Origin of the sequence: Corynebacterium sp. Z-1 (genome assembly GCF_031844665.1) — a bacterium.
In the GTDB taxonomy this organism is placed as follows: domain Bacteria; phylum Actinomycetota; class Actinomycetes; order Mycobacteriales; family Mycobacteriaceae; genus Corynebacterium; species Corynebacterium sanguinis.
On the sequence record NZ_CP134621.1, the window covers coordinates 2,159,633 to 2,270,964 of the forward strand.

General features: G+C 65.4%; 110 protein-coding genes, 3 tRNA genes and 1 other RNA gene (2 of these 114 running past the window's edge). 44 read left to right on the plus strand and 70 right to left on the minus strand.

Annotated elements, in window-relative coordinates; all coding sequences use genetic code 11:
- Together RIU96_RS10495 and glnA are read right to left on the minus strand one after the other, a co-directional pair.
- Nucleotides 1-2,289, minus strand: the 5' portion of a protein-coding gene (locus RIU96_RS10495) for a bifunctional [glutamine synthetase] adenylyltransferase/[glutamine synthetase]-adenylyl-L-tyrosine phosphorylase (RefSeq protein WP_311204971.1). It extends 729 nt beyond the left edge of the window; 2,289 of the gene's 3,018 nt are visible here — the first part of the coding sequence; the start codon lies at nt 2,287-2,289; its stop codon lies beyond the left edge, outside the window.
- A 1-nt stretch (nt 2,290) separates the two neighbouring features.
- Entirely contained in the window at nt 2,291-3,625 is a 1,335-nt protein-coding gene (gene glnA / locus RIU96_RS10500) for a type I glutamate--ammonia ligase (RefSeq protein ID WP_259896386.1), read from the minus strand.
- A gap of 82 nt (nt 3,626-3,707) precedes the next feature.
- Here glnA and RIU96_RS10505 point away from each other — a divergent pair, with 82 nt between their 5' ends.
- Nucleotides 3,708-5,348: a CYTH and CHAD domain-containing protein gene (locus RIU96_RS10505; protein WP_144740454.1), complete on the plus strand. Its 1,641-nt coding sequence runs from the start codon at nt 3,708-3,710 to the stop codon at nt 5,346-5,348.
- Between the two features lie 6 nt (nt 5,349-5,354).
- On the opposite strand, the gene RIU96_RS10510 is transcribed toward RIU96_RS10505, so the two are convergent.
- A complete protein-coding gene (locus RIU96_RS10510; protein WP_136651453.1) occupies nt 5,355-5,561 on the minus strand; it encodes a hypothetical protein in 207 nt (68 codons plus the stop codon).
- Between the two features lie 113 nt (nt 5,562-5,674).
- On the opposite strand from RIU96_RS10510, the gene RIU96_RS10515 reads away from it, so the two are divergent.
- On the plus strand, nt 5,675-6,907 hold the full coding sequence (locus RIU96_RS10515) for a galactokinase family protein (protein ID WP_136651452.1): 1,233 nt from the start codon (nt 5,675-5,677) through the stop codon (nt 6,905-6,907).
- Here the strand turns inward: RIU96_RS10515 and RIU96_RS10520 are convergent.
- The 6 genes from RIU96_RS10520 to RIU96_RS10545 form a co-directional block, all read right to left on the minus strand.
- Nucleotides 6,904-8,301: an RNB domain-containing ribonuclease gene (locus RIU96_RS10520; protein ID WP_136651451.1), complete on the minus strand. Its 1,398-nt coding sequence runs from the start codon at nt 8,299-8,301 to the stop codon at nt 6,904-6,906. The genes RIU96_RS10515 and RIU96_RS10520 overlap by 4 nt on opposite strands.
- Nucleotides 8,302-8,439: 138 nt before the next feature.
- A complete protein-coding gene (locus RIU96_RS10525) occupies nt 8,440-9,351 on the minus strand; it encodes an endonuclease domain-containing protein (RefSeq protein ID WP_259787399.1) in 912 nt (303 codons plus the stop codon).
- Nucleotides 9,352-9,507: 156 nt separating this feature from the next.
- An RNA gene (rnpB, locus tag RIU96_RS10530) (RNase P RNA component class A) lies at nt 9,508-9,913 on the minus strand.
- A gap of 21 nt (nt 9,914-9,934) precedes the next feature.
- On the minus strand, nt 9,935-11,041 hold the full coding sequence (locus RIU96_RS10535) for a bifunctional RNase H/acid phosphatase (RefSeq protein ID WP_259789390.1): 1,107 nt from the start codon (nt 11,039-11,041) through the stop codon (nt 9,935-9,937).
- A gap of 3 nt (nt 11,042-11,044) precedes the next feature.
- The gene (locus tag RIU96_RS10540; protein ID WP_170228652.1) at nt 11,045-11,731 is read right to left on the minus strand and encodes a zinc ribbon domain-containing protein; all 687 of its coding nucleotides are present in this window, start codon (nt 11,729-11,731) and stop codon (nt 11,045-11,047) included.
- Nucleotides 11,732-11,749: 18 nt separating this feature from the next.
- Nucleotides 11,750-12,886: a Nif3-like dinuclear metal center hexameric protein gene (locus RIU96_RS10545; RefSeq protein ID WP_259789388.1), complete on the minus strand. Its 1,137-nt coding sequence runs from the start codon at nt 12,884-12,886 to the stop codon at nt 11,750-11,752.
- Nucleotides 12,887-12,920: 34 nt separating this feature from the next.
- Here RIU96_RS10545 and RIU96_RS10550 point away from each other — a divergent pair, with 34 nt between their 5' ends.
- From RIU96_RS10550 to RIU96_RS10565, 4 genes are read left to right on the plus strand one after another with little or no spacing between them, the layout of a single operon-like run.
- Nucleotides 12,921-13,553: an HAD-IA family hydrolase gene (locus tag RIU96_RS10550; protein WP_136651446.1), complete on the plus strand. Its 633-nt coding sequence runs from the start codon at nt 12,921-12,923 to the stop codon at nt 13,551-13,553.
- Nucleotides 13,543-14,022 carry a low molecular weight protein-tyrosine-phosphatase gene (locus tag RIU96_RS10555; protein WP_259789386.1) on the plus strand — a complete coding sequence of 160 codons (480 nt, stop codon included), beginning with the start codon at nt 13,543-13,545 and terminating at the stop codon, nt 14,020-14,022. Before RIU96_RS10550 ends, RIU96_RS10555 begins: the two co-directional genes overlap by 11 nt.
- A 6-nt stretch (nt 14,023-14,028) precedes the next feature.
- Nucleotides 14,029-14,886 carry an SURF1 family cytochrome oxidase biogenesis protein gene (locus RIU96_RS10560; protein ID WP_259789384.1) on the plus strand — a complete coding sequence of 286 codons (858 nt, stop codon included), beginning with the start codon at nt 14,029-14,031 and terminating at the stop codon, nt 14,884-14,886.
- A gap of 15 nt (nt 14,887-14,901) precedes the next feature.
- Nucleotides 14,902-15,495, plus strand: coding sequence for a hypothetical protein (locus tag RIU96_RS10565; RefSeq protein WP_311204972.1), 594 nt, complete (start codon nt 14,902-14,904; stop codon nt 15,493-15,495).
- Between the two features lie 945 nt (nt 15,496-16,440).
- Here RIU96_RS10565 and RIU96_RS10570 read toward each other — a convergent pair.
- Both RIU96_RS10570 and RIU96_RS10575 read right to left on the minus strand, forming a co-directional pair.
- A tRNA-Val gene (locus tag RIU96_RS10570) sits at nt 16,441-16,513 on the minus strand.
- A gap of 42 nt (nt 16,514-16,555) precedes the next feature.
- The gene (locus RIU96_RS10575) at nt 16,556-16,966 is read right to left on the minus strand and encodes a DUF3052 domain-containing protein (protein WP_259791504.1); all 411 of its coding nucleotides are present in this window, start codon (nt 16,964-16,966) and stop codon (nt 16,556-16,558) included.
- A gap of 205 nt (nt 16,967-17,171) precedes the next feature.
- Between RIU96_RS10575 and aceE the strand changes: the two genes are divergently transcribed.
- Nucleotides 17,172-19,892: a pyruvate dehydrogenase (acetyl-transferring), homodimeric type gene (aceE, locus tag RIU96_RS10580; protein ID WP_375545394.1), complete on the plus strand. Its 2,721-nt coding sequence runs from the start codon at nt 17,172-17,174 to the stop codon at nt 19,890-19,892.
- A gap of 3 nt (nt 19,893-19,895) precedes the next feature.
- Here the strand turns inward: aceE and RIU96_RS10585 are convergent, their stop codons facing one another.
- Both RIU96_RS10585 and RIU96_RS10590 read right to left on the minus strand, forming a co-directional pair.
- Complete coding sequence (locus RIU96_RS10585) at nt 19,896-20,639, minus strand: putative endonuclease domain-containing protein (RefSeq protein ID WP_144742193.1); 744 nt, start codon at nt 20,637-20,639, stop codon at nt 19,896-19,898.
- Nucleotides 20,640-21,318: 679 nt separating this feature from the next.
- Nucleotides 21,319-22,281: an alpha/beta fold hydrolase gene (locus RIU96_RS10590; protein ID WP_144742191.1), complete on the minus strand. Its 963-nt coding sequence runs from the start codon at nt 22,279-22,281 to the stop codon at nt 21,319-21,321.
- Between the two features lie 23 nt (nt 22,282-22,304).
- Here RIU96_RS10590 and RIU96_RS10595 point away from each other — a divergent pair, with 23 nt between their 5' ends.
- Complete coding sequence (locus RIU96_RS10595; RefSeq protein WP_144742189.1) at nt 22,305-22,592, plus strand: acyl carrier protein; 288 nt, start codon at nt 22,305-22,307, stop codon at nt 22,590-22,592.
- On the opposite strand, the gene RIU96_RS10600 is transcribed toward RIU96_RS10595, so the two are convergent.
- From RIU96_RS10600 to RIU96_RS10610, 3 genes are all read right to left on the minus strand, one after another.
- Nucleotides 22,589-23,962 carry an NAD-dependent succinate-semialdehyde dehydrogenase gene (locus RIU96_RS10600; protein WP_144742187.1) on the minus strand — a complete coding sequence of 458 codons (1,374 nt, stop codon included), beginning with the start codon at nt 23,960-23,962 and terminating at the stop codon, nt 22,589-22,591. The genes RIU96_RS10595 and RIU96_RS10600 overlap by 4 nt on opposite strands.
- Before the next feature lie 19 nt (nt 23,963-23,981).
- A complete protein-coding gene (locus RIU96_RS10605) occupies nt 23,982-24,284 on the minus strand; it encodes a hypothetical protein (RefSeq protein ID WP_144318032.1) in 303 nt (100 codons plus the stop codon).
- 190 nt (nt 24,285-24,474) lie between these two features.
- The gene (locus tag RIU96_RS10610; protein WP_144742185.1) at nt 24,475-25,380 is read right to left on the minus strand and encodes a DMT family transporter; all 906 of its coding nucleotides are present in this window, start codon (nt 25,378-25,380) and stop codon (nt 24,475-24,477) included.
- A gap of 160 nt (nt 25,381-25,540) precedes the next feature.
- On the opposite strand from RIU96_RS10610, the gene RIU96_RS10615 reads away from it, so the two are divergent.
- Nucleotides 25,541-26,365, plus strand: a complete 825-nt coding sequence (locus tag RIU96_RS10615) for a DUF4190 domain-containing protein (RefSeq protein WP_144689236.1) — start codon at nt 25,541-25,543, stop codon at nt 26,363-26,365.
- Here the strand turns inward: RIU96_RS10615 and RIU96_RS10620 are convergent.
- Nucleotides 26,362-26,532, minus strand: a complete 171-nt coding sequence (locus RIU96_RS10620; protein WP_311204973.1) for a hypothetical protein — start codon at nt 26,530-26,532, stop codon at nt 26,362-26,364. The genes RIU96_RS10615 and RIU96_RS10620 overlap by 4 nt on opposite strands.
- A 178-nt stretch (nt 26,533-26,710) precedes the next feature.
- Here RIU96_RS10620 and RIU96_RS10625 point away from each other — a divergent pair, with 178 nt between their 5' ends.
- On the plus strand, nt 26,711-28,060 hold the full coding sequence (locus RIU96_RS10625; RefSeq protein WP_144317273.1) for an IS256 family transposase: 1,350 nt from the start codon (nt 26,711-26,713) through the stop codon (nt 28,058-28,060).
- On the opposite strand, the gene RIU96_RS10630 is transcribed toward RIU96_RS10625, so the two are convergent.
- From RIU96_RS10630 to RIU96_RS10650, 5 genes are all read right to left on the minus strand, one after another.
- A complete protein-coding gene (locus RIU96_RS10630) occupies nt 28,051-29,469 on the minus strand; it encodes a hypothetical protein (RefSeq protein WP_311204974.1) in 1,419 nt (472 codons plus the stop codon). The two genes, RIU96_RS10625 and RIU96_RS10630, sit on opposite strands and share 10 nt — an antisense overlap.
- Before the next feature lie 117 nt (nt 29,470-29,586).
- Nucleotides 29,587-30,294 (minus strand): DUF3558 family protein, encoded by a 708-nt coding sequence (locus RIU96_RS10635; protein WP_311204975.1) that lies wholly within the window; start codon nt 30,292-30,294, stop codon nt 29,587-29,589.
- A gap of 29 nt (nt 30,295-30,323) precedes the next feature.
- A complete protein-coding gene (locus RIU96_RS10640; RefSeq protein WP_311204976.1) occupies nt 30,324-31,148 on the minus strand; it encodes a serine hydrolase domain-containing protein in 825 nt (274 codons plus the stop codon).
- 10 nt (nt 31,149-31,158) lie between these two features.
- Nucleotides 31,159-32,034, minus strand: a complete 876-nt coding sequence (locus RIU96_RS10645; RefSeq protein ID WP_311204977.1) for a trimeric intracellular cation channel family protein — start codon at nt 32,032-32,034, stop codon at nt 31,159-31,161.
- 41 nt (nt 32,035-32,075) lie between these two features.
- Entirely contained in the window at nt 32,076-32,705 is a 630-nt protein-coding gene (locus tag RIU96_RS10650) for a DUF4230 domain-containing protein (RefSeq protein WP_259896392.1), read from the minus strand.
- 130 nt (nt 32,706-32,835) lie between these two features.
- On the opposite strand from RIU96_RS10650, the gene RIU96_RS10655 reads away from it, so the two are divergent.
- The gene (locus tag RIU96_RS10655) at nt 32,836-34,452 is read left to right on the plus strand and encodes an AbgT family transporter (protein WP_259787413.1); all 1,617 of its coding nucleotides are present in this window, start codon (nt 32,836-32,838) and stop codon (nt 34,450-34,452) included.
- On the opposite strand, the gene RIU96_RS10660 is transcribed toward RIU96_RS10655, so the two are convergent.
- From RIU96_RS10660 to RIU96_RS10670, 3 genes are read right to left on the minus strand one after another with little or no spacing between them, the layout of a single operon-like run.
- The gene (locus tag RIU96_RS10660) at nt 34,347-35,099 is read right to left on the minus strand and encodes a DUF6308 family protein (RefSeq protein ID WP_186309866.1); all 753 of its coding nucleotides are present in this window, start codon (nt 35,097-35,099) and stop codon (nt 34,347-34,349) included. The genes RIU96_RS10655 and RIU96_RS10660 overlap by 106 nt on opposite strands.
- Before the next feature lie 55 nt (nt 35,100-35,154).
- Entirely contained in the window at nt 35,155-35,703 is a 549-nt protein-coding gene (locus tag RIU96_RS10665; protein ID WP_144689246.1) for a hypothetical protein, read from the minus strand.
- A gap of 47 nt (nt 35,704-35,750) precedes the next feature.
- Complete coding sequence (locus tag RIU96_RS10670; protein ID WP_311204978.1) at nt 35,751-36,716, minus strand: thermonuclease family protein; 966 nt, start codon at nt 36,714-36,716, stop codon at nt 35,751-35,753.
- Between the two features lie 228 nt (nt 36,717-36,944).
- On the opposite strand from RIU96_RS10670, the gene RIU96_RS10675 reads away from it, so the two are divergent.
- Nucleotides 36,945-38,123, plus strand: coding sequence for an IS1249 family transposase (locus RIU96_RS10675; RefSeq protein WP_144780175.1), 1,179 nt, complete (start codon nt 36,945-36,947; stop codon nt 38,121-38,123).
- 107 nt (nt 38,124-38,230) lie between these two features.
- On the opposite strand, the gene RIU96_RS10680 is transcribed toward RIU96_RS10675, so the two are convergent.
- Nucleotides 38,231-38,303, minus strand: a tRNA-Asn gene (locus RIU96_RS10680).
- A 159-nt stretch (nt 38,304-38,462) separates the two neighbouring features.
- Here RIU96_RS10680 and RIU96_RS10685 point away from each other — a divergent pair.
- Nucleotides 38,463-38,536 (plus strand) — tRNA-Ile (locus tag RIU96_RS10685).
- Nucleotides 38,537-38,597: 61 nt separating this feature from the next.
- On the plus strand, nt 38,598-38,885 hold the full coding sequence (locus RIU96_RS10690; protein ID WP_259822913.1) for a hypothetical protein: 288 nt from the start codon (nt 38,598-38,600) through the stop codon (nt 38,883-38,885).
- Here the strand turns inward: RIU96_RS10690 and RIU96_RS10695 are convergent.
- Both RIU96_RS10695 and RIU96_RS10700 read right to left on the minus strand, forming a co-directional pair.
- Complete coding sequence (locus RIU96_RS10695; protein ID WP_136652773.1) at nt 38,882-39,814, minus strand: Ppx/GppA phosphatase family protein; 933 nt, start codon at nt 39,812-39,814, stop codon at nt 38,882-38,884. The genes RIU96_RS10690 and RIU96_RS10695 overlap by 4 nt on opposite strands.
- The gene (locus RIU96_RS10700; protein WP_136652774.1) at nt 39,811-40,356 is read right to left on the minus strand and encodes a DUF501 domain-containing protein; all 546 of its coding nucleotides are present in this window, start codon (nt 40,354-40,356) and stop codon (nt 39,811-39,813) included. The genes RIU96_RS10695 and RIU96_RS10700 overlap by 4 nt, the downstream gene beginning before the upstream one ends.
- Before the next feature lie 138 nt (nt 40,357-40,494).
- On the opposite strand from RIU96_RS10700, the gene RIU96_RS10705 reads away from it, so the two are divergent.
- Complete coding sequence (locus tag RIU96_RS10705) at nt 40,495-41,004, plus strand: acetamidase/formamidase family protein (RefSeq protein ID WP_259789605.1); 510 nt, start codon at nt 40,495-40,497, stop codon at nt 41,002-41,004.
- Here the strand turns inward: RIU96_RS10705 and RIU96_RS10710 are convergent.
- The 3 genes from RIU96_RS10710 to RIU96_RS10720 form a co-directional block, all read right to left on the minus strand.
- Nucleotides 41,001-41,579 carry an FtsB family cell division protein gene (locus RIU96_RS10710; protein ID WP_144741158.1) on the minus strand — a complete coding sequence of 193 codons (579 nt, stop codon included), beginning with the start codon at nt 41,577-41,579 and terminating at the stop codon, nt 41,001-41,003. The genes RIU96_RS10705 and RIU96_RS10710 overlap by 4 nt on opposite strands.
- A gap of 157 nt (nt 41,580-41,736) precedes the next feature.
- On the minus strand, nt 41,737-43,014 hold the full coding sequence (eno, locus tag RIU96_RS10715) for a phosphopyruvate hydratase (RefSeq protein WP_136652776.1): 1,278 nt from the start codon (nt 43,012-43,014) through the stop codon (nt 41,737-41,739).
- A 69-nt stretch (nt 43,015-43,083) separates the two neighbouring features.
- Nucleotides 43,084-43,836: a lytic transglycosylase domain-containing protein gene (locus RIU96_RS10720; protein WP_136652903.1), complete on the minus strand. Its 753-nt coding sequence runs from the start codon at nt 43,834-43,836 to the stop codon at nt 43,084-43,086.
- 227 nt (nt 43,837-44,063) lie between these two features.
- Here RIU96_RS10720 and RIU96_RS10725 point away from each other — a divergent pair, with 227 nt between their 5' ends.
- Nucleotides 44,064-44,486, plus strand: coding sequence for a hypothetical protein (locus RIU96_RS10725; protein ID WP_144318018.1), 423 nt, complete (start codon nt 44,064-44,066; stop codon nt 44,484-44,486).
- A 9-nt stretch (nt 44,487-44,495) separates the two neighbouring features.
- Here the strand turns inward: RIU96_RS10725 and RIU96_RS10730 are convergent, their stop codons facing one another.
- A complete protein-coding gene (locus tag RIU96_RS10730) occupies nt 44,496-45,077 on the minus strand; it encodes a MazG nucleotide pyrophosphohydrolase domain-containing protein (RefSeq protein WP_311204979.1) in 582 nt (193 codons plus the stop codon).
- A gap of 45 nt (nt 45,078-45,122) precedes the next feature.
- Here RIU96_RS10730 and RIU96_RS10735 point away from each other — a divergent pair, with 45 nt between their 5' ends.
- Nucleotides 45,123-45,761, plus strand: a complete 639-nt coding sequence (locus tag RIU96_RS10735) for an 8-oxoguanine DNA glycosylase OGG fold protein (protein WP_311204980.1) — start codon at nt 45,123-45,125, stop codon at nt 45,759-45,761.
- Nucleotides 45,762-45,876: 115 nt separating this feature from the next.
- Here RIU96_RS10735 and dnaG read toward each other — a convergent pair whose 3' ends face one another.
- On the minus strand, nt 45,877-47,772 hold the full coding sequence (gene dnaG / locus RIU96_RS10740; protein ID WP_144779658.1) for a DNA primase: 1,896 nt from the start codon (nt 47,770-47,772) through the stop codon (nt 45,877-45,879).
- Nucleotides 47,773-47,868: 96 nt separating this feature from the next.
- Here dnaG and RIU96_RS10745 point away from each other — a divergent pair, with 96 nt between their 5' ends.
- On the plus strand, nt 47,869-48,285 hold the full coding sequence (locus RIU96_RS10745; protein WP_259789519.1) for a guanyl-specific ribonuclease: 417 nt from the start codon (nt 47,869-47,871) through the stop codon (nt 48,283-48,285).
- Between the two features lie 4 nt (nt 48,286-48,289).
- On the opposite strand, the gene RIU96_RS10750 is transcribed toward RIU96_RS10745, so the two are convergent.
- Complete coding sequence (locus tag RIU96_RS10750) at nt 48,290-49,594, minus strand: deoxyguanosinetriphosphate triphosphohydrolase (RefSeq protein WP_396136760.1); 1,305 nt, start codon at nt 49,592-49,594, stop codon at nt 48,290-48,292.
- 58 nt (nt 49,595-49,652) lie between these two features.
- On the opposite strand from RIU96_RS10750, the gene RIU96_RS10755 reads away from it, so the two are divergent.
- Nucleotides 49,653-51,656 (plus strand): TPM domain-containing protein, encoded by a 2,004-nt coding sequence (locus RIU96_RS10755; RefSeq protein ID WP_144690368.1) that lies wholly within the window; start codon nt 49,653-49,655, stop codon nt 51,654-51,656.
- A 19-nt stretch (nt 51,657-51,675) separates the two neighbouring features.
- Here RIU96_RS10755 and RIU96_RS10760 read toward each other — a convergent pair whose 3' ends face one another.
- The 3 genes from RIU96_RS10760 to RIU96_RS10770 are packed head-to-tail and all read right to left on the minus strand — an operon-like array spanning nt 51,676 to nt 54,011.
- Complete coding sequence (locus RIU96_RS10760; RefSeq protein WP_301717303.1) at nt 51,676-52,098, minus strand: hypothetical protein; 423 nt, start codon at nt 52,096-52,098, stop codon at nt 51,676-51,678.
- Entirely contained in the window at nt 52,095-52,604 is a 510-nt protein-coding gene (locus RIU96_RS10765) for a hypothetical protein (RefSeq protein WP_144779668.1), read from the minus strand. Before RIU96_RS10765 ends, RIU96_RS10760 begins: the two co-directional genes overlap by 4 nt.
- Nucleotides 52,605-52,628: 24 nt before the next feature.
- Nucleotides 52,629-54,011, minus strand: a complete 1,383-nt coding sequence (locus RIU96_RS10770) for a glycine--tRNA ligase (protein WP_144779670.1) — start codon at nt 54,009-54,011, stop codon at nt 52,629-52,631.
- Nucleotides 54,012-54,263: 252 nt separating this feature from the next.
- Here RIU96_RS10770 and RIU96_RS10775 point away from each other — a divergent pair, with 252 nt between their 5' ends.
- Together RIU96_RS10775 and RIU96_RS10780 are read left to right on the plus strand one after the other, a co-directional pair.
- Nucleotides 54,264-54,683 carry an ArsR/SmtB family transcription factor gene (locus RIU96_RS10775; RefSeq protein WP_144779690.1) on the plus strand — a complete coding sequence of 140 codons (420 nt, stop codon included), beginning with the start codon at nt 54,264-54,266 and terminating at the stop codon, nt 54,681-54,683.
- A 9-nt stretch (nt 54,684-54,692) separates the two neighbouring features.
- Nucleotides 54,693-55,154 carry a Fur family transcriptional regulator gene (locus RIU96_RS10780; RefSeq protein WP_144318011.1) on the plus strand — a complete coding sequence of 154 codons (462 nt, stop codon included), beginning with the start codon at nt 54,693-54,695 and terminating at the stop codon, nt 55,152-55,154.
- Here RIU96_RS10780 and RIU96_RS10785 read toward each other — a convergent pair.
- Genes RIU96_RS10785 through era form a run of 3 tightly spaced genes read right to left on the minus strand, consistent with a single transcriptional unit; the run spans nt 55,151 to nt 57,537 of the window.
- Entirely contained in the window at nt 55,151-55,891 is a 741-nt protein-coding gene (locus RIU96_RS10785) for an isoprenyl transferase (protein ID WP_144779672.1), read from the minus strand. The two genes, RIU96_RS10780 and RIU96_RS10785, sit on opposite strands and share 4 nt — an antisense overlap.
- 7 nt (nt 55,892-55,898) lie before the next feature.
- Nucleotides 55,899-56,624 (minus strand): DNA repair protein RecO, encoded by a 726-nt coding sequence (gene recO / locus RIU96_RS10790; RefSeq protein ID WP_144741148.1) that lies wholly within the window; start codon nt 56,622-56,624, stop codon nt 55,899-55,901.
- On the minus strand, nt 56,614-57,537 hold the full coding sequence (era, locus tag RIU96_RS10795) for a GTPase Era (RefSeq protein ID WP_311204981.1): 924 nt from the start codon (nt 57,535-57,537) through the stop codon (nt 56,614-56,616). The genes recO and era overlap by 11 nt, the downstream gene beginning before the upstream one ends.
- 145 nt (nt 57,538-57,682) lie before the next feature.
- Between era and RIU96_RS10800 the strand changes: the two genes are divergently transcribed.
- Nucleotides 57,683-58,471, plus strand: coding sequence for a DUF222 domain-containing protein (locus tag RIU96_RS10800; RefSeq protein WP_258562533.1), 789 nt, complete (start codon nt 57,683-57,685; stop codon nt 58,469-58,471).
- Nucleotides 58,472-58,477: 6 nt separating this feature from the next.
- On the plus strand, nt 58,478-59,119 hold the full coding sequence (locus RIU96_RS10805) for an HNH endonuclease signature motif containing protein (protein WP_259812621.1): 642 nt from the start codon (nt 58,478-58,480) through the stop codon (nt 59,117-59,119).
- 63 nt (nt 59,120-59,182) lie between these two features.
- Here the strand turns inward: RIU96_RS10805 and pdxY are convergent, their stop codons facing one another.
- The 10 genes from pdxY to RIU96_RS10855 form a co-directional block, all read right to left on the minus strand.
- Nucleotides 59,183-60,034 carry a pyridoxal kinase PdxY gene (gene pdxY / locus RIU96_RS10810; RefSeq protein WP_136652791.1) on the minus strand — a complete coding sequence of 284 codons (852 nt, stop codon included), beginning with the start codon at nt 60,032-60,034 and terminating at the stop codon, nt 59,183-59,185.
- A gap of 32 nt (nt 60,035-60,066) precedes the next feature.
- Nucleotides 60,067-61,386, minus strand: coding sequence for a hemolysin family protein (locus RIU96_RS10815; RefSeq protein WP_136652792.1), 1,320 nt, complete (start codon nt 61,384-61,386; stop codon nt 60,067-60,069).
- 5 nt (nt 61,387-61,391) lie between these two features.
- Nucleotides 61,392-61,955, minus strand: coding sequence for an rRNA maturation RNase YbeY (ybeY, locus tag RIU96_RS10820; RefSeq protein ID WP_136652793.1), 564 nt, complete (start codon nt 61,953-61,955; stop codon nt 61,392-61,394).
- Nucleotides 61,952-62,959: a PhoH family protein gene (locus tag RIU96_RS10825; RefSeq protein ID WP_144318006.1), complete on the minus strand. Its 1,008-nt coding sequence runs from the start codon at nt 62,957-62,959 to the stop codon at nt 61,952-61,954. Before RIU96_RS10825 ends, ybeY begins: the two co-directional genes overlap by 4 nt.
- An 11-nt stretch (nt 62,960-62,970) precedes the next feature.
- Entirely contained in the window at nt 62,971-63,675 is a 705-nt protein-coding gene (locus tag RIU96_RS10830) for a 16S rRNA (uracil(1498)-N(3))-methyltransferase (RefSeq protein ID WP_311204982.1), read from the minus strand.
- The gene (gene dnaJ / locus RIU96_RS10835) at nt 63,672-64,805 is read right to left on the minus strand and encodes a molecular chaperone DnaJ (RefSeq protein WP_136652796.1); all 1,134 of its coding nucleotides are present in this window, start codon (nt 64,803-64,805) and stop codon (nt 63,672-63,674) included. The genes RIU96_RS10830 and dnaJ overlap by 4 nt, the downstream gene beginning before the upstream one ends.
- 29 nt (nt 64,806-64,834) lie before the next feature.
- Nucleotides 64,835-65,854: a heat-inducible transcriptional repressor HrcA gene (hrcA, locus tag RIU96_RS10840; protein ID WP_136652797.1), complete on the minus strand. Its 1,020-nt coding sequence runs from the start codon at nt 65,852-65,854 to the stop codon at nt 64,835-64,837.
- A 21-nt stretch (nt 65,855-65,875) separates the two neighbouring features.
- A complete protein-coding gene (gene hemW, locus RIU96_RS10845) occupies nt 65,876-66,979 on the minus strand; it encodes a radical SAM family heme chaperone HemW (RefSeq protein WP_259795010.1) in 1,104 nt (367 codons plus the stop codon).
- Nucleotides 66,980-66,982: 3 nt separating this feature from the next.
- Nucleotides 66,983-67,651 (minus strand): hypothetical protein, encoded by a 669-nt coding sequence (locus tag RIU96_RS10850; RefSeq protein ID WP_136652799.1) that lies wholly within the window; start codon nt 67,649-67,651, stop codon nt 66,983-66,985.
- A 96-nt stretch (nt 67,652-67,747) separates the two neighbouring features.
- On the minus strand, nt 67,748-69,565 hold the full coding sequence (locus RIU96_RS10855) for an AMP-dependent synthetase/ligase (RefSeq protein ID WP_311204983.1): 1,818 nt from the start codon (nt 69,563-69,565) through the stop codon (nt 67,748-67,750).
- A 70-nt stretch (nt 69,566-69,635) separates the two neighbouring features.
- Here RIU96_RS10855 and malQ point away from each other — a divergent pair, with 70 nt between their 5' ends.
- Nucleotides 69,636-71,771 (plus strand): 4-alpha-glucanotransferase, encoded by a 2,136-nt coding sequence (gene malQ, locus RIU96_RS10860; RefSeq protein WP_311204984.1) that lies wholly within the window; start codon nt 69,636-69,638, stop codon nt 71,769-71,771.
- Nucleotides 71,772-71,774: 3 nt separating this feature from the next.
- Here malQ and RIU96_RS10865 read toward each other — a convergent pair whose 3' ends face one another.
- The 3 genes from RIU96_RS10865 to RIU96_RS10875 are packed head-to-tail and all read right to left on the minus strand — an operon-like array spanning nt 71,775 to nt 74,046.
- Nucleotides 71,775-71,915, minus strand: coding sequence for a hypothetical protein (locus tag RIU96_RS10865; protein ID WP_170228648.1), 141 nt, complete (start codon nt 71,913-71,915; stop codon nt 71,775-71,777).
- A 6-nt stretch (nt 71,916-71,921) separates the two neighbouring features.
- Nucleotides 71,922-72,056, minus strand: coding sequence for a hypothetical protein (locus tag RIU96_RS10870; RefSeq protein ID WP_258562676.1), 135 nt, complete (start codon nt 72,054-72,056; stop codon nt 71,922-71,924).
- Nucleotides 72,049-74,046, minus strand: coding sequence for a M3 family metallopeptidase (locus tag RIU96_RS10875; RefSeq protein WP_311205189.1), 1,998 nt, complete (start codon nt 74,044-74,046; stop codon nt 72,049-72,051). The genes RIU96_RS10870 and RIU96_RS10875 overlap by 8 nt, the downstream gene beginning before the upstream one ends.
- A 47-nt stretch (nt 74,047-74,093) precedes the next feature.
- On the opposite strand from RIU96_RS10875, the gene RIU96_RS10880 reads away from it, so the two are divergent.
- Nucleotides 74,094-75,359: a carboxylesterase family protein gene (locus RIU96_RS10880; RefSeq protein ID WP_259787457.1), complete on the plus strand. Its 1,266-nt coding sequence runs from the start codon at nt 74,094-74,096 to the stop codon at nt 75,357-75,359.
- On the opposite strand, the gene RIU96_RS10885 is transcribed toward RIU96_RS10880, so the two are convergent.
- Nucleotides 75,356-75,904, minus strand: coding sequence for a hypothetical protein (locus RIU96_RS10885; RefSeq protein WP_259787459.1), 549 nt, complete (start codon nt 75,902-75,904; stop codon nt 75,356-75,358). The two genes, RIU96_RS10880 and RIU96_RS10885, sit on opposite strands and share 4 nt — an antisense overlap.
- A 70-nt stretch (nt 75,905-75,974) precedes the next feature.
- Here RIU96_RS10885 and RIU96_RS10890 point away from each other — a divergent pair, with 70 nt between their 5' ends.
- The 6 genes from RIU96_RS10890 (at nt 75,975) to RIU96_RS10915 (ending at nt 82,253) form a co-directional block, all read left to right on the plus strand.
- Nucleotides 75,975-77,837 (plus strand): ABC transporter ATP-binding protein, encoded by a 1,863-nt coding sequence (locus tag RIU96_RS10890; protein WP_259787460.1) that lies wholly within the window; start codon nt 75,975-75,977, stop codon nt 77,835-77,837.
- Between the two features lie 419 nt (nt 77,838-78,256).
- Nucleotides 78,257-78,871, plus strand: a complete 615-nt coding sequence (locus tag RIU96_RS10895) for an SPFH domain-containing protein (protein WP_259787461.1) — start codon at nt 78,257-78,259, stop codon at nt 78,869-78,871.
- Between the two features lie 112 nt (nt 78,872-78,983).
- Entirely contained in the window at nt 78,984-79,835 is an 852-nt protein-coding gene (locus RIU96_RS10900) for an ABC transporter ATP-binding protein (RefSeq protein WP_259787462.1), read from the plus strand.
- Entirely contained in the window at nt 79,832-80,560 is a 729-nt protein-coding gene (locus tag RIU96_RS10905) for an ABC transporter permease (RefSeq protein ID WP_144690402.1), read from the plus strand. Before RIU96_RS10900 ends, RIU96_RS10905 begins: the two co-directional genes overlap by 4 nt.
- Before the next feature lie 11 nt (nt 80,561-80,571).
- Nucleotides 80,572-81,669 (plus strand): sensor histidine kinase, encoded by a 1,098-nt coding sequence (locus RIU96_RS10910; RefSeq protein ID WP_259787466.1) that lies wholly within the window; start codon nt 80,572-80,574, stop codon nt 81,667-81,669.
- Complete coding sequence (locus RIU96_RS10915) at nt 81,666-82,253, plus strand: response regulator transcription factor (protein WP_259787468.1); 588 nt, start codon at nt 81,666-81,668, stop codon at nt 82,251-82,253. Before RIU96_RS10910 ends, RIU96_RS10915 begins: the two co-directional genes overlap by 4 nt.
- Nucleotides 82,254-82,260: 7 nt before the next feature.
- Here RIU96_RS10915 and RIU96_RS10920 read toward each other — a convergent pair whose 3' ends face one another.
- Nucleotides 82,261-83,475, minus strand: a complete 1,215-nt coding sequence (locus tag RIU96_RS10920) for an NADH:flavin oxidoreductase/NADH oxidase family protein (protein WP_144690408.1) — start codon at nt 83,473-83,475, stop codon at nt 82,261-82,263.
- 56 nt (nt 83,476-83,531) lie between these two features.
- Between RIU96_RS10920 and RIU96_RS10925 the strand changes: the two genes are divergently transcribed.
- From RIU96_RS10925 to RIU96_RS10965, 9 genes are all read left to right on the plus strand, one after another.
- The gene (locus tag RIU96_RS10925; protein WP_259787470.1) at nt 83,532-84,659 is read left to right on the plus strand and encodes a MalY/PatB family protein; all 1,128 of its coding nucleotides are present in this window, start codon (nt 83,532-83,534) and stop codon (nt 84,657-84,659) included.
- A gap of 11 nt (nt 84,660-84,670) precedes the next feature.
- Nucleotides 84,671-86,377: a maltose alpha-D-glucosyltransferase gene (gene treS, locus RIU96_RS10930; RefSeq protein ID WP_259787471.1), complete on the plus strand. Its 1,707-nt coding sequence runs from the start codon at nt 84,671-84,673 to the stop codon at nt 86,375-86,377.
- A gap of 4 nt (nt 86,378-86,381) precedes the next feature.
- Complete coding sequence (locus RIU96_RS10935; protein WP_259787472.1) at nt 86,382-87,482, plus strand: phosphotransferase; 1,101 nt, start codon at nt 86,382-86,384, stop codon at nt 87,480-87,482.
- A gap of 70 nt (nt 87,483-87,552) precedes the next feature.
- A complete protein-coding gene (gene brnQ / locus RIU96_RS10940) occupies nt 87,553-88,950 on the plus strand; it encodes a branched-chain amino acid transport system II carrier protein (protein WP_259787473.1) in 1,398 nt (465 codons plus the stop codon).
- Between the two features lie 365 nt (nt 88,951-89,315).
- Entirely contained in the window at nt 89,316-90,302 is a 987-nt protein-coding gene (locus RIU96_RS10945) for an LLM class flavin-dependent oxidoreductase (protein WP_259787474.1), read from the plus strand.
- A gap of 29 nt (nt 90,303-90,331) precedes the next feature.
- Nucleotides 90,332-91,801: an ABC transporter substrate-binding protein gene (locus tag RIU96_RS10950; protein ID WP_259787475.1), complete on the plus strand. Its 1,470-nt coding sequence runs from the start codon at nt 90,332-90,334 to the stop codon at nt 91,799-91,801.
- A gap of 14 nt (nt 91,802-91,815) precedes the next feature.
- Nucleotides 91,816-92,736: an ABC transporter permease gene (locus RIU96_RS10955; protein ID WP_311205190.1), complete on the plus strand. Its 921-nt coding sequence runs from the start codon at nt 91,816-91,818 to the stop codon at nt 92,734-92,736.
- Nucleotides 92,733-93,512: an ABC transporter permease gene (locus RIU96_RS10960; protein WP_311204985.1), complete on the plus strand. Its 780-nt coding sequence runs from the start codon at nt 92,733-92,735 to the stop codon at nt 93,510-93,512. Before RIU96_RS10955 ends, RIU96_RS10960 begins: the two co-directional genes overlap by 4 nt.
- Nucleotides 93,499-94,857 (plus strand): ATP-binding cassette domain-containing protein, encoded by a 1,359-nt coding sequence (locus RIU96_RS10965; protein WP_311204986.1) that lies wholly within the window; start codon nt 93,499-93,501, stop codon nt 94,855-94,857. Before RIU96_RS10960 ends, RIU96_RS10965 begins: the two co-directional genes overlap by 14 nt.
- On the opposite strand, the gene RIU96_RS10970 is transcribed toward RIU96_RS10965, so the two are convergent.
- Nucleotides 94,854-94,991 (minus strand): hypothetical protein, encoded by a 138-nt coding sequence (locus tag RIU96_RS10970; RefSeq protein WP_169304958.1) that lies wholly within the window; start codon nt 94,989-94,991, stop codon nt 94,854-94,856. The genes RIU96_RS10965 and RIU96_RS10970 overlap by 4 nt on opposite strands.
- Nucleotides 94,992-94,999: 8 nt before the next feature.
- Nucleotides 95,000-96,166 (minus strand): alpha/beta fold hydrolase, encoded by a 1,167-nt coding sequence (locus RIU96_RS10975; RefSeq protein WP_311204987.1) that lies wholly within the window; start codon nt 96,164-96,166, stop codon nt 95,000-95,002.
- A gap of 25 nt (nt 96,167-96,191) precedes the next feature.
- On the opposite strand from RIU96_RS10975, the gene RIU96_RS10980 reads away from it, so the two are divergent.
- A complete protein-coding gene (locus RIU96_RS10980) occupies nt 96,192-97,214 on the plus strand; it encodes a CPBP family intramembrane glutamic endopeptidase (RefSeq protein ID WP_169304960.1) in 1,023 nt (340 codons plus the stop codon).
- Here the strand turns inward: RIU96_RS10980 and RIU96_RS10985 are convergent.
- Nucleotides 97,145-97,810: a TetR/AcrR family transcriptional regulator gene (locus RIU96_RS10985; protein ID WP_259787481.1), complete on the minus strand. Its 666-nt coding sequence runs from the start codon at nt 97,808-97,810 to the stop codon at nt 97,145-97,147. The genes RIU96_RS10980 and RIU96_RS10985 overlap by 70 nt on opposite strands.
- 109 nt (nt 97,811-97,919) lie before the next feature.
- Here RIU96_RS10985 and RIU96_RS10990 point away from each other — a divergent pair, with 109 nt between their 5' ends.
- Nucleotides 97,920-98,816, plus strand: a complete 897-nt coding sequence (locus RIU96_RS10990) for an NAD-dependent epimerase/dehydratase family protein (protein WP_259787482.1) — start codon at nt 97,920-97,922, stop codon at nt 98,814-98,816.
- A gap of 6 nt (nt 98,817-98,822) precedes the next feature.
- Here the strand turns inward: RIU96_RS10990 and lepA are convergent, their stop codons facing one another.
- Nucleotides 98,823-100,679, minus strand: a complete 1,857-nt coding sequence (gene lepA, locus RIU96_RS10995) for a translation elongation factor 4 (RefSeq protein ID WP_311204988.1) — start codon at nt 100,677-100,679, stop codon at nt 98,823-98,825.
- Between the two features lie 176 nt (nt 100,680-100,855).
- Between lepA and RIU96_RS11000 the strand changes: the two genes are divergently transcribed.
- A complete protein-coding gene (locus RIU96_RS11000; RefSeq protein WP_220184691.1) occupies nt 100,856-101,323 on the plus strand; it encodes a type II toxin-antitoxin system PemK/MazF family toxin in 468 nt (155 codons plus the stop codon).
- A gap of 185 nt (nt 101,324-101,508) precedes the next feature.
- The gene (gene rpsT / locus RIU96_RS11005; RefSeq protein ID WP_006839793.1) at nt 101,509-101,772 is read left to right on the plus strand and encodes a 30S ribosomal protein S20; all 264 of its coding nucleotides are present in this window, start codon (nt 101,509-101,511) and stop codon (nt 101,770-101,772) included.
- 188 nt (nt 101,773-101,960) lie between these two features.
- Here rpsT and RIU96_RS11010 read toward each other — a convergent pair whose 3' ends face one another.
- The 11 genes from RIU96_RS11010 to proB form a co-directional block, all read right to left on the minus strand.
- Nucleotides 101,961-102,356, minus strand: a complete 396-nt coding sequence (locus RIU96_RS11010) for an ankyrin repeat domain-containing protein (protein WP_136652819.1) — start codon at nt 102,354-102,356, stop codon at nt 101,961-101,963.
- 10 nt (nt 102,357-102,366) lie between these two features.
- Complete coding sequence (gene holA, locus RIU96_RS11015; protein WP_136652820.1) at nt 102,367-103,311, minus strand: DNA polymerase III subunit delta; 945 nt, start codon at nt 103,309-103,311, stop codon at nt 102,367-102,369.
- A 1-nt stretch (nt 103,312) separates the two neighbouring features.
- A complete protein-coding gene (locus RIU96_RS11020) occupies nt 103,313-104,947 on the minus strand; it encodes a ComEC/Rec2 family competence protein (RefSeq protein WP_136652821.1) in 1,635 nt (544 codons plus the stop codon).
- Nucleotides 104,948-105,601, minus strand: a complete 654-nt coding sequence (locus tag RIU96_RS11025) for a ComEA family DNA-binding protein (RefSeq protein WP_136652822.1) — start codon at nt 105,599-105,601, stop codon at nt 104,948-104,950.
- A 79-nt stretch (nt 105,602-105,680) separates the two neighbouring features.
- Nucleotides 105,681-106,490: a DegV family protein gene (locus RIU96_RS11030; RefSeq protein ID WP_136652823.1), complete on the minus strand. Its 810-nt coding sequence runs from the start codon at nt 106,488-106,490 to the stop codon at nt 105,681-105,683.
- The gene (locus RIU96_RS11035) at nt 106,490-107,158 is read right to left on the minus strand and encodes a histidine phosphatase family protein (protein WP_136652824.1); all 669 of its coding nucleotides are present in this window, start codon (nt 107,156-107,158) and stop codon (nt 106,490-106,492) included. Before RIU96_RS11035 ends, RIU96_RS11030 begins: the two co-directional genes overlap by 1 nt.
- Before the next feature lie 12 nt (nt 107,159-107,170).
- The gene (gene rsfS / locus RIU96_RS11040) at nt 107,171-107,662 is read right to left on the minus strand and encodes a ribosome silencing factor (protein ID WP_136652825.1); all 492 of its coding nucleotides are present in this window, start codon (nt 107,660-107,662) and stop codon (nt 107,171-107,173) included.
- 78 nt (nt 107,663-107,740) lie between these two features.
- On the minus strand, nt 107,741-108,349 hold the full coding sequence (gene nadD, locus RIU96_RS11045) for a nicotinate-nucleotide adenylyltransferase (protein ID WP_136652826.1): 609 nt from the start codon (nt 108,347-108,349) through the stop codon (nt 107,741-107,743).
- Nucleotides 108,350-108,388: 39 nt separating this feature from the next.
- Entirely contained in the window at nt 108,389-109,345 is a 957-nt protein-coding gene (locus tag RIU96_RS11050) for a PE-PPE domain-containing protein (protein WP_136652827.1), read from the minus strand.
- 115 nt (nt 109,346-109,460) lie between these two features.
- Nucleotides 109,461-110,765 (minus strand): glutamate-5-semialdehyde dehydrogenase, encoded by a 1,305-nt coding sequence (locus RIU96_RS11055; RefSeq protein ID WP_396136761.1) that lies wholly within the window; start codon nt 110,763-110,765, stop codon nt 109,461-109,463.
- A gap of 12 nt (nt 110,766-110,777) precedes the next feature.
- A protein-coding gene (gene proB / locus RIU96_RS11060; RefSeq protein WP_258562781.1) for a glutamate 5-kinase crosses the window boundary here: on the minus strand, nt 110,778-111,332 show its 3' portion. Its footprint extends 621 nt past the window's final position; 555 of the gene's 1,176 nt are visible here — the last part of the coding sequence; its start codon lies off the right edge, out of view; it ends in the stop codon at nt 110,778-110,780.

Consider the following 111,332-nt stretch of genomic DNA (forward strand, 5'->3'; position numbering starts at 1 on the left):
CAGGCGCGTGCGCATCTGATCGATGATGCGAACAGCCCAGGCCACCGCCTCGGATTCCTCCACCCCGTCCGCAGGCTCAGCGACGATCATCACATCGGCGTCGGAACCGTAACCCAGCTCGGCGCCGCCGAGGCGACCCATGCCGATCACCGCGATGCGTGCGGGCGGATCCTGCTTGCCCGAAGCCAGCAGGTCAGCGCGAATTTCCGCGCGCAGCGCGGCCTCAAGCACCGCCTCCCACACCCAGGTCAACTCGATGCACACCTGGCGCACATCCATGAAGCCAAGCAGGTCGGCGGCGGCGATGCGTGCGAGGTCCGCGCGGCGCAGCGAGCGCGCAATCCCCACCGCGCGGACCGGGTCCTCATGGCGCTTCGTGGCGGCGAGGATCGCCTTGTACACCTGGTCGGGAGCGACGTCGAGGAGCTTCGGCCCGCTCGCACCGTCGCCGAGCAACTGCACCACGTCCGGAGACGCAATGATGAGGTCCGCGATGTAGGGAGAGGTGCCCAGAATGTGCATGAGGCGCTGGCCGACCACGCCCTCGTCGCGAAGCATGCGCAGGAACCAGCTTTTGTCCTCCGCCGCCTCGGAGAGCTTGCGGTAGTTGAGCAGGCCGGCGCCCGGGTCGGCGGTGTCGCCGAGCCACTTCATCAGCGTCGGCAGCAAAATCGCCTGCAGCTTCGCCTTGCGCGAGCTGCCCTTAACCAGCGCACTCAAGTGCTCGTAGGCGCGGGCCGGGTGGCGGTAGCCCAGCGCCTTGAGCTGGGCCTTGACCGTATCGGCCGACAGCGTCGCTTCGCCGACGGACAGGTCCACCACGGCGGACAGGAGCGGGCGGTAGAACAGCCTCTCGTGAAGCTGAGAGACGGATTTGCGTACCGTGCGTAGCTTCTCATCCATTCGCTCCACGGCGCTTTTCTGGCGGTACGGGGTGAAACCGGCGGAGCGGGCAAGCCAGCGCCGGGCAGCATCATCGTCGTTGGCCGGGAGTGTGTGCGTGCGTTTGAAGCGGTGCAGCTGCAGACGGTGCTCGAGCAGCCGCAGGAACCCATAGGCGTCGATGAGCTGGCGCGCGTCCTCGCGGCCGATGTAACCGCCCTTGGTGAGAGCTTCGAGCGCGACGACGGTGTTGGGGTTGCGCAGCGTTTCATCGAAACGCCCGTGAACAAGCTGCAGCAACTGGACCGCGAACTCAACGTCGCGCAACCCCCCGTGGCCCAGCTTCAGCTCGCGTAGGCGCATATCCTTCGGCACATTTTCCAACACGCGCCGACGCATCGCCTGAATGTCATCGACGAACGACTCGCGCTGGCTCGCCTCCCACACCAGCGGGGCGAGCGCGTCGACGTAGTGCTGCCCGAGCTCTATGTCGCCCGTCATTGGGCGGGCCTTGAGCAGCGCCTGGAACTCCCAGGTCTCCGCCCACCTTTTGTAATAGGCCAGGTGTGAATCCAGCGTGCGCACCAGCGCACCGGATTTGCCCTCCGGGCGCAAGTTGGCGTCGACGTCGAAGAAGCAGGCCGAACCCAGCTTGATGAACTCCGAGGCCAGCTTGGTCGCGTTAGCGTTCGCGGGCTCGGCGACGAAGATGACGTCCACATCGGAGATGTAGTTCAGCTCGCCGGCGCCGCACTTGCCCATTGCCAGCACGGCGAGGCTACAGTCCGCCTCGTCGTCGTTGAAGACCACGCGCATCGCCACCGCCAGCGCCGCCGTGAGCGCGGCGTCCGCGCACACGGTCAGCATGTGGGTAATCGCCCGGTAGCCCATCATGGGCTGGGCGTCGCCGCCCCGATTCGTAGATGCGAAGGTGCCCGCCAGGTCAGCCGCCGCGAAACGCATGATCAGGGTGCGGTACGCGGAGCGCAGCGCGTTACGCGCGTGCGTCCCGTCGAAGTACGTCTCACCCGCGCGGTAGGTGCCCGCGGCGGTGCGCGCCTCATTCGCCGTTGAGCCGGGCTCCGGCACCGCTTCGACAGCGTCGAGCATGGTGCGCATTACCTCGTCGGGCTCGGGCAGCGTCTTTTCCAACAGGCGCCACTGCTCGGGGTGCGCCACCAAGTGATCCCCCAACGCGGTCGACCCACCGAGCAGGGCAAACAGTCGGGTGCGTAGCACCGTGTTGGAACTAAGCGACGACCGCAGGTCCGCGACATCGTCGCCGAGGGCTTCGGCCAAGCGCGACAAGGTGTGCGCGGCGAGCTCCGGGTCGGCGGCGCCGGCCACGGCGGAGCGCATGGCGACCAGGTCATCGCCGGAAAAACCGAGATCTTCTACAACGCCCATGTCAGAGGTCCAGGTGGTTGTCGATCTCCCAGCGGGTGATCTGGGAGGTGTAGTTGTGCCACTCGTCCCACTTCGAGCGCAGGAAGAACTCGTAGACCTGCTCACCGAGCACCTCGGCCATGAACTCCGACTTCTCCAGGTGCCGCAGCGCCTGGTCCAGCGAGTTCGGCAGATCCCGGTAGCCCATCGCGCGGCGCTCCCGGCGCGTCAGGGAGAAGACGTCGTCACGCGCTGGCTCATCGAGCTCGTAGCCCTCGTTGATTCCCTTCAAGCCCGCGGCGAGCACCGCGGCGAACGCGAGGTAAGGGTTGCAGGCGGAGTCGAGCGACCGCACCTCGATGCGGCGCGAATCCGCCTTGTGCAGCCGGTAGGTGGGAACGCGCACCATCGCTGAGCGGTTGGACACGCCCCACGTCGCGGCGGTGGGCGCCTCGGAGCCGAACTGCAGACGCTTGTAGGAATTGACCCACTGGTTGGTCACTGCCGAGATTTCGTTGGCGTGCTCGATGATGCCGGCGATGAACTGGCGGCCCGTCTTCGACAGGGAAAACTCATCGTCGGGGTCGTGGAACGCGTTGGTTTCGCCCTCGAACAGCGAGAAATGGGTGTGCATCGCGGAGCCGTCCCTATCCGCGAACGGCTTGGGCATGAACGTCGCGTGGATGCCGTTGGCCTCCGCGATGGTTTTGACGATGTAGCGGAAGGTGACAATGTTGTCCGCCATCGTCAGGGCGTTGGTGTGGCGCAGGTCGATCTCCTGCTGCCCCGGCGAGGCCTCATGGTGGGAGAACTCGGTGACAATACCCATGTATTCGAGCGCGGAGATGGACATGCGGCGAAACTTCGGTGCCACGTTGCGCTTGGCCTGATCGAAGTAACCACCGTAGTCCGCCGGGCGCGGCATCTCGCCGGGCTGCACCGGCTTGACCGCGTAGAACTCGATCTCGGGGCTGGCCATGACCTCAAACCCAGAGTCGCGGGCCTCTTGGATCTGGCGGCGCAGAACCTGCCGCGGATCCGCGAACAGCGGCTCGCCGTCGGGCATGGTGATGTCGCAGAACATCCGGGCTGTCTGCAGGCCGTCTTCCTCGTCGAACGGCAGCGCCTGGTACGTCGAGGGGTCGGGGCGCAAAAGCGTGTCGGATTCCGAGATCCGCGAAAACCCCTCGATGGAGGAGCCGTCGAAGCCGACGCCCTCGTCGAAGGCGGCCTCAAGCTCCGCGGGCGACATCATGATCGTTTTCAGCGAGCCCAAAATATCCGTAAACCACAGCCGGATAAACGAAATGTCCTGTTCATCGACCTTTTGAAGCACGTTTTCCTGTTGGCTGTTCATACCCGCCTACTTTAGCGCCGTTTACGTGTTCATCCCGGTAAAGTCGTATGTACCGATGTGTTAACAGAAAGGCCGGTAACCCATGTCTGAGAAAACAGGCAACGCGGAATCTGACGTAGAGACTTTCCTCGAAGTGGAGGTCAAGCTAGCGGTCGACGAGACCACCGGCATTCCCGACCTGACACAACTGCCGGGGGTGGACGAGATCTTGTCCACCGAGGAGCACAACCTGACCGCGATTTACTACGACACGGACGATCTGCGCCTGACGCGGGCGAAGATCACTCTGCGCCGCCGCACGGGCGGCGACGACGACGGCTGGCACCTGAAGCTTCCGGCCGGTTCCGCCCGCACCGAGATGCGCGCCGAATTGGGTAACCCCTCCGAAATTCCGGCGGAGCTGACCGACAACGTCCGCGCCATCGTGCGCAACGCCCAACTCTCACCGATTGCCCAGGTGGATAACCGCCGCGTCGTCATCTCGCTCGGATCCCCGACGGGTGAGAAAGTCGCCGAGTTTTGCGACGACCACGTCACCGCGTGGTCGCTCCTGCCAGGCGGCGAGCGCTCGTCGTGGCGCGAGTGGGAAGTCGAACTCGGGGCGTTCACCGCCGGCACCGAGGCCGGCGCCGAGCTGATCCACCAAGCGACTAGCTTTTTGATCTCCTCCGGCGCGCGCAAGTCCTCCTCGCCCTCGAAGCTGTTTACCGCTCTCGGCGACTCGTTGCACTCCGCTCCCCTGCCGCCGCACATGACAGAGACGGGGCTCGACCCTCAGTCCCCGGAGGGCGCTGTGGTCGAAGCGCTGCGTGGCCAGCGTGACTCCATCGTGAGCTGGGACCCGCGCGTGCGTGCCGACGAGTGGGACTCGGTGCACCAGATGCGCGTGTCCACGCGTGAGATGCGTTCGCTTTTGGAAACCTTCGAGGGAATCTTGGAAGGCGAGCAACTCGGACACCTCGAGACCGAGCTGAAAGACACCGCCGCAACCTTAGGTGTCGCGCGCGACGCGGAGGTTGTGGAGGAGCGCTTCATCGAGCTGCTCGACTCCGACGAGTCCGGGCTTATCGACGACGCCGCGGCAGAACACATCCGCGACGACATGCGCGCCGACTACGAGGCCGCGCACGAGGAGATCGTCGGCATGCTCAACTCCGAGCGCTTCTTGACGCTTCTCGACGACATCGACGCCCTGCTGGCCAACCCGCCGGTCAGCTCCGAGATCGCCGCCGAGATCGAGGGCGACAAGGGTAAGGACTCGGGCAGAAACGACAAGTCGACCAAGGGCGCGTCTAAGGCAATCCTTTACGACCACCTCGCCGAGGGCTTCAAGAAAGTTACCAAGCGTGACGCGAAGGTGCAGAAGTACTACCATGACACCGATTTGCCGCTGCACGACCGCGAGGAGTACGTCCACGACGTGCGCAAGGCAGCCAAGAAACTTCGGTATGCGGCTGTGGCCGCCCAGGGTGCGGGCGTGAAATCGGAGCGCCTCGCCAAGGCCTGCAAAGCGCTGCAGTCGCTGCTCGGCGACTTCCAGGACGCGGTGACCTCGCGCGATCGCATCCAGCGCCTCGCCGAAGAGGCTCGGGGCCGCGGCGAGGACACCTTCGCCTACGGCATGCTGTACCAGCGCGAGCTGGCCCGTGGTGAGGAGGCGCTCGAGGGCTACGAGGCCGCGATCCGCGAGGTGAAGAAAGCCTTTTCCAAGATCAAGGTGTAAGCGTTTTTACTTCTCCCAGGAGGCCGGCTTGCCCCAGTTCTCGTCGGCCTCCTCGATTGCGTCGGCTTCCTTGTTGCGCGCGTTGGCGGTCTGCAGCGCCGCCTCTGCTTCCTCGCGGGTGGCGTAGGGGCCCATGCGCTCATCCCAGGCGGATTCCTTGCCCTGGGTGACTTCGCCGGTGGTGGGGTTGTAGTAGAACTGTTCGTCAGCCATTGTCGACTCCTCCGTTTCGGTTACTGTAAGTAGGCCCAGACTACCTGTCGCGACGGGTTGGTAATCTGGGCTCAACGATTGCTCGCAAAATTTCTCCAAAAGGGTGTGTGCTCATGGCCGTGTGGTCCGACCAGTCCCCGTCTAGCGTTGAGCGCGCCGCGCAGCTGCACGAGTCGGCGACGGGTGCTACGGCCAAGCACGTGGCGTCCGCTCCGGCAACGTGGGTGCTGATCGGTGAAAACGTCGATCACTTCGGGGGCGTGACCGTGGTGGGTTTGTCGCATCAGAGTGTCTCGGCAGCCGTGTCGCCGCGCAGCGACGGCGTTCTCGGCGTCACCGTGGATGCTGCCGGCGGCTTTTCCATGGCAACGCAGGTCCCGTTCGCCTCGCTTCTCAACGCCCCCCTGCCCGACGCCTCCGCCTCCCTCGAGGCCCGCGCGTTGCGGCGCATCGCCGGGCTTATCCAGGCCATGGGCGCGCGCCAGATCCTCTCGCGCGACATCACCGGCCTAGACATCTCGATCGCCTCCGACATCACCGCCGGCGGCGGCCTCGGCGCGCTCTACGCGGGAGACGCGGCGCTCGCCCTGGCGCTGGCCGACCTCGCGGGCACCGCCGAGCTCGACGAGGCCCCCACCCGCGCACGCCTCGCCGAGATCTGCTCGGCGGCCGCATCCGCGAACTCCTCCCTGTCCATCCTGCGCGCCCGCCACACAGCCGCGCTGCGCGGCGCAGGCGACACGGTCTCCGTAATTGATTACGCCGACGGCTCCGTCACCCACGCCCCGCACCCGAGCCGACTGGGCGTGCGCATCTTCTCCGTCGCGCGCTCCCTGGGCACTCCGCACGTTGAGCAGGCGCAGCGTATCACCGCCCGCCGCGAATTCATCGACGAGGCCTGCACCAACTTCGGCGTCACCTCGCTGCGCCAGCTTCCCGGCGCGGCCGAACGCGTTGTGGAGTGGGTCCAGGCGCGCCGCGATGTCGCCGGCGTTGACACCGCCCCGGACCCGCAGACGGCGCGCGAGTGGGTGCGCTACTGCGAGACGGAGACGCTGCGCTCTCTGGCCGCGGTGAAGGCGCTGCGTTCGCGCCGCACCGACGAGCTGTTTACCCTGCTTAACTCCCCGTCGGAGGCCCACGACATTGTCACCCCCGACGACCTGGTGGCATTAGCCCACGCCCGCGGCGCGGTGTCCGCGCGCCCGGCGGCGGCTGGGATGTCGCAGGCCGTGATCGCGTTCGTTCCGCTGGTCAAAGCGCAAGAGTTTCTCTCTGCAATGGGCGCGGACCACGAGGTTGTGGAGATTTTACCGGGCGCTGTGGCGAGCGTCGATAAGCTTTAGTCCGCCGGCCAGGCGAAGGTGACCTCGCGCTCGGCAATGCTCGCGCGTACCAGGCTCACGCTCGTTTCCACGCCTTCCTCAGGCTGGCCCAGGCACGGCGCGAGCACGGGCGGGTCAATGACGAAGATGCGCGATGCGTCGCGCTCGGCTTCCGTCTTCAACACGACCGCCTGGAAGTTCTGCCCCACCCACGGCTTGAGCACGGTCGCCTCGGTGAGGTTCAGGCACGCCCGATCCACCGTGTTGGCCAGCTGGGAGGTGCGTCCCATCGTCTTAACCACCTGATTCGCCCCCTCTGCCACCCAGGCTGGGGGCTCTGTGCCGGCGCAGATGGCGAGGCAGACCTCGGTGGCGTAGCGGTCAATCAGCCGCCGCAGCGGGGCTGTAACGTGCGAGTAGTAGCCGCCGATGCCCGCGTGCACCTCCGGCTCCTTCTCCTCGAGGTTGATGTAGCCCGCGCCGCGCAGCAGCTTCTGGGCCTCGCGCATCACGGCCATGCCGCGTGGGGTGTCGGCGTTGACGCTGGCCAGGAACTCGCCGATCGGCTCGTCGCCGATCTGGAAACCCAGGTTGCGCATTTCCTGGCGAAACTCCTTCTCCGCGCCGTTGGTGGCCGGGCTCAACGTGCGCAGGAAACCCTTGCCAACCTGAACCATCATCTGGCCCGCGGCCATGCCGGTGAGCAGCGAGATCTCGGAGTTGTAGTCCATCACGGGGTGGCGCGGCTCGATGACCAGCTCGAAGCGCCCCTGATCGGTCTCCACGACGCGCACGCTCGGCAGGCGCAGGTTGATCGCCTCGCGCCGCAGCGAACTCTCCTGCCGCAGGGTGCCTACCTCCGCGAGCAAGCTTATCGACGCGTGCACCACGCCCCGGTCCATCCCCTCCTGCACCTCGTCGTAGTCGAACCGCGCGCGGCTGCGCACGAGCGCACGCTCGACGAAGGTGTCGGTGACCTCGCCGCGGGAGTCGAGCTGGAAGGTCCACAGCACGGCGGGGCGGTCGACGTCGGGAAGCAGAGATGCCGAGCCCTCACTCAGCTCCGGCGGGTGCAGGCGCGCGGGCTCGTCGGGCAGGTAGATCGTTTGGCCGCGCTTGAGCGACTCCTCACGCACCGGGTTGTCGGTTCCCTCCACGAACGCGGCGACGTCCGCGATGGCGTAATGCACCGTGTATCCGCTGGCAGAGCGCTCAATGCACACGGCCTGGTCCAGGTCCATCGAGCCGGGCGGGTCAATGGTGACGAACTCGATGTCGCGGGCGTCCCGACGCGTGGCTGCCAGGGAGTCCGTCAGGCGCTGCGCGGCCTCGTGCTGCTGCGCGGAGAACTCCGTGGGCACATTGAATTCGCGCGCGATGTCTCGAAAGTTCAGGGGCGCCGCATACAGCTTCATAACCCGCCATTGTTGCAAAGATCCCGGCGGGGCGCAGGGCGCGGGCGCCGCTTACCCTAAACCCGGCCGCGTAGGAATGGGAGTGCTCCGCCTCAACTCAGAGCAGGTAGGGGGCGTCCGGTTTTAGGGTGGAGAGGATCACGCCCCCGGCCGCCGAGTGCGCGCCACCCGCGCCTTGTCGATCTGCTCCAGCACGTCGTCAAGCCGCCCCATCACGTCCTCGGGGTACACACGGAAGAACACGTAGCCCATGTTCGTCAGCTCCCGTTCTCGATCACGCTCGCGCAGGAGCACCGCGGCGGTGTGCTCGGCGTACTTGGATTTGCCGTCGATCTCGACGATGAGGAAATCGTCGAAGAGGAAGTCCGGTCGATACTTCCCAATCACGGGCTGGAAGCGCCACCCGCGCACTCCCCGCTCGATGAGCCCGGCGCGGAACCAGCTCTCGAAAGGCGAATCGGACAGGCTTGTCGCCCACTCCGCGCAGCGCAGCACCGTGGCCTTGCCAACGAACCTGCCCATCCGGTGCACCTCCCGTTTCAGCTGCTCAGTGGTGTAGCCGCGCACGGAAAGCAGCCAGTCCGCAGCGACTAGGCCGTCTGCGAAGATGTTGTAGCGCGCAACGTCGATGAAGGTGCGCAGCGCGGTTGTCGTGCGCACGCCGAGAAGGACTTCGACCTCGTCGTCCCTGAACGTCGCCTCTCGGTAGCGCACCAGCGGCATGCGCTTGCTTTTCGACGGCGTGCCACCACTCGGCAACGCCACCTCCACCTCCCGGGCCCTGCCGATTGTCCACATCCCGTGCAACGCCGCCGCGGCGCGCGAGATGACAATTCCTTTGCGCATGCTGCGCCCCGCCGCCACAGCGCGCAGGAAGAAGACCTGCCACGGTGCGAGCGCAGAGTGCACCTGAATGGGAATGACTTGAGTAGGCGCAAGGAAGGCGTACTTGCCGTCGGCAATGTCTTTGCGGATGTAGACGTCGTTGCGTTTGAGCAGGCGAGTGTCCAGGATGGTGTGCAAAAGTGCGTGTAGTTCGTGTTCCCCCATGGGCACACCTTGGCACGGATTTCACACCATGTCATTCGACGTCGCCCGGCCTGTGGATAACTCCCTCAGGGTAAACTCGGACACCCCCTACTCGCCCCGAGTTTAGGAGTAATATCCCCACCTTTACGCGTCCGAGTTTAGGACGAGCGGGCAACGCGAATGAGCCGGCCTATAAGCCGGATTCTGTGCCTGGCAACCAGGCGGTGATCATCCATCTGGGCCTCCCATCGCTGGGGACCTCAAGCAGCTACCTTCGGACATGGGCGGGCAGCCTCGTCGCGTCCGACAACCTCCGCTTCGTCACGAAGCGGGGGCTCTTGCCTTGCTCCCGGTGGGGTTTACCTGGCCACGCGTGTCACCACGCATGCCGGTGCGCTCTTACCGCACCCTTTCACCCTTACCTGCCCGAAGGCAGGCGGTCTACTCTCTGTTGCACTTTCCCGCGGATCACTCCGGGTTGCTGTTAGCAACCACCGTGCCCGTATGGAGTCCGGACTTTCCTCGACCCCCGCCTACCCGTGTGCACGGTGGTTCGGGGAGCCGCGATCACCCGGCCGACTCATTCGCGTTTAGAAACTATACTCTACCGGTGGTGCGCAACATCGTTTACGCAGCGTACGACCCCATAATCGCCATAGAATTCCACCACGGAAATACTCGCCAGATCAAGATAGATGTGCTTGAACGCCTCCGCGCCCACACCGAGTGCCTGGCGGATAATCGACTTGATCGGCGTCATGTGCGTGACCACCAGAATCGTCGCACCTTCGTGCCTCTCCTGCAGCGCCAGGCGCGCCCTCGTGATGCGTCGATGCAGCGCGGTGAGCGATTCCCCGCCGGGGGGAGCATTGCTTGACGACGCCTGCCACACGTCAAACTCCTCCGCAAAACGCTCCATGCACTCCTCGCGCGACAGGCCATCGAACTCGCCGTAGTCCATCTCGCGCAGCTGCTCGTCGACAACCACGTCCGTGATGCCCAGGGCTTCGGCGCAGGCATCGGCGGTTTGCCGGGCGCGGGTTTGCGGGGAGGTGACAATGAGGTCGACCCCGCCAAGCGCGGTTACGGCGCGAGCGGCGCGCTGGGCCTGCTCGTGTCCGATGTCGGTGAGCTCCGGATCGGAGGAGCCGGAGTACAGACGGGCCGCGGAGTGCGCGGTCTGGCCGTGGCGCAGCAGGATAAACCGGGTGCGTGGCGCGTTCGTGCCCGACCAGTGCGCGGGGCTGGCGACCTCGTGCTGCGCGCTGGCCTCCTTTTTCACCCCGACGATGCCCGGCTTCGCCCCGGCGGCAGCGGCGTCCATGGCCACGTTGGACAGCTCGTCGGCCTTTTTGTTCTTCGCGCGCGGCACCCAGGTGTAGGTCACCGACGCAAACCCGGCGGCCAGCGATCGGGCCTGGCGGGCGAGATCGGCCATGTCGGGATGCTTGATTTTCCAGCGCCCAGACATCTGCTCGACCACGAGCTTGGAGTCCATAAAGACCTCCACCTCGGTAGCGCCGAACTCTCGCGCGGCCTCCAGACCGCGCAGCAGACCGTGGTATTCGGCGACGTTGTTGGAGGATTTCTGCCCGACAACGTAAGCCACCTCCGCGAGCGTCTCGCCACCCGAGCCGTAAACAACAGACCCGGCCCCCGCCACGCCGGGGTTACCGCGCGAGCCGCCGTCGGTGTACACGCTGACCTTCATCGCTTACTCCCCCGCCGGCGAGACGCGCACGAGCAGCGTGCCGCAGTTGGGGCACAGCGGCACCTCGTCGGCGTCAGCGCTTAAGACTTCGGTGCGCTCTGCTTGCGGCAGTGTGATGAAGCAGGAGTTGCAGGTGCGGCCGTTGAAGGCGGCCGCCCCGACGTCGTCGTAAAGCGAGAGCAGCTCGGCGGGGAGCTGGCCGCGCAGCGCGTCGGTATCGACAACCTCGCGCGGGGGAAGCGCGTCGACGGCACGGCGGGCGGCCTCGACCTTGCGGTCCATCTCGTCGAGGCGAGCGCCGTGGATGTCGCGGTTGTTGCGCAGCGCCTTGACCTCACCGTGGGCCTCCTTGAGCTCGTAGTACAGATCGGCCAGGCGGGATTTCGCCGCGTAGCGGTCGTGCTCGAGGTCCTTGCGGCGCTCCGGGTCGGTCTCTGCGGTGAGCTGGCGCTTGTTGTCCAGGTCGCGCTTCTTCAGCTTGCGCTCGTCCTCCTGGATGCGCAGGATGTCCAGCTCAAGGTCGTCCACCGCCATCTGCGCCGCGGCCGCGGCGGAGGCGAGGCGCTCACGTTGCGTGGTGAGGTCGGCGAGCTCCTTCTCCTCCGCACTCAGGCGCGTGGGGTGGCGCTGGGCGCGGTCGGCGTCGGCAAGCTCGAGCAGCACCATCTGCTTGTCGGGAGAGAGGTTCACGAATGTAGCCCTTCTTTCTTAAGTTCGCGGGTGGGCGGAGACGGTCCACGGGTCCGTGCGGATGGGGATGATCTCGGTGTTAACGTCCAAAGTGTCAACGATACCTTTCGCCTGGGTCGTCCACGGAAACTCCGAGGCCCAGTGCGCTGTATCGATCACCGCTGGCCCGCCGGCGCGCAGGTGCTCGTCCACCGGGTGGTGGCGCAGGTCCGAGGTGACGTAGACGTCGACGCCGAGCGCTGCGACATCAGAAAGGAAGCCGTCGCCGGAGCCGGAGGACACCGCCACCGTGCGCATCATCTGCTCCGGGTCGCCCGCGGCGCGCACGCCCCAGGCGGTTTCCGGAAGCGCGTCGGCGACCTGCTGTGTGAACTCACGAAGCGTAATCGGCTCGGGCAGGGTGCCCACCCGGCCCAGGCCGGGGGCGCGGTCCAGCGGGGTGTCGTCGGCGATTGCCACGATGTCGAAGGCGGGTTCTTCGTAGGGGTGGGCGTTGCGCAGGGCGTCGATAAGCGAGGTGCGCAAGCGCGAGGGCGCGACGAACTCGACTTTGACCTCGGGGGCCGAGTAGTGCTGACCGACCGTGCCTTCGGTCGGGTTGGCGCCGGCGCGGGGGATGAACCCGCCGGTGCCGTCGATACGGAAGGAGCAGCGCTCGTAGTCGCCGATCGCCCCGGCGCCGGCTGCGAACATCGCGTCCATGACACTGTCCGCGTGCTCCGGTGGCACGTTGACGCCCCACTTGTCCACTCTGCCGCGCCGAATCGGCTTGATCGGGCGGCCCGGGGTGATGCCGACGAGCTCGGCGAGCAGGTCGGACACGCCCGGGCGCGCCGAATCCGCGTTGGTGTGCGCCGCGAAGAGCGCGACCCCGCCACGCAGCAGCGTGTGGATGACCTTGCCCTTCGGGGTGTTCGCGGCCACCGAGGACACCCCGCGCAGCAACAGGGGGTGGTGCACGACGAGCATCTGCGCGCCGATCTCCACCGCGCGCTGCGCCACCTCGAGGGTGCAGTCGAGGGCGAAGGCGACATTGGACACCTCGTCGTCAGGGTCACCGCAGATCAGCCCCACCTTGTCCCAGTCCTCGGCCAGCGCCGGCGGGTACGCCGCCTCCAGCGCTGCTACAACATCGGCCACCTTCGTTTTGCTCATGCGTCCAGCCTACAAAGCTGCCATGCTTTAAGGCATGCGCACCACTTTGCTTCTCGACGTCGACGGCACCCTCATCGACTCCTACCCCGGCATCCGCACGGGCTTCCTCATCGGCCTCGACGCGGTTGGCTTCGAGCACCCCGGCGAGGAGTTCATCCGGCGCATCCCCGGCCCGCCGATGACGGAGACGTACGCCAGTCTCGGGATGACCCCGGAGCAGAACACGCGCGCCATGGCGGCGTACTCCGACTACATGGCGGGCGACGGGTGGAGCAACTTCACTGTGTTCGATGGCATGGCTGAGCTCGTTGCCGAGTGGAAGGCCGAGGGTTACGAGGTGGTCACGGCGACGTCGAAAGGCGAAGGCTTCGCGCGCAAGGCGCTTAAGCGCGCCGGAATCTACCAACACATCGACTTCCTCGGAGCCGCGCAGGAGCACGGCCCACGCAAGCGCAAAGTCGATGTGATCGAATACGTGCTGGATCACGTCTCACCCGAAAAACCGCTGATGATCGGGGACCGCCACCACGACTTCGAGGGGGCAGCGCACTTCGATATTGCCTCCGTGGCCGTCACTTGGGGCTACGCTGATGCCCGAGAGTACGACCTTGCCACCTACATCGCCCACACCGCGGAAGAGTTAAAGGACATTATCAATGGCTTCTGACCCACTCCACATCGACTTCGTCTGCACCGGCAACATCTGCCGCTCCCCAATGGCGGAGGTGATCGTGCGCGACAAGCTTGAACGGGCCGGGCTCGGCGACCGGGTCCGCGTCAGCTCCTCGGGCGTCGGCGGATGGCACGTGGGCAACCCCGCGGACGAGCGCGCGCTGCAGGAACTCGAGGCCAACGGTTACGACGGCTCCCGCCACCGCGCCCAGCAGTTCGGTGCCGCGCAGCAGGGGGCGGACCTGCTTATCGCGCTCGACCCGCGCCACGTCTCTGAACTGGTCGTCCGCGGAGTGGACGAGGACAAAATCCGCCTGATCCGCTCCTTCGACCCCGCCTCGCCCGAAGGCGCCGGCGTCGAGGACCCGTACTACGGCGGCATGGAGGGCTTCACCACCACGCGCGAGCAGATCGAGGCCAGCGCCGGCGGCATTACCGAATGGGTGCGCGACCAGCTAGACTAGGTGCCTATGAGGAAGACTTTTCTCACCCCCGGGTGGGTGATCGCGGCTATTTTGATCGCGCTGTTCTCCTACTTCGCGTTTACCTTCCTCGCGCCCTGGCAGCTCGGCAAAAACGAGCGCCTCGTCGAGCGCAACGAGCACATCGTCGAGGCCTTCGACAACGATCCGGTCCCGTACTCGGCTGTCGCCCCCGATGGCGAGGTCGCGCCCGCAGACGAGTGGTCGCGCGTGACCATGACCGGCCGCTACGTACCCGAGGACGAGGTTCTGCTGCGCCTGCGCCCGGTGGATAAAACCCCGGCCTTCCAGGTGCTCACCCCATTTCGCGTCGATAACGGCCCAACCGTGCTGGTCAACCGCGGCTGGGTCCCCGCCGCCGACGGCGGCACCACCGTGCCCCCCATCGCGCAAGCCCCCACCAGCGAGGTCACCATCACGGGGCTTTTGCGTCTCGACGAAGGCCCGCACCGCTTGGCGCCCGTTTTCGACCAGGGCCACGCCATGGTCTACTCCATCAGCTCCGCCCAGGCCTCCGAGATAACCGGCGCCGACCTCGCTCCGTCGTACCTCCAGCTCTCCCCCGGCGAGCCCGGCGTGCTCGAACCCATCCCGCTGCCGATGCTGGAAACCGGAAACCACCTCTCCTACGGACTGCAGTGGATCGCGTTCGGCATCATGGCCCCGGCGGGACTGATCTACTTCCTGTGGGCCGAACTGCGCGAGCGGCGGCGCTTCAAGCAGGAGCAAGAAGAGCTGCTTGTCGACGCCCCCACCACCGCAACAACCCCCGCCCCGCGCGGGCGCTACGGCCACACCAAGCGCAACCCCTGGGCCTCGGCTTACGATAGGGAGCAAGAACGCTAGCGCAAGGGGACCGCTGTGAACACCGCTTTGACCGAATCCGATGAGCTGCTCGTTGAATTAACCCTGCTCCAACTGAACGGTGTCGGCGTGCGCCCCGCCAGCGAGGTGAAGGCCGACGACATTGAGGACGCGGTCTTAGACGAGCTGGGGTCGTTCCGCATCCGCCCCCTGGCCACCCTCATCGGGCTCCGCGATCCGGAGGACACCCCGCTGTTCGACAACGTCTGGTGCGATACCTGCGCTGAGCCGCGCACCACACTTGCCCAGCTTGAGACGTGCGCAGAGCAATTGTGCAGCGCCGCCGGGACGCAGCTTGTGGAATGCGTCGCCTTTGCAGACCCTGGCTCCGACAACTCCGGATCCGTACGGCTGCGCGTCGGGCAGTGGGACGTTGTCGACATGGACTACGACCTGACTAACGAAAGTCCCGAGCTCGACCTCATCGCCGCGATCGTGCCCTCGGGCGTGACCGCCGTGACGTTTGACCACGACGACCTCGACGCGCACTCGGTGACGGTGTTTCTGCGATCCGGGGAGGAAGCTGCCAACGTAACGAGCTCCCTCGAAGGGGAGCTCAGTGGAGTCGGTGCGTCATCCCAGGGACAGTAAGACAGCCGTTGAAGGAGACCCCAGATGACATCTCCGTGTCCGAGATCACCGACGATCCATCCTGTCTCTAACTAACGTCGATTCTGCACTCTCTTGATTGACCGACTCGACAATCAGCCTTGACGGTAATTCGGATATGGTCTCGTTGGGAACACCCGTAGGCAGCTGCATCTCGGTTTGCATGCGCGACATTTCAAAGCTTCGAACAACAGGAGGTTCCGATTCAGCGGTTCTCTTTAACGTGATTTCCACCCGATCTCCCGGTTGCCCCACGTACGTAATGTCTGCAGTAGGCCTTCCGCGATCGATTTTCACAACCGATTCGTCGCAGAGCCCGTCTGCAGAACCGGTCCCAAGGATCGGATCTTCTGGACCGCGACCTGCAACCTCAGGTGCCGGACTGCCTCCTGAGACAGTGACCTGATCGGAATCAGCTTGCATTGGTCCCATGTCGTTCGAGCATCCGGATAGGACCATTGCTGAAGCCGCCGCCAGCGGAATCGTACAATTGTGCATTTTGAACATCGGGCCTCTTTTCACACTCGATTCCGTTTGGGAAGGAAGGCACAGCGGAGCTGTCTCACACTGGAACACAATTTCCGGGAGCAGAAAACCCTAGAGTCGGCAACAACGCGAAACTTGGCATCGTTTACTGGTTGTGGCTGGCTGCACTGAATCAAACTCGTTTCCAAAGGCCCCAGGGGCTCGCTTAATCTGTAGCGGCTCACATAGGGGATGCCAGCGAGCCACTGCTTACCACTGTCCTCTCACAGACACCATGTCTAACACGGAAGTTACCTGCGACTCAACGGTCCGCGCTCGTCACGGAATAACCCGCGACAACTACAACTGGCTCAATCTGAACCTGCGCTCCGGTCCCCAGGCCGAGATCACTGTCACTGCTCGAAGCGTCGGTCAGCGAATGACTGAGCTTGGCAGATTTTGTGCGCCATGAGGGGCTCGAACCCCCGACCTACTGGGTGTAAACCAGTTGCTCTTCCAGCTGAGCTAACGGCGCGTGCCCCAGCACTCTAGCACGGGTGCGACTGGGGGCCAAAAGCTACTTCTTTAAGCTCGCGCCGGTGAGGCAGGCACCCTGCCAGTCGCCGAAGCGGTCGGACTTGGTCTGCACCAGGCCCGCAAGCTGGGCGGACTCGGACACCTCGCCGGGCTGCACGCCGCCGGGTGTGCGGGGAGCCGGGGTGAGCAGCCAGATCTTGCCGCCGGTGGTGAGGTTGCGGGCGGCGTCGACAAGCGAGTCGACGAGGTCGCCGTCTGAGGCGCGGAACCAGAGAAGCACGACATCGCACAGTTCGTCGGTGTCCTCGTCGAGAAGCGGCTGCCCGATGGCGTCTTCGATGTCCTCGGAGATAGTTGTGTCGGCGTCCTCGTCCCAACCGATTTCTTGGACGATGACATCGCCGCTAATTCCAAGCTGTTCCGCGTAGCTGACAGCACCAGGGGCGCCCACCTTGCGAGTCCTCCTTCTAGTTCCTTTTCCAGATACACGCAGAATACCCGCTTGCGCTCGCTTTTGCGCCATGCTCGGGGGAATTTCGCGGGTAGGATCAGGGGCGTAATCACAAAAAGTGACCAGGAGGTTTGACGTGGCCGACAACCCGCGCGGGACGGAACCCGTAAGTAACCCGTACGCAGACGAGTCAAGCAACTCGAACATCGAACTGATCCGCGAGGGAGTCGCCTCGTACCTGCACGATCACGACCCAGAGGAAACGAAGGAGTGGATGGACTCCTTCGATGGGCTGTTGGAGTCCTCCTCCCCCGAACGTGCGCGCTACCTCATGCTGCGCCTTTTGGAGCGCGCGTCCGCCAAGCGCGTGCCGCTGCCCGCGCTGTCGTCGACGGACTTCGTCAACACCATTCCGACCGAGCTCGAGCCGGAGTTCCCCGGTGATGAGAAGGTGGAGAAGCGCTACCGCCGCTGGATGCGCTGGAACGCCGCGATCATGGTGCACCGCGCGCAGCGCCCGGGCATCAAGGTGGGTGGCCACATCTCCACCTACGCCTCCGCGGCCGCGCTCTACGAGGTCGGTTTCAACCACTTCTTCCGCGGCAAGGACGCCCCCGGCGGCGGTGACCAGATCTTCATCCAGGGCCACGCCTCCCCCGGCATCTACGCCCGCGCGTTCCTCGAAGGCCGCCTGAGCGAAGACGACCTCGACGGGTTCCGCCAGGAGCACTCCCGCCCGCAGGGCGGCCTGCCCGCCTACCCGCACCCCCACGGCATGCCGGAGTTCTGGGAGTTCCCGACCGTGTCCATGGGCCTCGGCCCGATGAACGCGATCTACCAGGCGCGATTCAACAAGTATCTGCAGGATCGCGGGATCAAGGACACCAGCGAGCAGCACGTGTGGGCGTTTCTAGGCGACGGCGAGATGGACGAGCCGGAATCGCGCGGCCTGATCCAGATGGCGCCGCTGTACGGGCTGGACAACCTAACGTTCGTAATCAACTGCAACCTGCAGCGTCTCGACGGCCCCGTGCGCGGTAACGGGCAGATCATCCAGGAGCTCGAGGCCTTCTTTATCGGCGCCGGATGGAACGTAATCAAGATTGCCTGGGGCCGCGAGTGGGACCCGTTGTTTGAAAAGGACGAGGACGGCGCGCTGGTCAACCTCATGAACTCCACGCGCGACGGCGACTTCCAGACGTTCAAGGCCAACGACGGCGCCTACGTGCGCGAGCACTTCTTCGGGCGCGACCCGCGCACCGCGAAGCTGGTCGAGGACATGACGGACGACGAGATCTGGGCGCTGCGCCGCGGCGGCCACGACTACCGCAAGGTCTACGCAGCCTACAAGCGCGCGATGGAAACCAAGGGCAAGCCGACGGTGATCCTGGCCCACACGGTGAAGGGCTACGGACTCGGCCACAGCTTCGAGGGCCGCAACGCCACCCACCAGATGAAGAGCCTGACGCTCGATGACCTGAAGCTCTTCCGCGACACCCAGCAGATCCCGATTTCTGATGAGGATCTTGAGCGCGACCCCTACCTGCCGCCTTACTACCACCCGGGTGAGGATGCGGACGAGATCAAGTACCTGAAGAAGCGCCGCGAGGAGCTCGGCGGGTTCCTGCCGCAGCGCCGCACGACGTACACCCCGCTTGAGCTGCCCGACTTCGAGAAGACGTTCAAGGCCAGCTTCAAGGATTCCGGCAAGCAGCAGGTTGCTTCGACCATGGCGCTGGTGCGCACGTTTAAGGCGCTGACCCGCGATAAGGAGCTGGGCAAGCGCCTCGTGCCGATCATCCCGGACGAGGCCCGGACCTTCGGCCTCGACTCGTGGTTCCCGACGCTGAAGATCTACAACCCGGTGGGCCAGAACTACACCCCGGTCGACCACGACCTGCAGCTGTCCTACCGCGAGGCCACCGACGGCCAGATCCTGCACGAAGGCATCAACGAGGACGGCTCTTCGGCGTCGTTCATCGCGGCCGGCACGTCGTACGCCACCCACGGCGAGCCGATGATCCCAATGTACATCTTCTACTCCATGTTCGGCTTCCAGCGCACGGGCGATAACTTCTGGGCCGCCGGCGACCAGCACACCCGCGGTTTCATCATCGGCGCCACCGCTGGTCGCACCACGCTGTTTGGCGAGGGCCTGCAGCACATGGACGGCCACTCGCACGTGCTCGCGTCGACCAACCCCGCGGTTGCCTGCTACGACCCGGCGTTCGCCTACGAGATGCCCTACCTCATCTCCCGCGGCATCGAGCGCATGTACGGGCCCGACGGCGGCGAGAACGTCATGTACTACATCACCGTGTACAACCAGCCGACGCACCAGCCCGCGCGTCCGGACGACCTCGATGTCGACGGGCTGCACAAGGGCATCTACCTGTTTGATCGCGGTGCGGAGAAGACCAACCGTGTCTCGCTGCTCGCCTCGGGCGTCGGTATGCAGCAGGCGCTGCGGGCGCAGGAAATTTTGCAGGAGCGTTACGACGTCGGCGCGGCCGTCTACTCCGTCACCTCCTGGGTCGAGCTCGCCCGGGACGGGGCGGCGCTTGCCAAGCAGCAGTTGCTGCACCCGGGCGAGGACGTCGGCGAGCCCTTCGCCACCACTGCGCTCAAGCAGACCGAGGGGCCCTACGTCGCCACCTCCGACTTCACCACGGCGCTGCAGGAGCAGATCCGCCCGTACGTCCCTGGCCAGTACATCGTGCTCGGTGCCGACGGCTTCGGTTTCTCCGACACCCGCGAGGCGGCGCGACGCTACTTCAACATCGATGCCGAGTCGATGGTCGTCGCTGCACTGATGGGCCTGGCCAACGAAGGCAAGATCGACATGTCGGTTGCCGCGCAGGCCGCCAAGGACCTGCACATCAGTGACCCCACGGAACCGAACCCCAACGGCGGCACCCGCGAGTAGCCCCTAGGCGCTGAGGCGCTGCGCATCACCGACGTTGCGCAGCGCCCGCTCCTCGAGCGGCTGGATTTCACCGGCCCTGACCTCGGTCCAGCCGACGGGAAGCACGATCATCCCGCGGTTGAGCAGCTGCTTTTCTCGGCGGCGCTCGTCTGCGCGGATGTCGTCACTGTGGAACACGCGCCCGTCGCATTCGATGGCGATGATGTCGTTGACGACGAGGTCGATTCTTCCGGTGCGTGGGTCGTCGTTAAGCAAGCTGCGATAGGTGAAAGTGACCTGGCCGCGCACGGAGGTCACCCCTGGGATTCGAACGACTAGATCGCGCACGACGGTTTCGAGCGCGCTTTCCGACGTCCCCACCGACGCCTCGATGACCTGCCGAAACAGGCGCAGCCCCTTCGCGCGCGGGAGCCCGCGCGACATCTCGAGCAACGTCACGACTGTTAGTTCAGGCCACGTGTTACGCGCCGACTCGAGTGCGACGAGGCAGGCCAGCCGGCCGTGATAGCGACAGATATCGAAGAGGCACGCGATGCGCGAGGTGACGCTCACATTGTCGACGATTTCGACGTGCTCCGGGGCTAGGCGTCCGCTGCGGAATCTGTAATTTTTGCCGCCCCGGGATTTCGCGTTGGTTGTGTTCGGCAGGACGACATCGACGGTGGTGACCCAGTTGAACGTTGCGAGCCCCCTAGATGCGCGCTGCGGCCGGGCCGCTGATGACGCAGTTCGGCAAGCGATCTGCAACTGACCATATGATGTGCTGTTCTTCTTCTCTGTTCATGGCAGTGAGTTTTGCGAGTTCGCGTGCCGGAAACTAGAGGGGCGCTGGAATCTGTGGATAAACGCGCGGTTTTGTTGATCCTTCATCTTAATTGTGCACAGGGGGCGTGTGCTGAGGTCTGCTGGGTGGGGTGCTTTGCGTGAAAATCGTGCTCGGCAGCGTCGCAGATCGTGCTGACATCTTCTGGGTGAAGAGCTCAGCGTGCAGAACGTGCTCAGTAGCGCGCCGGAACTCGCTGACGTCTTCCAAGCGAAGAGCTCAGCGCGCAGATCGTGCCCTGGAACGTCGCAAAACATGCTGACAACTTCCAGACGAAGAGCTCAGCGTGAGAAACGTGCCTGGGAGCGTCGCGCTATGTGCTGAGATCCTCCGGGCGAAGAGCTCAGCGAGTGTGCAGCGTCCTACAGCACCCCAGAACGCGCTGAGATCTTCCGGGGGAAGAGCTCAGCGTGGGAAACGTGCCCAGCAGCGTCGTGATGTGCGCTGACATCTTCCAGACGAAGAGCTCAGCGCGAGAAACGTGCCCTGGATCGTCACAAAACACGCTAAGATGTTCAGGGCGAAGAGCTAAGCGCAAAAATCGCGCCCTGCAGCACCCCAAATCACGTTGAGATCTTCCAAACGAAGATCTCAACACCAGCCCTACGCCGAAACCTCACCACGAAACTCCTCTACAAGCCGCACGATCGCAGTGCTGACAGCGCCCGGCGCGTCGAGAGGCGGCATGTGCCCACTTTCGGGGAGAACCTGCAGGTATGAACCCGGCCAGATCTTGTGCAGGCGACGCGACTGCGAGACCGGCGCAACCGTGTCGCGCTCCCCGACCAGGATGTAGCCGGGAATGCGCGACAGCACGCCGGCGGCATCGAGCTCAGAGTGTTCGAGCAGGTCATCGAAGTAGCCGGCGTAGGTCGACAGTGGCGTCGCCTGGATCAAACGCGCGTGGAATTGCACAATCTCGAAGTTCAGCGGGCGGAAGTAGAAGCCAAGCGCGAGCAGGGGTGACAGCGCGGACGTCAAGCCTCGGCGCGCGCCCTCCGCAAACGCGGGAGCGTGGCGCAGCACCGCCGCGAGCCCAGCACCCACCGGCCCGGCAAGAATCTGAGGCATACCTTGCATGACGAAGGGCTCGACCGCAGAGGAAATCTGCACGCTGCCCGCAACATCGAGGTCCTGGTGCCGGCGCATCAGCGACAGCGACACCGGCCCGCCCAGCGAATGCCCGACAGCAACGAGCGGACCGGACACCCCGAGGTAGGACAGCACCGCGTAGACGTCGTCGGCGGCGTCGTCGACGGTGCATGACGCCGGGTCGGCGTGGGTGGTGCGGCCGTGGCCGCGGTAGTCGACAAGAATCTGGCGCACCCCGTACACCGAGAGCTCCTCGACCTGCATGTAGAAGGACTCCGAGGAGATGTTGAAGCCGTGCACGTAGAGCACCGTCAGGTCCGCATCGGCAGGACCGCGCTCGTAGTAGCGCACGTCGATGTCGCCGTGGAGCACGGTGCCAGTCCGGTGGTACTTCAGCCCGATGTGCGAGGCTCCTTGGTGGAGCCTATGCCGAGCTTCGTAAAGCGTGCGCGCGGCGGCGAGCGGTTGGTACATGCGACAAGTGTATATATGGGGGCATGGAGCTATCGCAACGGCTAGACCTCGGAGCACTCGTCGAGGAGACCGAAGAGCAGGACCTCAGCGTCGAAGAACGGCTGGTCACGCTCGTGAGCAAGCTTAGCGACGCCGACATCACCCCCGACAAAACCCTGCCCCGACTCGGGGTCACCTCGCTGGACAGGATCGAGCTCGCGGTGCGCATCGAGGAAGAGTTCGGGGTGCCCACCAGCGAGGATCTTTACGACGGCGAGCCGACGATCGCGGAGCTCGCCGAGCGAATCGCTAAGCGCACCCCGTCGCGCTAGTTAGCCACGTAGAAGCGCTGCCGGTTGACGAACTCGTCGATGCCCAGCGGGCCGAGCTCGCGGCCGAAGCCGGAGTTCTTTACGCCGCCAAACGGCAGCTCCGCGCCGCGGGCCTGCGGGATGTTGACGTGGATCATGCCGGTCTCAATGCGGTTGGCCACGTTCTTAGCTCGCTGCTCATCGGTGGAGAACACCGCGCCGCCGAGACCGTAGTGCGAGTCGTTGGCAAGCTCGATTGCTTCTTCCTCGGAGGCAGCCTTGTACACCTCGACAACCGGGCCGAAGAACTCCTCGTAGAAGGACTCGGAACCCACGGGGATGCCGGTAATCACGGCCGGGGTGAAGTAAGCGCCGTCGCCGGTCAGCTCGCCGCCGGTGTGCAGGGTCGCGCCGTCGGCGACGGCCCTCTTCACCTGTTCATCCAGGGTCTCGGCCGCGTCGCGTGAGGACAGCGGGAAGTAGTCGCCCTTCTGCGGGTTCATCGGGTCGCCCGGGGTGGCGGCCTCCGCCAGGCGAACCATCTCGGCGACGAAGTCGTCGTAGAACTCCTCCATGACGATGATGCGCTTGTTCGACGTGCAGGCCTGGCCGGTGTTGCTCATGCGCTTCTTCCACGCGGTCTTGGCGGACTCCGCAACGTCGTCGGTGTCAAGGATGATGTAGGGGTCGGTGCCGCCGAGCTCGAGAAGCGCCTTCTTCAGGTTCTTGCCCGCGGTCGCGGCAACGGCGCGGCCGGCGCGCTCGGAGCCGGTGAGCGAGACGCCCTGAACGCGGGGGTCCTCAATCAGCGTGGTGATCTGGTCGTGGGAGGCGTACACGTTGGTGAACACGCCCGCGGGAGCGCCGGCTTCCTCGAGGATCTCCTGGATCTTCTGGGACGAGCGCGCGCAGATCTCGGCGTGCTTGAGCAGCACGGTGTTGCCGGCCATAAGGGTAGGCGCGGCAAAGCGCGCGACCTGGTAGTACGGGTAATTCCACGGCATCACGCCGACGATGACACCCAGCGGTACCTTGCGCATCACGGCGGAACCGCCCTCGGTCTCTAGCGGCTCGTCCGCGAGCAGCTCCGCGCCGTGGTCTGCGTAGTACGTGAAGATGTCAACGACATCGTCGATCTCACCGTTTCCTTCACGGACGGACTTGCCCATTTCTTCGGCGATAATGGCGGCGAGCTCGTCACGTTGGGCGTCGAAAAGCGATGCGACCTTGCGCAGGATCTGGGCCCGCTCCTCGAGCGGCGTGTCGCGCCACGTGCTAAACGCCTCGTCGGCTGTGGTGAGGGCGCGCTTGAGGTCGGCGTCGCTGATGGTCTCGAAGGTCTCGACGACCTTGTTGGTTTTCGGATTTTGGACTCGGTAGGTGTTTGACATAGTCCCCATCGTAGGGAAACTATGCGACACGGGTTGTGAGTTGCGCCGCGAAACCCGCCCGCTGTGCCAGCGTAGTGAGGTTTTCGCGGAAGCGCGCCAGGTCCGCAGCGGGGGCGTACACCAGTTCGCGGCAGCCGATCGTGCCGTCGGGGTTGCGGTGCCAGCGGGTGAACCAGGCTGTGTCCCAGACATCGAAAAGCGAGTAGTCGGCTCGGTCCTGGGGCAGTTCGCACAATAGCTTCTCGACGTCCCCCCGCAGGCGCGCGGGCATCCCGTCAATGTCGATGACGGCGGACGTGGTGGCGGCGAGTGTCGTAGTCATGGGGTGTCCTCCAATGCGTGGCGGCGCCGCGCCCCCTACCGCTGCTGCGAGCGGTGGGTGCGCGACGAGACGAGGTTCGTCTTCCCCAACGGCCTCAAAAATCTCATGACCGATGTTGCGTCACACAGCCACCACGAGCAACCCTCAACCACAGCTTTACACCCCTATTTCGTGAAGCTTTTGTTGAGGGTTAGAGAGTGCGCACCGCGACCACGCCCGCGAAAATGAGCAACAGCCCCACCACGCGCAGGGGGTCGACACGCAGCCGCTTCACCCCAAACCACCCCATCGACTCAATCACCTGGCCGCCCGCGATCGTGCCTGCGTTGATCCCAATCACTGTCGTCGCCGTGCCCAGCACCGGGGCGAGCGTCGCACCACCTGCGACAAAGATCGCGCCGATCACACCGCCGGACCACATCCACCACGGCCCCGGCTCAGGCCGCGTGACCAGCTGCCGCGGCGATGTCACCAGCGCAATGGCGAACAGCAGCAGCGCCCCGACGGCAAGGTTGATCTCCGCAGCATGCAGCGACGACCCCGCGACCGTGCCCAGGTGCCCGTTGATCGTCGTCTGCGCCGCCGAGGCCATACCAATCCCCACCCCAACCGCGCGCCACGCCCACGAACCGCTCACCACCGCACCTTGCTTGCCGACACCCACCACAAGCGCAATCCCCACCACGACCACGATCGCACCCAGAATCCGCCCTAACCCGACGTCGAGCTGAGGCGCACGGAACAACCCGAACTGGTCGATGGTCAGGCCCATCACTACCTGCCCGAGGATCGGCAGCACCACCGTGGCCACGGCCCCGATGCGGGGAAACAGCAGAATGTTGCCCATCACGAACATCACGCCCAACGCGCCTCCGGACCACACCCACCACGGCTCGCGCACCGCAGCAGCAAAGTCCGGCACGGGGTGGCCGACGAGAATTGCTGTCGCGATGACGGAAACGAGAAACGCGACCGTGAAGGAAATCAGCGCCGAGACGACGGGGAACCCTCCCACGCTCAAGCGCAATCGCGAATTGGCGGCCGTTTGAATCGGAATGATCGAGCCGATGGCGAGAGCTGCGAGGATGGCAAGCATGACGGTGAGGTTACCCCGAATCGACCGATTTCCCAGCCCTCACCCAGCGGCTTAGAACATTCTGTCGAGGTCCTGTGAGGTGGTGTCTGGGGCGGATTCTACTCTTCCTCCCACCAGTCCACCACTAGCGGGGGCTTGCGCCCTCGAAGGGAGTTTTCCCATGTCAACCTTGTACACCGCCCCCGTCGGGCCAGCCCAGCCGGTCGCACCGGTGGAGCCACCTCAGCGCAACACCGTTGGAATCATCGCGCTCGTCTGCGCGATTGCCGGCTTCATTTTCGGCTGCATCCCTGGCGCATTCATCCTCGGTTGGATCCTTCTGCCGATCGGCTTCATCCTCGGCATCATTGGCTTGTTCATGAAGGCTAAGAAGGGCACCGCCGTGGCCGCCGTCATCGTCTCGATCGTCGGAACCATCGTTTCGGTAATTGTTTTCCTGTTCGCCGTCGGACGGGCCTTCGACGAGAGCTTCAACCAGGATGTATTCGTAGCAGGACCGGAAAGTGCGGTCGCCCCGGTCGCAGAGGGCTCCGCCGCTCAGGGAGGGTCAGCCGCGGGGTCCACGCGCGACAACCCGCTGCCGATCGGCGCCACTGTGGAAAACGAAGAATGGTCCGTCACCCTCAACAGCGTTGACCTCGATGCAACAGATGCGGTGACCGCCGAAAACCCGGTCAACGATCAGCCGGGCCCAGACCAGGCCTACGCGCTGGCGAACGTCACCATCACCTACAAGGGTGACAATCCGCAGGGCTCGATGCCCATGCCCCTAATCGAGTACGTCACCCCCGACGGCCGCAGCGTGACGTCTTTCGACACGCTTGTCGTCGCCCCCGACGCCCTGGACACGCTGACGTCGCTCTACAGTGGCGCGTCGGTAAGCGGCAACGAGGCGTTCCTGATTCCCGCCGGCACTGCTGGTGAGGGCGTTCTCGCGATCCAGCCGGACCTCTTGAGCAAGAAGGCGTTCTTCGCTGTGCGTTAGGTTGTGTGTCGTGGGGTGCGGACGTCGTAGCCGATGACGTCGGGTAGTACTGCGGGGGCATCACCGAGCAGGGCGCGCAGGTTGCCGTTGCGTTCCACGGCGCTGGTCACCGCCCGCACGCGACGCTTCCTCGACCCGCCACCGCCTGCGTGGGCGCTTGGGCTCATCGGGCCACCGACCACCACGGAACGATTCGCGGTGTGCGCAGTGCTCGTCGTTGATGTCGTGCCAGGCCCAGGTGACAGCGGGGCGCCAACAGCAGGGCCCGTGAGCCCCGGGCCCGTGAGACGAGGGTGTCAGGAAGTTTGTGTGTGAGGCTCTGATCTAGAAGGAGTTTCACCGATAATGACTAAGGTGTCACCGAAGAAAGGCCACGACCCGGCAAGGGTCAATGAGATCAGCGAGAAGCTGATGGAAAATCCTGAGCTCGCCAGCTTGATCAGCGAACTGTCGACCTCTGCAGATGATGCAAGCGATCTGGTCAAAGGCCTGTTGCAGGCATCGATCAACGCCGGTCTGCAGGCGGAGATGGATGCACATTTGGGCTACGGCCATGCCGACCGTAAGGCGAAAGCCCGGTTGGAAACCGCACAGGAGAGCAATCACCGCAACGGGTCGTACACCAAGACCGTCGATTCCGGCTACGGCCGACTAGAGGTCACCATGCCCAGGGATCGTGCCGGCACGTTCACCCCGCAGATGGTGCCGAAGGGGTCGCGCCGTTTGACCGAGCTCGACGACATGATCATCTCGCTGTACGCCGGTGGGATGACCGTGCGCGATATTCAGCACCACCTCGCCACCACCCTCGGGGTGGACATGAGCCCGGATACCATCAGCACGATTACTGACGCGGTGCTTGATGAGGTGATGCTGTGGCAGAACCGCCAGTTGGACGAGTTCTACCCGGTGATCTTCCTCGACGCGCTACGCGTAAAAATCCGCGATGGCCACCGCGTGGTCAACAAGTCTTGCTACATGGCGGTAGGCGTCGACATGGACGGCATCAAGCACATCCTGGGATTGTGGATCGCAGACAATGAAGGCGCCAGTTTTTGGGCATCCGTGTGCGCTGACCTTGCCAACCGTGGGGTCCAAGACGTGTTCATCGTCTGTTGCGACGGGCTCAAAGGCCTGCCGGACGCCGTGGAGGCAACCTGGCCGAATTCCATGGTGCAGACCTGCATCGTGCATCTGATCCGGGCGGCAAATAGGTGGGTGTCTTACCAAGACCGCAAACCCGTATCCAGCGCGTTGCGGGAGGTCTACACCGCGCCGAATGAGGACACCGCCCGCGCCGCCCTGGACGCGTTCGAGGCGTCCGAGCTGGGACGGAAGTATCCGCAATCGGTCAAAGTCTGGCGCGACGCCTGGGACCGGTTTGTGCCGTTTTTGCAGTTCCCGCCTGCGGCACGGCGGGTACTCTACACCACGAATTCGATCGAATCGCTGAATGCTGAGCTGCGGAAAGCCACCCGCAACCGCGGCCAGTTCCCGAACGATACTGCGGCGCTGAAAACGCTGTGGCTGATGATCTGCAACATCGAGGACAAGCGCGCTGCCCAGCGAGCGAAGAAAGCGAAGCGCGCCATCGAATGCAGCGGCTATATTGAAGGAGCGAAAGCCACCGGGTGGAAACAAGCCATCAACCAACTAGCCGTGGCATACCCCGACCGATTCGCGGACTACTTGTAAACCAAGCCCCCGCACACAAAGAATCGGACACCCTCCGTGAGACCGGGTTGGATCGTACCCACACCCGCACCGCCGCGGCCGATAAGGCCCACCGCGGACCCAGCACCCGCACCCACAGCAGAACCCACACCCTGCCTGCCACCTACACGGCCACCCGGCACAGCACCGCGGGCACCGCTATGAGCACCACCTGTGCCCAACACAGGACTTACCCCCGGGGTGACACCCAGTGGTGATGCCCCGAACCCGGCATGACCCGCCGACACCACCGGGGCAGACCCAGCCGGAGCTGCCGTAACCGGAGGCAGCGTCGCCACCGATGCCGCCTGCGTCGCACCCGCAACCGGTGACAGGCCACCCGCACCAACACCCGCGCCACCTGCGGGTGCAGCCGCCAACACGTCCTGCGGAGTAGTCGCATACGCCACATCCGAAAACCCGTTAGCCACCAACGCATCTTTGACCACCTGCGGCAACACACGGCTCTCAAACGCTGGTGCGGCAGGCACCACCACCGCCTCCGGTGAAAACGGTGCCGCAGGCATCGCATCCAACGCCGGCAACAACTGATTAAAAGGCGGCACCGTCGGCACCAACCCTGCCGTCAACCGCGGCGGAAACGCCGCCATATACGCCTGCTCCACCACCGGCTTAACCTCCACCGGCGCCGCCAACCACGACGCATACGCCGCTGCCGCAGTCGCCTTCTCCGCACCAGCAACCGCCGCCAAATTACCCGCATGCACCCCCATCGCCGAAGCATGCGCCGCAAACTGGCCACCCGCCCACTGAATCCGCCGCACCCGCTCAATCGCCTTATCCACCCACGACGTCTCCGCAGACGACCCCAACGCCGCCACCACCGCATCCAACCGAGACACCACCTCAGAAACCTTGACCACCGTCGACTCCCACGCCGCCGCCTCCGACAGCACACGTGATGGATCAGTGGCCTGGAACTGGCCATGCAACACCGGCAACGACGCCACAAACCCAGCCACCGGACGGCCGAACACAAACGGATTCGTCGACGGGTTCTCCACCTGCGCCAACTTCATATCCACATCCACCGCCGACGCCGACGCACCCCACACATTGGCTAACCCAATAGAACCCACCATGTGGGAAAACGCCCCATCAGCACCAACAACACTATCCAAATTCGCCTCCAGCAACACCGCAGCATCCAGCACATGCGCCGCCAACGCCTTCAACGCCTCCGGACGACTCACCGACGACACACGACCATGCGACACCCCCGACTCATCAAGACCCGACACAGGAGAAAACCCCGCAAGATCTCCGCGCCCGAAACCCTGGCGATCGAGTAGAGCGTCGCTCGCTATAGAGCGCAGCTGGGAAATCGCACCTTCAATCTCCCCAACATTCACCTGCATTTTCTGATTCATTCCCCCACCTAGATGAACTTCCTGAAAGCGAGCCAGGGAGCACGCTTCCAGGATCTGATCGGACAGCTCGAATTCTAAAGCTGCTTTTTCGGGAAAGGATCAAATGCGATGCACACTTTAGTGATCAACGGAGTGCTGCTCGTAAAGAGCGTTCATCAGTTCCTCCGCCTGCGAACATAGAGTTGACGGATCGTTAAGCATTCGTGCCGACCCCACGCTCACGGACAGCGTTCCTCTATCCGTCTCCACCGCTACATCGCACGAGTCTCCTAAACCACTTGGAGCCCCAAAAGCGAACGCGCCCGGTGGAACAAGCGAGCTCACGGTATAAGAAGGAGAGGAACTGAGAATAATGTTTCTGTCGGCGGCGTTAGCGACGACAAGCACCACTCCGTAGTCGTCATCGTCGTCTAAAGCGCAAGTACTGATATACCGATCATTAAGCGCGGATTGCTCAGGCTGCACCTCGCTCTTCACCAACCCCGCCGCCGCGAACTCCGCATCGGAGATTTCCGTGCACGGGTCGAAAAGATTGTGCTTGACCTCCTCGGGATCAAACGGCCCGATCACCAAGTCCCCACTGTCAAAGTGAAACGCAGCCGGCTCCGGAGAAACAGCCGCCTCCGAAGATGCAGGCCCAGCAGCACCCGTCTGACCCGCCGCACCCACGTCCGCACCCGACGCACACCCCGACACCACACCGACAACCCCGACCAAGCCAACAACCACACCGAACCGACGCACCGACAAACCCCCACATTGTCGCAAACCTAAGAACACCGCCGATTCTGCCTGCCCACACCCCCGCCAGCAACAGAACAACACTCAGCCACGGCAGAGTTCAGCTCCACGCCCTAGCCGGAAAGCTCCTCAAACACCGCCGCGTTCGTCTCCTGCCACAAAGGTTTCGCCCAATCGCCGAAATCGCGGTCGGTGAGAACGACCATCGCGGTCCCCGCTGCCGGTGAATCTGACCACGCCGGCACGACCCAGAGATAGGTGCCGGACATTCCGAAGTGCCCCACAGTGTCTGCAGGCATGTTGTCACCGGTCCAGTGCGGCGCTTTCTCGCCCCGGATCTCAAATCCCAGACCCCACGGGCAGGGCTTCTGCATCCCGTATCCGGGCACGATCCCGCGCAGCTCACCGAATTGGTTGGCGAAGGCGTCGATAAGCGTCTGCTCGCTCAGCAGCGTGGGCGCCGTCAACTCGCGAGCGAAGGCGCGCATATCGCTTAACGACGCCCTCCCGCCGTGCCCCGCAGACCCATAAATCTCCGCGCTGTCCATGCCGAGTGGCTCGAAAACGCCGAGGCGCGCGTACTCCCCAAGGCGCATCCCACTGCGCTCGTGGAGAAAGTCGTCGAGAATTTCGAAGCCGGCGGACGAGTAAATGCGCCGCTCACCGACCGGTTTCTGGGCCTTGCGCGAATCAAGCCCTACTCCGGAGGCGTGGGCAAGCAAGTGGCGGACGGTGGAACCGTCGGGGCCGCAGGCGCTATCGAGCGAGAATGCTCCCTCTTCGACGGCCATGAGGAAGCTGTATGCGGCGAGTAGCTTGGTCACGCTCATGAGCTCGTAGATGACGTGCTCGTCGCCGTAGGTCGCGTCCTGCTTTCCGACGAGCGCGGCCGAGACGTTGTCCACCGGCCACCCAGAGAGGTGCTTGGCTAGGTCCATGAACCCGATGTTACGTGCGCCGCACCCACCCGGTGTCCCCGTCGTCGCCTGATCGGCTGTACGCGCGGTAGAGCATGTCGATGAACTCGTCGCGGGTGAGACCATCTTCCTCGTCCTCGATCTCCTCCATTTTCTCGTGCCGCCACGATCGGACATCTGTGGGCTCCACCTTCCGCGCGGCGGTGCGCAACTGCTGTTCCACTCCGCTGAAGGAGCGGCGCAGGCTCAGCGCGATGTCGTTGACCGGGGCGAAATCTTGGCGCGCCGGGACGTACCAGCCCTTCCAATACACGAGCATGGCCAGCAAGAACGCCACGATCGGGGAGACGATCATTCCCCAGGCGTCGTACCCCGCGTGGTAAAGCCCCACGTTGAGGGTTCCTGCGACGACAGCCGGGATGACCGTCATCTGCTGGTTTTTCAGCACGGAGGGCACCTGGCCGCACATCATGTCCCGCAGAATGCCGCCACCCGTGGCCGTGACAACACCCATGAGGACACACCCGAGGGGAGAAACGTCGTTGAGCAGCGCTTTGGTTGAACCGGTTACCGCCCACACACCGAGGATCGCCATGTCCGCGTGGTAGTGGAAGATTGTCCAGAAGAATCCGTGCAGTCGAGTGACAAACGCCACCGCAGCGCCGGCCATGGCCGTCCACACATATTCCGGGTTGTCTAGGGCGGCGACGAGTCCGGAGTTAATAAGGGTATCTCTGAGCGCACCTCCCGCAAGCGCCGACACAACGGCGATGATGAGAAAGCCCACGATGTCGAACTTCATTGTGCGTGCAACCGTGCCGCCAACCAGCGCGGCAAGGAACACGCCGATCAATTCGAGGACGCGGTAGACGGTTAGGAGCATCGGTTCCAGTTCTTCTGCACTCACCCGCGCGAGTGTAACCGCAGACAACAACCGCCCGGGGGAGTTTAGCTCCAGCGCACCTCCACCTGATACCCCGCCATGTTGGTGCCCTCAATCAACGCGCTGGCGTGGCTGCGCATGAGTTCCTCAGTGCGCTGCTCGGCGCGCTTGAGAAGACCCTCCTCTATAGCCTTTTCCTCCGCACGTTTTTCTTGCTCAGCGAGGAAACCGGCAACGTCGTCCACCCTGATCTGGTTCAAGGGATTCATCGACTGGTCGTACACGGTGATGCTTGCTGGGTTGACGGAGTTTTCGGTGATGGCCACGCGCGGCACGCGCACGGTGAGTTTCTCGGCGTCCTCGTCGATGTCCACCACGACTTGCTCGGCGTCGCGAAGCCCCGCCTTGACGGATCCATCGAATGTCGCCAGGAAGTTGCGTCCGGTAAAGGGGACGGCGCGCCCCGCGACGGTGAAGCCCTCCTGCTCGAACGAGCCCACCGTTGAATACGCGTACTCCTCCACTGACAGCTCAGCGATCTCCTTGAAGGATGCCCCGATTTGCTCGTCGGTGATGCTCTCGCGCCCGAGGCCGAACAACGCAGGACGAATCATCACGAGCACCACCGCGGCGATGGCGACCAACGCGACAACGGCAGCCGCCGCGGCCGCGCATCCGCTCCCGCGGTTTCTCATCGCAACTGTAGACACTTTCATTCGCTCCTTCCGGCCCAGTTCACCGCACCGTCTCGGCGACATCTTCGCCACCCTATACTAAGGGTGCGTTAAGGTGTTTCACATCAAATCCCGACCAGGAAGCGACGCCATGACAGGATCACACACTCAAGGGTCGACGACGACCAAGGAACCCGAAGAGAAGGACACCGGTGGGGGCGGTTTCCTCGGAGTCATCGAGAAGGTCGGCAACAAGCTGCCCAATCCGTTCTGGCTCTTTGTCATCCTTTCAGGCGTTGTTGTGGCGCTGTCGTGGATCGGCAACCGGATCGGCATGACCGCCACAGAACCCGGCAGCGGTAATACCATCGCGGTCGAATCCCTGTTGACCACCGAGAACCTCTCACGGATGGTGACGGACGCGGTGAAGAACTTCGTCTCCTTCCCGCCGCTGGGTGTGGTTCTCGCGGTCATGCTGGGTGTCGCGGTCGCCGAATACACCGGCCTGCTTTCCACGATGGTGCGCGCCATGGTCGGTTACGTCAACCCGAAGATTCTCACGTTCATGATCGCACTGGCAGGCGTCACGGGCTCCGTCGCCTCCGACGCGATCTACGTCATCATCATCCCGCTCGGCGCGATGGCCTTCCATGCCGTCGGCCGCTCCCCGATCGTCGGTGCGATGGTCGCGTTCGCGGCGTCGAGCGCGGGTTTCAACGCCTCACTCATTCTCAACATCACCGACCTTCTGCTCGCGGGAATTTCGACATCGGCAGCCCAAATGGTCGACGAGAACTACGTAGTTTCGCCGCTGGCCAATATTTTCTTCGTCATCCCCTCGGCCGTGTTCCTCTCCCTGCTCATCACGGCAGTGACGGAATTCTTTGTGGATAAGAAGGCGCACGAGCTCATCGACCACAGCGAGGTTTCTTTCGAGCAATCGCGTGACGACGCCCCCTCCAACGACCCCGAAGATTCCGAGGAGATTTCCCTGACCCTTACACCGGTCGAGTCCAAGGGCTTGGTCTCCGCGCTCATCACCTTGCTGGTGTTCCTCGCCATCTACTTCGCGCTGCTGTTCATCCCTGCCTCCCCGTTTGCCCGCCCCGAGGAAGGGTTCATGCAGTCGCCGCTGATTCAGGCGGTGGCGGTGCCGATCACGCTGGGGTTCTTCTTCGTCGGTCTCGCCTACGGCCTGACCACAGGCAGCATCAAGAGCTCCGGCGACATTCCCGACATGATGGCCAAGGGGCTTGAGACGATGCTGCCCATGTTGGTTCTGTTCTTTGCCGTGTCCCAGTTCCTGGCCTGGTTCCAGTGGTCGAACTTGGGGCCCTGGACAGCAATTAAGGGCGCGGAGCTACTGCAGCAGTGGGACCTTCCCCCGGTGCTGCTTTTCGCGGGCCTCGTCGCCATGGTCGCCGTGCTCAACATGCTGATTACCTCAGGGTCCGCGCAGTGGGCTCTCATGGCCCCGGTTGTGGTCCCGATGATGATGTACGTCGGAGTCGCGCCCGAGGTGGCGCAGATGCTCTTCCGTATCGGTGACTCCCCGACCAACATCATCACCCCGATGTCACCGTTCTTCGGCCTTGCACTGGTGTTGCTGCAGCGCTACTACAAGAAGGCGGGAGTGGGCACCCTGATGTCCCTCGCCCTTCCTTACTCGATCTCGATCTTGGTCGGCTGGTTCCTCTTCTTCCTGCTGTGGTACTTCCTCGGCCTCCCGCTGGGCCCGGGCTCGCCGATGGAGTATCCGGCGGCATAAGCGTCCGACTCTTTCGTCGTACCCTCCATCCACGCCACGACATCGAAGACCCGGAGCGGACTGATCCGCGCTGGAAGCCCGGCGCGGGCGCTGAGCGCCGCCAGCTCGGCAACAAGCGCGCAATTGTCCTCCCGGAGGGCTTGGGCGAAAGGAACGGTAAATTCGCTTGTCGACGTCCCAGTAACCTCGCGCACCACTCGATCCACTACAGGGTAGATGTCAGGGCGCTTGCGGGCGATGAGCTTGGTGGCGCGCACTTCCCCTATCCCGGGGAGCTTTCTGAGGTAGCGTTCGAGCGCGAAATCACCGAGTTGACTGCGAGGGTCGTCTAATTCCCACAATCCGACGTTTCTCGGGATCTGTTCAAAAAGTACAGCAACCTTTTCTCTGACTGCACCGTCGCGCAGCAAGCGGATCCCAGCCTCAGCCGGGATAGGGGTGCTCAGGCACGAGACCGCGAACAGGTCCTCCGGCGTGAACCAGTGCGGGGAGGGGTCATCGCCACAGGGGTCGAAGTATTCGCCCGAATACACCCCGGGCGCGCCCGCAGCCTTCAGACCCAGAGTTCGCGAGTAGTAGGCGCACAGGTACCTAACGGCCTGAGCGGTGTCCTGCTCTTGGAAGGTTCGCGGTAACCGAAAAGTCATCCTCTTGACGTGTTATCCCTTCTGTGTCACAAGCAGCCACGGAGCCTGGCTTTGTTTACCGCGGGAAGTACCCGATTTCCTCCGGCGTGCAGATCGGGGTGCGGTCGAGGAACTCTTGCGGAGCGCCCTGTTCGCGCAGCGCAATGCCGTTGAAGCAGCCCTGCTGCAAACCGGTTTTCTTCGATCCATCCGGCGCGAGCGCGACCCAGTTCTGTCCGTCGTAGTGGAAGAAAACCTTCCAGTCCGTCTGCTTGGCACCGGCGACGGCCCACTCACCGTTGCACCATTCGACGATCGTGCCTGCCACGGCCGGCCACCCGTCGACGACGGCGTCGAACTCCTGCGGAGCGCACTCACCAGCTGGGACAGGCGCGGGGAGGATTCCGGGGAAAAGCCCTTCGGCGGATCCAAGCTGGGTGCTCCAGGCGGCCACAGCGTTGGAGCTGGTTTCGGTCAGGGACACCAACGCCCCGTCGATGGCCGATGTGTCCACCGAGGATGCGAACGGGTCGAACGGTGCAACCTCCTCCGCCTGCGCGGTAGCGGGCAATGCCGTCAGCGCGAGTGCGCCGGCGGCTCCGATAACAGCAAGTGAACGTTTCATGCGTTCCACTGTAACCGGATTTTTAATCCATATTGAGGCGCCGGAGCTCAGCCGATTTGTGCCTTGGTAGCGCAGTCGATCTTCGCGTATCGCCGACCCTCGTCGTCTACGGAGGTAAACGCGTAGTTTCCTCCGTATGCGCGGCACCCGGTGTAGGTGTCTCCCCCGCCTCCCGAGTGCAAAGCGGCAGCAGGGGGCGCGGAACTGCTCGGTGCTGACGACTCCATCCGAGGTTGATTCTCCGTGTCTTTCCGCGCGGCGTCGATGTCGTCGCCGTTGCGCTGTTCCTCGGCGCGCTCCTGCGCATCGCGACGTTCCTGTTCGCGTGCGATAGCCTCGTCGATCCTGGATTCGGCGCGCTGAAGCCTATCTTCGAGCGTGTTCACCGTGTCCTTATAGCTGTCGCCATAGGCGCTCTTTTGAAACTCGGATTGTCTTTCCCCTGCGGTGTGTACTGTAGCCAGTGTCGCCCTCGCCTCCGCGATTCGTCGTGCGCTGCGCTGTACCTGCGCGAGGTTGCCGTCATCGTTCAGGTAAGGCAAGAGCAGGATCAAGTTCTGCGCCTCCTGTTGAGCTTGTTCAGCCTCGCGGATCGCCTCCGCATCTTGCTGTGCGACGAAGCACTCCGGGCCCAGCGTTGATAACCCGCGTTTAGCTTCGTTTGCTTCCCTTTCCGCCTCGGCTACTTCGGAGTAGAAGCGGTGGTTGGGGGCGATGTCCACGGCGCGGCCCAGGCCTTCCCGGGCAATTTCCGCATTGATCAGCGAATCGTCGACAAAGACCCCTGCCAAGCTCCGCCCGTACTTATCCAGTCTCTCCTGGTCAAATTCAAGCTCCACCACAGAGCCAATGGGAAGGCGATCTGCGAGGTACTGGCGGGCTTCTTCGGCAAGGCATTCAGAGGGCGCCCCGTCACGACCGATTTCGGGTGTATCCACGTTGAGGAACCGGATGCGTGTCGTCTCGCCGTTGAGACGCACATCGATCGTGTCACCGTCGACAATTTTCTCCACAGTTACCGGGCTTGCTCCAAGGAGTTCGATGGCTAAGGCACCCGTCAGACCAGTCGCTGCGATCCGGGGTTAAGGGTCAAAAAGTGTGTCCGGAATCGCCGATTTTCGGTGGTTGACCTGTAGGTTTCAGGAAAGTATATGCTCCGGAAGCATATATCCGGCCTCAGGCCGGGACATCCACGGTGTGGCAGCCGTGATGTGCTATGCGCGACGTGGTGTGGTGTCGCAATGTCAAAGAACCAACCACGCTGCCACTGCGGCGCAGTGATGAAACGCAACGGCACCACCAGCAAAGGCACCACCAGGTGGCGCTGCAAACAATGCGGCGCCTCCAGCGTCAAACGTCGAAACGACATCACCAACGCGGCAGTGTTCACCCAGTTCATCGAGCATTGCACCACCGCAATCTCACTGGACGACCTAGCCAAACGAAACGGCGTCAGCCGCGCCACAATGAAGCGGCGCTTCAAGTGGTGCTGGCTCGCTGATGTGCCTGACCCCACCGCCGGCCACGACAAGAGGATCTACGACCAGATCTTCCTCGACGGCACCTACACCGCCGGCGGCTGTCTGATCGTCGCGGCGACGATCGACCACGTGATTGCCTGGCACTGGTGTAAACACGAAACCACGCGCGACTACCAACGACTTCTCGAGCGCATCGAAGCCCCACTTATCGCCGTTATCGATGGCGGCCAGGGAGCCTACAGCGCAATCAAGAAGTGCTGGCCGACTACGAAAATTCAACGCTGCCTCGTCCACGCCCAACGCGTTGTACGCCGCTACACCACCACCAACCCACGCACCGATGCCGGACGCACCATCTATCGACTTGCGCTGAAGCTAACCCGGATCACCACCCTGGACGAGGCAGCGCAATGGGGTGCGCAACTGCACGAATTCTCCACGATCTACCGGTCATGGATGGACGAGAAAACCCTGATCAAAGACCCCAAAACCGGTGCATGGACCCGCGTGTGGACCCACCCCAACGTGCGCAAGGCCTACAACAGCCTCAACCACCTCTTCCGGTCCGAGATGCTGTTTGTCTACCTCACCCCACCAGAAGGTGTGCTGGAGAAACACCGCATTAAATCCACCACCAACAGCCTGGAGGGCGGCATCAACGCCCAGCTCAAACTGCTCGCCAGAACCCACCGGGGCAGATCCGGTGAACGACAACGCCGCATGCTGGATTGGTGGCTCTACCTCAAAACGGAACTGCCTGACGATCCAGTACGAATCGCCAGGCAGTCCGACTGGGGCCAGGGCCAACTCGCCAAAGTATCCACCCTGACCCGAAACGAGAACCAAGCCGACCACGAAACAGGACGACCAGCCCTCTACGACAACGCTATCGACACCGACTACACCCACTCAATCGGCATCCAGAAAGGCCAAATCTAACCCCCATGCGACACGCCGAGCCAGACACACTTTTTGACCCTTAACCCACCTTTTCCGGTGCGCTCAAGCACCAGAAAAGCCAGCCATCTCTGGCTGGCTTCGTTTTGCTCCTCCAACTGGGCTCGAACCAGTGACCCTTCGATTAACAGTCGAATGCTCTGCCAACTGAGCTATGGAGGAATATCGCGCGGAAAGCGTATCCGCAACGAGATATAACTATAGACAGCGCCCCCAAAGTAGCCAAATCGCAAGCTTAGGCGTGGTTTGGCACCTAGTTTCGGCCACTCGGATTTCAATTGGTTTCGGTGGCTCGGGTAAGGTGTGTCGGGACTTACCAAGGGGGCTATAGCTCAGTCGGTTAGAGCCGCGGACTCATAATCCGCTGGTCGCGGGTTCGAGCCCCGCTGGCCCCACGTTCACACGCCAACCGGATCGATGCAGGCTTGTGCATCCAATCATGGGTACTATGGCCCCATGATTCAATTCGTTGTCGGAGCAGCCGCCGGGTACGTGTTCGGCACGAAGGCGGGCAGGAAGCGCTACCACCAGATTGTTGATGCTTCGCGCGCGGTTGCCAATTCGCCCATCACCAAGCAGGTGGTCACCTCGACCCGTAAGGCACTGGCAAATCAGCTCGATCCTGAGCCACGCATGCGCGAGGTGGAAGATCTCAAGAGCAAGCGTCGCCTACGCGGCCGCAAGAACGATAGCGGCGGCTCCTCCAACCCCGAGGACAAGATCTACGAACCCGACGAGGACTAGGTCAGGCCTGCGACAATCCCGTCGAGGATGTCTTTCTCACTGATTACGAACGAGCGATGATTGGTCAGCCGCTCCGCGGCATCCATGATTTCTTCCACAATGACGCAGCCGGCGGCAATGACATCGGCGCGCCCTTCGCTAATGGCGGGGTGTGCCGCGCGCTGCTGCGAGGTCTGGCGGAGAAGCTCCGCTGCAACGTGCCTGACGCTGTCGAACGACACTTCGGCCATGTGAATGCGCTCAGGGTCGTATGTTTCCAACCCCTGAGCTAGGGCGCAGAGGGTGGTGAAGGTACCCGCGCAGCCCACGAAGCCTTGCGCGCGCGAGAGATCGACTGCGGCAACTGCTTCTGCGATCCGCTCGCGCACGAAAGCGCGTGCGGCATCCACCTCCTGCTCTGCAGGAGGGTTAGAGCGCATCAGCCTTTCGGTGACGCGGACGCACCCCATTTGAGTCGAGATCGACGAGTCCGAGGTGACAAACTCCGTCGATCCCCCGCCCAAGTCGATGACGCACACGTTGCCCGCCTGGTTGAGATCCGCGGTGGCGCCGGCGTAGGAGAGCGCGGCTTCTTCATCACCTGAAATTACTTCCGCTTCAGCACCCGGCTGGATCCGCCCGAGCAGTTCGCGGGTCATGGCGAAGAAATCTTCGCGGTTCGACGCGTCGCGAGTTGCCGAGGTGGCGACCATGCGCACGCGGGTTACGCCGGCGGCCTCCATTTCCTCGACATAGGCGGCCAAAGCCGCGCGGGTACGTTCCACGGCGCGGGGGTCGAGCGTACCCGTCTTATCGACGCCCTGGCCAAGCCGGACAATCGTGTTACGACGCGCAATCTCAACACTCGTGCCGTCTTCGTTTCGACGACTGATCAACAGGCGGATGGAGTTCGTACCGCAGTCGACGGCGGCGACGGTCACCGGATTCACGCGAGGCCCTCCCCTGCTTCTTCCAGGTCGATGCCCAACTCGTCCACGGTGGGCCAGTCCGCGGGGATAGCTGTGCCACGCAGATTGCCGTGTTCGGCGGCGAGCGCGACCGCTTCCGTGCCGAGGCGGATGTGCTGCGGGCCTTCGGCGAGCGCGTAGGCGATGAGCACATGCAGGCACTTGACTCGGTCCGGCATTCCGCCGCCGGAGAACGTGGTTCCGAGGTCCTCGATGGCGTTGCGCTTAGCCAAGTAGTGTTCGTGCGCTGCGCGGTAGTCTCGGGCAAGCGCGGCGTCCTCACCGAGGCGCTGCTCCATCCACTTCATCACCTGGGCAACCTCAAGGCGGCTCGCCTCGGCGGTGAGACGCGGGTCGGTGAGGTAGTAGAGGGTGGGAAACGGTGTCCCGTCGTCAAGCTTTGGCGCGGTCATGACCACCGCGGGCTGGCCGTCTGGCGTGCGGTAGGAAATTTCGAGCACGCCGCGGGGCGCGCGGCCGAGCTGCTCGGCGACGATGTCGAGGTCCTCAGGGGTGGGCGTCATGGTTCGAGATGTTACCCCCAGGGGCCGAGGCGCTATTCATCTTCCTTGGCGGTGCCGGGGGCGTCGGAACGTTTCGCGTCCTAAACGGAAGGCGGGGGCCGGTTCTTCAACGAGATCACCCTCTACGGAGCCATTGAAATCGGTGGATACGTCGAGTCTGCCGTCGACATCGTCCCCGGCGACCAGGGGCCGAAGTACACGGACTGGCTCACCTTCACGGGCCTGTCCATCACAAACGAAGGCGAGCAGCGCCACCTCGATGCGACGCTGGCGTACCAGAACGCTGTCAAGCACTGCATCGATTACCTCACCGTTTTCGGGTACTCCAAGGAGCAGGCCTTCCTCATCCTCGGCGCGGCCCCCATCGAGGCGCACTTCTCCGCAGTGGTGGATTACCCCAACGCCTGCGCCACGCTGTATCTGCCCACGGAGATTTTCGATTTCGACGTCCGCCCGTCCACATCCAGCCCGTACCGGCTAGAGGGCAACCTACAGACGCCTTTCGCCTCGGCGTCATCGCTTGACAACACCGAGGTCGTCCGGGCCGTACCCACGGGTGACAACGAGCGCATGGCGTTGGTCAAAAAGCTCGCCGGCTCAGATGCGGTGCTCAAGGGCACCGCCTTCGGCGACTGGCACCGCCACTAGGGTGCAGGCTGCTCCGCAGGAGCACTGGCAGCCGGTGCTTCTGCGGCCTGGTCAGCGGGCGGCGCAGGCGCTTCAGGTGCCGGAACTTCCCGCAGACTGTCCCACAGCACCTCCGGCCAGGAGCGGTCGTCGGGGGCCTGGTCCGTGGTGATGTTCTCGCCCTGGGTCATCCGCGGGTCCATGATTCGCCACGCTGTTTCCCCTGGCTCCATGACACCGAGGCGGCGTCGCGCCTCCTGCTTGACGTATTCCGGGTCGTCGTATTTCGCGATCTCCGTTTCCAGCTCTGTTTTTCGCTGCTCGAGAGCTGCGATGGAATCGTTGAGCCGGGCAATCTCGCTTCGTCCCTCGTAGTAGTTGCGCAGGGGAACCGCAATGGCCAGAAGGACCGCAATAAGGACGGCTATGAGAATCGCCCAGCTGGTGAGGTCCTGCTTGAACAGGGGTTTCTTCTGCTTGAGGGCGCGCGCCTGCTGCCGCTCCCGCCGCGCGCGTTCACGAGACGCCACGGGCACCGTCGTCGCCTTAGGGCGGCGGTGCGGCTGGTTCTCCGGGGGTGTGGCGCGTGTGGTCATAATGATGTGAAAGTGTAACCGGTCTGCCCGTTCTCACAGGGGTGCCACCACGAAATGTCGCACCTCGATCGGTTCCGCTGCACCATAACGGCAGGAAAGCGCCCCCTCGGGCGGCGTTCGGTACAACACGCGCCGAGGGGGCGTCGACAAGCAGGCGTTACCTGCTAAAGCGCGGGAAGGCGGAGCGTCCGGCGTAGACGGCGGCGTCGCCAAGCTGCTGCTCAATGCGCAGGAGCTGGTTGTACTTGGCCACGCGCTCGGAACGCGCCGGCGCGCCGGTCTTGATCTGGCCGCAACCCAAAGCCACGGCGAGATCGGCGATGGTGGTGTCCTCGGTCTCGCCGGAGCGGTGCGACATCATCGTGCGGTAGCCGTTGCGGTGCGCGAGGTCGACAGCGTCGAAGGTCTCGGTCAGGGTGCCGATCTGGTTGACCTTCACCAGCAGGGCGTTGGCGGCCTTCTTCTCAATGCCCTCCGCGAGGCGCTTCGGGTTGGTCACGAAGAAGTCGTCGCCGACGATCTGAACCTTGTCGCCGATCTGGGCGGTGAGCTCGACATAGCCGTCCCAGTCGTCCTCGTCTAGCGGGTCCTCGATGGACACGATCGGATACTGCTCCACGAGATCCGCGTAGACCTTGATCATCTCCGCCGAGCTGTGCTTGCCGCCCTCGAAGTTGTAGACGCCGTCCTCGTAGAACTCGGAGGACGCGACGTCGAGGGCGAGAGCGATGTCGTCGCCCAAGGTGTAGCCGGCCTTCTCAACGGCCTCGACAATGACGTCAAGCGCGGCCTTGGTGGAGTCGACGGAGGGGGCGAACCCGCCCTCGTCGCCAAGCCCGGTGGACAGGCCCTTGGCCTTGAGCACGGATTTGAGCGCGTGGTAGACCTCCGCGCCCATGCGCAGCGCCTCCTCGAAGGTCTCGGCGCCGAGCGGGGCGATCATGAACTCTTGGACGTCCACGCCGGAGTCCGCGTGCGCGCCGCCGTTGAGGATGTTCATCATCGGCACCGGCAGGATGTGCGCGTTCGGGCCGCCGATGTAGCGGTACAGAGGCAGGCCGGCGGACTCGGCGGCGGCCTTAGCCACGGCCATGGACACGCCGAGGATCGCGTTCGCGCCAAGACGCGACTTGTTGTCGGTGCCGTCGAGCTCAATCATAGTCTGGTCGATGAGGCGCTGGTCGTCCGCCTCGATGCCGGCAATCGCATCAGCGATTTCCTCGTTGACGTTGTCGACTGCCTTGCGTACGCCCTTGCCCTCGTAGCGCTCGTCGCCATCACGCAGCTCGTGGGCCTCGTGGACGCCCGTGGAAGCACCGGAAGGAACACCGGCGATGCCGCGCGCCCCGTCGTCGAGGAAGACCTCCGCCTCGACGGTCGGGTTGCCGCGGGAATCCATGATCTCTCGTGCGAATGCGTGAATGATGTCAGCCACTGTTTCTCCTTAGGTGAGTCAAGCGTTTGTGGCTCCAATTGTTGCAGAGTTTTCCCGCTTTGTGTCGCCCTAGCGGTGCGCCGGTTGCGACAGCGCGTAGTTCGCCGCTGCGTCGCGGACTTTTACCACGTAGTCGTTGGAGTTGTTGTAGCTAAAGATCGCATCGCGCCACCCCTCCGGGGTTGACAGGTCGCGGTTGTTCGCGCAGAGGAGGTTCGCGGAGGCGAGCGCGGCGTCGTCGATCTGCTGCGGGTCCGCCACCCCGTCGCCGTTGGCGTCGCGGCCGTAGATTTTCCAGGAGCCGGGCAGGAACTGCATCGGCCCAACCGCGCGGTCGTAGGTGGTGTCGCCGTCGAGCGCGCCGGCGTCGGTATCACGGATTTCCGCGAAGTTGCCGCTGCCGTCAAGCGCCGGGCCGACGATCGGGGGCTCGGCGAATCCAGCCTCGTTGAGCCGGCCGCCGTCAAACGTGCGACCGGTATACGTGCCGTGGCGCGTTTCCACCCAGCCGATCCCGGCAAGGGTGTTCCAGGCAAGGTTGCAGGTCGGCCACGCCTCCCGAGCGATCAGCGCGGCGTTGCCGTAGGCGCGCACGGCCTGCGGGTCAATCCCCGTCTGCTCCGCGATCGGGGTGGCCCACTCCGCGAGGTTGTCGGAGGTGCGACCGGGCGCGTGGACGTCGATAAGCGGCGGCGCCTCAGCCGCAGCTGGCGGCACGTCGGCGGGCACCGGCTGCCTGCTTGGCGACGGGCTGACGTTGGTGAAAATCGAGAAGACCCAGCCAGTGAGCGCGATGATCAAGACAATCGCCGTGATCACCATGACAACGCCAGCACAGCCGCACCCGGCGGCAACTTTGCCGGGGCGGTTGTCATCTTGCTGGTGCCGAGTCGGGCGATAAGTCATGACGGCCCATCCTACCGGCACGCGGTGAGGCGCTGCGATGGGGCACATTTTGACAACAATGGTCACTTTGTTCACTCCATTCACATGTGCCACGTGTAAAGTCGCCGGCGACACCACTTTTCCTACGACAGAAGGACAACGCCATGCGCCGTCTCTCCACTTCCCTCGCGGCCGGCCTTCTCTCCGCCGCCACTGTTGTCAGCGTCTCCCCCGCCCACGCTCAGACCGCGAACGTGGTCGAAATCGCCAAGCTCGTCAACGGCGGCATCGCCACCGCCGACTGCGGGGCCGTCTCCACTGGGCTGAAGTCCACCGGTTTCGTCGGCCCGGAAACCACCCGCGGCGAGCTAGTCGCCAGCCTGACCAAGGCAGTCGGCGACGACGCAACCCTGCGCCTGGTCTCCGCCTCCACCATCAACACCATTGGCGACCGCGCCCTCGAGTGCGGCGTGGTCAAGCCGGACCCGGTCACCCCGCTCAACCAGGCGATCGCGTTCGCCTCCCAGCTGTCCTCCCAGGCGGGGCTGCCTGAGCTGCGCAACGTACTGCCCGCGCTACAACTCTAACCCGGCGCGTTATCCCCGCTCGCGCGCCTTACCCTCCGCCCACAGGCGGTCCTGCTCCTCGATTCCGACGACGCCGGTCGAGCCGTCGAAAAGATAGGGCGCGCGCGAGCGCATCTTATCCACGAACGCCTGGGCGACATCCGGAAAGTCAAAGCCGGCGGCGATTTCGGAATGGAACAGGACCTGCAGGAAAAGGTCGCTGAGCTCCTTTTTTAACTCCGCGCCATCGCCACGGCGCACTGCCCCCGCGAACTCACCGGCCTCCTCCTCCAAGAACGGCAGGAGGCTCTCGTGCGTCATTGAGCTCTCCCACTCCCCGCGGCGGCGCGCGACGCGCATCGTGCGCGTCGCCGCCAGCACCGGGTCGGACAGGCTCGCTACCTCGATAACCTCTTCACCGCCGGCGATACGCGCCGCGGCCTCCGCGGCGGAAGGGTCGGTGGTCAGCAGCCAGCTCTCACCATCAACCGTATTCTCGATCGCCCAGCGCACTGACACGGGCACCTCGGACGTAAACGCCACGGTGCCGCGAATCCGAACACCGATGGGAATCATGTCGGGCCAACGGGGGTCGAGAACCAGGACGGTCATGTGCCCCATCTTATTGGGGCCCGGGGATCTGGAACAATAGGTGCCATGACTGACCACAAAACCGCCCTGTCCGTTCTGGCGGAACTCTCCCCGACCGCCGAGGACGTCTTGAACGAATCCTCATCGTTCTCCCCGCGCCGCTGGAAGACCGGCTGGCCGCACCACCTCGGCCACGTCCCCCCGTACAAGGACGATGCCCTTGCCTCGCTCACGCGCGGCGACGTCTACCAGTTCGCAGCCGACGCCACCGCCACCGGCTACAACCGCGACGCCGTGATCGACTTCATCGGTGCAGCCTTTGCTTTTGGGGCGGGCAAGTCACCGCAGACGCAGCTGAAGCTGCAGCAGTTCCTGCGCAACAAGGGCCAGGCGCAGCAGCTTATCCAGGCGCTGCGATCGCTGGAGGGGTTGGACCCAGTCGCGCAGTACGCGCGCGTGCGCGCCACCGGCCTGCCCGGCCGCTACGCCTCCATCCTGGTGTACTTCCTGGCGGGTCCGCAAAGCGCCGATCAAGCGGCGCCGGTCATCCTCTCCGATGCCGCGGCCGAGGCGCTCGGCGTGAGCAGCTCTGAGTGGGACACCGAGGCCTACGCCGACTACCTCAAGGCGGTCACCGACGTACGCGACGAGTGGGACGCCTCCGCGCCTCTCGACGCCGTCGAGTACGCGCTGTCGCGCAGCTAGGTCGCTCTTTTGGGGGGCTGCGCACTGTGGACTGCGCAATGTAGCGCGTCGTGATTCTTAAACCCCAGGTCGCGAGTGACCCGCGCGCCTATATTGCGCAGTGCATAGTGCGCAGCTAGTGGCCGGGGCGAAACGCCCGGATATTCAGCTCCCGGCGCGCCGTCTCCAGGGCCAGTAGGTCCGAGAACAGGGCGTTGTAGGCGCGCTCGTCGTCAGCCGGGCGCATGCGCTCCAACTGGGCCTTGAGCTGCGCGATCTGATCGCCCACGCGGGCTTCCTGCAAACGCGAGAGCACAGAATCGGCATAGGCCTCTATGTCGTCGGCGTGGATCTCCTCCACCGCGAGCTCGGAGACGAAGTTGCGCCCCGCCAAGTCGCGCATCTGCCCGGCGACATCGCTGATCCACTCGACCCCGCTGCTCACAGCGGCCACGCTGCCCACCGCGTCCATTGCGTCGCGCACCTGGCGGTACGCGTCGTTGGTGAACGCGTCCGGGTTGATCCCGTCGAAGTAGTCGCCGGCAGCATCGGGGTACTGCAGCGCGATCTTTAGCGCCTCGCGCTGCGGCCACAGGAAGGAGTCGTTCGGCGCCGGCGCGACCAACAGCGGCGCGCCGGTGTTTGTCGGCTGGTTGGACTGCGCCCGCGGGCTGAAAGAACGCTTCGCCTTCTTCGGCTTCTTGGCTTCGTCGCGGACCTGCGCGATCACCTCGCCCGGGTTCGGCCAACCAACCCAGCCCGCGAGGCGGCGGGCGTACTCCGTTTGCAGGACAGGGTCGGAGATGTCGGCGACGACGGGGACGGTGCGTCGCAACGCTTGGAGGCGGCCCTCCGCGGTTTCTAGGGAGTAGGCCGCAAGCAGGGTCTGGAGCACGAACTCGTACATGGGCACGCGGCTGGCCACCAAGTCGCGCACCGCGGAGTCCCCTTTGTCCAGGCGGAGGTCGCACGGGTCCATCCCCTCCGGCGCAACCGCGACGAAGCTCTGGCCGGTAAACGACTGATCCCCCTCGAACGCGCGCATCGCGGCCTTCTGTCCCGCCTCGTCGCCGTCGAAGGTGTAGATCAGCTCGCCGCGGAAGTAGTTGTCATCCAACATCAGCCGGCGGATGATCGACATGTGGTCCTTGCCAAAGGCCGTGCCACAGGCGGCGACGGCCGTTTTCACGCCCGCGGCGTGCATCGCCATCACGTCCGTGTAGCCCTCCACCACCACCGTCTGGTGCTCGGTAGCGATGCTCTTTTTCGCCAGGTCAAGGCCGAAAAGCACCTTAGACTTGTGGTACAGCATCGTATCGGAGGTGTTCATGTACTTGCCCATCGGGTCGTCGTCGAAAAGCTTGCGGGCGCCGAAGCCAATGACGTTGCCCGCGACGTCCTTGATCGGCCACAGCAGGCGGCGGCGGAACTTGTCGATAGGCCCGCGGCGTCCCATCGTCGACAAGCCTGCGTCCTGCAGCTCCTGGACGTCGAAGCCCTTGCGCAGCAGGTGCTTTGTCAGCGTGTCCCAGCCGTCGGGGGCGTAACCGCATTCGAAGTGGTAGATCGTGTCCTTGTCGAAGCCGCGGTTGAGCAGGAAGTCGCGCCCCGGCTTCGCCTCCGGGGACTCCAGCTGCTCGCGGTAGAACTCGTGCGCCGCCTTGTTCGCCGCCAGCAGCCGCGCGCGGGTGCCGGGCTTGACATCGCGCGCACCCGTGGAGCCGCCCTGGTAATTGATGTGGTAGCCGATCTGCTCCGCGACCGCCTCGACGGCCTCCGGGAAGGTCAGCTGCTCCATCTCCATGAGGAAAGAAAAGACGTCGCCGCCCTTGCCCGTGGAAAAGCAGTGGTAGTAGCCGCGGGCGGGGCGGACGTGGAACGACGGGGTCTTTTCATCCTTGAACGGGCTTAACCCCTTGAGCGAATCGTGGCCCGCGGGCTTGAGCTGCACATATTCACCGACGATCTCGTCGATGGGCGCGCGCTCACGGATTGCTTGGATGTCACTATCCGGAATCCTGCCCTTAGCCATGAGCTACATCGTAGCCGCTTCGCAGTCAACCACGGACCGCCCAGGTGAGCCGGGGTTTCCGCCCGCCTCACGGGGCCGTGGGTGATAATGGAGCGCATGGCAGATAACTCTGGGCTTAAAAACCGCTACCTCGGTGTGCTGCTCATCGGGCTCGTCGGCGCGTCTTTGGGCATGTTCGGGATCAGGAACATCGCCGAGGGCGGGCCCTCGGGAGTTGAGTTCTGCTCCCCCGATGAGGTGCCCGCCCAGGCGTGGGACACCATTGACACCGTTGAAAACGACGGCCCCTACCCCCACCCCGAGTTCGACGACCGGCGCTTTGGCAACTACGAGGGCGTACTTCCCGAAGAGGAGCTCGACTACTACCAGGAGTACACCGTGGAAACGCCCGGGCTGGGCCACCGCGGGGAGCGCCGGATTGTCACCGGCGGCGGCGCCGACGGCGAGGTCGACGAATGGTACTACACGGGTGACCATTACGAAAGCTTCTGCGAAGTGCCGGGGGTTACATAAAGCCCTAGCCCATAAACCCCTCGAGGCTGGCGGAGCGCTTGGCCAACCGCTCCAGGCGCGACTCGGTAAGCGACGCGATCTGGTCAATAATGACGCGCTCGCGCTCCTGCTCGGATGGGGCGGTGAGCCACCACTGCTGGAACATGGTGTCCAAGGTGCCGGGGGCGCCGTGGGAGAGGTAGTCATAGACGCGGTAGATGCGGTCGCGCTGGCGGTCCTGGCGCTTAAGGTGGGTGGGCATGTCCATGACGTAAAGCACCGCGACTGTTTTGAGCAGGCGCACCTCGGCCTCGGCCTCGGCGGGGATGATCAGCCGGCCGTGCTGTCGGCCCAGGGCGCCGTCGGGGTTGAGGTCGCTGCGCAGCGCGTCGGGCTGGTTAAAATCAGCGGACCTCGTCGCCGAGGTCACCGCGCCAACGTAGCGCCCCACGAGTTCCGAGGTGAGCTGCTTGAGCCCCGCCCAGGCCGACAGCGAGTAGTTGAAATCCGCCGCGGACGTGATCGCCGGCAGCGCCCGGAGGCGATCGGCCGCCGCAATGAGCTCGTCGGCGGCGCCGCCGAAGGCTTGCGCGCCCTTGTCGGCCAGCGCGGCGAGTTCAACGAAGTCCCACAGCACCTTCAGTGAGACTCGACCGGAGACGATGCCGTCTTCGACGTCATGCACGGAGTACGCAATGTCGTCGGCGGTATCCATCACCTGCGCCTCGATCGGAGGGGCGTCAGTGGTGTGGCCCGCGCGCAGCCATTCCAAGATGTGGCGGTCGGAGTCGTAGGCGGAGTACTTGCGCGCCGTTGAGCCGTCGTCAAGCGTGCGCGTGCGCGGGTACTTGCAGGCGGCATCGAGGGCGGCGCGGGTGAGGTTCAGCCCGAAGGACACCTCACCGTCGATCACCTTCGGCTCGAGGCGGGTCAGGATGCGCAGGGTTTGCGCGTTGCCTTCGAAACCGCCGGCGGTCGCGGCGAGCTCGTTGAGCGCGACCTCGCCGTTGTGCCCGTAGGGCGGGTGGCCGATGTCGTGGGTCAGCCCGGCCATGTCGCACAGGTCGGGGTTGAGGCCGAGGCCTAGGCCGATGTCTCGGGAAATCTGCGCGACCTCGATCGAGTGCGTCAACCGGGTGCGCGGGGTATCACCGTCGCGGGGGCCGACGACCTGGGTTTTGTCGGCGAGGCGTCGGAAGGCGGCCGAGTGCAGAACCCGTGCGCGGTCCCGGGAGAACGCGCCACGCTGGTCCATCGACTCGGGCATCTGCGAACCCTTCGGGCCCTCGGGCGCACGGCGCTCGACGTCGACATCACTGTATGGGTACACGTTGCCCAAGCTTAAAGCGTCGCAGTGCAATGTCGCGGTTGCGACTACCCTAGAACACATGAATCCACGCTATCTTCGCATCCTGCTCGCCGGCCCGCTGCTCGCAGCGGGACTCGGCACCGCCGCCGCACCCGCCGCACTCGCGCTGAGCACTTCGGTCCAGGCACAGGCGACCTCACTTGCGCCCGGCCGGCTTAGCGACGTCGTCACCGACGAAGCCGGAGTCTTAAGCCCCGGGGAGATCAGCCAGATCGAATCCGCCGTCACGCAGGTCGCGGCGGAGAAACAAAAGACCGTCCGCGTGGTCTACCTCGACTCCTTCGGATCCATGAGCGCGGAGCAGTGGGCTCAGGAGGCGGTTAACCAAAATGGATCCAACACCGCGGTCATTGCGATCTCCCCGCAGGAACGCTCATTTGCCGTCGACGCGGGCCAGATGTGGTCCCAGGGCGAGGTCGACGCGATGTACGACGCGGCGTACGCGCGCCTGACCCAAAACGACTGGGCCGGCGCGGCGTTGGCTGCCGTGGATGCAGCAGCGGGCGGCGGCGCAGGCGACGGGCAGGGCGGCCTCTTGGTCGCGGGCGGGCTCGGCGTGGCCGCTGTTGCGGGCGGCGGAATCTGGGCCGCATCGCGGCGCAACACGAAGAAAACCAAGCAGGCCCAGGTCGCCGCCGCGCGCGAGCTGGGCCCGGGAGACACCGATTCCCTGTCGCGCCTGCCCACGCCAGCGCTCGAAGAGCTCGCCCGTGACGCCCTTGTCCACTCCGACGAGTCCATCCGCCAGGGCAAGGAGGAGCTGTCCCTGGCCACCGCGGAGTTCGGCCCCGAGCGCGTGCGGCCCTTTACGTCCGCGATGAACACGGCGAATTCCACCCTGCAGCGCGCGTTCGCCACCCACCAGCGCCTGTACGACGCCATCCCCGAAACCGAGCCGGAAAAGCGCGCGATGCTGATCGACATCATCTCGTCGGCCGGCAAGGCAAACGAAGCTCTGCAGGCCAAGTCGGCCGAGTTCAACGAGATGCGTAGCACGCTCATGCGCGCGGACGAGGAGATCGACAAGATTGTCCAGCGCACGATCGACCTCCGCGCCCGCCTCGAGCCAGCGGAGGCCACACTGGAAGACCTGCGTGCCCGCTACTCAGAGGAGATACTCGCCTCAATCGCCCCGAACGTCGGTGTGGCCAGGGACTCCCTCGATGAGGCCGAGAGGCTGCTGACCGAGGCGCGCAGCGTCGCGTCCCAGCCCGCCGGGCGCCAGGGCGCACTGGTGGACCTGCTGGCCTCCGCTTCCCACGCGGTCGAAGTCTCCGACACCAACCTCGCCGCCATCGAGCACGCCGACACCAACATCCGCGACTCCAGGGCAAACCTTCCCGCCCTGATCACCGAGATCGAGGGCGAACTGCGAGAGATCGAGTCGCTCAAGGGTGCGAGCAAGCAGGGCGCGCAGATCGATGTCGCCGCGCTGGACGCCATTGCCGCCGAGGCTCGCCAGAGTCTGGCTTCGATGGACAACCGCGCCGAGACTGACCCGCTCTCCCTGTACACGGATCTGACCGATCTGGACTCGCGTATCGACGCCCACATCGACGCCGCCCGCGGCGCCGCCGCCGACCAGAACCGCCAACTGACCGTGCTCCAGCAGCAGCTTCAGGTCGCCGGGGCGCAGATCCAGTCGGCTGAGGACCTGATCAACTCTCGTGGTCGCATTATCAGTTCCCACGCCCGCTCCCTTCTGGCCGAAGCGAAGCGCCAGTTCAACGAGGCGCGCAACCGGGCGACGAGCGACACCCGCGGCGCCATCGACTTCGCGCGCACCGCGACCGAGACCGCGCGCCGCGCCTCCAGCTCCGCGAACGACGACATCAACCGCTACCAGCAGCAGCGCAACCAGCAGATGGCAGGCGGTGTGGCGGGCAACATGGCCAACGCGATCATCTGGGGCTCGATCCTCTCCGGCGGCTTCGGCGGCGGGGGCGGCGGCTTTGGCGGCGGTTTCGGCGGTGGCGGAGGGTTCTCCGGGGGCGGGCCCGTCGGCCGCGGCGGCATGTTCTAGGCCGTAGTACTTCTGGGCCCTAGTACAGGGTGCGTCTGGTGGGCGCGTCGACAAACGTTAGTGCCCACGACATAAACACCACATCCAGCATCGCGCCAGCCCCACGTTCCTGCGCCTTAGCTGCCCAGTCGACCTCGAGGTCGCCGTTGGGCAAGCCCCGGGTGCGCGCGATGACGCGGCCTTCGGCGTCGAGGATTTCGCGCCGCTTTCCGCTGGTGCGGTTGAGCGCGTAGGTGCGCCCGGCGCACTCGGCGCGGTAGCGCGACACCGTTAGCCCCGCCTTGGCCACCCGAAAGGTGGATCCGTCGGGCGCGGTAGCGCGGACGTCTGCGGGCGAGGACGAGGACACGCTCAGCGTCACGGCGCCTACCACCACGGCGTCTGCGGTGGCTTCGGCCACGGTGGTGGGGCCGTCGAGAAGCGAGCTGCCCTGCCAGATCATTGGATGAGGAAGACCACGACGACGAAGATGGAGAGGAAGACCAGGAAGGCGATCAGCACGGTCGAGTTGATCATCTTCTTCGTCTCCAGCACCTCGCGCGAGACCCACGCCAGCGCGGCGATGTCGGTCGCGGGGAGCTGGGTTTCACCCTCGAACTCGAGGATCGCGCGGCGCACGCCGTTGTGGTCCTGGGTGAACTGCGCGACCTTGTTGCCAGCGGCGTCGTCGACGATCCAGTTCTTCGACCACTCGTTCACCAGCGCGTAACCGCGGCCCTCGACGGTAACCGGGATTTTCTTGTCGCGCTTGAGGCTGCCGGTGGCGCGCACAATCTCCTCGCCGGCGCGCGTCGCGACCGCGCCGGATTCCGGCGAGGTGACCAGCTCCCACTCTTGGTCGCCGACGGTGGCGCGCTCGTGGGTGAACACCCCGAGCACCTCGGGGCCGTTTTCCGCGAGCAGCTTCAGGTTGTCCTTGTCGCTGCGATCCCAACTGACGTAGTGCATGGGCTTATCTTTCTTCGCGCGCCTCTAGGCGCCGATGAGTTGTGCGGCCAGGTAGGACTCGAGCTCGTCAAGCTTGACGCGCTCCTGCTGCATCGTGTCGCGCTCACGCACCGTGACGGCGTTGTCCTCGAGGGAATCGAAGTCGAAGGTGACGCAGAACGGGGTGCCGATCTCGTCCTGGCGGCGGTAGCGGCGCCCGATCGCACCTGAGGTATCAAAGTCGACGTTCCAGTGCTGGCGCAGCGTCTGCGCGAGCTCCTCCGCCGGGCCGGACAGCTCCGGCTTCTTCGACAGCGGCAGCACCGCGACCTTGATCGGCGCGAGGCGGCGATCCAGCTTGAGCACGACGCGGGTGTCCACCCCGCCCTTCGCGTTCGGGGCCTCGTCCTCGTGGTAGGCGTCGATGAGGAAGGCCATCATCGCGCGACCCAGGCCGGCTGCCGGCTCGATGCAATACGGAATCCAGCGCTCGCCCGAGTCCTGCTCGAAGAAGCTCAAGTCCTCGCCCGAGGCCTCGGCGTGGGTCTTCAGGTCGTAGTCGGTGCGGTTGGCCACGCCCTCGAGCTCACCCCACTTCGACCCGGTGAAGTTGTAGGCGTACTCCACGTCGACGGTGCGCTTGGAGTAGTGCGACAGCTTCTCCCTCGGGTGCTCGTACAGGCGCAGGTTGTCCGGGTTGATGCCGAGGTCGATGTACCACTGCAGGCGGTTGTCAATCCAGTACTGGTGCCACTGCTCGTCCTCGCCGGGCTTGACAAAGAACTCCATCTCCATCTGCTCGAACTCACGGGTGCGGAAGATGAAGTTGCCCGGGGTGATCTCGTTGCGGAAGGACTTGCCCATGTTCGCGATGCCGAACGGCGGCTTCATGCGCGCGGACGTCATCACGTTCTTGAAGTTGACGAAGATGCCCTGGGCCGTCTCCGGGCGCAGGTAGTGCAGGCCCTCGGAGTCGTCGACGGGGCCGAGGAAGGTCTTCATCAGGCCGGAGAAGGCGCGCGGCTCGGTCCAGTTGCCCGGCTGGCCGGTCTCGGGGTCGTTGATGTCCGCGAGCCCGTTGGCCGGCGGGTGTCCGTGCTTCTCCTCGTAGGCCTCGAGCAGGTGGTCGGCGCGGTAGCGCTTGTGGGTGTGCAGGGACTCCACCAGTGGGTCGGTGAACACCTCGACGTGGCCCGAGGCGACCCACACCTGGCGAGGCAGGATGATCGAGGTGTCCACGCCGACGGTGTCCTTGCGCGACTGCACCATGTGGCGCCACCACTGGCGCTTGATGTTCTCCTTCAACTCCACGCCGAGCGGGCCATAGTCCCACGCGGAGCGGGTACCGCCGTAGATCTCTCCCGCCGGGTACACCAACCCACGACGCTTGCAGAGATTGACGACGGTATCGATGTTGCTGGAGGCCATGGACAACTCCTGTAGAAATCAGACGGCGGTTTTAAGAACAGTGACAAAGCTAGTTGCCCAGTGTAGCGGGTCGCCAATTTCAATCGGTGTCGACGCCAAGCGGAGCGTTTCGCCCCACTCCGCGGACAGTCGTCTATCATATTCGGAAAGATATCTCTCCAAGTGCGACCAGCGCTTAGAATAGGTAATAGAAAGGGGCTGAGGGTCGTGAATGGTCTGCAACCGCGGGACGTCGAGCGAACGGCCGCGATTGTGAGCGCTCTTGACTCCCCTCTGCGACTACAAATCCTCCTCCTCTTGCACACATCCCCGCACGTTGTGCACCAGATTGTGTCCACGTTGGACAAGTCGCAGCCCCTGATCAGCCAGCACCTGCGCGTGCTGAAGAAGTCCGGCCTCGTGGATGCGGCGAGGGCGGGTCGCGAGGTCGTGTACACGCTCGCTGAGCCCGCCGTTATTGACATCATTTTTCAGCTCGCTGACCTCGCAACGGTTCGTAACACCGGCACGGGCGAAGACGAGCTTGCTTCTCGACGCCTCTCCGACGCCACCTCGACTACCGAGAATGGCTCGTCCGCGGGCGCGGTAGCGATCATCGATCCCCCTTCTGACATTCGGCCCTCGCGCGACCCCGGCCTGGTGCCATTCACACCGGGGCCTACTCGGGAATAGAATGGGGACATGTCTCGCACACCGTCGGCCACCCCTGCCCCCAAACGTCACACTCCCACGCCCAAGCTAGGCGTCCGCAATACATGGCAGCGCACCGCGGTCGTCGAAGCGCTGCGCGACATCGACAAGTTCGTCTCCGCTCGCCAAATCCACGACGCGCTTGAGCAGCGCGGCGAAAAGGTGGGCCTGACCACCGTCTACCGCACTCTGCAGTCGCTGGCCCAGGTGGAGGCCGTGGATGTACTGCAGAACAAGGACGGCGAGTCTCTCTACCGCCACTGCCTCACCGAGCATCACCACCACCACTTAATGTGCACCCAATGCGGCCGCAGCGAAGAGATCGAAGGCGGCCCGGTGGAGCAATGGGCGCAGCTCGTCGCACAGCGCTACGGTTACGAGTTGGTCGGACACGACGCCGAGGTCTTCGGCGTGTGCCGCACCTGCCAGGAAGAACGCGGCAACAACGCTTAGGCGTTGTACTCAATCGCGCCGCCGAAGCGGCGGTCGCGCTTGGCGTACTCCAGCACGGCAGCGAAAAGGTCCTCGCGGGTGAAATCGGGCCACAACTTCTCCTGGTACACCATCTCCGCGTAGGCCGACTGCCACAAAAGGAAGTTCGAGGTGCGCTGCTCTCCTGAGGGGCGCAGGAAAAGGTCCACGTCCGGCATATCCGGCTGGTACAGCCACTGGTCGAAGGTGTCCTCGGTAATCTCGCTGGGGCGGATCTGGCCGTTGGCTGCGGCGTCGAGAAGCGAGCGCACTCCGTCGACGATCTCCGCGCGGCCACCGTAGTTGACGCACATCACCAGTGTCAGCCCGGTGTTGTCTTGGGTGAGCTCCTCGGCTTTTTCCAGCTCGCGGATCACGCTGCGCCACAGCCGCGGACGTCGACCGGCCCAGCGAATGCGCACGTTTTTGCCGTTTAGCTCGTCGCGGCGGTTGCGCAGCACGTCGCGGGAAAAGCCCATGAGGAAACGCACCTCCTCTGCGCTGCGGCGCCAGTTCTCCGTGGAAAACGCGTACGCCGACAGCCACTGCACAGTGCCGAGCTCGATGCAGGCATCGACGCAATCCATAAGCACGGCCTCGCCCCGCTTGTGGCCCTCCGTGCGCTTCAACCCGCGCTGCTGGGCCCACCTGCCGTTGCCGTCCATCACCACGGCGATGTGGCGAGGAATGAACTCGGGGGCAATGTCGGGTCTGGTCATTGCTCTATTATGCCTGCTCCATAATCTTCAAACTCTTCACGGCCGTCTCCAGATGCCAGTGCAGGTGGGCCGTGGTCAGCCGGTGCACCTGCTCCACCATGTCGGTGGCGGCCGGGTGGCCGTTTTGGATCAGCCACATCACGTGCAGGGTCTCCGGGTCGACGCCGGCCGAGCCGGGCGGGCGGCAGTTGTTGCACACCGCCCCGCCCGTCGGGGCGCTAAACGCCTTGTGCGGGCCCGGGTCCTGGCAGTTCGCGCAGTGAAACAGGCTCAGGCCCCAGCCGGCGTGCTCGGTCGCGCGCAGGATGAACGCGTCGAGGACGAGCGTGGGGTGCTGCTCGGGGTCTTGAAGTTGCTCCAGGGCGTCGCGGGTGGCGTCGAAAAGCGAGCTGCCCCGCTCGGCGTCGGAGTAGCTGAGCTTCTCCGCGGCCTCCAGGATCGCGCAGCCGGCGGCGTAGCGGTCAAAGTCCTCGATGATGCGGCCCGCGAAGTAGGCGACGGTGTCGGCGGCCGTGATAGTGGCCAGGTTGCGGCCCGGGTAGAGCTGGACGTCGATGTCCACGAAGGGCTGGATCCGTGATCCGAAGCGCGAGCGGGACTTGCGCACGCCCTTGGCCACGCTGCGCACGAGACCGTGGTGCCGAGTCAGCAGCACCACGACACGATCGGCCTCGCCGAAATCGTAGGTACGCACCACGAATGCGCGGTCGCGGTAGCTCTCCCTAGAAGCCAAGACGCCCCAGCGCCTTCGGGTCCGACTGCCAGTTCTTCAGCACCTTGATGCGCAGGTCAAGGAAGACGTTCTGGCCGAGCAGCTCAATGATCTGCTTGCGCGCGCGGTGCACGATGCCAGAGAGCCGCCGCCCGTCCGGGCCCTCGATAATCTTCTTCTGCCCCGGGCGCTCGAGGAACATCACGGCGTAAACCCGCAGGCGCTCGGGGTTGTCCGGGTCCGGGTGCATCTCATCGATCTGCACCGCCACCGAGTGCGGCAGCTCCTCGCGCAACCCCTGGAGCGCTTCCTCGCGGATCAGCTCCGAAATCCGCGTCTCCGTGTCCTCGTCCGTGACGTGCCCTTCCGGGTAAAACTGCGGGCCCTCGGGCAGGTGGTCGACAAGGATGTCCAGCAGCACGTCGAGCTGCACGGCCTCGGTCGCGGAGACGGGCACGACCTCGCAATCCTCGCCAAGCAGGTCGTGCAGCTCCACGAGACGCTCGCCCACGGTGTCCTTGTTGGCCTTGTCCAGCTTTGTCACGATGCCGACGATCGGGGCGTTGGGCTTGATCGTGCGGATCTGCTCCAGGATGAAGCGGTCGCCGGGGCCGATCTTCTCATCCGCCGGGACGGTGAAACCGATGACATCGACGTCGGCGAAGGTGTCGCGGACGACGTCGTTAAGCCGCTCGCCGAGCAGCGTGCGCGGGCGGTGCACGCCAGGCGTATCGACGACGATGACCTGCGCATCCTCACGGTTGATGATGCCGCGGATCGGGTGGCGCGTCGTCTCCGGCTGGTCCGCCATGATGGCGATTTTCTCCCCCACCAGCGCGTTCGTCAGCGTCGACTTACCCGTGTTCGGGCGGCCGACGAAGCTGACGAAGCCGGAGCGGAAGCCCTCAGGCGTGTTCGTATTCATAACGGCCATCTTAGCTGGGGCGGGTGGCGTGGCCGGTTTCGTCGCGCGGGGTGTTTGCGCCAAAGTGCACACTATGGTGACAAGCTAGCACGTGTGCGCTAAGTAGGCGCTAGTATAATTGGGCACAGGCATTCGAAAGCGGAAGGGGGAAGTCATGGAAAGGCTCACCGCACTAGTTGATGCGTATGAAGACACGTTGAACCAGCTCTGCATGCTTTTCGACGACCCCACCACGCTCGCACTCCACGACATCCACGCCGAGATGGAATGCCTGGAAAAGGTCTCGGCAAAGCAGGCGTACATCGACGCGGCATTCGCCCACGTGTGCGCCCGCGAGGACGCGGGGCGCCTCGTCGGCGGCAACTGGCCCAGCGACTACCTGGAAAAGGCCCTCGGCATCTCCCGCGGGGAGGCCTTCCGCCGGCTCGACCGGGCCAAGGACCTGTTCGACCCGCCCGTGCAGCCGCCCCAGCCCGAGGAGTCGGCTCCGCTGTTCGACCCAGCGTCCTCGGATACACAGGACCAGACGCGCTCCGACTCCCAGGAAGTTTCCGCCGAAAAGCAGGCGATCATCGACCGCGAGCTGCGCAAGCTGACCAAGCACGCCGGCGTTGAGCGCCCCGCGATCTTCAAGCGCGCCATGGCGGAGGCGAAGACCCGCACCCCCGAGGACCTCCACGCATTCGTGCGCCGGCTCGTTGATCGCGCCAACCGCAAACACAAGCCGGTCAACGACCCGAACGCCGGGTTCGACAGGCGCGGCGTGAGCTTTACGCCGAAGAAGGCCGACGGGACGCGCACGATGAGCGTCACGCTCACCGAAGCCAACTATGCGCTGATCAAGGTCCTGCTCGACCACAACCCCGGCCCCGGCTCCAACATTCCCGACGCCATCGCCGACGACACCCGCATGCCCGCGCAGCGCAAGTTCGACCAGCTGTGAAACATCATGATGCAGTACGAAAACGACCGCCAGGCTAAGAACCGCGGCGCGGCCTCCGTGGTCATCTCGATCACCCTCGACGACCTCGCGGACGCCGACTTCACCACGACCTTCCCCACGAACACCGGCGCGGAGTTGTCCTGCTTCGACCTCGTGCGCCTCGGGATGGGCGGGACCGAGGACTTCATCTTGCACATCGACCGCGCCACGGGTGTCCCGCTCTCACTGGGCAGGACCCGCCTCGCCAGCGTCGCGCAGCGCATCGTGGCACTGGCCATCCAAGGCGTCTGCGCCTGGACCGGCTGCTCGGTGCCCACGTCCGAGGCCGAAATCCACCACATCCTGTCCTACATTCGCGGCGGGAACACGGATATGCAGAATCTAGCCGCTATGTGTCGCCGCCACCACCGGTTCAACAACGACGCCCGAGACGGCTCGCACGGCAGATCCCACGTCGAGAGAGACCCCGCGACGGGCAGGATCGGCGTGGTCAACCCCGATGGCAGCATCGAGTACAACGACACGCAAGGGTTCCACGACTCAGCCTGGGCGAAGCTTTTCCGGCGCGGACGCATCAGCGGCCTCAGCGCCCCCGGCCTGCCACCGGACCCGCCTGTCTTTCCCGCCGAGCCCAAAGCCAGCGCCTAACGCCCGCACGCCCCGATTTCTCTCGACGGGAACCGGGCGGCTTGGCGCGTGTTAGCACACCGTTTACAGTGCCTCTACCTCAAACTGCAGCCGCGGCTGCGCGTAGGCGTCCTGCGCCTCCACCAGCAGCAGCTCCCCTGCCCCCGCCTCGTAGGTCGTCGACAGCAAATCAAACACCGACGAGGCCGTGCGCGCCAACGCGTCCGCGGCATCACCGCTGCGGATGTAGTGGCCGGTAAACAGCGCCGAGGCCACATCACCCGACCCGTTGCGCTTAAACGGCAACCGTGGCGTGCGCACAATCCACGACCCCTTGTCGTCGACCACGATCATCTCGAGGAAGTTCTCGGGATCCGCCTCGGGGCGCTCGACGGACGTGACCAGCACGGTCCGCGGCCCCATCTCGCGGGCCGCCGCAACCGCGTCCAGCGTCGAGTCCAGGTCCGTCGCCTCCCGGCCGGTCAGGTACCCCAGCTCGAACTGGTTCGGGGTGATGATGTCGGCCACCGGCACCACGCGGTCGCGCAGCAGCGGCGGGATGGTGTCGGCGACGAAGCAACCCGACTTCGCGTTGCCCATCACCGGGTCGCACGCGTAGACGGCCGCGGGGTTGAGCTCCTTGACGCGAGCAACGGCGTCGATGATCACCCCCGCGATGTCGTCGCCGCCCTGGTAGCCGGACAGCACCGCGTCGACCTGGCCCAGCACCCCGCGCTCGTCGATACCGGCGATCACGTCCGCGACGTCCGCAGCCGGGATCATCGGGCCCCGCCACGCGCCGTAGCCGGTGTGGTTAGAGAAGTTGACGGTGTAGACCGGCCACACCTCGTGCCCGATGCGCTGCAGCGGGAACACTGCCGCCGAGTTGCCCACGTGGCCGTAAGCGACGGCCGACTGGATGGAGAGGATGTTCATAGTCCCCTATTGTGCACCACGCCCGCTGGCGGCTACTGAGCGGACTGGTACTCGTCGATCACGTCGGGCAACTCGATGAGCACGCTGCGCACCTTGATGCGGCCGCGGCGGTCGCGCCCACCCTCGGCGGTGAAGCGCAGCTCGGAAACTTCCACCGAGGACCCGGGCAACGGAACGCGGCCGAGCTCGAAGGACAGCAGTCCGGCGACAGTGTCTACCGAGTCGACGATCTCGTCGTCGAAGGACAGCTCGTAACCGACGTTGTCCTGCAGATAGTCCACCAGGTCGTCGAGAGGCAGGCGCGCCTGCGCGCGGTAGCGCGGCCCTTCAAGCGGCTCGATCGGCGCCATCTCCGCCTCGTCGTACTCGTCGGTGATCTCGCCGACGATCTCCTCCAGCAGGTCCTCCATGGTGAGGAGTCCGGCGACGCCGCCGTACTCGTCGATAAGCATGGCGATGTGCGTGCCTCGCTGCTGCATCTCGTGGAGCAGTACGTCGAGCGGCTTCGACTCGGGGATGAACAGCGGCTCGCGCATCACGTCCGCGATTGAGGTCGCCGGGTCGAGGGGGCGGCCGTCCGAAGTGAACATGTCCTTGAGGTAGACAACGCCCACGATGTCGTCGGCGTTCTCCCCGATCGCGGGTACGCGCGAGTGCCCGGAGCGCACCATCAGGCGCGTGGCCTGCCCCACGGTCTTTTCCGCCTCGATCCAGATCATCTCCGGGCGCGGCACCATGACCTGCTTGGCGTAGGTGGAGGCTAAGTCGAAGATGTTCTGGATCATGCGGTGCTCGGTGGTCTCCACCACCCCGCGCTCCTGGGCGATGTCCACCATCTCGCGCAGCTCGATCTCCGTGGCGTAAGGGCCCTCGCGGAAGTCGCGGCCCGGGTGGAAGAGGTTGCCCACCCAGATCAAAAGCCGCGCCACCGGGCCAAGGACCACGTTGAACGCCACGAGCCACTGGGCGGCGCGCAGCGAGATCGAGTACGGGTTGCGCCGCCCCGCCGTGCGGGCGAACACGCCGATGATGCCGAACTGCAGCAGCGTCACACCGGCGACCGCGACGAAAATCGCCCAGGAGACAGCCCCAAACAGATCCAGCGTGAACATGGCGGCGAAGACGGCGGCGGTGACGTCCAGCACCGTACGCACCATGACCAGCATGTTGACCTGATTCGCCCGCGAATCGACGACCCGCATCAACGCCCGGGAGCCCGGGACGTCGTCCTTGAGCATGCTCTCCACGCGCGCCCGCGAGATCGGGGCGAGCGCCGATTCCACGGACCCGAGCAGGCCCGAGGCGAGCAGCGCAGCGAGCGCGACCACCGCGTATGTGACGGTGAACTCCACGAGCGCTACTGCTCCTTCATCCGGCGGTCGAGGTCGTCGCGGTCGGCGGCGGAGGGAAACGCCTGGGCCCCGGTGGGCTTCGGCTGGTACTGCACCCCGCGCGCGGCGAGGTTGTCGTACCAGTCGGCGAGGATCTCGTTCTGCAGCGAGAACATCTCGCGCTCGTCCTCGGGCGCGATGTGGTCGTAGCCGAGCAGGTGCAGCACGCCGTGGACGGTCAGCAGCGCCAGCTCGTGCCCGAGGTCGTGGCCCGCGAGCTCCGCTTGCCTACGATCAAAGGCCGGGCACAAAATGATGTCACCAAGCATCGCCGGGCCGGGCTGCGCCGCATCCGGGCGGCCGCCGCCGGGGGTGAGCTCGTCCATGGGGAAGCTCATCACGTCGGTGGGCCCCTCGAGGTCCATCCAGCGGACGTGGAGGTCCGCCATCGTGGGCTCGTCGACGAGCGTGATGGTCACCTCGGTCTCAGGGTGGACGTCCATGGCGGCCAGTGCGAAGGAGGAGACGTCGACGAGCATCTCTTCGTTGATGTCACCCTCGCCGGACTCGTTTAGCACCTCGATGCTCATGGCAGCGCCCTTTCTCGCTCCGCCTGCTTCTTCTCGTAGCGCGCCGCGTTGGTGGCGTCGTGGCGATCGTAGGCCTCGACGATGCGCGAGATCAGGTGGTGGCGCACCACGTCCTCCGCGCTGAGCTCCTCGATGTAAATGTCGTCGATGCCACCGAGGATGCGCCGCGCCACGCGCAGGCCGGAGACCGTGCCACTGGGCAGGTCCACCTGGGAGACGTCACCGGTGACCACCATCTTCGAGCCGAAGCCGAGGCGGGTCAAAAACATCTTCATCTGGCTGCCCGTGGTGTTCTGCGCTTCGTCGAGGATGACGAAGGCGTCGTTGAGCGTGCGCCCGCGCATGTACGCCAGCGGGGCGACCTCGATGATGCCGGCATCGAGCAGCTTCGGGATCATCTCGGGGTCCAGCATGTCGCGCAGAGCGTCGTAAAGCGGGCGCAGGTACGGGTCGATCTTGTCGTTGAGCGTGCCGGGCAGGAAGCCGAGCTTCTCGCCGGCCTCGACGGCCGGACGGGTCAGGATGATGCGTTTGACCTGCTTGGATTGCAGCGCTTGGACCGCCTTCGCCACCGCGAGGTAGGTCTTGCCCGAACCCGCAGGCCCGATGCCGAAGGTGATCGTGTTCTCATCGATCGCATCGACGTAGCGGCGCTGGCCTGCGGTTTTCGGACGAATCACCTTGCCGCGGCGCGCGACGATCTCGGCGCCGAGGATCTCCGCGACCGACTCCGGCGCCTCGGTCTCCATAATCCGAGTGGCGTGGACCACGGTGTCGGGCCCGACAGGCACCCCGCGGCGCGCCATCGATTCAATCTCGTCGAGGACCCGGGTGGCGTGGGCCACCGCGGCGACGGGCCCGCGCAGCGTGACCGTGGTGCCGCGGGCGTGGATGTCCGCGCCGAGCTGCTGGTTCAGCACCCGCAGGTTGTCGTCGTTGATACCGAGCACCGCCTGGGCGTAGGTCGAGTCGAGCTCAACCTTGCGCGTCACCAGTTCTTCCATAATGTGAAACCCTACCAGCGCCCCGTGACAGCGCCGATCGCGCACAGCGCCGCGAACCCCGCCGAGGCTGTGCGCAACACCTCCGGGCCGAGCTTGACGGCCTCGGCGCCCAAGCTCTTGAGCTCCTCGGGCCCGATGCCGCCCTCCGGCCCGACGATGACAAAGACCTCGTCGGCGAACTCGATGTCCGTGATCGACCGCTTCGCGTCCTCGTGCAGAACGAGCGCCTGCTTGCCGACAACCCGCTCACGCAGCTGGTTCGTCGTCACAGGCTCCGCCACCTGAGGCACCCACGCCCGGCGCGACTGCTTGGCTGCCTCGCGCGCCACCGCCTGCCACTTGGCCACCTGCTTGGCCTGCTTGTCCGCGGGCCAGCGCGCGATGGTGCGCTGCGAGATCCACGGTACGATCGCGTCGGCGCCGCCTTGTACGGCCAAGTCGACGGCGAGCTCGGCGCGGTCCGCCTTCGGGATGGCTTGGACGACGGTGACGCGCGGGGTTGGCTTCGGCACCTGGGTGAACCCCAGCACCTCGCCGCGCAGGAAGTCCTTACCGCGCACCTCGGTCACCGTGACCTCGGCGGCGGTGCCGGCGCCGTCGACAAGCATGATGCGCTCGCCCACGGCGATGCGCTTGACCGTGACCGCGTGGCGGCCCTCCGCCCCGTCGAGCTCGCCGCGGGCGGGGTCCGGGGTGATGAAGACCGGCAGGCTCATCGGCGGAAGCGGCCGCGCATCCGGCCGAAGAAGGACTCGTTGTGGCCGGCGTCCTCGCTGGCCACCGACGCGGAGTGGGCGTGGCCGTCGCGCAGGCCCTCGAGCGCCTCGCGCTCCTCGGGGCGAAGCTCCGTGGGCACGACTACCTCAATGTGCGCGATCATGTCGCCGGCCTCCTGGCTGCGCAGCCGCGGCATGCCAGCGCCGGTGAGCACGACGCGCTCGTTCGGCTGTGTGCCTGCCGGCACCTCAATCGAGGCCTCGCCGCCGCCGAGAGTATCCACCGTTAACGAGGTGCCCAGGGCCGCCTCGTACATCGGCACCGTCACGCGCAGATGCAGGTTGTCGCCCTCACGCGCGAAAACTGGGTGCGGCTGCGTGTGAACCTCGACGTACAGATCGCCTGCGGGCCCGCCGCCGTGGCCGACCTCACCCTGGCCCGCCATGCGGATCCGCATGCCGTCGGCGATACCGGCCGGGATGTTCACAGTCAAATCGCGGCGCGAGCGCACCCGGCCATCTCCCGCGCACTGGCGGCAGGGATCCTTGATCAGCTCGCCGAACCCGCGGCACTTGGGGCAGTCGCGGGTGGTCATGATGTTGCCGAGGAAAGACTGCTGGACCTCCTCAACCGAGCCAGTGCCGTGGCAGTGGTCGCAGGTCACCGGCTTCGACTTCGATTCGGACCCGGTGCCGGTGCAGGCGTCGCACAAGACGGCGGTGTCGACGGTGACTTCCTTCTTTACGCCGGTGAAGGCGTCGTCAAGCGTAATGGCGGTGCGCAGCAGGGCGTCATTGCCGGGCTGCACGCGCGAGCGCGGCTCACGGCCCTGGCCTGCGCCGCCGAAGAAGGCCTCGAAAATGTCGCCGAAGCCACCAAACCCGCCTGCCCCGCCCGGCCCGGCGGCGCCTTGCTCCATCGGGTCGCCGCCGCGGTCAACGATGTGGCGCTTGGAGGGGTCGAGCAACACCTCCTGCGCCATGGAGATCTCGCGGAACTTCTCCGCGGCCTCCTCGGACGGGTTGACATCCGGGTGGTACGTGCGCGCCAGCTTGCGGTACGCCCTCTTAATCTCCTGCTCGGTCGCCTCGCGGTCGACGCCGAGGATCCCGTAATAGTCACGAGCCACTGTCTCAGATACGCCTTTCTAAAAAGCTTCTACTCTCCACGCAGGATCCGGCTAATGTAGCGGGCCACCGTGGCAACCTTTTGAATCGTACCGGGGTAGTCCATGTAAGTGGGACCCACCACCCCTAGACCGCCGAGGGCTTCCCCGGTGCCGTATGCAGTTGTAACAATCGAGGCGCGGGAAAATTCCTCGTCCTCGTTCTCGCGGCCGATGCGCACGCTGACGCGCTCGAGCTCCTGGGCACTGGCGAGCAACTTGAGCACCACAACCTGCTCCTCGAGCGCGGCGATGACACTATGCAGATCGCCCCCGGAGGCGGAGACGTGGGTGAGGTTGGCGGCACCCGCGATGAGCAGCCGGTCGCTCGGGGTGTCCACGAGCGTTTCAATGAGCACCGCGGTGGCGCGCTCGACGGCGTCCGCAATCCGCGCGTCGGCGAGCTCCGCCAGCTTCGCCAGCGACGTCGAGGCCTCCGACATCGTGGCCCCGACCAGCACGGTGTTGAGGGCGTCGCGGAGCAGGCGCACGTCCTCGACGGCGAGTGCGGTGGCGAGCTCGACGTTGCGCTGGTCCACCCGGCCCGAGTCGGTGATGACCACCAGGAGCAGACGCGTCGGCGCCAACGCCACCACCTCGCAGTGCTTCACCCGCGACACCTCGAGGGTGGGCAGCTGCACTACGGCGGCCTGGTTGGTAATCTGCGCGAGCAGCTGCACCGAGCGGCGCAGCACGTCCTCAAGGTCGGTGCCGTTTTCCAAAAAGTCCAAGATCGCGTGGCGCTCCGGCGCCGAGAGCGGCTTGACCCCGTGCAGCGCGTCGACGAAGGCGCGGTAACCCTTCTCCGTGGGCACACGGCCAGAACTGGAGTGCTGCTGGGCGATGAAGCCCTCCTTTTCCAGCACCGACATGTCGTTGCGGATCGTCGCGGAGGAAACGCTCAGGTTGTGCCGCTGCACGAGCGACTTCGAGCCCACCGGCTCCTGCAGGGCGATGTAGTCGGCCACGATGGCGCGAAGCACCGCCTGCCTGCGATCTTCTGCCCCACTCATGCCCACCACCTTACCCGCGCGCTATTCCGCCGCCAGAATGTCGGTGATGATGCCGTCGGCAAACAGGCGCCCCGCGTCCGTGACCGCGACCCGCTCGCCCACGGAGAGCAGACCCGCGCGCGCATGCTTGTCGACGACCCCCCACGCGCTCTCGCCTATCCACTCGCGCGGGATTCCCTCCTTCAACCGCAACCCCAGCATGATCGCCTCGAAGTGTTGCTCCTGCGCGGTCAAAGATTCCTGATCCGCGATAGGCAGCGATCCGCCGGCGAGCAGCTCGCTGTAGCGTTCGGGGCGCTTGACGTTGTGGAATCTCGTGGTGCCGATGAAGCTGTGGGCGCCGGGGCCAGCTCCCCACCACTGCCCCCCGCGCCAGTACAGGAGGTTGTGCCGGCACTGCCCGCCTTCACGCGCCCAGTTAGACACCTCGTACCAGCCGAAGCCAGCGTCCTCGAGGGTGCCCGAGATGATCTCGTAGCGGTCGGCGTAGACGTCCTCGCTCGGTGCCGGCAGCTCCCCGCGACGGACCTTCCGAGCCATCGCGGTGCCGTCCTCGACGATCAGCGAGTACGCGCTGACGTGGTCGACGCCCGTTGAGAGCACCGCATCGAGGGTTGCCCGCACATCGTCATCCGTTTCCGTCGGGGTGCCGTAGATCATATCGAGGTTGACGTGCTCGAACCCGGCGTCCAGCGCCTCTTTCGCCGCCGAGACGGCGCGGCCCGGGGTGTGCATACGGTCGAGCACCTTGAGAACAGGTGTCGAGGCGGACTGCATCCCCAGCGACACCCGGGTGAACCCGGCTTCAAGCAGGCCCTCGAAATACTCCGGGCTGGTGGACTCCGGGTTCGACTCCGTGGTCACCTCCGCGCCAGGTTTCAGGCCGACGTGGGTGTGCACCATCTCCATGATGCGACCCAACCCCGCCGCCCCGAGCAGCGAGGGCGTTCCGCCTCCGATGAACACGGTGTCCGCGGGGGAAGTATCCGCCTTCGCCAACTCGGCTTCTAGCGCGCGCAGGTACGTTTCGTGCGAGGTTTCGACCTCGGTGGGCGTGTAGGTGTTGAAATCGCAGTAGCCACAGCGGGTCGCGCAGAACGGCACGTGGATGTACAGGCCGAACAAGATCTAGGCACCCCGGCGTGAGCGCTTCGCGGCGACCTTGGCCACGATCGCGTCAATCCGCGCGCGCTCCGCCAAAAACGTCGGCGGGTTCGAACCGCGCATCGTGCGGGTGAACGCGGGGTGGTCGACGCAGACGGTTTCCATCCACCCTTCGACAGCAGCCTCGACGAGCTCGCCGACGCGGGCATAAAGGTGCGGCAGGCTCACCGCACCGAGTTCGCGGGCGACCATGTCGGTTTGCTCGAGGGTGAAGCTGACGATTTCGGTCAGATGCTGCACAGTCAGCTCGGTACGGCCGGTCAGCGCGTCGTTCATCGTGCGCACCGAAAACGGCGCGGTAAGCGGGTAGAGGTCTTCCAGGCCGATCGCGTCGAGGAACTCCGGTTCAGGGATGCGCTCCTCGGCGGACGCCGAGGCGGAAAGCACGCCGGCGCGCATCCCCGAGGTCAGCGCTTGCCGCAACCCGATCAGCTCGCCGACGACGCGGCGCGCGTCCTGGCGGGCGTCATCGATGATTTCCGAGAACTCTGCGAGGCAGTCGTCAGTGAGCTCGCCGTCGTAATCGGCAATCGATTCCGCGATGTGCTCGATATACTCCGCGACCTCGTCACCGATGTTGTAGATTTCCTGGGTCAGCTCACGATGGCGCAGCACCGCGGCGGTTTTCTGCACGATCCATCCCCCTTCAATCTACCTTTGCAACATGTGACGATTCGCTGGGGAAATGGTAGCGCCCGCGCGGTGAGAATCCGCGCGGCGCGCCGAGACTTAGCGTTGGTAGAGCGCTTCGATCTCGTCGGCGAAGCGCTTGACGACGACGTTGCGCTTGATCTTCATCGTCGGGGTGATCTCGTCCTCTTCCTCGCGTAGGTCGCGCTCGAGGATGCGGAACTTCCTGATTCCCTCCGCCTTGGACACGGTCTTGTTCGCCGTGTCCACGGCGGACTGCACGGCTGCGATCAACTTGTCGTTGTTCTTCAGCTCGCTGAGCGGAGCGTTCTCGTCGATGCCGTTCTTCGCCTTCCACCGCTTCAGCTCAGCCTCGTCGATGGTGACCAGCAAGCCGACGAACGGCCTGCCATCGCCGACCACGATGGCATTCGCGATCAGCTGGTCCTGCGTCAGAACCTCTTCAAGCGGACCCGGGGAAACATTCTTGCCTCCAGCGGTGACGATGAGATCCTTCTTACGTCCCGTGATGCGGATGAAGCCGTCGTCGTCAATCTCGCCGAGGTCTCCGGTGGAGAACCAGCCGTCCTTCATGGACGCCTCGGTGGCCTCGGGGTTGTTCCAATAGGACTTCGACACACCGTCACCACTGAACTGGATTTCGCTTTCCTCGGTCACACGCGCCTTAAAGCCCGCCACCGGGCGGCCGACGGTGCCGATGCGCATCTGGCCGGGCTCGTTGACGGAGGCGGCGGCAGTCGTTTCGGTCAGACCGTAACCTTCGTAAATGGTGATCCCCATGCCACGGAAGAAGTGCAGCAGGTCGGCGCCGATCGCCGAGCCGCCGGAGATCGCGACCTGCACCTGCCCGCCCATCGCCGCCTTCACCTTGGAGTAGACGAGCTTGTCAAACAACGTGGCTTTTGCTTTAAGCAGCAGGCCGGGGCCCTTGGTAGTATCCAGCGCCTTGGAATACTCCACGGCCGTCTTTTCTGCAGCCAGGAAGATTCGTTTCGCCACGTCGGAACTGTCGGCCGCCTGGTTGTAAGCCCCCGCGCGGACTTTCTCAAACACGCGCGGCACTCCGAGCACCAGGGCGGGCTTGGAGCGTTGGAATTCCTTGGTGATGGTTGAGGTATCGCCCCAGTGGGACTGAGTCGCCCCCGCGATCATGAGGGTGAAGGTCACGGCACGCTGCAGGACGTGGGCCAGCGGCAGGAATATCACGAAGTGCTTGCCCACAGGGGCACCAAGCGAGGTAACAAGCTTACTCGACAGCAGACCACGAGCTTCGTGGTACCAGTTGATGTGAGTCAGGTTGACTCCCTTGGGGCGCCCAGTCGTACCCGAGGTGTACACGATGGATGCGAGGCTGTCGTGGGTGATGTTGGCGACCCGGTCGTCGACAAGCGACTGCTCCACATCTGTGCCGTCCGAGGTGATTTCCTCGATGCCTTCGGACTCGAATTCCACGACGCGCACACCCTCCTTGCCTGAGGCGGCGAGGACGTTGTTCACGGCTTCGGCGTGCGCGGCAGTCTCGGCAAAAACGAGCTTCGCGCCGGAGTCCTCGAGAATCCACTCGATCTGGTTCTCGGAGCTCGACGGATAAATCGGCACAGTTACCGCACCCGCGGTGAGGATGGCAAAGTCCGCCAGGGACCATTCGTAACGCGAATCCGAAAGAACCACGACGCGGTCCCCCGGCTCAATACCGTTGGCGATCAACCCCTTGGCCAACGCGTACGCGCTGGCGACGAAGTCATGGGCGGTGATATCGATCCATCCCGCACCGTTCGGCCTTTGGAACAAGACGACCTCCGGGCGGGACTCGCTCAGCTGAATAACGTCGCTGACGACATTCTCTTCTGGCTGGATGGTGAAATCAGGTTCAACGGTAAACGTGGCACTAGTCATAGTCGACAACACTACCCTTACGTGTCACTCCAATGACGACGCCGGGTGACTTTTGGCACAATTGCTTGATGTGACGCACCCAGACCACCTCATGGCCCTTGCTACCGCCTACGGGCTCGGATCTCACTACCGGGCATCGAACGGTCTGATCACCGAGCCCCCTGCTTCCTCCTACATACAGCTGCTCCGCGCCCTCGGGGTGGAACTTACCGACACTCCCGGCGCCGAGGAGTTGCAGTTCTTCCTCGAAGCCAAGCGCGAGCGCGAAGCCACCCGGCCGCTGCCCGCGTGCGTGGTGGCCACGGCGGGAAGCGAAAAGCACTTCAACGCCCACGTGCACGACGGCCATCCCGCCCACTGCTGGATCCGGCTCGAGGACGGCTCCAGCCGCGACGCCTACCAGGATGAGAACTGGACCGCGCCCTACACCGCCGCCGACGGGACCACGTGGGGGGAGGCCACCTTCCACGTTCCCGGCGACCTTCCCGTCGGGTGGCACGAGCTGAACCTGGAGTCCGACAACGTGGAGGCGACCTGCACCCTCATCGTCGTGCCAGGCGCGCTTGAGACAAACCAACGCTTCATCGCCAACCCAACCTGGGGCGTGATGGCGCAGCTGTACTCGGCGCGCTCGAAGCGCTCCTGGGGCATCGGCGACTTAGGCGACCTCGGGCTGCTCGCCGAGGTTGTGGGTGCCGAAGGTGCGGATTACCTGCTGATCAACCCGGTCCACGCCGCCGAGCCGGAACCTCCCGTGGAGGATTCGCCGTACCTGCCCACCTCGCGGCGCTTCATCAACCCCATCTACATCGCGATCGAGGACGTCCCCGAGTTCTCCAGCCTTGACCCGGAGATCCGCGAGGAGATCCTCGCCGCCGCCGCGCCGCTGAAGGACACCAACACCTCCGCCGAGCCGATCGAGCGCGACGCGATCTACGCCGTCAAGCTCGCGGCGGCGCGGGAGATGTTCTACGTCGCCGAGCACGACGCGCAGCGCCTCGAGGAGTTCGAGGCCTTCGCCGCAAGCGAGGGCGAGGGCCTGCGCGAGTTCGCGCGGTGGTGCGCCGAGCGCGTGAGCGACAGCGGGCGCCATGCCGGACGCGGCGGCGCGCACGACGAGGAGACGGTGCGCTTCTACATGTGGCTGCAGTTCGTCGCCGACGAGCAGCGCCGCGCCGCCCAGCAGCGGGCGAAGGGCGCCGGGATGGACATCGGCATCGTCACCGACCTCGCCGTCGGCGTCCACCCCGGCGGCGCGGATGCCGCCACGTTGAGCGACGTGCTTGTCCAGGACGCCTCCGTCGGCGCCCCGCCGGACCAGTACTCGCAGCAGGGCCAGGACTGGTCCCAGCCGCCGTGGGACCCCACCGCCCTGGCCGAGGCGGGGTACGCACCGTGGCGCGACCTGCTGCGCACCGTCCTGCGCCACTCCGGCGGCGTGCGCGTCGACCACATCCTGGGGCTGTTCCGCCTGTTCTGGATCCCGCGCATGGAGTCGCCGACCGAGGGCGCGTACATGAACTACGACCACGAAGCCATGGTCGGCGTGCTCGCGCTGGAGGCGCAGCGCGCCGGCGCGATCGTCGTCGGCGAGGACCTGGGCACCTTCGAGCCGTGGGTCCAGGACGTGCTGCGGGACAAGGGAATCCTGGGCACCTCGGTGCTGTGGTTTGAGTCCACCCAGCCCGAGGGCTCCCCGAAGCACCCGGGCCAGTACCGCAACCTGTGTTTAACGTCCGTGGGCACCCACGACCTGCCGCCGACCGCGGGCTACCTTAAGGGCGCCCACAACGAGCTGCGCGTCGAGCTCGGCCTGGTGGAGGAGACGCTCGAGGAGCTCAACGCCGCCGACGCGGTGTGGATGGGCGCGGTGCTCGACGTCGTGCGCGAGGCCGGGGCCTTCGAGGGCACCGATTTAGCCGAGCGCGAGTTCGCCGGGCTGGCACCGTCCGAGTTCGGCGACGTTGAGGACCTGCTCGTCGGGCTCAACCGCTTCGTCGCCTCCACGCCGTCGGCGCTGACCTGCACGAACCTGGTGGACATGGTGGGCGACGTGCGGATCCAGAACCAGCCCGGCACCAACGCCGAGCAGTACTCCAACTGGTGCATCCCGCTTGCCGACGCCACGGGCACGGCAGTGCTTATCGACGACCTCCCTGACAACGCGTTGTTCCGGCGCGTCGCCAAGGCGTCGAAAAGAAGCTAGCTCTTAGATCAGCCCCGCGATCGCGGCGATGACCACGAGCGCGAGCATGACGTAGAGCACCTGCGTGACGCGCGACTGGGGGTACTTCCGGCGCGCCTTCGGCAGCTGGGCGTCCTGCCTGCGCAGTTCTTCGGGGTTGGCCATAATGGGCTAGCTTACTTCCCTCGCACGCGGGGTAGCCAACCAATCAACCACGCGCAGGATTACCGCCGCCGCCACGGACGCCAGCGGCAGCACAACGACCAGCACGATGGGAAGTTGCAGCCAGGGCGAAAGGTCAAACACCGCGCACCCCTGTGCCCTCGAGCCCACGGCGTGCAAGCAGCGGGCGGGTGTCCTTGTCGCGGCCGCGGAACGCGCGGTAGGCCTCGGCGTAGTCGCGCGCCGCGCCGCGCGACAGGATCGCCTCGCGGAACTTCTCGCCCGTCTTCCGGTTGATGCCCTCCTCGGCCACCAGGCCGTACCCGTCGGCGTCGAGCGCCTCGGCCCACAGGTAGGAGTAGTAACCCGCGGAGTAGCCGCCGGCGAAGATGTGGTTGAACCAGGTCGAGCGGTAGCGCGGCTCGAGTCCCTCGACATCGAGGCCGTAGCTTGCCAGCACGCCGCGCTCGAAGTCGGCGATGTCCGACGCGGTGCCCTGCGGGATGGCGGCGGAATCATCAATCGAGTGCCACGCCAGATCGATCGCGGCGGCGGCGAGGTACTCGGAGGTGTCAAAGCCCTGCCCGAACTGCCTAGATGCGCGCACAGCCTCCAGCAGCTGCTCGGGGATCACGTCCCCGGTGTCAACGTGGCGGGCGTAGTTGCGCACGATCTCGGGCGCGAACGCGTAGTTCTCGTTGATCTGGGAGGGAAACTCGACCCAGTCGCGGGGCACGTTCGTGCCGGACAGCGAGGGGTAGCGCACATCCGAGAGCAGCCCGTGCAGGGCGTGGCCGAACTCGTGGAACACGGTGGTGACCTCGTCGATGCTCAAGCGCGTCGAGGCCAGCGACATCACGTTGACCACCACGGCCTTCTTGCCGGTCAGGCGCGACTGGTCGACGAACGAGCTCATCCACGCCCCGCCGCGTTTCGACGGCCGCGCCGCGTAGTCCGTCAGCAGCAGGCCGAGGCCCTCGCCACCGCGCTCGGGGGCGTCGCGCACCTCCCACACGGCGACGTCGTCGCGGTAGCCGCGCAGGTCCTCGCGCTTGGTCACGGTGATGCCGTAGAGGAGCTCGGCGGCGTAGAAGACGCCGTCGACAAGCACCTGCTCAAGCGGGAAGTAGTTGCGCAGCTCGGCCTCGTTGAGCTCAAGCTCCTCCTCGCGGCGCCGCGCCTGGTAGAAAGGCCAGTCCGCGCCGTCGAGTTCACAGCCGGCGAGCTCGGAAGCGAGCTTGAGCTCGGCCGCGGCGTTCGCGGCGGCGGCAGGGGCCAGGTCGGCGATGAGCTGGCGCGCCGCGGACGCCGTCTCCGCCGTCTCTTCGGCGATGACGTAGTCGGCGTGGGTGTCAAAGCCCAGCAGCCGCGCGCGCTCGAGGCGCAGGCGCGCCGACTCGGCGACCAGCGGGGCGTTGGAGGTTGCGCCGCGGGCGCGGGAGGCGCCGAAAAGCGCGCGGCGCGCCGTGGGCGAGGTCAGCTCGGACTGCAGCGACTGGGTGGTCGGCAGCTCGAGGGCGATGGTGTAGCCCTCGCCGTCGCGGTAGGAGCTTTTCTGCTCCTCGCTCAAACCATCGAGCTCGGCCTCGGGCAGCGAAACCGCGAGCGAACGGGTGTCGGCGAGCAGGTTGCGGCCAAACTCCTCGGAGAGCTGGCTGAGGCGCTGGTTGATCTCCAGCAGCCGGGTCTTGCCGGCGGCGTCCAAACCCGCGCCGCGGCGGGTGAAGCGGCGCAGCAGGATGTCGTGCAAGCGCTTCGACTCCTCGTCTTGCGGCACCTCAACCTCCTTCAGGCGCGTAAAGAGCTGGTCGTTTTGGTAGATCGAGTCCATGTGCGCCGACAGCTTGGGCACGATGCGGTCGGCCACCGCGTCGAACTCCTCGGTGCTGTCGGTGCCCTGCAGGTTGAAAAACCAGGCGGCGACCCGGTCTAGGTCCGCACCCGAGCGCTCGAACGCCTCGACCGTGTTCTCCCACGTCGGGTCCTTTCGCATCGAGATCTCCGCGATCTCGCGGGCGTGGCGGGCCACGGCCTCCTCGAAGGCGGGTTCGACGTGCTCGAGCGAAATCGCCGCGAAATCGGGCAGGTTGTAGGGCAAAGTGGACTCTCGCAGCAACGGGTTCATGGGCGCCATCATAGACGCGCCCGCCCAGCCCGCCGGCTTAAGTTAAACTCACCCCCATGAACACCGCGGAGGTCACCTGCCCGGCCGGCACGGTTGTCGGCGTGAGCGACGGCACCGCGCGACACTTCCACTCCATCGAGTACTCCCACATCAGCGCCCCATTCAACGACGCGATGCCCGCCGCCCGGGGCCTGCTTATCGACGCCACCACCGCGCGCCCCGAGAAAACCGCCCTGTCGATCACCACCCCGGCGGCCGCAACCGACTCCGACGACCTGCCCGTCATGGTGTGGATCCACGGCGGGCGCTTCGAAACGGGCAGCCACGCCGACCCGGACACCGGCGCGAGCGCCTTCGCGTCCGAGGGTGTGATCCAGGTGCGCCTCGGCTACCGCCTCGACCTCGCCGGGCTCGTGCAATTCCCCGACGACGACCCGGCCCACTTCCGGGCCGCCCACGACTGCCAGCTCGGGCTCGAGTGGGTGCAGCGAAACATCGAGGCCTTCGGCGGCGACCCGACCAACATCACGCTAGTGGGGCAATCGGCGGGGGCGAACCTGGTGTTGTGGCTCGCCCGGCGCGATCACTACCGCGGCGCGTTTCGCCGGGCGGTGGCCCTGTCCCCCGCGTTTCCGCGGCGAACGTTCGCGCAGCGCAAGGCGTCGCTGCGGGCGTCGCTAAGCATGCCCCTAACCCGCAGTGCGCTGGGCGCCGCCGACCCGCACCGGCTCGCGCGCGGCTACCGGCGCTTCCGCACCGCGCACATCACCGACCTCGCGCTCGGACCCGGCCCGCTCGACCCAGCCGAGCTCGCCGATGTCGACATCGTTGTCACCTCCACCCGCGACGAGTTCTACCGCTCCGGCGCGTGGACCGACGCGATGGGCCTCGGCGCGGCGACCGTGAGCACGATGGGGCGGTTCATGGGGCTCGCGCCCGGCGCAGCCAGTGCCTACCTCGAGGCGTGCCGCGCCATCGACCCGCAGCACCTGATGGGCCGCTTCCTGTCGGACTCGCTCATCCGGCGCTTCGTGGACCGCGTCGCCGAAGGCGCGCCGGGGCGCGTGTGGCAGGCGGAGTTTATTAGCGAATCGGGCGCGCCCGCCCACCACAGCGACGAGCTGTCCTCCCTGTTCGCGCAAGGCCCGTACGCGCCGAGTGCGGGATTGAACGCGGCGATGGCGCGCTACTGCGCGACGGGGGATCCGGGCTGGCCGCCCTATCAACCGGGCCGCACCGTGCTGCGCACCGACTTTTCCTGCCGCAAAGCCGAGCTCGTCCGCGACCCGCTGGACTATGTGCGCGAGGCGTTTGTTACCTAGCCGTTGAGGTTTCCGGAGAAGGTGACGTTGCCGATGGTGAAGTCGGCGTCCCACAGCCTGCCCGGGGCGACATCGAAGGCGTACTTGGCGTTGACGGTCGCGCCGGCGCGCAGCGGCTCGTCGAGGCCGATGATGTCCACGCCGGACTCCTCGGCGTTTAGCGGCGCCGCGTCTTCCTTGTTGTTGCCGCCGGTGGTGTAGCTCAGCGTCGGCTGCTTCAGCGCGTCCGCCGGCATCGGCACCTCCGACTTGTTGGTCACGGCAACTACCAGCACGGACCCGCCGTTCGGGGCGCTTGACGTGCCCTGCCACTTGTACGAGAGCTCCATCGCGGGGTCGTCCACGGGCTCGCCGGTCAACTCGTCGGAGACAAGCTTATCCACCTCTTCGACCCGGAAATCCTCCTGCGGCGGTGCCGTCGGGGTGGTGACACTCAGCGGGGTTTCGGTTCCCGCGGCGCCCTCCTCAGCGGTCCCGCCGCACGCGGACAGAGGCAACGCGCAGGCGAGCGCGACGGCGGCGAAACGGGCGGACCTAGAGGTCATGGGGACGTCTCCTTGGGTGGGGAAGATTTCTCGTAAATTCCCCACTACTCTACAACCCCGGTAGCATTCAATGACCGTGCAACCTTTCTTTCGCGTCCTGCGCAGCGCGTCCGCGTTGTGGCCGTTCTACCTTCTCGTTGTCGTCCTTTCCTCGCTCGTGGCGGGGCTGGGGCTCGTCGCGCCGTTCATCCTGAAACGCGCCACCGACACCATCGTGGACACCCTCGGCGCCGGCGGCGTCACCGAGAGCGTGCCCCGGACGCTGGTCTGGCTGGCCATAGCGCTGTTTCTCGCGGAGGCGGCGGCGTGGGTGCTGCGCAACGTCAGCGGCTACATCGGCGACGTCATGGTTGCGCGCATCCGCCAGATACTGTCCACCCGCTACTTTGCCAAGCTGCTGTCACTGCCTCAGGGTTACTTCGACAGCCAAGTCACCGGCACGATCATCGCCCGGCTGGATCGCTCCATTGCGAACATCACCATGTTCATCCAGTCCTTCGCCAACAGCTTCTTGCCGATGCTGCTGCAGGTCGCGGCGATTTTAGTGATTACCGCGACCTACTACTGGCCTCTGACTGTCCTGCTCGCCGCACTGTTCCCGCTCTACGTGTGGCTCACCGCGCTGACGTCGACACGCTGGCAGAAGTGGGAGAAGGCGAAAAACGCCGAGATCGACGAGGGCAACGGCCGCTTCGCCGAGGTCGTCGGCCAGGTCAAGGTGACAAAGTCCTTCCTCGCGGAGACCCGCGAACTGAACAAGTTCGCCACCCACTACGGCAACACCGTCGATCTGACCCGGCCGCAGTCGCGGTGGTGGCACAGCATGGACGCCGTGCGCGGGATCGCGATGAACCTGATCTTCTTGGGCATCTACCTCATCCTTTTCGAGCGCACCCTGGGCGGCCACTTCACCATCGGCGATATGGTCATGCTCGTGCAGATGGTCACCATGGCGCGCCAGCCGGTGTCCATGATGAGCTGGGTCGTCGACTCCGCGCAGCGCGCCGTCGCCGGCTCGCGCGACTACTTCAAGGTGATGGACGAGGCCGTGGAGCCCACCGCCAACAAAGACATCGTCGCCGCCACCAGCGCCTCCAACGTCCCGCGCGTGCGCGAGGTCGCCCACGCTCCGCTGCCGCCGGCGGAACCGACGATCGCCTTCGACAACGTCAGCTTCGCCTACAGCCCGGGAGAGCCCGTGCTGTCCGACATCACCTTCAGCGCCCGCCGCGGCGAGAAGATCGCGCTGGTCGGCGAATCCGGCGGCGGCAAGTCCACGCTGGTCAACCTGCTACTCGGGCTGTATCCCATCCAGCAGGGCACGATGACGCTGTGCGGGCGCGACATCGCTGCGCTCGGCGTGGAGACCCTGCGGGCCTCGACAGGCGTGGTGTTCCAGGAGCCCGCGCTGTTCTCGGGCAGCGTGCGCGACAACATCGCCTACGGCAAGCCGGACGCCACCTTTGACGAAATCGTCGCGGTGGCCAAGCGCGCCGGTGCCCACGGATTCATCACCGGGTTCAAGGACGGCTACGACACAATCATCGGCGAGCGCGGCCTGCGCCTGTCCGGCGGGCAGAAGCAGCGCGTCGCCGTCGCGCGCGCAATGCTCAAAGACGCCCCCGTGCTCATCCTCGACGAGGCGACCTCCGCGCTCGACACGAAATCAGAGCGCGCCGTCCAGGCGGGACTCGACGAGCTGATGAAGGACCGCACCACCATCATGATCGCCCACCGCCTGTCGACGATTGCGGACGTGGACACCATCATCACGCTTGTCGACGGCCGCATCGACGAGATCGGTTCGCCCGCGCAGCTGGCCACCTCCGGCGGGATCTACTCGGAGCTGCTGGCGCTGACGGCGTCGTCGAGCGCGGCGGACCGGGAGCGTTTGAAGCGTTTCGGGTTCCGAGTGGACGAAAAAGAACTCTAGGAGGCCCTTGCGCCATTCCCACTCATGTGCGTAGCCTTTAAGCTCGCGCCGGAACGGGTGTAAAGGGAGTTCCCGGTTCGGGGCTTTTCCGCATAATGTACTGGCCGGCGCATGGCACGATCCCCCGGGATCTACGAGGTTCGAGTCCTCGTGCTCTTTGTACACTGTTCCGCTCCGCCCGGACTCATGCATTCCGCAGGCCTGCGGCACGGCACCGAATCGAGCTCGCAAGCTCGACCACGCGCCGCTGTCCCGCCGTCGGAACGCCCGTGCGGGGTGGGACCCAAAAACCTAGTGATGATGATGTTTTTTAGGCACAAATCCGACCACGGCTGGACCGCATACGCCCCGTTGGGTGATGCATCAGGTCCGTGGAAGAAGTCCTTCCCCCGCAGCCCCGCTCCCCCCCGAGGCATGTCGTGCTGCGCTCGCGCGACGGCGAGGTCACCGCTCTGCGGCGCACCGAGTTCGCCCGCCCGAGCGACCTGTTCCAGCAGGTTGATCAGCGTCGCCGCCAGCTCTCTTTCGCACCGCAGAGCATCCCGACCGCCGAAGGCCTCGACGTCACGGTGACCTTCGTACTCACCGTGCAGGTCAACGATCCGGTGCGCTACATCAACGCCTCCGCCGAGCCGGGCAAGGAGGTCTACCTCGCGGCCCAGATCGCGCTGCGGGAACTCGTCGCCACGATGGCCCTGGCGGACTTCATCGGCAAACGCATTGATCTGTCCCCGGTTGCAGCGGCGGCCAGCAGAGCGGGAGACGCCGTGGGCCTGAAGGTCTTCGACGACATCCGCATAAAGGACCTCACTTTGCCGCGCGAGGTCGCCGAAGCACTCAGCCGGGCCGAGGTGGACAAGTTCACCGCGGAAAGCGAACTCGAGCGTGCCCGCACGGAGGTCAAGATCACCCGGGCGCGCCTCGGCACCGCTAAGGTGCTGGAGCAGAACCCGTTGCTGGCCAAGATTCGCCTGCTTGAAGCGCTGCCACCCGGCACGACACTCGAGGTGCGCGGAGAGGATTCCCCGCGTTAAGCTTGGCGTGACGGATTCACCTGCACCCGATGAAGCGCACATGACATTTGTCATCTGAACCGATGACATTGCGCTCTACCCACAACAGAGCCCCGACGACATGCTTGAACGCATGGAAACAGTCATTGAAGCCGACAATCTTGTGCGTAGGTACGGCGCCTTCACGGCGGTGAATGCGCTCAGTTTCTCCGTACACACGGGCGAGGTCTACGGACTGCTGGGTACCAACGGAGCGGGCAAAACCTCCACCCTCGAAGTACTTGAGGGGCTCGCGCTTCCCAACGCCGGCACCGTGCGCATCGCCGGGATGGACCCGTTCCGGCAGCGCGCCAAGGTCCGCCCCCACCTCGGGATCATGCTGCAATCCGGCGGTCTGCCCCAGACGCTCACGGTGAAAGAGTCAATGGCCATGTGGGCCGGAACCTGCTCCACTGCGCGGCCCATTGACGAGGTCCTCGACGAGGTCGAGCTTGCACACCGCCGCTCGGTGAAAGTCGGGGCACTCTCCGGCGGCGAACAACGCCGCCTCGATCTCGCGTGCGCGCTACTGGGAAATCCGAAAGTGCTGTTTCTCGACGAGCCCACCACCGGCCTGGACCCGGAATCGCGCCGGCGCGTGTGGGACTTGCTCGAAAAGCTCAAGGCCAGCGGCGTCACCATGATCCTGACCACCCACTATCTGGAAGAAGCGGAGCGTTTGTGCGACCGCATCGCCATCATGCACGCCGGCCGCATCGAGCTGGAAGGCACCCTCGATGAGCTCGCGTCGCAACAACCGGCGTACCTGCGTTACCGGCACGAGGGACAGCTGCACGAGATCCCCACCCACAACCTGCAGGCGGACTGCCTGAAGCTTCTGAGCTGGGCAGCAGACAACGACATCACCCTGCAGGAGTTTTCGGCCCAGCCCGCCTCACTCGAGCAGGTATTCATGAGCATCGCGGACAAGGAGAACGCACGATGAAACGATTGATGGCCCTGAGCACCGCAGAAGCGAGGCAGTACTTCCGCAATACGCTTTTGGTGTTCTGCACACCGATGCCCGTTCTTGTCGCCCTCATCATGGTGATGGTGGATTCCGGCAGAATCGGGGTTGTCCTTGCCTCCTCCGCCCTGGTCCTGACGGCCATCGGGTTCGTGGTGTACTACTCGGCGCTTTCCATGGCCACAACACGGCGCGACGAGAAGGTGCTCAAGAGATTGCGCACCGGTGAGGCACGGGACTGGGAAATCCTCACGGCGTTTTCTGTTCCCCTGGCCATCATCGTCCTGCTGATGGTGCCCGTGGGAGTCCTCATGGTCAACCTCATCGCCACCGACGACGTCCCTTATCTCATCAACCCCGGCTACATGCTCACTGCCGTGGTCCTGGGTATCCCGTGCGCCCACGGTCTGGCACTGTTGACCAGTCGATTCACCCAGAATGCGGAGGCGGCGATGGTGACATCCTTTCCCGTTCTGATACTGCTGATGTTTTCTTTCCGCGGTGGCATTCGCGATCTACTGCCGGACGCATTGCGCACTTTCATCGAGCACTCCCCCTTCGCCCTTGTCGCCGATCTGTTCACGCACGGCTGGATCGGCGACACACTCGCACAGCCCGGCCGCGCGCTCGCCTCACTGTCCGCCTGGGCAGTCGTACTGATCTATGCCGGTTACCGCTCGATGCGCTGGGACACCCACCGCTAAGCTCGACGATGATGCACAGCACTATCCTCAGCCCCGTTATCACCCGCTGGCGGGGCCTTGATTCTGCGGCCAAATTCCTCGCCTACAACCGCTGGTCATTGCAGGCCATGGTGGTGTTGTTCGCGCTGGGCAGCAGCATCGGAGCATGGCCGTCCTGGGCGTTGGTGGGCATTGCGACTTCGACGGCGATTGCCCTCCACGCCCTGCACACCGAGCCGGCGCTTCGCCTCGGGCAGCCGGGGATTCGATCTCACCCGAGAGCCTTCGATTGTCTGATCCACGCGGTGGTTCTCGTCGCCGGTGTGGTGAGCGACTCCTTCCAGCTGGCGCTTATCGGTGTCGTCAACATTCTTCTCGCCTGCACTCCATTCATGCGCCGGGGAGCGGTTGTGAGCTGCGTTTTTGCCGTGATTGTCGCTGGTGTCACCGTCGCGATGACCGGAAATTGGTTGCTCGCAGTGCTGTTTTTGTCCCTGGCCACCCTGACACCACTGATTCTGTGGACGATCCGGCTCATGCTTGAGGCACACCGCGCCCGCTTCCTCGAGGCACAGCTGCGCGTCAGCGAGGAGCGCAACCGGTTCGCACAGGACCTGCACGACACCCTGGGACAGAACCTCGCGGCCATGTCGATCAAGACACAACTTGCCCTCAAACTCGCGCAGCGTGGCGACGCCCGCCTCACCGACGAGCTCGCGCAATTGCATTCGTTGATCGGCACCACCGTCGAGAGCATGCGCACCGTGGCGGGCAGCTACCGCTCACCGGAGCCCGACACCGAGCTCTCCAGCGCCACGGCACTGCTCGAGGAGGCCGGCATCAACGTCGATGTGACTGGCTCGCCAGATCTGCTCCGCACCGACATTCGCGAGGTCGCCGCCTGGTTCCTGCGGGAGACCAGCACGAACGTGCTGCGCCACTCCTCCGCCACCGACGTTGCCATCACCCTGCAGCCGAATCGGCTCTCCGTGACCAATAACGCCCCGCATCCCGCAACGCGCACCGGATCGGGTCTGGACAACCTGCGACGCCGCGCCGCAGCGGTCGGAGGCAGCGTGCAGGTCGATCGCACAGCCACCTCCCACACCACCACCTTGGAGCTGCCATGATTCGCTTCGCGCTTATCGACGACGAGGTGCTCGTCGCACAATCCCTGGCCGCGCTCCTTGACCTCGAGGATGATCTCGAGGTCGCCGGCGTGTTCTACAGTGCCGAACAGTTCTCCTCTGCCACCTGCGCCGCCCATGTCGTGGTCACCGACCTACAGCTCGGAGAAGGCATGGACGGAATCGACCTGACGCAGCTCACCGACGCCCCCGTCGTCCTGGTAAGCAGCCACGCGCGCCCGCAGGTACTTACACGGGCACTGGCGGCGGGAATTGCCGGTGCGCTGCCAAAAACCGCCGACGCCGACGACTTTGCTGACGCGATTCGCACCGTCCACGCCGGGCGGCGCTGGATCGACCCGGATTTGGCCGCAGCCACCATTGCTGCAACACATTCCCCACTCACCCCGCGGGAAGAAGAACTTCTTGTGCTCGCCGGTCAGGGTCTGCCTATTGCCGACATTGCCGCCGCGGCCTGCCTTGCGCCGGGCACCGTGCGCAACTACCTCTCCTCCGCAATGGGAAAACTGGGTGCCGCCAACCGATTCGAAGCCTTCAGCCTGGCGCGCGAAAAGGGCTGGATTTGACTGGCAACTAGCCCCGCCGCGCCCGGCGCGGCTTCAGTGCGCTCGGGCCGAAGGTGCGCATCGTCGCCAACAGGGTGCCAAGCCCCTTGCCGTCACGCTTCGGCTGCTTGCCCCGGGCGATGCGTTTGAGCTGCTGCTCATACCAGGCGATGACCAGAATCGACTGAAAGGCCTTGTCCACCGCAGCAATGCCGGTGGAGATGCGCGGCACCTCGATGCGACCCTCATCGCCGGCGAGCACCCGGGCCGGCCACTGCGGGTCAAGCGCCAGAGGGCGTGCCACACCGACCAGGTCGGCGATCCCCTCCGCCAGTGCCGCCTCCATGTCGGCGGCGCTGCGGACACCGCCCGTGAGTCCAATCGCGGTGGTGGGGACGTCGTCAAGCAGGCGTGCGTGCTCGGCGAAGAAGACCCCGCTCTGATTGCCCGCCTCGAATACCGAGGCCGTGTACGTGCCGCCGGAGACTTCCACCATGTCGACGCCGAGCTCGGCCAAGCGGCGGGTCACCGCGAGCGACTCCTCTGAGCTGAACCCGCCTTCTACACCGTCGGAGGAGTTCAGCTTGACCCCGATGGGGTATTCGGCGCCCAGCTCGGCGCGCATCTTCTCGTACAGCTCCGTGAGAAAGCGCATGCGGTTGTCCAGCGACCCGCCGTAGGCGTCCGTGCGCCGGTTGTCGAGCGGAGAGAGAAACTGGTTGACCAGGTAACCGTGCGCGGCGTGGATCTGCACGCCCGTGAACCCGGCCTTCTTCGCCACGCGCGCGGCGGTGACAAACCGGGCCTGCACCTCGGCGATCTCTTCGACGCTGAGCTCGCGGGGCACGGCGAAAAACGGCTCCATCTCGCGGCCCAGCGAGACCGCGCTGGGCGCCACCGGAAGCGCGTTGACCGCACGCGGCGACTGCTTGCCCGGGTGGTTGAGCTGCATCCACACGTGCGCGCCGTCTCGGGTGGCCGCGCTCGCCCAGCGCCCAAGCTTGTCCAGGTCGCGCTCGTCCTCGATTACCACCTGGCCGGGCTCGCCGAGGTGGCGGGAATCGACCATGACGTTTCCGGTAATCAACAGCCCGGCGCCCGAGGACGCCCAGGTTTGATAGAGGTTGATCAAATCCTCGCTCGGCGACCGGTCGCGGTTCCCGAGTGCTTCGTTCATGGCGGATTTGAATATGCGGTTTTTCAGGCTCGCCCCACAGGGCAGGGTCATCGGTTCACTCAGCATGCCTCCCGAGAATAGATATCGCTGCGCGCGCGTGCCGGTGACTACCGTATATAGGCATGGAGTTTCCCGATCTTGAGTCACTACAGGCCCGCGGCACCCGCAAGTGGACGCAGTACGACGACGACGTGCTGCCCCTGTGGGTCGCCGAGAGCGACTTCCCCACCGCTCCGGCGGTCAAAGACGCCATCAAACGGGCCGTGGAGAACGAGACCTTCGGCTACACCCCGGCCCCGCAGGCCCAGGTTTTACCGCAGGTGCTGGCCGATTTCTACGCCACCCGCTACGGCTGGCGCCCGGACGAGGACAAGATCTTCCCGGTGCCCGACGTGGTGCGTGGGCTGCTGCTGGCGATTATGTACTTCACCGAGGGCGACGTGATTGTTCCTGTCCCCGCATACCACCCGTTCCTCGAAATCGCCGAGACCGCCGGGCGGAACCGAGTCGAGGTCGGCAGCACCGGCGGGCTCGACCTGATGGAGGTCGAGGCGGCATTCCGCAACGGCGCCGGATCCATCATCCTGACCAATCCGTTCAACCCCGGCGGCTGGATGTTCGACACGGATGAGCTCGACCAGATCTGCGCGATCGCCCGCCGCTACACAGGGCGCGTGCTTGTCGACGAAATCCACGCCCCACTCGTCTTCGACGGCGCCCACGTCTGTGCCGCCGCCAATAACCCGGACGTGTGCATCACCGTCACCGCCACCTCGAAGGCGTGGAACGTCGCCGGCCTGAAATGCGCGCAGATGATCTTCTCCAACGACGCGGATGCCGAGACTTTCAAGGGCCTGACCGGTGTGGCCAAGGACGGCACCGGCACCCTCGGCATCATCGCCGCTGAGGCGTGCTACCGCGACGGCGTGGAGTTTCTCGACCAAGAAGTTGAGGCGCTACGGGACAACCGAGACTGGCTGGTTGAAAATCTGCCGAAAAGGATCCCGGGTATTCGCTTCGACGTCCCGGCGGCAACGTATCTTATGTTTCTCGACTTCTCCGGTACCGCCCTGACCACCCCCCACCCGGCGGCCTACCTGCGCACACACGCCAAGGTGGCGCTCAACGAAGGGGCCTCGTTTGGCCCTGGCGGGGAGCACAAGGCACGGCTGAACTTCGCGACCAGCCCGGCCATTTTGGAGGAGGCGGTGGACCGCATCGCGGAAGCGGTGAACGCCATTAGCCGTTAAAGTTGGTCGGCATGGAGATCAGGACCGAGACCCCGCAGGCCACCGACTTCGCGCGACCTGCTCCCGCCGAGCAGCCCTGGGAGCGCCCCGACCCCGAGTGGTACAAGGACGCCGTGTTCTACGAGGTCCTCGTCCGCGCCTTCTACGACCCGGACAACACCGGTTCGGGCACGTTGAAAGGCCTGGAGGAAAAGCTGGATTACCTGCAGTGGCTGGGCGTGGACTGCTTGTGGCTGCCGCCGTTCTACGACTCCCCACTGCGCGACGGCGGTTACGACATCCGCGATTTCCGCAAGGTCCTGCCCGAGTTCGGTACCGTCGAAGACTTCATCTCCCTGGTCGACAGCGCCCACAAGCGCGGCATCCGCATCATCACTGACTTCCCCATCAACCACACCTCGGATTCGCACCACTGGTTCCAACAGTCGCGCATGGATCCCGGCGGGCCCTACGGCGATTACTACGTCTGGTCGGATGATCCCACCAAGTACGACGAGACGCGCATCATCTTCATCGACACCGAGGAATCGAACTGGTCCTTCGACCCGGTGCGCAAGCAGTACTACTGGCACCGCTTCTTCTCTCACCAGCCGGACTTGAATTACGACAACCCGGCCGTGCAGGAGGAAATCCTCGACGTCATCCGCTTCTGGCTCGACCTCGGCATGGACGGCATCCGCCTCGACGCCATCCCCTACCTCTTCGAGCGAGAGGGCACCAACTGCGAGAACCTGCCCGAGACCCACGGGTTCATCAAACGGGTGCGCACGCTTTTTGACCAAGAGTACCCCGGCCGTTTCCTGCTGGCCGAGGCCAACCAGATGCCGGATGAGGTCGTCGCCTACTTCGGCGAGGGAGACGGCGACGAGTGCCAGATGGCGTTCCACTTCCCCGTCATGCCCCGCATATTCATGGGCATCCACCGCGAGTCCGCGCAGCCCATCATCGACATCCTGCGCGACACCCCACCTGTTCCCGAGTCGGCACAATGGGGCATCTTCCTGCGCAACCACGACGAGCTCACGCTCGAGATGGTGACCGACGAAGAGCGCGACTATATGTACAAGAACTACGCCACGGACCCGCGGATGAAGGCCAACGTCGGCATCAGGCGTCGATTAGCGCCGCTGCTCGGCGGGCACCGCGACCGCCTCGAGCTGGCCCACGCGCTGCTGTTGTCGCTGCCGGGCTCGCCGTTCCTCTACTACGGTGACGAGATCGGGATGGGCGACAACATCTGGCTGCAGGACCGCGACGGGGTGCGCACCCCCATGCAGTGGTCGAACGACCGCAACGGCGGGTTCTCCAAGGCCGAGCCGGAGCGGCTCTACCTCCCGCCGATCCGCAACGACCAGTACGGCTTCCACATCGTCAACGTGGACTCGCAGATGCAGCGCGACAATTCGCTGCTGCACTGGGTGCGCCAGCTCGTGCACATCCGCAAGCAGTACCGCGCTTTCGGCCGCGGTTCCTACATCGAGGTCGAGCAGAGCAACCCGCACGTGCTGGCGTTTATCCGCGAGTACAACGGCGAGCGCATCCTGTGCGTCAACAACATGTCGTCGCGCCCCCAGCCAGTGGAAATGCACCTCGAGCACTACAATGGCGCGCATCCGCGCGAGCTCTCCGGCGGCGTGGAATTCCCGGCGATCGGCGAGCTACCGTGGTTTGTCACGCTACCGCCGCACGGTTTTTTGTGGTTCGACATTTCGGAGTAGTTCGGTGATTGATTTGACGCGGGAGCGCTTTTACGGCGCAAAGTCCGAGGCGATCGACGCGGTCGAGGTCGCCGCTTCGCGTGAGCTCGACGAGTTTAGCTGGCAGATACTGCACGTCACCCATGGCGACGTGACCGATTCCTACCAGGTGCTCGTCGCCCCCGGCGCCGAGCGTGACGCGCTGGCCACCGAAGAAGGTGCGACCGCCTACGTGCGTGGTGCAGCCGAGCTGGGCGAGGTGCACGGAAAATTCGGCGGCACATCCGCTCGGCCGATGGGAGCCGAACAGTCGAACACCTCACTCGTGGTGGATGACGAGTGGGTGCTCAAGGTGTTCCGCAAGCTTGAAAACGGCACCAACCCGGATGTGGAGCTGCTCAGCGCGATCGGTGACTGCCCACACGTCGCCGGTGTGCGCGGCCACATCACCCGCGACGGTGCGACGCTGGCGATGCAGCAGCAGCTTATCGACGGCGGCGAGGACGGTTTCGACCTCGCCGTCGCGGACGCGCTCGGTGACGCCGGCGAGCTCGGCCACGCGATCGGCGCCGTGCACTCCGCGTTGGCCCAGGCCTTCGGCACCTCCGAGGTCAGCGGAGAGACCCTTCGCGCCACGCTCAACACCCACCTCGACGAGCTGGTTGCGCAGGCACCCCAGCTCAAAGAATTCGAGTCGGCGATTCGCCAACTCTACGGCTCCATCGATGACGGCCCCCACGAAATCCAGCGCATCCACGGCGACCTGCACCTCGGGCAGACGCTGAAGACGGTCAACGCGACGGAACCTCGCTTCTACCTCATCGACTTCGAGGGAGAACCCGCCCGGCCGCTGTCGCAGCGCCTCGCCCCCGATCACCCGCTTCGCGACGTCGCCGGCATGATCCGCTCCTTCGGCTACGCCCGCGCCATGGGCTCGCACAGCGCGGACTGGGAGAAGGCCAACGTCGCTGCGCTGATCGATGCTTACGGCGCCGCGGCCGACGACACCGTACTCGCTGCCTATGTGGTGGATAAGGCCGCGTACGAGGTCGTCTACGAAACAAACAACCGTCCAGAGTGGGTCGATATCCCGATTTCTGCCATCGCGGATCTGACCCAGAGCTAGAAAAAATTTACACAGCAGGTCCCTCACGGGGTATTCTTTGGAAATTCTACGAATCTCCAAGGAGTGAAACATGGGCTCGACTGCTGCACAGGCCGACACCAGCACGAAGACACAAGGATCAACCACCGCGATCGTCGTCACTGCGCTCGCCTTGTTCTCGATGTTCTTCGGCGCCGGAAACCTGATCTTCCCGCCGATGATTGCCGTCCAGGCCGGCGACAACTTCTGGCCGGCGATCTTGGGCTTTTTGGGCACCGGCGCACTGTTGCCGTTGCTTGCCGTGATCGCCATTGTGCTTTCCGGCGCCAATGTCCGCGACCTCGCGCAGCGCGCCGGCACAGTCTTCGGCGTTGTCTTCCCGATCCTGGCGTACCTGTCGATTGGTGCGTTCTACGCGCTGCCGCGCACGGGTGCCGTGTCCATGGAAACAGCGATCACCCCGCTATTCGGTGTTGAGGGGATCGTCGCCTCCGCGATCTTCAACATCATCTTCTTCGGCATCGCGCTCGCACTGTCGTGGAACCCGAACACGATCATGGAAAAGCTGGGTAAGTTCCTCACCCCTGCGCTGCTCATCCTTTTGGTTGTCATGATCGTCGTCGCGTTGACGAAGTGGACCGCCTCTCCCAGCGAGCCGGCCGAGGAATTCGCCGCGCGGCCGTTCACCGAGGGCCTGCTGCAGGGTTACCTGACCATGGACTCGATCGCGGCGCTCGCCTTTTCCATTGTGGTGATCTCCACGCTGCGCTTCCGCGGTTTCCAGGAAGGCCCTGCCCTGGTGCGCGGCACCATCTACGCCGGCGCCGGTGCTGGCCTGCTGCTCGCTCTGATCTACCTCGGCCTAGGCACGGTCGGGCGGATTATCCCCAACCCCGCCCAGTACGACAACGGTGCGGCACTGCTTTCCGACGCTTCCAACCTCACCCTCGGAACCGCCGGCCAGATCATCTTCGCGCTGATCGTTCTGCTCGCCTGCATGACCACCGCCGTCGGCCTGATCACCGCCACCGCGGAATACTTCTCCGAGCAGTTCCCCGGCTCCTACAAGACGTGGGCGATCATCTTCACCATCATGTCCACGCTGATCGCCACCCAGGGACTCGAGTTCGTCATGGCTATCGCCGCCCCGGTCATCGGATTCCTGTACCCGCCCGCCATCGCACTAATCTTTGTCACGCTCATCGAGCCACTGTTCCGCTCCCGCACCCGGTTTACCTGGGCGTTCTTCCTGCCGATTTGGGTCGCCGTGATCTGGTCGGCCATTGAGACCGCCATTTCGTTGGGTTGGGCAGCCGACGTTTTGACCCCGTTCGTTGCCTGGGCGCCGCTGCAGGACGCCGGACTGGGCTGGGTTGTTCCGGTCGCGGTCGCTTTCGTCATCGGCCTGGCCATCGACCTGGCCCGGCCCAAAGCCCCGCTCAAGCTCGGCACGGTGGAGACCGTCGAAGGCGAACACGTCAACGCGTAGAGCGCCGGGGCGGATGCCACTGCCCGGGCTGTTCGGTGTCCCTGGGGTTTTGCGCCACCACACAGGTTGAGTGTGACATCACGGCGGGTCAGAAGTCACGGTCAGACTCTCGGCCTGGTTGGCGACCTGGGGTTTTGCGCCACCACACAGGTTGAGTGTGACATCACGGCCGGTCAGATGTCACGGTCAAACTCTCGGCCTGGTTGGCGACCTGGGGTTTTGCGCCACCACACAGGTTGAGTGTGACATCACGGCAAGTCAAATGTCACTGTCACGCCATCAACTACCCACCCCACCAGCGGTTTTACACCCCTGAACCCACCGACCGTGACATCCCGTCGAACGCGAAAGCGTAGCATGGCAGTATGAACATCCCATTGGCGCTGCTTGACTTTTGCACTATCTACCCCGGCGAATCTGTCCGAGCCTCCATGGCCCGCTCCGTGGAGTTTGCTCAGAAGGCGGAATCGTTGGGATACTCGCGCGTCTGGTACGCCGAGCACCACAACATGACGTCGATCGCGTCATCGTCACCGGCGGTGCTCATTTCCCACATCGGCGCGCAGACTTCCAGCATCCGGCTCGGTTCCGGTGGCGTGATGCTGCCCAACCACGCACCGTACGTTATCGCGGAGCAGTTCGGTATGCTCGCCGAGCTCTACCCCGATCGCATTGACCTCGGGCTGGGGCGCGCTCCTGGCACCGACCAGCAGACGCTGGGCCGTGCGCTGCGCCGCGACCCGCAAGCCGCGGAGGCATTCCCCGATGACGTGCGCGAGCTTGAGGCGTGGTTGTCGGATCAAAGCCCTCTGCCGGGCGTCGTCGCGATGCCCGGCCAGGGCACGAACGTGCCACTTTATATCCTGGGTTCTTCCATGTTCGGTGCGTCGCTCGCCGCGAGCCTGGGCTTGCCTTACTCGTTTGCGTCCCACTTCGCTCCTCAGCATCTTGTCGACGCCACCACCTACTACCGGGAGAACTACCAGCCCTCCGAGCGCCACCCCGAGCCCCACGTCATTGCAGCGGTCAACGTTACCGCGGCTGAGACCAGTGAGGATGCCGCGCGCCAGGAAAAGATCGTGCACCGCAACCGGGTGCGAGCGTTCATGGGCCGGCGCGGGCAAGTGCTTGACGACGCCCAACTCGACGCAATCGTCAACTCCTTCCAGGGCCGGCAGATCATTGACATGATGCGCTACACCGCCCGTGGCACCGCGGACGAAGTCGCGGAATACTTGACGTGGTTCACGGAGCACGCCAAGGCCGACGAGCTCATGATTTCGCTGCAAAACGCGAGCCACGGCGAGGTCCTCGCCGGAATGGAGATCCTGGCAAAGCGCTGGATTGGGTAGCGGCGCTCCAAGCGGTACGCTTCTCACCCATGCCCTCCCCTAAGACAGCCGCTGCCCTGCTGTCGGCGACCGCCGTTGTCGCGCTGTCGGCCTGCGCCTCCCCCGCCGGCGGGGCCCGCCCAGACCATCTGGTCGTTGCCACCCAAGCCCCTCCCGCGGGGTTGGACTTCACCACCACGGGCGGCGCAGCCGCTCCCCAAGCTTTAATGGGAAACATCTACGAGACGCTCGTGCGTATCGACGACTCCGGTACGCCACAACCCTTCCTCGCCGAGAGCTGGGACATCAGTGCCGACGGCTCGGAATACATCTTCCACCTGCGCGAGGGTGTGAGGTTTTCCAACGGCAAAGAATTCACGGCCGAGGACGCTGCCTTTTCCATCAGCTACGTTCAGGACAACTGGACCAACGCTTTGAAGGCTCAGATGGCCCCCGTGGTGGACGCCCAGCCGCTCGACGCCCAGACGTTGAAAGTAACGTTGGAGCGGGCGTCGAGTAGCTGGCTGTGGTCGATGGGCACGCTGACGGGGGCGATGATGACGCCTGCCTCAGTCGAGCGCCTCGCCACCGACCCGCTCGGGACTGGGCCGTACACTCTCGAGCGGTTCGCCGTCGGCGAGTCCGTCTCCTTCACCAAGCGCGAGGACTACTGGGGCGGCGAAGTCAGCCATGACGCGCAGATCCGCTACTTCGACGACCCGACGGCGGCACTCAACGCGCTGCGGGTTGGCGACGCGGATGTGGTGTGGTCGATGCAGGCACCGCAGTTGCTGGAGACACTGCCCGAGGACATTTCAGTGCTTGTCGGCACCACCAACGGTGAAGTGCTCTTGTCCATGAATAACCGCGCCGCTCCCTTCGACGACCCGACAGTGCGCAAGGCAGTGTCCTACGCCATCGACCGCGGCGCAGTAAACGACGTGGTCTACAACGGCATGGCCACCGACACGGGAGGCGCGCCCGTGCCGCCGACCGACCCGTGGTTCACCGGCGAAGACTACTACCCCTTCGATCCGGGCATGGCCCGCGAACTCCTGGACGGCCGTACCCCAGACGTCACTATCACGGTGCCGAACCTGCCGTACGCGCAGACGGCGAGCGAACTGATCTTCTCCCAGCTGCGTGATGTGGGGTTCCGTGTCCGCCTGGAAACGGTCGAGTTTCCCGCCGTGTGGCTCGGCCAGGTGCTCAAGGGCCACGACTACCAGGCGTCGCTAGTCGCGCACGTGGAACCGCGCGACATCCCGTTGCTCTTCGGCAACCCGGACTACTACCTGGGCTACGACTCAGCACGCGCCCGGGAACTGATCCAGGCCGCGGAGGTGGGCGAGCAGGCGTCCAACATGGAAGCCGCCGTGGACCAGATCATGACCGACGCTGCCGCGCTGACGCTGGTCAACGCACCGAACATCGTGCTGCTGGGGCCAGGCGTGAGCGGAGTGAACCCCAACGTCGTCACCGAGGGCCTGCCACTTCGCACCATCGAGGTGGACAAGTGAACGCCCGCGCCGCCATGCGCTTTGTGCTGCGCTCCCTGTCCCGCTTCGCAGTATTGCTCTTGCTGGCCAGCATCATCATTTTCCTCCTGCTGCGCGCTGTGCCCGGCGACCCGGCGCGCGTTGCGCTCGGCGTCACCGCCACCGACGAAGCCGTCGCCGCGCTGTCCGCACAGCTGGGCACCGACCGCCCGCTGCATACGCAGTACCTGGAGTGGGTCGGCGGGCTCGCAACCGGCGACTTCGGCGTTTCCCTGGCGAGCCGGACAGACGTTACCCTAACCGTCGTCGAACGCGCAGGTGTCTCCCTCACACTCACCGTGCTCGCCATGGCGGCGTCCATGGCCATCGCCGTTCCACTGGGGGTCTACCTCTCCCAGCGCGAGAACCGTGCGGACGGCGCAATAGTCGCCGCGTTGACGCAGGTGGGCATCGTGGTGCCGAGCTTTTTGGTCGGCATCCTCGCCGTCGGGCTGTTCTCTCTGCGCCTCGGTTGGCTGCCGGCCAACGGCTGGGGCACTCCCTCGCACGTGGTGCTGCCCGTGCTCGCCCTCACCCTCGTGCAGGCAGCCATCCTGACGCGTTATGTGCGCGGCGCCGTGGTTGAGGAAATGGGCAAGGACTATGTGAGGACGGCGCGGGCGAAGGGGGCGTCGACAAGCACCGCGCTGTACCGCCACGCGGTGAAAAACGCCGCGCTGTCCGTGCTCACGGTCACCGGCATACAACTGTCCAGTCTCATCGTCGGCGCCGTGGTCATCGAGCGGGTTTTCGCCATCCCCGGGCTCGGCACAATGCTTCTCGACGCCGTGGCCAACCGCGACCTCACCACCGTGCAAACCGTGCTGATGCTGCTCGTCGCGTTCACGCTCGTGGTCAATCTCGTCGTGGATGTGCTGTACGCGGTCATCGATCCGCGGATTCGGAGGAAGGCATGACGACACGCAAGGTCGGGCTCGGCATCGTGGCGCTGGTGGTTCTCGTCGCGCTGCTCGCCGCCGTGTGGACCCCATACGATCCGCTGCAGGCCGCCCCCGAGCGGCGCCTGCAAGGTCCCTCACCCGCCCACTGGATGGGCACCGACCAGTTCGGGCGCGACATCCTCTCGCGCGTGATGGACGGCGCGCGCCTAACCCTTGTGGTCTCTGTGTGCGCCGTGGCGCTATCCGCCGTGATCGGCGTGCCTCTGGGCATGTGGGCGGGGATGCAGCGCGGGGTGGTCGAAGTGGTGGTGATGCGGGCCAACGATTTGCTCCTCGCCTTCCCGGCGCTCCTGCTGGCCATCGTGTTCACCGCGGTGTTCGGGGCTTCGGTGTGGATCGTCGTGCTCGCCATCGGCATCGCGGGCATTCCCGGTTTCGCCCGCGTTGCGCGGGTCGGCACACTGCGGGTGATGAGCCAGGACTACATCCTCGCCGCGCGGGTGTCCAAAGTGCGGCCACTGGCAATCGCGCGCACGCATGTGTGGCCGAACATCTCGCCGTTTGTCCTTGTCCAGGTCTCCGTGGCACTGGCGCTAGCGATCCTCGCCGACGCTGGCCTGTCCTTTCTCGGGCTGGGCACGCCCGCACCCTACGCGTCGTGGGGTCGGATGCTCCAAGCGTCCCAACCCTACCTGGCCACCGCCCCTCACTTGGCGCTGTGGCCCGGTCTTGCCATCGCGGCGACCGTGCTCGGCTTCACCCTGATCGGAGGCGGCCGTGATCCGCGTTAACGGTCTCACGATCGAGGGAATCCTCGACGACATTTCCTTCGAGGTCGCGCGGGGAGAGCGCGTCGGCATCATCGGCGAATCCGGCTCGGGCAAGTCCATAACCGCCTTGGCCATCATGGGGCTTGTCGACAACCTCCCCGTCACCGGGTCCATCACCGTCGACGGCACGGAGATGGTCGGCGCGCCCGACCGCGTGCGACGCCGCCTCCGCGGGCGACGCGTGGCCATGATTTTCCAGGAACCCATGACGGCGCTCGACCCGCTGATGACCGTTGCGCGGCAAGTGTCCCGCGATCGAGAGCGCGCCCGCTCCCTGCTGAAAGAGGTCGGGGTCGACAGGCCGCATGCCTACCCGCACGAGCTTTCCGGTGGGCAACGCCAGCGCGTGCTCATCGCCGCAGCACTCGCCCAGGACCCGGACATCCTCATCTGCGACGAGCCGACCACCGCCCTCGACGTGACGGTGCAGAAGCAGATCCTGGAGCTGATTGATTCCGTCATCGCCGCCCGCAACATGGGTTTGGTGTTCATCTCCCACGACCTCGCTGTGGTGCGCCGCATGACGCAGCGCACGCTGGTGTTCAAGGCAGGGCGCATCGTCGCCGCCGACTCGGAGTACGCACGCTCGCTCGCCCGCGCGTCGCTCCCCGGCCCGCCAGCCGCGCCGCGGCCCCTCGGCAACCCGGTGGTTGAGTTGCGCAACGTGACTCTCACCAGGGGCGCCACCCGCGCCCTCGACAACGTCTCGCTCACCGTGCACCGCGGCGAGCGCATCGGCATCGTCGGCGGTTCCGGTTCAGGTAAAACGTCGCTGCTCCGCATCATCGCCGGGCTCTCCACACCCGATTCGGGCAGCGTCGACGTCGGCGGGGACGTGCAGATGGTATTCCAGGACCCCTATTCCTCCCTCGACCCGCGCATGGACGTGGGGGCGTCGATACGCGAAACTAAAGTGGACGGCGCCCGCGCCGAAGAGGTCCTCGAGCAGGTGGGCCTGGCCGGCATGGGCTCGCGTCGGCCGCGGCAGTTCTCCGGCGGGCAGCGCCAGCGCGTCTCCATTGCCCGCGCCGCGGCATCCCGTCCCGCCATCATGCTTGCCGACGAGCCCGTCTCCGCACTCGACGTGACCATCCGCAGCCAGGTCCTCGAGCTCATGGACGGCGTCATCGGGTCGAACACTCTCATCTTCGTCTCCCACGACCTCGCCATCGTGCGCGAGCTGTGCCCCACCATCGCGGTGATCCACAACGGGCGCATCGTCGAGCACGGCGACACCGAGGACGTGTGGTCCAACCCGCAGCACCCGTACACGCAGCAGCTGCTGGAGTCGGTGTTGGAGCTTTAGCGCGTCACATACACCATGAGCGCCGGGTTGAGCACATGCTCTTCCACCCGCTCGAACACACTGGTCAGCTGGTCAAACTCGGCCAGCTCAGCGTTGCTGAGTTCTACCTGTTCGCGGAGAAAAGGTGTCTGCATGCCGCTCATCATAGCCCCACTGCGGACATCAGCACACCAACGACGTCGCGTCCGTGCCGGCGCAGCCCGTCGTGCTGCCACGCCGCGGTTTCGTGCACCTTTGCACCGATGATGTCGGCGGTTTCCAAAGACAGCTCGCGGGGCACGAAAATGTCGTCCGTGTACACCATCGCGGCGGCGCTTTCCGACGCCCCGAGCCCGGCGTACAGGTGAGGCCAGTCGTCATTGCCGGCGAGCTCGTCGGCGGCCTCCTTGAACGGGCGCAGCGCCGGGTCTTCGTCGAATTGGAAGGGGAAGATGTGCTCGCCGGTGAGATAGAACTCGGCGTCATCGGGTGAGGCCTGCGGGGCGAAACCGTCGAGCGACTCCGAGACGCGTTGCGCCGCCCACGCCGTTGCCCCCGGCACCGTGCCGCCGTAGATGGACTCGTGCACCGCAGCATACAGCGGGGCCCGCTCGAAGCTGACAAGGTCGCCGACGTCGGCGAGAAAGTCCGTGCGCAGCCTCCCGCCCGGATGGAAGGGCTCCTCCAACAGGTGTGCCAGGGTGCTCAACCCGCCCTCGCGCCCCAGTGCCACACCGACCGTGCGAAACCGCCGGGAGCTCAGCCGCTCCCCCGTGGGCAAGCTCTCCACGGAGTTGTCGAGGTGGCGGCACACCTCGCGGACCATCGACTCCGCCCACGGGACTTCACGGTAGAACAACTGGTGCCGAGCCCGCAGCTTGGCAAAGGTGGCGTGGTAGACCTCGTCCACGCCACGGGTGACGGTGGGCAAACCGCCCGTGAAAAACGCGTGGCGCACACTCTCCGGGTGCGCGGCGAGGTAATGCGCGAGGCAGAACCCGCCGAAAGACTGGCCGAGCACGTCCCAACGCTCGACACCGAGCTCCTGCCGGATCGCCTCGGCGTCGGCGACGATAGCGTCGGCGCGCAGCCGGGTCAGCGTGGGGGCGTCGATAAGCTGCGGCGTGGCGCGATCGATGCGTGTGGAGCGCCCGGTGCCGCGCTGGTCGAGGAGCACCACCCGGTAGTGCTCAAGCGCGGTGGCGATCCAGTCGTAATGCTCGCGTGGGCTCGGAAAACCGGGGCCACCCTGGAGGTATAGGAGTGCGGGCTTGGGGGCGTCGCCAAGCACGCGTGCGAATATGGTGAACCCGTCGCGCTCAATCTTCATGGAACGATGCTATAGGGTGGCGGGCGTGACCCCCCAACAGGCACGGACCACGCTCGCCTACCACCGTGTGTCTCTCGAACCCGCGCTGCGCCGCAGGCCGTACCGGCGATGGAAGCCCGCCCTGGAGTTCGTGATCTCCTTAGTCCTCTTCTTCCTCATCCAGGCATTGTTTACTGCGGTGTTTCTGCTCACCAGCTGGGGAAGCGGCGCCGACATGGACTGGCTTTATAGCCGCATCATCGAAACTGAACTCGGTGCCAACCCGGTCAACATAGCCTTCTTCTACGGCGCGATCGGCATCTCGGGAGTCGGGGCCTTATTCGCCGCGTGGCTCGCAGGGCGGCGCCCGCGTGCGCTGTTGTCAGTCACCGGACGCATCCGCTGGCCGATCGTGAGACTGTCACTGCTGTTGATTGCCGTCCCACCGGCAATCACCTTCGTCATCGACGCGATCGTGCACCGCGGAATTCCCGCCCCGCTCGACGGTGCTTTCTGGGCCAGCATCGCACTCTGCCTGCTGCTCGTGCCGCTGCAGTCCACCGCTGAGGAACTGGTCTTCCGCGGCTCACTGCCCCAGGCGCTGGGCGCGTGGATCCGCTCGCCGTGGGTGGTCTACGCGCTCTCACTGCCGCCGTTCGTCTTCGGCCACACCTACGGCGCGAGTGGGCTGATTAGCGTCGCGGTATTCGCGGCGTTCGCCTCGCTACTTGTGCACCGCACCGGCGGGCTCGAGGCGGCGATCGTGCTGCACACGGTGAACAACATGTCGCTGGCCTACGCCGACGTCGCGGGGATCACCGAGCTCATCGACACCAACAATCGCCCACTCGTCAGCGGTGCCGCCTACCTGCTGCAGTACGCCGGCGCGCTCGTGGTACTCGCAATGCTGACCAGGTACGCCCCACGCACATCCGAACCACCACCCGGCTGGTTCCCCGGGTCCGGGTGGTACGCGGGCTGGCCGGCCGTCGTGGCGTCTCAGGCGCCAAGTCGCCCCAGACCGTTGGCGAGCCTCTCCACCGCGCGCCGAAATAGCACAGCGGGCTGACGAAACGCACCCTCGCCGAAATGCCCGAACACTTCGCTGGAAATCAAACCGATGATTCGTGACCACGCCTCCACGGCCAGCTCAACGGCACCCGCGCTGAGCTGCGGCGCCCATTCGCGCCTCAGCGCCTCAATATCTTCGCGCGTTGCCTCGTCGAGCGCCGTGCTGGGCGTATCGACGCTCGGATGCGCGTTATCCAAAGCCTCAAGCAGCATCCGCATCACGCGGGTTCCTTGACTGAGTGTGTCGCTGGGCGCCGCGTAACCAACAACTGGGGTGCCGTAAATAAGTCCCCACCTCCTCGGATGCGCGATCGCCCAGGCCCGCATCGCCTCCGCGATTCCCACGACCGAGGCAGGTCGCCCGTTGCGTTCCACTGAATCGGCGAGCTGCCGATAAGCGTCGGTGACCAGCAGCGTGAGAAATGCATCTCGGTCTGCAACATATCGGTATATCGCCGAGGACACTACACCCAGCTCACGGGCAACGGCACGCAGGTTGAGCGCATGGGGTCCTCCGGCGTCTAGCTGTGCAAACCCGATCTCGCTGATGCATCGCATCATCTCGTCGCGGGCGATCTGGCGGGGTGTCGGCATGAACCCATGCTACCAACTCGAGAGCACTGCTCTTGCGAGTAATCCCGACCCGTGTTAGCGTAGCCGGAAAATAGAGAGCAGTGCTCACATTTTCACGCAAGGAGTCGTCATGTCCGATACAACGCTCGTCATTGGAGCCGGCCCAGTTGGAACGGCCGTCACCGATGAGCTGATCAAGCGCGGCCGCGAAGTGTTCGTCCTCACCCGGTCGGGCACTGCGGTCCGCGGAGCCCGGAGCCTAGCGGGCAGCGCCGCCGATCCGCGCGACCTGCAGGCCGCCTTTGACACAAGCGGCGCGAACCGGGTGATCGACTGCATGCACGCGCCTTACGACGCGGCAGTGTGGCGCAGCACCCTCATCCCAGCTGAGAAGACGGTTCTCGACCTCGCGGCTGAGCGCGAGATCCACGTGACCTTCCCCGAGTCCGTCTACGCTTTCGGTGAACGCGCGAACACGGTGACCGCCACTAGCGAAGTCGTAGCCACCACCGGCAAGCCGGGGATCAGGGCCCAACTCCTCAATGCCCGCACGCACGCAAACACCCCCGTGTGCTCCGTGGTGGCCTCCGACCTCTACGGACCAGGGTGCGGCCGAACGGCAGTGGCTCATGCTCTCATCGTGGAACCACTGCAACGCGCAACCCGCACGATGGCGCTCATCGACTCCTCGGCGCTTCACCCTTTCACGTACCTGCCCGATTACGCGCGGGCGCTCGTCGGTGCCTCACAGAACCAACTCACCGGGATCACAATCACGCCCACTGCGGACTCAGTCTGCCAGAGAGAGTTCGCCGAACGCGCAGCCTACGCAGGAAAACTCCGCGCGCACACACCGCTGGAACTAAAGAAGTGGATGCTCCAGTTCGCCGGGCTGTTCAACCGGAACATTCGCGGTCTCGTCGAAATGACCTGGCTGTGGGACAGCCCCCGTTTTGTGCAGGGTACCTACGACTGGGCCCCGACCGATCTCGACGAGGGCCTCCACCGGACCTTCGAGGCCGCTTAACCGCGCCTACTCCTCGTCCGTGGACAGCGCCGCCACGAACGCCTCCTGCGGCACGGTGACCGAGCCGATGGACTTCATGCGCTTCTTGCCCGCCTTCTGCTTCTCCAACAGCTTGCGCTTGCGCGAAATGTCGCCACCGTAGCACTTCGACAACACGTCCTTGCGCAGCGCGCGGATGTTCTCGCGGGCAATGATCTTCGCCCCGATGGCCGCCTGCACCGGCACCTCGAACTGCTGGCGCGGGATGAGCTCTTTGAGCTTCTTGGTCATCTTGTTGCCGTACCACTGGGCGGAGTCGCGGTGCACGATGGCGGAGAACGCGTCCACCGGTTCACCCTGCAGCAGGATGTCCACCTTCACCAGGTCGGCTTCCTGCTCGCCGGCCTCCTCGTAGTTCAGGGAGGCGTAGCCCTTCGTGCGGGATTTGAGCATGTCGAAGAAGTCGAAGATGATCTCGCCGAGCGGCATGATGTAGCGCAGCTCCACGCGCTCCTCGGAGAGGTACTCCATGTTCTTCATCGTGCCGCGCTTCGACTGGCACAGCTCCATGGTCGTGCCCACGAACTCCTGGGGCACGATGATGGTCATGTTCACCACCGGCTCGTAGACCTCCTGCAGCTTCCCGCCGGGCCAGTCCGAGGGGTTGTGCACGTACTGCTCAGTGCCGTCCTCGGCGACAACCCGGTACGTCACGCTCGGCGCCGTAGAGATCAGATCGAGGTCGAACTCTCGCTCGAGGCGATCTCGCGTGATCTCCATGTGGAGAAGGCCGAGGAAGCCACACCGGAAACCGAACCCGAGGGCGACAGAGGTTTCCGGCTCCCACGTCAGGGAGGCGTCGTTAAGCTGGAGCTTTTCCAGCGACTCGCGCAGGGCGGGGAAATCTTCCTGGGATACCGGAAACAGGCCCGAGTACACCATGGGCTTGACCTCGGCAAAGCCGGCAAGCGGAGTTTCCGCACCCTTGCTCGCCCAGGTCACCGTGTCACCCACGCGGGTTTCGCGCACGTCTTTCACACCCGTGATGAGGTAGCCCACCTCACCGGGGCCCAAGCCCTTGGTCTTCTTCATCGTGGGCGAGACAACACCGATCTCGAGGATTTCGTGCTTGACACCGGTGTTCATCATCTGCACCTGCTGGTTCGGCATGAGCTTGCCGTCCATCATGCGCACGTAGGTGACCACGCCGCGGTACGTGTCGTACACCGAGTCGAAGATCAGCGCCCGAGCCGGGGCGTCCGCGCCGCCTTCCGACGACGGCGGGGGCACGAGGTCCACCAGCCGATCCAGCAACTCCGGCACCCCGACGCCCGTCTTGCCCGAAACGCGCAGCACGTCCTCCGGCTCGCAGCCGATGATGTGGGCGATCTCGAGGGCGTACTTGTCCGGGTCCGCGGCGGGAAGGTCGATCTTGTTGAGCACCGGGATGATCTCGAGATCTTTGTCCATCGCCATGTACAGATTGGCCAAGGTCTGGGCCTCGATGCCCTGGGCGGCGTCGACAAGCAAAATTGCGCCCTCGCACGCCTCGAGCGCGCGGGAGACCTCGTAGGAGAAGTCGACGTGGCCGGGGGTGTCGATCATCTGCAGAATCGTCTCTTGGCCCGCGAACTCGCCCGAGGTCGGGGTCCACGGCAAGCGCACGTTCTGCGCCTTGATGGTGATGCCGCGCTCGCGCTCAATGTCCATATTGTCGAGGTACTGGTCGCGCATGTCGCGCGCGTCGACGACGTTCGAGAGCTGGAGGATGCGATCCGCCAGGGTCGATTTACCGTGGTCGATGTGGGCGATGATGCAGAAGTTCCGGATCCGTGACGGGTCCGTAAACGTGGTTTCCGCAAAGTTGGTTTTCGAGGCAGCCATGATTGGCCCCACTTTACCGTCTCACATGGGCAAACCCAACACGCGGCCACGTTATTGAGAAGGCCACCACCACCCCCTAAAGTAGGTGCGAGTACCGCACCAAGCATCCTCAAGGGGGGTGAAGGGACATCTTCGTCCGCAGGATCAAGCGCCGCGAGGCTAAGGGCTCAGGCCCCTTGGAGGAAGGCCTCGCGCTGCTCAACGAGCGCCTCGGCTCCTCCCCACGAGCCCCGCGCGAAAGCAAAAAAGCCAGCGTGGCCAGGCTGATTGTCAAACCGACCTCGCGGGTGGCGCGCAGCATCTACTACGCGCCCGACATGGACGGCCAGGCGGAACCGGGCGAAGTTGTGTGGGTTACCGTGCCGTCGACCCCGCCGCGCGAGCGCTCTCTGCTCATCGTGGGACGCGAGCATCACGACGTCCTCGGGCTGCTCATCTCCCCCGACAAAGAACACGCCACCCACCCCGACTGGCTCGACATCGGTTCCGGTGACTGGGAAGCCTCCGGTGAACCGTGCTGGGTGCGCATGGACAAAACCCTGCTGGTCTCAGAAACCGACGTGCACCGCCGCGGCGCGTCCGTCCCGCCCCGGCGCTTCGAGCGGGTGGCCAACCGGCTGCGCGATGGCTTCGACTGGATCTAGCATGGTTTTGGCCGCAGCGTGCTCGACTGCTAGTTTGTAATGGTTGTCCGCATCCGGAAATTAACGGGTGCGCCGAGCTACGCGAGCAGGACCTTGGGCCCGCGTCACATCAAACGCTCAGCGCTTCTCACCCGCCCGGACGGTGACTTTTCTACTCAACGACGCAATCAAGAGGTGCATCACTTATGGCAAACATCAAGCAGCAGAAGAAGCGCGTTCTCACCAACGAGAAGCGCCGCCTGCGCAACAAGTCCGTCCGCTCCGCAACCCGCACGGAGATGCGTAAGTTCCGCGAGGCCGTCGAGTCCGGCGACAAGGCAGCCGCCGAGGCACAGCTGCGCGTGGCTTCCCGCAAGCTGGACAAGGCCGTGACCAAGGGCGTGTTCCACCGCAACGCCGCGGCGAACAAGAAGTCGAACATGGCACGTGCCCTGAACAAGATGGCGTAACACGTCTGCGCTCAACGCCCCTCCGCGCTCTACTTCAGGCGGAGGGGCGTTTTCGTGCTTTTTAGCCGAGCAGCGTTGGCGGCCCGCGAACGAGTACTGCCGCAGTGAACCACCCTGGCGTGGACTTCGCGCTTACCCGGCTCGCGCCGCCCTGAGCCCAAGGATGACCGCGAGGCCACCGGGGTTAATTATTGCATCCTGTCCGCGAGGTCCTCGCGCCCGAACATGCGCGCGGTTGCGATCGCGTCGGGGTGGCCCGCTCGCGGGTCGGCTCCGGCCTGGAGAAGCAGCTCGACGATCTCGTCTTCCTTCTTAAAAATGACCCCAGCCAGCGGCGATTGACCGCGAGCATTGAGCTTATCGACGTCCGCCCCACGCTCAACCAAGCCCCGCGAGAGGTCAAGATGGCCTGAGTACGTCGCGAGCATCAAGAATGAGTTGCCGTCCTGGTTGGCGAGGTCGACGTCGACGCCGTTATCGACGTAGTCGAGCAGCGCCACGTTACCCGTCCTCGCTAGCTCGAAAAGCTTGCCCGCGAACTCCTGGACGTCTTCCGGTACCTGCTGGATCTCCTGCTCATTCATGGGCGCCAGTTTAGCGGGCGAGCTCCGCGATTTTTCGCACCGCGTATTCGATCGCGTAGTCCGGATCGCCGCCCTGGCCTTTGACCTCGGCGTCGAGCTCAGCGATGACGATCACGGCCTCCGAGACCGCCTCACCGGACCAGGTCCGCGCGGCCTGCATGGTCTTCTTCGCCGCGAACGGGTGCATCCCCAGCTCCCGGGCGATCTGGTCGGGGTTGCCGCGGGTGCTGTAGAGCTTGGCGATGTCGCCGACCTTCCTGGCCAGCGCCGCGGCGAGGGCGACGGGGCTGATGCCCAGCTGCAGCGCGCGCCGCGTTGAGGCCAGTGCCCGCTCTGCGCGTCCCGCCACGGCAAGGTCTGCGATGTCGAACCCGGAAATCTCAGCTACCCCGGAGTAGTAGGCATGAACGGACCTCACCGTCAGCTCCCCCTCGGTGTCTGCCACGAGTTGGCTTGCCGCGGTGGCCAGCTCGCGCAGATCGGAGCCGACGGATTCTAGCAGCGCGGCAACAACATCGGGAGTGGGGTGGGCCCCGAGGCGGCGGAACTCGTTGTTCAGCCAGGCGTGGCGGTCCCTGTCGCGCAGCGGGTCGACCGTGTGCACCTCAGCGACCTTTTTGAACTTGGCCACGTACGACTTGTTGCGTCCGCCTCCGGTGTGCTCGATGATCAGAGTCATCCCCGGCGCGGGGTCACGTGCCGCCTGCAACAACAGCTCCGTGGGCTCTTTGCCCGCCTGCTCCACGCCGGTGAACACCACCACGCGCTCCTCGGCGAACAGCGAGGGGCTCGTGGCCATCAGAAGCTCCCCCTCGGTGACGTCGCCAGCGCGCAGGCGGCTGACCTCGGCGCCCGCACCGGTGGAGGCGGCGTCGATGATGGCCTTCGTCGCGCGCTCGGCGAGGAATTCGTCTTCGCCCAAGACGAGGTGGACGGGATTGAGCATGCGCCCCATCTTAAAACCTTCCGCTCGCGGCGCGCTGCGTGCCGTCGGGGTAGAGCCGCACTGGCCCGTCGCGGTTCGGGTAGAGCACCGGAATCCCGCCGGGCGTGGACACTGGCCGGTCGTGTGGTTTGCCGCCCTCGAGCACGACCACCACCTGCGCGTTCGCCGGGATCGGCTCGATGTCGCTTTCGCGCGTGACGACGTGCGCGTGCAGGCGACTAACATCCACCGGCGCCCGCCACGGCGGCCCCAGGCCGGTAGCGATGAGCGCCAGCGCGACGGCCGCCAGCGTCACCCGCGGCCGCTGCGCCGCCAGCCCGACGAGCACCCAGCCGTAGCAGACGACGACGGAGAGCGGGCCCGCCCCAACCGTCGCTCCGGGCAGAGCCGCCCCGGTGGCGGCGACGATGTCGACCCAGGCTGCCAGCGGCTCGATCACCCACAAAACCGGCACTTCCAGCCCGCCGGGTGCCAGCGAAAGCACCACCGCAATAAGGCCGAGAACCGTCACTGGAGCGGTCACGGGCGCAACCAGGACGTTAGCCACGACCGAGACAAGCGATACCTCGCCCGCCATGAGCGCCACCAGCGGCATCGTGACAATGTCGGCGGCCACGGCGACGGATAAGGCGCGCACGAGGATCTCAGGCCAACCGGTAACCGCAAGGTAGCGAAACACCAGCGGGCTCAGCGCCACGATCGACGCGGTCGCGGCCACCGAGAGCGCGAAGCCGAAGCTGACGGCCAAGTTCGAATCGACCAGCACGAGCCCGATCACGGCCAGGCACAGCGTGTGCACTGGCTCGGCTGTCGACGATGCCAACACCGCCATCAATCCCACCAGACCGGTGACGGAGGCGCGTAGCACGCTCGGCTCGGGCCCCACCAGCCCCGCGAACAGCGCCAGCGCCGCAGCGGCGAACACGATGCGCCCGCGCAGCCCGAGCCCCAGGGCGCTGGCCAGCACCGCGGCAGCCGCAGTCACAATGGCGACGTTGCTGCCGGACACCGCACTCAAGTGCGACAGCCCGGTATCCAGATAGGCCTGCTGCTGCGCCTGCGACTGCAGCGACGTATCGCCCAACACCATGCCGGGGATGAGCCCCTGCGCCCTCGGGCCAACCGTGTGGGCCACCGACGCGGCAAAGGTCTCCTTGACGTGGTTCGACCAGGCCGCCATGCCGGTCGGGGCACTCAGAACCTCTACCTCGCCGTTGAACACGACCTGCGCCGTGCCGGCTTGCTCCGCCTCGGACGCGCGCCCGGTCACTCGCACGGCCGCTCCGTTGACCACGCCAAGAGGCAGGTCGTCGACGAAGACCGCGATCGGGCCGGGGTGGCCCGCGACCCCAACGCGCAGCAGGTAACCGTGGCCCTCGATGGGTCGGGCCGCGCCGGAAACCGTGCCGACGACTTCCGCGCCGAACTGCCACGCGCGGGCCGTCGCAACGCGCAGCGTTGTAACCAGCCCGGCCACGCACCCCAGGCCCGCGACCAGCACGACCTGGCCCCACTGCCTCGCGCAGGCCACCGCCGCGCACACCGCCGCCACCGCGGCACACGCAACCACCGGCCCCCAGACCAGGGCGGCTAGAGTGGCCGTCCACACGGCCACCGCGGCAGGGGCAAGGCGCAGCTCCGACATCTAGATGCTCACGAGGTCCTTGAGCGCCTCGAACTTGGCGGGGCCAATGCCCTTGACGTCCATCAGCTGGTCAACAGAAGCGAACGGGCCGTTGGCCTCGCGGTGCGCGATGATCGCGGCGGCAGTCGCGTCACCGACGCCCGGCAGCGTGGTCAGCTCCGCCGCGGTGGCCGAGTTCAGCGACACAAGCCCCGGCGCTGGCGGCTGCCCGGGCGGGGCAGCCGGCACGGCCCCGACCGCCTGAACGTGGATCTGTTGGCCGTCGACAAGTAACTGCGCCTGGTTGATTGCGATGAGGTCGGCGTGTGGCAGCGGCGCGGCCTGCTCGAGCGCGTCCGCCACGCGCGCGCCATGCTCGAGCGTGACTAGGCCGGGGTTGGCCACCTCCCCCACCACCGACACCACCACCTGCGCGGGCGGGGCCTGCGGGGCCTGCGCCGCAGCGGTGTCCCACTGCGGCTCGGGTGCGCCGGGGCGCAGCAGCGCCCAGCCGGCCACGAGGGCGAGCACCACCGCCACGGCGAGCGCGGCGTGGAGGGGCTCGACGCGCACGCGCGGCGGCGGGAACTCGACCGCGAGGCGGTCTTCCTCCCCGGTCGGGCGCAGCAGTTCCGTGATGCGGTCGGTGCCAGTCGGGCGGTGTGGGCGGCTCATGCCGCAGACGCTAAGCGACGCCGCGCGGCAGGAAAAGGCTCAGCGCCTTAAGCTGTGGATAACCGTGTTGAAGCGTCACCTACTCGGGTGAGTTATCCCCAAAGCCCGAAGAAAAGACCGCCGAGAGCCCGATGGCCCCGGCACCGGTGTGCACGGCGAGGGCGTCGACAAGCGGCACGACAAGCACGCGGGAGTCCTCGGGCAGCACCTCGCTGAGCATGTCCGCCAGCGTCTCCGCGGCCTCTTCGACATCGGCGTGCTGGATGGCGATGAACACGGGCTTGCCCTCGGCCTGCTCCTGTACCAGCTCCGTGAGCTTGATAAACGCCTTCGTCTGCGTCCTCGTTTTGCCTGCCAGCTCCAGTTTGCCGGCATTGAGGTGCAGGATCGGCTTCGTGGCCAGGAGAGCGGCCGAGAGCACCGCTGTGCCCGTCGACAAGCGGCCGCTCTTGCGCAAGTCGTCAAGCTGGCTGAGGTAGACCCACGTCCCGGAGCTGGCGAGGGTGTCCTCTGCGATTTTCTCGCAGGCGTCTAAGTCCGCGCCCTCTCGCGCCAGCGACGCAGCCGCCATCGCGGCCGCCCCAACTGCCATGCCCACGGTGTTGGTGTCCACCACGCGCACCGCATCGTCGAACACCGCCGACGCCGACACGGCCGCGGACCAGGTGGAAGAAAAGCTCTTGGACAAATGCAGAGCCACGACACCGTCGTCGCCGCCGCGCTCGAGCTGGCGAGCGTAAATGGCGGCGAGCTCGACCGAGGACAAGCCACTGGTAGACCCGCCGCCCTCGACGTCCATGACGTGGAGCTCGGCGACGGTGATGCCAAGCTGCTCGGCGATATCGCTCGGCAGCCCGGCGGAAGAATCAACAACGATGCGTACGCTCATTAGTCGCTAAACCCCTGGTTCCAGGCATCGAGGTACCACTTCACCGCACTCGGCTCCGTCGGGAACTCCGCGGGCATAGCCTCGCCCTCGCGGTAGGCGGGTTCGGCGCTCAACCGCGAGGTGTTGGTGTTTTTCAGGCTGTTGAACAGCGGGTACTGACTCTCGCGCAAGCCCAGCAGGTTCGAGGTCAGCGCGGAGATGGTCCCGCCGTGCGCGACGAGCAGCACCGCCGAAGCGTCCCACTCGGAATACGTGCTCATCAGCTCGTCGACCACGGGGCGGGCGCGCTTGGCCACGTCCAAGCGGCTCTCCCCTGCAGGCGGCGCCCACGCGGCGTTGTTTCGCCAGTGCGCCCTGATCCTGCCGCGCTCAGAGTCCACCTCGGCGTGGGTTTTGCCCTGCCACTGCCCAAGGTGCGTCTCGCGCAGGCGCGCGTCGTGCGTCAGCTCGAGCCCCAGCGACGCCGCGATGATCTCCGCGGTATGGCGGGCACGGGTCAAATCGGAGGAGACGATCTTGGACACCCCGAGGTTCTTCATCAGCTGGGCGGCGGCGCGAGCCTGCTCCACGCCTACCTCCGACAGCTCGGTGTCCAGCTGGCCCTGCATGCGGCGGCCAGCGTTGTAGTGTGTCTGGCCGTGCCGCAGCAGAATTAGTCGTCGTCTCATCGCGTCTAGTGCCTAGAACTCGTCGTCGCCGGAAGCTGGGCCCTCACCCGCCAGGGGCAGGTCCTCGATCCTCTCGGCACCGCGCACGCTTGCCGAATCAGCCTGCTGAGCGAGATCGCCGAAGGCAACGTCGCGCTCGTAGGGCGGCACGCCCTCGACCTCGTACACTGGGCAATCGGCGTACAGGCGATCCAGGCCGTAGAAGTCCCGCTCGGCGTCGCGCTGCACGTGGATGACAATGTCGCCGTAGTCGAGCAGCACCCAGCGGTTCTCCCGGTTGCCTTCGCGGCGCTTCGGCTCGAAACCGGCGTCGGTGAGATCGCCCTCGATCTCCTCGACAATCGCCGCGGCCTGGCGCTCATTGTCGGCGGAGACGATGACGAAGATGTCCGTAATGCCCACGACGTCGGACACGTCAATCACGGCAATGTTGCGTCCAAGCTTCTCGTCCGCCGCTTTCGCGGCAATGGTGGCCTGCTCGATAGAGGTCTTCAGGGCTGTCAAATGTTTAAAATCCTTCTCGGTATGAAAAAGCGTCAACTATAGCGCCCATTGTCACACGTTTTGCGGCAGATGTGCTAGTTAAGCGCCCTCGCCCGTGCGGTACAGATTGTTCTTGGCGATGTAGCGCACCACCCCATCGGGCACGAGGTACCACACGGGCCTGCCCTGGCTGGCGCGCAGGCGGCAGTCCGTCGAGGAGATGGCCATCGCGGGAATCTCCACGAGGTGCACCCGCTCCTGGTGCTTCGCGGGCAGCATGTCCTCGCGCAGCTCGTAGCCGGGCCGGGTCACGCCGACGAACTCCGCGAGGTCGAACATCCGGTCCCAATCGTGCCAGGACATGATCGAGCTCAGCGCGTCCGCGCCGGTGATGAAGTACAGCTCCTCGGTCGGGTACACCTCGCGCAGGTCACGCAGGGTGTCGATGGTGTACGTCGGCCCGCCCCTGTCGATATCGACCCGGGAGACGGTGAACTGCGGGTTCGACGCGGTGGCGATCACCGTCATCAGATAGCGGTGCTCCAAGTCGGTGACCTCGCGATCCGCCTTCTGCCACGGGTCGCCCGTGGGCACGAAAACGACCTCGTCAAGATCAAAGCGGTCGGCGACCTCGCTGCCCGCCACGAGGTGACCGTTGTGGATCGGGTCGAAGGTCCCGCCCATGACACCGATTTTGCGTGGTTTCATACCGTGCGAGTCTAGGGCCAGCCGAGGACGAAGGGGGCGTTAACCGTAGCGGACTTGGTCGACGAAGCGACCGAGGCTATCGGAGACCTGGTCGTCCCACGGGGAGGGCTGCAGGAAGTAGCGGCCGTGGTTGCCACCGTTGCCTTCCGCGCCGCGCAGCGTGGCGATGGACAGGTCGCAGATCCCGTCGAGGGGCAGGCAGTAGTTGACGCGGTTGCCGGTCCCGGCGGCCGTCTTGGAGTTAAACGGCAGGGCGCCGAGCACGCCGCCGGCGCCACCGCCGCCGACGCCAACGGTGGACCAGTCGCCCGGTGCGGTGTTGGGGTTGCCCAGGTAGACCACACCAGCGAGCTGGCCGCGCGCCGCGAGCTCTTTTTCGTGCTCGAGCAGCACCATCGCGCCCTGCGAGAAGCCGATCAGGATGTAGCCCGGGCGGCAGCCGCTGGAGGCTTCGTAGTCATTGATGGCCTGCATAACGCCCGCGCGGCCCGCGTTGACGGAGTCGAGGAACTGGGTTCCCGCCGCGCGCGCCATCTGCAGGGTGGGCACGGCGTACTGCACGGCGAGGCCGACGGCCTGGGCAATGGTGGCGGGGACCGCGATGGCCGGGGTGTCGTACGCCGGGTAGACAGCCGGGTAGTAGCGCGGCTCGAGGCCGATGACCTCGACGTCGTTCATCAGCGAGGCGCCGCCGTGGGTGGCGCGGTAGCGGCCCTCGGCGTGGCGCAGGTAGGCGCGGATGGTCTCGCCCTCCCAGCCGTTGGACGTCCACGACGCCCCGCCCGAGTAGGTGGTGGGGACAACCTGAGTGTTTTGGCCGGAGCCGCGTGCCGCGATGACCGCGACGGCCGGGCAGCGCTGCTGGGCGCTGGCCTGAGGTGCGTGCACACCAGGCAGGCCCGCGGCGGGGGCGAGGATGGCGGCGAGCGCCGCAACGAGGGCGACGCTTAAGGAAACCGCGGTGGCGCGGAGGGTGCGAGCTGGGGTGCGAGACACGTCTGATCAGCCGTTTCTATGGAGTTAATATTTGAACGGCTCACATCCTATACCCGCCCCCAATCAATGTCGCGTCGAGATCACAGCTTTCTCACGGTTGTTTCACACATTGCACTTAGTCGCGCACGTGGCCAGCACCCTCGAGGATCCACTTTGTGCTGGTCAGCTCGGGTAGCGCCATCGGTCCGCGGGCGTGCAGCTTCTGGGTAGAAATGCCGATTTCCGCTCCCATTCCGTACTGTTCGCCGTCAGTAAACGCGGTACTCGCGTTGAGCATCACGGCCGCGGCGTCCACCTCGTCGGCGAAGCGCTGCAGCGTGTGCGCGTCGCGCGACGCTATCGCCTCAGTGTGCCCCGTCGACCACTTCGCGATGTGCGCGATCGCTCCCCCAACGCCGTCGACGATCTCCACAGCGATGTCCATGGAGAGGTACTCGTCAGCCCAATCCTCCTCGGTCGCGGACACCACGTCGCGCGCCCCAAGGGCCGAAAGCTTATCGACGTCCCCATGAACGCGCACCTCCGCCTCCTGCAGGGCGGTGATCACGCGCAGCTGATCGGCGGCGGGCAGGAGGGAATCGATCAGCGCCGTCTCCGTCGCGTTGCACACGGAGGTTCGCCGGGTCTTGCCGTTGAGCAGCATCGCGATCGCGGAGTCGAGGTCCGCCTCGGCGTCGACGTAGAAGTGGCAGTTACCGGTTCCCGTCTCGATGGCGGGCACCGTGGCGTTTTCCACCACCGCGTTGATTAAGCGCGCGGAGCCACGCGGGATGACGACGTCGACAAGCCCGCGGGCGGTGATGAGGTCCTGGACCGACTCGTGGGTCTCGCACGGCAGAAGCTGCACGATCTCGCGCGGCAGGCCGCGGCTGACGACGACGTCCTGCAGGATCTCGACGAGCTTCTCGTTCGTCGCGCGCGCGGACTTCGAGCCGCGCAAGAGCGCCACGTTGCCCGATTTCAGCGCCAGCCCGAAGGCATCCACGGTGACGTTCGGGCGGGCCTCGTAGACCATGCCCATCACGCCCAGCGGCACGCGGACCTGGCGCATGCGGATCCCGTTGGACATCGTGCGGCCTTGGATCACCTCGCCGACCGGGTCGCTCAAGCCCGCGACTTGGTGCAGGCCGTCGGCGATGGCGTCGATACGCTTCTTATCCAGCGAGAGCCTGTCAATCAGCGACTCGCTCATGCCGGCGCCGCGGCCCGCCTCGATATCCTCGGCGTTGGCGGCGAGCACCTCGTCGGCGCGGCTGACCAGCTGCTCGGCGGCATCGCGCAGCAGCGCGTCCTTGTCCGGGGTCGGCAGCGTCGCCAGAACCGGCGCGGCGGCCTTCGCGGCGCGCGCCTTGGTCAGGACTTCTTCGCGCTCGGCGGCGCGTGCTGCGGTTGCGTCGTTGATCTCAGCCATAGTGACCATCGTAGTGGCAAGCTAGAGCCGGGTGGCGTAGTTGGACAGGTAGTCCGCGTGAACCACCGGGCGGCGCAGGTGCGGCTCGAGGCCACGCGTGTTTTTGCCCACCATGTCCACGAGCTGGGCGGCGTCGTAGGCCACGACACCTCGGCCCACCGCCTCGCCTTCTGGGCCGAGGATCTCCACGATGTCGCCGGAGTGGAAATCACCCTCGACCTCGGTGATGCCGACGGCGAGCAGGCTCGTGCCGCCCCGGGTCACCGCGCGCACAGCACCAGCGTCGAGACGCAGCACGCCCTCCGCGTCGGCGGCGTAGAGCACCCAGAACTTCCAAGCGCTCAGGCTCGACTGCGGCCGCGTGTGAAACACCGTGCCGCAGTCGGCGCTGGTGAGCGCGCGCTCGATGTCACTTGCCGACGTCAGCAGCACCGGCACCCTACCGCGCGCCGCCAAGCGCGCCGCGGACACCTTCGCCGCCATGCCGCCGGTGCCCAGCGCGCCGCCATCGCCAGCCGCGACGTTGTCGAGGTCCTTGCCGGAGCGGACCTGCGTGATCAGGCGCGCCTCGGGGTC

What these genes read in the sequence shown, in the direction of transcription:
- glnA (WP_259896386.1), bottom strand. Translation starts at nt 3,625, where the DNA reads ATGAACAGCCAACAGGAAAACGTGCTTCAAAAGGTCGATGAACAGGAC.
- RIU96_RS10505 (WP_144740454.1), top strand. Translation starts at nt 3,708, where the DNA reads ATGTCTGAGAAAACAGGCAACGCGGAATCTGACGTAGAGACTTTCCTC.
- RIU96_RS10510 (WP_136651453.1), bottom strand. Translation starts at nt 5,561, where the DNA reads ATGGCTGACGAACAGTTCTACTACAACCCCACCACCGGCGAAGTCACC.
- RIU96_RS10515 (WP_136651452.1), top strand. Translation starts at nt 5,675, where the DNA reads ATGGCCGTGTGGTCCGACCAGTCCCCGTCTAGCGTTGAGCGCGCCGCG.
- RIU96_RS10520 (WP_136651451.1), bottom strand. Translation starts at nt 8,301, where the DNA reads ATGAAGCTGTATGCGGCGCCCCTGAACTTTCGAGACATCGCGCGCGAA.
- RIU96_RS10525 (WP_259787399.1), bottom strand. Translation starts at nt 9,351, where the DNA reads ATGGGGGAACACGAACTACACGCACTTTTGCACACCATCCTGGACACT.
- RIU96_RS10535 (WP_259789390.1), bottom strand. Translation starts at nt 11,041, where the DNA reads ATGAAGGTCAGCGTGTACACCGACGGCGGCTCGCGCGGTAACCCCGGC.
- RIU96_RS10545 (WP_259789388.1), bottom strand. Translation starts at nt 12,886, where the DNA reads ATGAGCAAAACGAAGGTGGCCGATGTTGTAGCAGCGCTGGAGGCGGCG.
- RIU96_RS10550 (WP_136651446.1), top strand. Translation starts at nt 12,921, where the DNA reads ATGCGCACCACTTTGCTTCTCGACGTCGACGGCACCCTCATCGACTCC.
- RIU96_RS10555 (WP_259789386.1), top strand. Translation starts at nt 13,543, where the DNA reads ATGGCTTCTGACCCACTCCACATCGACTTCGTCTGCACCGGCAACATC.
- RIU96_RS10560 (WP_259789384.1), top strand. Translation starts at nt 14,029, where the DNA reads ATGAGGAAGACTTTTCTCACCCCCGGGTGGGTGATCGCGGCTATTTTG.
- RIU96_RS10590 (WP_144742191.1), bottom strand. Translation starts at nt 22,281, where the DNA reads ATGTACCAACCGCTCGCCGCCGCGCGCACGCTTTACGAAGCTCGGCAT.
- RIU96_RS10595 (WP_144742189.1), top strand. Translation starts at nt 22,305, where the DNA reads ATGGAGCTATCGCAACGGCTAGACCTCGGAGCACTCGTCGAGGAGACC.
- RIU96_RS10600 (WP_144742187.1), bottom strand. Translation starts at nt 23,962, where the DNA reads ATGTCAAACACCTACCGAGTCCAAAATCCGAAAACCAACAAGGTCGTC.
- RIU96_RS10605 (WP_144318032.1), bottom strand. Translation starts at nt 24,284, where the DNA reads ATGACTACGACACTCGCCGCCACCACGTCCGCCGTCATCGACATTGAC.
- RIU96_RS10610 (WP_144742185.1), bottom strand. Translation starts at nt 25,380, where the DNA reads ATGCTTGCCATCCTCGCAGCTCTCGCCATCGGCTCGATCATTCCGATT.
- RIU96_RS10615 (WP_144689236.1), top strand. Translation starts at nt 25,541, where the DNA reads ATGTCAACCTTGTACACCGCCCCCGTCGGGCCAGCCCAGCCGGTCGCA.
- RIU96_RS10620 (WP_311204973.1), bottom strand. Translation starts at nt 26,532, where the DNA reads ATGAGCCCAAGCGCCCACGCAGGCGGTGGCGGGTCGAGGAAGCGTCGC.
- RIU96_RS10625 (WP_144317273.1), top strand. Translation starts at nt 26,711, where the DNA reads ATGACTAAGGTGTCACCGAAGAAAGGCCACGACCCGGCAAGGGTCAAT.
- RIU96_RS10630 (WP_311204974.1), bottom strand. Translation starts at nt 29,469, where the DNA reads ATGAATCAGAAAATGCAGGTGAATGTTGGGGAGATTGAAGGTGCGATT.
- RIU96_RS10640 (WP_311204976.1), bottom strand. Translation starts at nt 31,148, where the DNA reads ATGGACCTAGCCAAGCACCTCTCTGGGTGGCCGGTGGACAACGTCTCG.
- RIU96_RS10650 (WP_259896392.1), bottom strand. Translation starts at nt 32,705, where the DNA reads ATGAGAAACCGCGGGAGCGGATGCGCGGCCGCGGCGGCTGCCGTTGTC.
- RIU96_RS10655 (WP_259787413.1), top strand. Translation starts at nt 32,836, where the DNA reads ATGACAGGATCACACACTCAAGGGTCGACGACGACCAAGGAACCCGAA.
- RIU96_RS10660 (WP_186309866.1), bottom strand. Translation starts at nt 35,099, where the DNA reads ATGACTTTTCGGTTACCGCGAACCTTCCAAGAGCAGGACACCGCTCAG.
- RIU96_RS10665 (WP_144689246.1), bottom strand. Translation starts at nt 35,703, where the DNA reads ATGAAACGTTCACTTGCTGTTATCGGAGCCGCCGGCGCACTCGCGCTG.
- RIU96_RS10675 (WP_144780175.1), top strand. Translation starts at nt 36,945, where the DNA reads ATGTCAAAGAACCAACCACGCTGCCACTGCGGCGCAGTGATGAAACGC.
- RIU96_RS10690 (WP_259822913.1), top strand. Translation starts at nt 38,598, where the DNA reads ATGATTCAATTCGTTGTCGGAGCAGCCGCCGGGTACGTGTTCGGCACG.
- RIU96_RS10700 (WP_136652774.1), bottom strand. Translation starts at nt 40,356, where the DNA reads ATGACGCCCACCCCTGAGGACCTCGACATCGTCGCCGAGCAGCTCGGC.
- RIU96_RS10710 (WP_144741158.1), bottom strand. Translation starts at nt 41,579, where the DNA reads ATGACCACACGCGCCACACCCCCGGAGAACCAGCCGCACCGCCGCCCT.
- RIU96_RS10720 (WP_136652903.1), bottom strand. Translation starts at nt 43,836, where the DNA reads ATGGTGATCACGGCGATTGTCTTGATCATCGCGCTCACTGGCTGGGTC.
- RIU96_RS10725 (WP_144318018.1), top strand. Translation starts at nt 44,064, where the DNA reads ATGCGCCGTCTCTCCACTTCCCTCGCGGCCGGCCTTCTCTCCGCCGCC.
- RIU96_RS10730 (WP_311204979.1), bottom strand. Translation starts at nt 45,077, where the DNA reads ATGACCGTCCTGGTTCTCGACCCCCGTTGGCCCGACATGATTCCCATC.
- RIU96_RS10735 (WP_311204980.1), top strand. Translation starts at nt 45,123, where the DNA reads ATGACTGACCACAAAACCGCCCTGTCCGTTCTGGCGGAACTCTCCCCG.
- dnaG (WP_144779658.1), bottom strand. Translation starts at nt 47,772, where the DNA reads ATGGCTAAGGGCAGGATTCCGGATAGTGACATCCAAGCAATCCGTGAG.
- RIU96_RS10745 (WP_259789519.1), top strand. Translation starts at nt 47,869, where the DNA reads ATGGCAGATAACTCTGGGCTTAAAAACCGCTACCTCGGTGTGCTGCTC.
- RIU96_RS10755 (WP_144690368.1), top strand. Translation starts at nt 49,653, where the DNA reads ATGAATCCACGCTATCTTCGCATCCTGCTCGCCGGCCCGCTGCTCGCA.
- RIU96_RS10760 (WP_301717303.1), bottom strand. Translation starts at nt 52,098, where the DNA reads ATGATCTGGCAGGGCAGCTCGCTTCTCGACGGCCCCACCACCGTGGCC.
- RIU96_RS10765 (WP_144779668.1), bottom strand. Translation starts at nt 52,604, where the DNA reads ATGCACTACGTCAGTTGGGATCGCAGCGACAAGGACAACCTGAAGCTG.
- RIU96_RS10770 (WP_144779670.1), bottom strand. Translation starts at nt 54,011, where the DNA reads ATGGCCTCCAGCAACATCGATACCGTCGTCAATCTCTGCAAGCGTCGT.
- RIU96_RS10780 (WP_144318011.1), top strand. Translation starts at nt 54,693, where the DNA reads ATGTCTCGCACACCGTCGGCCACCCCTGCCCCCAAACGTCACACTCCC.
- RIU96_RS10785 (WP_144779672.1), bottom strand. Translation starts at nt 55,891, where the DNA reads ATGACCAGACCCGACATTGCCCCCGAGTTCATTCCTCGCCACATCGCC.
- era (WP_311204981.1), bottom strand. Translation starts at nt 57,537, where the DNA reads ATGGCCGTTATGAATACGAACACGCCTGAGGGCTTCCGCTCCGGCTTC.
- RIU96_RS10800 (WP_258562533.1), top strand. Translation starts at nt 57,683, where the DNA reads ATGGAAAGGCTCACCGCACTAGTTGATGCGTATGAAGACACGTTGAAC.
- RIU96_RS10805 (WP_259812621.1), top strand. Translation starts at nt 58,478, where the DNA reads ATGATGCAGTACGAAAACGACCGCCAGGCTAAGAACCGCGGCGCGGCC.
- pdxY (WP_136652791.1), bottom strand. Translation starts at nt 60,034, where the DNA reads ATGAACATCCTCTCCATCCAGTCGGCCGTCGCTTACGGCCACGTGGGC.
- ybeY (WP_136652793.1), bottom strand. Translation starts at nt 61,955, where the DNA reads ATGAGCATCGAGGTGCTAAACGAGTCCGGCGAGGGTGACATCAACGAA.
- RIU96_RS10825 (WP_144318006.1), bottom strand. Translation starts at nt 62,959, where the DNA reads ATGGAAGAACTGGTGACGCGCAAGGTTGAGCTCGACTCGACCTACGCC.
- RIU96_RS10830 (WP_311204982.1), bottom strand. Translation starts at nt 63,675, where the DNA reads ATGAGCCTGCCGGTCTTCATCACCCCGGACCCCGCCCGCGGCGAGCTC.
- hrcA (WP_136652797.1), bottom strand. Translation starts at nt 65,854, where the DNA reads ATGAGTGGGGCAGAAGATCGCAGGCAGGCGGTGCTTCGCGCCATCGTG.
- RIU96_RS10855 (WP_311204983.1), bottom strand. Translation starts at nt 69,565, where the DNA reads ATGACTAGTGCCACGTTTACCGTTGAACCTGATTTCACCATCCAGCCA.
- RIU96_RS10865 (WP_170228648.1), bottom strand. Translation starts at nt 71,915, where the DNA reads ATGGCCAACCCCGAAGAACTGCGCAGGCAGGACGCCCAGCTGCCGAAG.
- RIU96_RS10875 (WP_311205189.1), bottom strand. Translation starts at nt 74,046, where the DNA reads ATGGCGCCCATGAACCCGTTGCTGCGAGAGTCCACTTTGCCCTACAAC.
- RIU96_RS10880 (WP_259787457.1), top strand. Translation starts at nt 74,094, where the DNA reads ATGAACACCGCGGAGGTCACCTGCCCGGCCGGCACGGTTGTCGGCGTG.
- RIU96_RS10885 (WP_259787459.1), bottom strand. Translation starts at nt 75,904, where the DNA reads ATGACCTCTAGGTCCGCCCGTTTCGCCGCCGTCGCGCTCGCCTGCGCG.
- RIU96_RS10890 (WP_259787460.1), top strand. Translation starts at nt 75,975, where the DNA reads ATGACCGTGCAACCTTTCTTTCGCGTCCTGCGCAGCGCGTCCGCGTTG.
- RIU96_RS10900 (WP_259787462.1), top strand. Translation starts at nt 78,984, where the DNA reads ATGGAAACAGTCATTGAAGCCGACAATCTTGTGCGTAGGTACGGCGCC.
- RIU96_RS10905 (WP_144690402.1), top strand. Translation starts at nt 79,832, where the DNA reads ATGAAACGATTGATGGCCCTGAGCACCGCAGAAGCGAGGCAGTACTTC.
- RIU96_RS10910 (WP_259787466.1), top strand. Translation starts at nt 80,572, where the DNA reads ATGCACAGCACTATCCTCAGCCCCGTTATCACCCGCTGGCGGGGCCTT.
- RIU96_RS10915 (WP_259787468.1), top strand. Translation starts at nt 81,666, where the DNA reads ATGATTCGCTTCGCGCTTATCGACGACGAGGTGCTCGTCGCACAATCC.
- RIU96_RS10920 (WP_144690408.1), bottom strand. Translation starts at nt 83,475, where the DNA reads ATGCTGAGTGAACCGATGACCCTGCCCTGTGGGGCGAGCCTGAAAAAC.
- RIU96_RS10925 (WP_259787470.1), top strand. Translation starts at nt 83,532, where the DNA reads ATGGAGTTTCCCGATCTTGAGTCACTACAGGCCCGCGGCACCCGCAAG.
- treS (WP_259787471.1), top strand. Translation starts at nt 84,671, where the DNA reads ATGGAGATCAGGACCGAGACCCCGCAGGCCACCGACTTCGCGCGACCT.
- brnQ (WP_259787473.1), top strand. Translation starts at nt 87,553, where the DNA reads ATGGGCTCGACTGCTGCACAGGCCGACACCAGCACGAAGACACAAGGA.
- RIU96_RS10945 (WP_259787474.1), top strand. Translation starts at nt 89,316, where the DNA reads ATGAACATCCCATTGGCGCTGCTTGACTTTTGCACTATCTACCCCGGC.
- RIU96_RS10950 (WP_259787475.1), top strand. Translation starts at nt 90,332, where the DNA reads ATGCCCTCCCCTAAGACAGCCGCTGCCCTGCTGTCGGCGACCGCCGTT.
- RIU96_RS10955 (WP_311205190.1), top strand. Translation starts at nt 91,816, where the DNA reads ATGCGCTTTGTGCTGCGCTCCCTGTCCCGCTTCGCAGTATTGCTCTTG.
- RIU96_RS10960 (WP_311204985.1), top strand. Translation starts at nt 92,733, where the DNA reads ATGACGACACGCAAGGTCGGGCTCGGCATCGTGGCGCTGGTGGTTCTC.
- RIU96_RS10970 (WP_169304958.1), bottom strand. Translation starts at nt 94,991, where the DNA reads ATGCAGACACCTTTTCTCCGCGAACAGGTAGAACTCAGCAACGCTGAG.
- RIU96_RS10975 (WP_311204987.1), bottom strand. Translation starts at nt 96,166, where the DNA reads ATGAAGATTGAGCGCGACGGGTTCACCATATTCGCACGCGTGCTTGGC.
- RIU96_RS10985 (WP_259787481.1), bottom strand. Translation starts at nt 97,810, where the DNA reads ATGCCGACACCCCGCCAGATCGCCCGCGACGAGATGATGCGATGCATC.
- RIU96_RS10990 (WP_259787482.1), top strand. Translation starts at nt 97,920, where the DNA reads ATGTCCGATACAACGCTCGTCATTGGAGCCGGCCCAGTTGGAACGGCC.
- lepA (WP_311204988.1), bottom strand. Translation starts at nt 100,679, where the DNA reads ATGGCTGCCTCGAAAACCAACTTTGCGGAAACCACGTTTACGGACCCG.
- rpsT (WP_006839793.1), top strand. Translation starts at nt 101,509, where the DNA reads ATGGCAAACATCAAGCAGCAGAAGAAGCGCGTTCTCACCAACGAGAAG.
- RIU96_RS11010 (WP_136652819.1), bottom strand. Translation starts at nt 102,356, where the DNA reads ATGAATGAGCAGGAGATCCAGCAGGTACCGGAAGACGTCCAGGAGTTC.
- holA (WP_136652820.1), bottom strand. Translation starts at nt 103,311, where the DNA reads ATGGGGCGCATGCTCAATCCCGTCCACCTCGTCTTGGGCGAAGACGAA.
- RIU96_RS11020 (WP_136652821.1), bottom strand. Translation starts at nt 104,947, where the DNA reads ATGTCGGAGCTGCGCCTTGCCCCTGCCGCGGTGGCCGTGTGGACGGCC.
- RIU96_RS11025 (WP_136652822.1), bottom strand. Translation starts at nt 105,601, where the DNA reads ATGAGCCGCCCACACCGCCCGACTGGCACCGACCGCATCACGGAACTG.
- RIU96_RS11030 (WP_136652823.1), bottom strand. Translation starts at nt 106,490, where the DNA reads ATGAGCGTACGCATCGTTGTTGATTCTTCCGCCGGGCTGCCGAGCGAT.
- RIU96_RS11035 (WP_136652824.1), bottom strand. Translation starts at nt 107,158, where the DNA reads ATGAGACGACGACTAATTCTGCTGCGGCACGGCCAGACACACTACAAC.
- nadD (WP_136652826.1), bottom strand. Translation starts at nt 108,349, where the DNA reads ATGAAACCACGCAAAATCGGTGTCATGGGCGGGACCTTCGACCCGATC.
- RIU96_RS11055 (WP_396136761.1), bottom strand. Translation starts at nt 110,765, where the DNA reads ATGGTCACTATGGCTGAGATCAACGACGCAACCGCAGCACGCGCCGCC.